The following is a 113,779-nucleotide window of genomic DNA, read 5'->3' as shown; positions in this document are numbered from 1 at the left end:
GGTCACCCCCCGGGAAAGCACAGCATGGCGCGGCTGCAGAGGCCGGCGGAGTAAAGGGATAGGGCGGCGCGGGTCTAGACCTATTGACGGTCGTGACGGCGGCTCCTAGTGTCACCCGCGCCGAACCTCTGGCCTTGCGAGAGCCGTGCGAGAGGAACTCCATGAACGACGCCGCACCCGTGCGGAGTTACGAAGCGGCCGCCCCCGTCAACCGTCCCGGACTGCCCGTGGTCGGCCTCGACCGGGCGCACTCGCCGCCGAAGGTCCTCGCGCACGGCGAACTGCTCCACCGCTTCGTCGAGGGCGGGGAGATCCGGCCCGTCCACATGCGCATCGGCATCATGGGCGCCGGCAATATGCGGTGCGATTTCTGCAGCTTCCGCTCCCCCGCCGAGGAGCGGTTCTCCGACCTCTTCTCGTTCGAGGACGCCATCTCCACGGAGAACGCGGTTTGCCTGTTACGGGAATTCGCCGCCAACGAGGGGCGCGCGGTCACGTTCTGCGGCAGCGGCGAATGCACGGTCCACCCCGGCTATCCGGCCGTCTGCGACGCCGGGCACGAGGCGGGCCTGCGGATCGGTCTGATCACCAACGGCTCCCGGCTGGGGCGGCCCGCGACGGCCGAGTGCGTGGCCAGCACGCACACGTGGGTGCGGATCGGTCTGAACGCGGGCACGGAGGCCACCTTCGCGGAGATCACCCGCGACCGCGAGCACACCTTCGCCTCCTTCCTGGACAACGTCGGCAGGCTGCGGCAGTCGGCGATCGACCCCGACTTCCGCATCGGCTTCAATTACGTCATCACCGAGCGGAACCACCGGGAGATCGTGGCCGCCGCGCGCGTCGCCCGGGAGGCCGGGGCCCACTACGTCCGCTTCGAGCCCGAGTTCTGCACGGCACTGGGCCACGGGACGATCGAGCCGGTGATGGCCGAGGTCACGGCCGCCCTGACGGAGGCGGCGCGGCTGGCCGCCCCGGGCTTCGAGGTCTCCGTGCCCAAGCTCGACCGCGGCCCGGTGGACCGGGTGGAGGCCGTGGAGGGCGAGTTCGACCGCTGTCACTACAGCCGCTTCGTGACCGCCGTAGGCGCGGACGGGCACCTCTACCCCTGTCCGCAGGTCCACCTCCACAGCCGCTACCGCATCGGCAACGTGATCGAGGACGGGTACGCGGGCGTGCTGGAGGGCGGGCCGCGGGCGGAGTGGGAGGCGTCCGACCCGCTCCGGACGGACCTGTGCAAATCCTGCTTCTACCGGCCGCAGAACGAGCTCCTGGAGCTCCTGCGGAGCGGACAGGTCAAACTTGACGACGCCCTCGGCGCGTACGCGCTGGAGGTGCCGTCCACCCTGCACTCCGACTTCGTCTGACGACGTACCCCCGCGTACCGCGAAGGGCTCCGCGCAGATCCATCGTTTGCGTCATCTTCTCTCCGCCGAGCGCGCACTGGGGCCTGCCCCGGGGCGACGGGTTTTGACGTCCCATCAGGCGCTCAGAGGGACGCGTCGTTCAGCAGCTTCAGCGCCAGCTGCTTCGTCCGCTCGTCGGCCTTCTCCGCACTGCCGCTGTCGAAGGGCGGGGCCGGGTCGTACTCCACCCCGAGCTGCATCGCCCGCGCCACGTCGTCGCCGGCGAGGCGGGAGGCCAGGTGGAGACCCATGTCGATGCCGGCCGCGACGCCCGCGGCCGTGATGATCTTGCCGTGTTCGACGAAGCGCTGCCGCGTCCACACGGCGCCGGTCTCCTCCAGCAGTGGTCGCGCTGCCCAGTGCGTGGTCGCCGGGACCCCGCGCAGCAGCCCGGCCGCGCCGAGGATCAGGGAACCGGTGCAGACCGACGTGGTCCACACCGACCCGCGGTCGATGCGGCGGATCCAGCGCTGGACGGTGGGGTCGGCGCCGGCCGCGGACTGGCCGCGGGGGCCGCCGCCCGGGATCAGCAGGACGTCGGCAGCGGTCACCTCCGCCAGGGCGCGCTCGGCGACGACGCTCAGCTCGCCCGTGTCCGTACGCACCGGGCCGGCCTGCCGGACGCCCACGGTCACCACACGGACCCCGGGCACCCGGCACAGCACCTCGTACGGGCCGATGGCGTCGAGCGCGGTGAACCCGTCGTAGAGCAGGATCGCCACGACACGCTCACCGGCCCGCGCCACGTCGCCTCCGGCGGCCGGCCGTGCGTGGGCCGGCGTCGCGGCCCCGGCGCCGGCGACTCCCAGCGCCCCGGCCACCGCCGTGCCCAGCACACCGCGCCGGCTGGGTCCCGTACTCGTCCGCATGCGTCAACTCCCCCATGGATACAGGCCGTCCGCGCGGTCGCGCGGACGGGATCAGCATGCGGGCGCCGGCACTTCCGTCACAATGACGAGATTCCCACCTTTTCTGCCATCGGTCTCAGGAGCACCGGTTCCGTCCCGGCGTCGTGGTGCCGCTCCGCCCAGTTCTCCAGGGCCGTCCGGCACGCGTGGTCCAGGTGCCGGAGGCCGGTCAGGTCGAGCTCGATGGGCTTGTCCTTGGGGAGGGACTCCAGGGTCTCCAGGATCCTGGGCAGCCGCAGGAACGTCGCGTTGCCGGTCACCGTCACGACGAGCCTGCCGCCGGTCAGTTCACGGGTGGCGACGTGGGCGTGCGAGGTCTCCCACGCCGTCTTCACGACGGCGAGCAGCAGGCCGAGCACCACGCCCTCGAACATGTTGGTCGCGACGATCGCCACGGCCGTGACGGCGAGGACGACGGCCTCGCCGCGGTGCTCCCGCCACAGCGGGCCGAGCTCCTTGACGGGGACGAGCTTGCAGCCCGCGTGGACGAGGACGCCCGCGAGGGCGGCCAGCGGGATGACGCCGATCGCGGCCGGCAGCAGCACCGCGAAGAGCAGCAGCCACAGGCCGTGCAGGATCCGGGAGAGCGACGTGCGCGCCCCGGCCTGGACGTTGGCGGCGCTGCGGACGATCACCGCGGTCATGGGCAGGGCACCGAGCACGCCGCACACCGTGTTGCCCACGCCCTGGGCCATCAGCTCCTTGTCGTAGTCGGTACGGGGGCCGTCGTGCATGCGGTCGACGGCCGCCGCGCTGAACAGGCTCTCCGCCGAGGCGATGAGCGCGAAGGCGAGCACCGTGCCGAGGGCGGCCACGCTGGCGAGCGCGCCCAGGTCGTCCAGGCCGGGCGGCCGGATGGCATCGGCGAGCCCCTGCACCTCCACGTGGGCCACATCCAGGCCCGCCGCGGCGCTCACCGCCGTGGCCAGTGCGACCGCCGCGAGGGGCGCCGGGACGACCCGGGCCTTCGCCGGGAGCCGCTTCCACAGCACCAGGACGGCGATGGTGCCGGCGCCGACCGCGAAGGCGGTCAGCGCCGCGCGGTCGGTGGCGATGCCGGACAGCAGGCCCGGCAAGCCGGTGATCTTCGCCGGGCCGGAGCCGGGGGCCTTGCGCCCGGCCATGGTGTACAGCTGACCGAGGAGCAGGACGAGCCCGATTCCGGTGAGCATGCCCTGGACGACCGCGACGGAGATGGCGCGGAACCACCGCCCGAAGCGCAGTGCGCCGAGGGCGAGTTGCACCAGTCCGGTGACCAGGACGAGCGCGCCGAGGGCGCCGAGCCCGAACTGCTGGACGGCTTCGAAGACGAGCACCGTCAGGCCGGCGGCGGGCCCGCTGACCTGGAGGGTGCTGCCGGGCAGGGCGCCCACGACCAGGCCGCCGACGATGCCGGTGATCAGGCCGAGTTCGGCGGGCACCCCCGAGGCGACGGCCACGCCCACGCACAGGGGCAGGGCCACCAGGAAGACGACGAGGGAGGCGAGCGCGTCACGCCGCACCGCGGCAGCATCCTTGAGAGATTCGAGGGATTTGAGGGGCTTGAGGGTTCTGAGGGTTGTGCGCATAGCGGATGAGGGTTCTTCCTCGGGGAGCGGTCGGGGGGCGTCGGTCGCAGGCCGCGTCACAGGGGCCCGAACGGCGCCCGGCCGCCGCGCCCGGGGCGGTGCGCGCTGACGGCCCCGGTGTGCACTTCGTAGTACCAGGCGTGGAGGGACAGGGCGCCCTCGCCGAGGCGCTCCCGGACGCAGGGGTAGGCGCGCAGCCGCTCCAACTGGGCCACGGCGTGCTGCTGCACGGGCCCGGCGAGGTCCGCCGGTGCGTCCGGCGCGGCCCCCCGCACGGGGTCCGGCGCGGCGTGGTCGAGCCAGCCCCGTACGGCCGGGGCGGCGGAGAGGTCGTCGCCCCGCACGAGCGCGCTCACCGCGCCGCAGTGGGAGTGGCCGCACACGACGATGTCGCGGACACCCAGCACGCGCACCGCGTATTCGATGGTGGCCGTCTCACCGGCCGGGTGGCCGCTGTGGTACTCGGGGACGATGTTGCCCGCGGTCCGCAGCTCGAAGAGCTCGCCCGGGCGGGCGCCGGTGATGAGGGAGGGGATGACGCGGGAGTCGGAGCAGGTGACGAAGAGGACTTCGGGGCTCTGGCCGGATTCGAAGGCCCGGAAGGCGTCCGCGTGTTCCGCGACGTGCGTGGCGAACGAACGGGCGTTGTCGATGAGTGTCTGCATGTTGGTCTGCCTCCTGCGCCCTCGGTGCTTGCGCGGGGCGCGGTGTGGTCGGATCAAGCATTCGGTCAGGCGTTCATGCCGGGCATGCCGTGCGCATCGAGTCTGCACGGCTGCCGCGACATTCAATTTACCCGCACATTACCTACGCGTGACACCTTAAATTTTCCGTAAATACCGGACTGAGCGGGTCACTTGGGGCGCACATGGGCGCAGTTACCGCCCTTCCCCGGCAGCACTCCTTTACCTGTTCCGGATCTGTGCACGAGTTATTACGGAACCCGTACTACTCATTCCGGAACCGCGCCGCCCAGCACGCCGTCGTCATGACGTCGTCCACGAGCACGGCGTCCGCCACCGGGCAGACGGGCGCCCTTCCCTCCCGTACCGCCGCCGTGAAGTCGGCGATCAGCGGTACGTGCGGCTCGGGAGCGAGCCCCGCGTCCAGGGGGTCCAGCGTCAGGAAACGGCCCCCGGCGGCGACCTCGATCCGGTCCCGCTCGGACCCGCCGGCCCAGGCGAACCGGCACTCCGCCGACGTGCCCGAGGCCCAGCCCAGCGTCGCGTGGGCGCGCCGCTCGGCCCCCGCGGGGAACCTGCGGCCGAACCGCGCGCCCACCCGCACCGGCGGCCCCAGCACCGACAGCAGCAGGTCCAGGCGGTGGCTGCCCGCGCCGGCGAGCACGCCGCCGCCCGCCACGGACGGGTCGGTGCGCCAGTGCCCGGGGTCGTCCGGGGCCGGGTCGAAAGGGGTGCGGAAGGTGAGCTGAACACGCGCGGGCGCGCCCGCTGTGAGCGCCTCGCGCAGCTGCCGCGCCGCGGGCCCCAGCCTGCGGTAGTACGCCACTCCGGCGCACAGCCCCGCCGCGGCCGCCGACTCCGCCAGGGCGCCCCCGCCGCCGAGCGCGCCCGCCAGCGGCTTCTCGACCAGGACGTGGCAGCCGGCCCGCACTGCGTGGAGCGCCACGGGCACGTGGGTGACGACGGGCGTCGCCACGTAGACCGCGTCGGCGGCCGTCAGCCGGCCGGGGTCGTCGCCGCCCGCGGCCACGCCGGATTCGGCGGCCGTACGGGCGGCGCGGCCCGCGTCCCGGCCCCAGACGTAGACCGGCTCCTCGCCCAGGGCGCGCAGGGCGGGCAGCACGCGGCGCCGCACGACGTCGCCGTAGCCGGCGACCGCCCACCTCACGGCCGGACCGCCACCTCGAGGACCTCCGGCGGTGGCCCGGCGTACGGGGCGCGCTCACTGTGCTTGCGGACCGTGCAGGCGGCGACGCGGACGAGGACTTCGCCGGGCCCGGGGACCGGCACGGGCGCGTCGTCGGACAACCGGATCTCGCGGCCCACAAGTGCGTAGCGGCGCAAGGTGATCCCCTTCTGTATCGGATCGCGCATCGGATTGCGCATCGGATTCCACATCGGGATTCGCATCGGATTGTGCACGGGAGTTCACGGAGAGATCTTCAACTCACCACAAACGGAAGGGCATCGCAACAGTTCAGAAGGCTCGGCCCGCCCTTGACACCCCTATTGGTACAGTCCAATATCGCGACTGTCCGGGCAATGCGGCATCGCACCAGGAGGTATCGGCCATGCTGTCCCACGGTCGCGGCGGCCGGCTCGGCCGGCTGTCCCACGCGGTGCTCCAGCCCGGCTTCGAGGGCACCACGGCGCCGGACTGGGTGCGTCGCAGGGTCGCCGAGGACGGGCTCGCGTCCGTCGTCCTCTTCGGCCGCAACATCGCCGGCCCGGAGCAGGTCGCCCGCCTCACCGCGCAACTCCGCTCCGAGAACCCCGACTTGATCATCGCGATCGACGAGGAGGCCGGGGACGTCACCCGCCTGGAAGCCTGGACGGGCGCCTCCCGCCCCGGGAACCTGGCGCTCGGCGCGGTCGACGACACCGGGCTGACGGAGTCCGTCGCCCGTGACATCGGCCGCGAGCTCCACGCGGCCGGCGTGTCCCTGAACTACGCGCCCAGCGCCGACGTCAACTCCAACCCGCGCAACCCGACCATCGGCGTGCGGTCGTTCGGCGCCGGTACGGACCTGGTCGCGCGGCACACCGCGGCGTGGGTGCGCGGCCTGCAGTCCGCGGGCGTCGCGGCGTGCGCCAAGCACTTCCCCGGGCACGGCGACACCGCCGTCGACTCCCACCTCGACCTGCCGCGCGTCACCGCCTCCGCCGAGGAGCTCGCCGCGACCGCCCTGCCGCCCTTCGCGGCGGCCGCCGAGGCCGGTGTCAGGGTGGTGATGACCGGCCACCTCCTCGTCCCCGCCCTCGACCCGGAGCTGCCGGCCACCCTGAGCCCCCGCATCCTGGTGGACCTCCTGCGCGGGCAGCTGGGCTTCACCGGCCTGATCGTCACCGACGGCATCGAGATGAAGGCGGTCACGGCGCGCTACGGGATCGACGGCGCGAGCGTGCGGGCCGTGGCGGGAGGGGCGGACGCGGTGTGCGTCGGAGGGGAGCACGCGGCCGAGGAGCACGCCGAGCTACTGACCGCCGCGGTGGCCGCGGCCGTCCGGGACGGCGTCCTGCCGGAGGAGCGGCTGGCCGCGGCGGCCGCGCGGGTCGCGGAGTTCGCCGCCTGGTCCGGGGAGCGCTTCCGGGCGCACGCGGCGGACCGGGCGGACGCCGCGGCCGGGTCCTCCGGCATCGGGCTCGTCGCCGCCCGCCGCGCCATGCGGGTCGTGGGCGGCGAGGACGGCGCCCTGCCGCTGCCGGCCGACCCGCACGTGGCCGAGTTCGCCCCGGCCTCGACCCTGGCCATCGACCGGCAGACCCCGTGGGGCGTGGCGGCCCCGCTGCGCGAACTGCGGCCCGGCGCCACCTCCGTACGCCTCACCCAGGACGAACTCGCCGCGGACGCGGGCGTCCTGGAGCGCGAGGTGCTCGCCCCCGCCGCCGGCAAGCCGCTCGTCGCCGTGGTGCGCGACGCCGCCCGCCACCCGTGGATGGCCGCCGCCCTCGACCGGCTGCTGGGCGCGCGGCCCGACGCCGTCGTGGTCGAGATGGGCGTCCCCGGCGCGAGCTCACCGGGCGCCGTGCACCTCGCGACGCACGGGGCGGCCCGCGTCTCGGGACAGGCCGCGGCGGAACTCCTCACGGGAAAACCCCACTTCTCCGGCTCGTGACGTCGCCGTACCGGTATCTCGTGACGTTGCCATACCGATATGCGGACGGGGGGTGACGCGCGGCCGACCCTCGCCTAGATTTCCTGCGCATCACGCAGTGATCACACAGGGGGGAGTCACCACCATGACGGAACCACCGGAGGGCGGCAGCAGGAGGGCGGTCGTCACCGCGCCCCTGGCCGTGGCGGGACTGTGCCTGGCGCTCCCTTTCGCCGCGATGCTGTGGGTCAGCTCCTACGCCCGGACCGGGCCCGCCTTCATCGGCATCCCGTTCTTCTACTGGTACCAGATGCTGTGGGTGCCGATCTCGACGCTGCTCACGGTCGCCGCCTACGTGATCGTGCGGCGCCACGAGCGTGCCCGCAAGGCGGGTGAGCAGCGATGAAGGACGGCGTGAACGGCGTGGCGCTCGCCGTCTTCATCTTCTTCTTCCTGGCCGTGACGGTCATGGGGTTCATGGCGTCGAAGTGGCGGCGCGCCGAGAATGCCGACAACCTCGACGAGTGGGGGCTGGGCGGCCGGTCGTTCGGCACGTGGGTCACCTGGTTCCTGCTCGGCGGCGACCTCTATACGGCCTACACCTTCGTGGCCGTCCCGGCGGCGATCTACGCGGGCGGCGCGGCCGGCTTCTTCGCGGTCCCGTACACGATCCTCTGCTACCCCCTGGTCTTCACCTTCCTGCCCCGCCTGTGGTCGGTCGCCCACAAGCACGGCTACGTGACGTCGTCGGACTTCGTCCGCGGCCGGTTCGGCTCGAAGGGGCTCTCGCTCGCCCTCGCGCTCACCGGCATCCTCGCGACGATGCCGTACATCGCGCTGCAGCTCGTCGGCATCCAGGCGGTGCTGGACGTGCTGGGCGTGGGCGGCGGCTCGAACTGGTTTATGAAGGACCTGCCGCTGCTCATCGCGTTCGGCGTGCTCGCGGCGTACACGTACTCCTCCGGGCTGCGGGCGCCCGCGCTGATCGCCTTCGTCAAGGACGCCCTGATCTACATCGTGATCATCGTGGCGATCATCTACATCCCCATCAAACTGGGTGGTTTCGACCACATCTTCGCCAAGGCGGGCGAAGCGTTCGCGGTGCAGAACCCGGAGACGGGCAAGCCGCGCGGCGCGCTGGTGAGCGGCCCGGACGCGCAGTGGGCGTACGCGACGCTCGCGCTCGGCTCGGCGATGGCGCTCTTCCTCTACCCGCACTCGGTGACGGCCGTTCTCTCCGGCAAAGGCCGCAACGTCATCCGCCGCAACACGACGATCCTGCCGCTGTACTCCCTGATGCTGGGCCTGCTCGCGATGCTCGGCTTCATGGCCATCGCCGCGGGGATCAAGGTGAAGAACGGCCAGCTCGCGATCCCCCAGCTGTTCGAGAACATGTTCCCGGACTGGTTCACGGGGGTGGCGTTCGCGGCGATCGGGATCGGCGCCCTGGTGCCGGCCGCGATCATGTCGATCGCCGCCGCAAACCTTTTCACCCGCAACATCTACAAGGACTTCATCAGGCCGGACGCCTCCCCCGCGCACGAGGCGAAGGTCTCCAAGCTCGCCTCGCTGCTGGTGAAGGTCGGCGCGCTCGTCTTCGTCCTCACCATGGACAAGACGGTCGCCATCAACTTCCAGCTGCTCGGTGGCATCTGGATCCTGCAGACGGTCCCGGCGCTCGTGGGCGGGCTCTTCACCCGCTGGTTCCACCGCTGGGCCCTGCTGGCCGGCTGGGCGGCGGGGATGGTCTACGGCACCTGGAAGGCGTACGACACGCCGAGCGCCACGCAGGATCACTTCGGCAATACCAACCTCATCCCCCTTATTGGAGAAAAGGGTTATATCGGGCTCACGGCCTTCGTGTTCAATGTGATCGTCGTCATCGTCCTGACCGTCGTCCTGAAGGCGTTCGGCGCGCCGGAGGGCGTGGACGAGACCACGGCCGCCGACTACACCGCGGACGCGGGCGACCCGGGGGTCGAGCAGGAGCTCCCGCCGGCCACCGCAGGGGTCCCGGGCGGGCACTAGAGCGACCTTCGGCGGGCCTCCCGGCCCGTGAGGCCGACCGGGCCGCCACGACCCTCCCAGGGGGCGTGGCGGCCCTTCGCTGCGCCCCGCACCGGAGGCCCGGCCCGGACCCGCAAGGGGCCCGCGAACGGCCCGCAGAGGGCCCCGGAACGGCCTGCGCGCGACCTGTGATCCCACCCTCAACACCGGGGCCTGATAACACATTCCGACCCATGCGCTTACCGCGCGACACAACATGTGGGGGCGCGTGCGAGGGGCGGCACTAGATGTATGCTCGTGCTCGCTGTCGTCGCAGGGGAATCCGGTGGAAATCCGGAACTGTCCCGCAACGGTGCATGTATGCCGTTAAGCCGCGCATGCAGGAGTCCGAGCACCTGCCGTCAGCCGCCCTCCACCGAGCCTGCCCTGGGCTCGGCTATGGGCGTTGAATTCGTCCGGGCCTCGCGGGTTGGGCCGGCGGACGCCTACGAGGCATGCCCTGCGCATCAGGCATGCCCGTGCGCGGCCCGTCGAGCTCTCCCGCCGGCCCACCCAGCCGAGCGAGGGAGAGCCTCAGTGACCATCGCGCCCGCCGATCCGGTCTCAGCGACTGCGGAAGAAGCGACCGGCGGCCCCGGGACCGCGCTGCTGCGCACCCTGACCGACCTCACCGCCGACCTTCCCGCCACCGACCCGGGCAAGGTCGCCGCCGCCGCACTGCGGGGCCGGAGCGCCACCTCGGACGAGGCCGAGCTCCGCTCCCTCGCCACCGAGGCCGCCGCGGGACTGATCGCCGAGGAGCCCGAGTACTCCCGCCTCGCCGCCCGCCTGCTCACGCGCGCGATCGCCGACGAGGCCGCCGGCCAGGGCGCCACCTCCTTCTCGGCCTCGGTCGCCGTCGGCCACAAGGAAGGCCTGATCGCGGACGAGACCGCCGCGTTCGTCGCCACCCACGCCGGCTACCTGGACGAGCTCGTCGAGAAGGCCCTCGCCGACGGCGCCGACGACCGCTTCGGCTACTTCGGCCTGCGCACCCTGCACAGCCGCTACCTGCTGCGCCACCCGATCCACCGCGACGTGATCGAGACCCCGCAGCACTTCCTGCTGCGCGTGGCCTGCGGCCTGGCCGAGGACCACTCCGAGCGCGCCCTCGCCGACGTCGCCGAGCTGTACGGCCTGACGAGCACCCTCTCGTACCTGCCGTCCTCCCCGACGCTCTTCAACTCCGGCACCCGCCACCCGCAGATGTCGTCCTGCTACCTGCTGGACTCCCCGCTGGACGAGCTGGACTCGATCTACGACCGCTACCACCAGGTGGCCCGGCTGTCGAAGCACGCCGGCGGCATCGGCCTGTCGTACTCGCGCATCCGCTCCCGCGGCTCGCTGATCCGCGGCACCAACGGCCACTCCAACGGCATCGTGCCGTTCCTGCGCACCCTTGACGCCTCCGTCGCCGCGGTCAACCAGGGCGGCCGCCGCAAGGGCGCCGCCTGCGTCTACCTGGAGACCTGGCACGCCGACATCGAGGAGTTCCTGGAGCTCCGCGACAACACCGGCGAAGAGGCCCGCCGCACCCACAACCTCAACATCGCGCACTGGATCCCGGACGAGTTCATGCGCCGCGTCGAGGCCGACGCCGACTGGTCGCTGTTCTCCCCGGCCGACACGCCCGACCTGGTCGACCTCTACGGCGACGAGTTCGACGCCGCCTACCGCGCCTACGAGGCCGCCGGCAAGGCCGTCAAGACCATCCCGGCGCGCGTGCTCTACGCCCGCATGATGCGCACCCTCGCGCAGACCGGCAACGGCTGGATGACGTTCAAGGACGCCGCCAACCGCACCGCCAACCAGACGGCCGAGAAGGGCGCGGTCGTCCACTCCTCGAACCTCTGCACCGAGATCCTCGAGGTCACGGACGACGGCGAGACCGCGGTCTGCAACCTGGGCTCCGTCAACCTCGCGCAGCACCTCGGTGCAGACGGCGAGATGGACTGGGAGAAGCTCGACCGTACGGTCCGCACGGCCGTCACCTTCCTCGACCGCGTCGTGGACATCAACTTCTACCCGACCGAGCAGGCCGGCAGCTCCAACAGCCGCTGGCGCCCGGTGGGCCTCGGCCTGATGGGCCTGCAGGACGTCTTCTTCCGCCTGCGCCTGCCCTTCGACTCGGCCGAGGCGAAGGCCCTCTCCACCAAGATCTCCGAGCGGATCATGCTCGCGGCGTACGAGGCCTCCGCCGACCTCGCCGAGCGCAACGGCGCGCACCCGGCCTGGGCCGCGACCCGCACCGCCCGCGGCGTGCTGCACCCGGACCACTACCCCAACGCCGTCGCCGCGTGGGAGGACCGCTGGGAGGCGCTGCGCGCCCGCATCGCCGAGGTCGGCATGCGCAACTCGCTGCTGCTCGCCATCGCCCCCACGGCGACCATCGCGTCCATCGCGGGCGTGTACGAGTGCATCGAGCCGCAGGTCTCCAACCTGTTCAAGCGCGAGACGCTCTCCGGTGAGTTCCTGCAGGTCAACACCTACCTGGTGGAGGAGCTCAAGCAGCTCGGCGTGTGGGACCGCACCACGCGCGACGCCATGACCGAGGCCAACGGCTCGATCCAGGACATGCGCTGGATCCCGCAGGAGGTGCGCGACCTCTACCGCACCGCCTGGGAGATCCCGCAGCGCGCCCTGATCGACATGGCGGCGGCCCGCACGCCTTACCTGGACCAGAGCCAGTCGCTGAACCTCTTCATGGCCTCGCCCACCATCGGCAAGCTCAGCTCGATGTACGCGTACGCCTGGAAGCAGGGCATCAAGACGACGTACTACCTGCGCTCCCGCCCGGCGACCCGGATCGCCCGGTCGGCCAGCGCCGCCGCCACCATCCCGGTGCAGCAGGCCGCGCCCGACGCGGACGCCATCGCCTGCTCCCTTGAGAACCCCGAGTCCTGCGAGGCCTGCCAGTAATGAGCTCCACCGAGAAGACTGCGCTCAATAAAAACCTGCTCGACCCGGGCTTCGAGCTGACCCTGCGTCCGATGCGGTACCCGGACTTCTACGACCGCTACCGTGACGCGATCAAGAACACCTGGACCGTCGAGGAGGTCGACCTCCACTCGGACGTCGCCGACCTCGCCAAGCTCTCCCCGGGCGAGCAGCACATGATCGGCCGCCTCGTCGCGTTCTTCGCGACCGGCGACTCGATCGTGGCGAACAACCTCGTGCTGACGCTGTACAAGCACATCAACTCGCCCGAGGCGCGCCTGTACCTGTCGCGGCAGCTGTTCGAGGAGGCCGTGCACGTCCAGTTCTATCTGACGCTGCTCGACACCTACCTGCCCGACCCGGACGACCGCGCCGCCGCCTTCGACGCGGTGGAGAACATCCCGTCGATCCGCGAGAAGGCCCAGTTCTGCTTCAAGTGGATCAACGAGGTCGAGAAGCTGGAGAGCCTGCAGACGAAGGCCGACCGCCGTCGCTTCCTGCTCAACCTCATCTGCTTCGCCGCGTGCATCGAGGGCCTGTTCTTCTACGGCGCCTTCGCCTACGTGTACTGGTTCCGCAGCCGCGGCCTGCTGCACGGCCTCGCGACCGGCACCAACTGGGTGTTCCGCGACGAGTCCATGCACATGGACTTCGCGTTCTCCGTCGTGGACACCGTCCGCGAGGAGGAGCCGGACCTGTTCGACGACGAGCTCCAGCAGCAGGTCACGGACATGCTGAAGGAGGCCGTCGAGTGCGAGCTGCAGTTCGCCCGCGACCTGTGCGGTGACGGCCTGCCGGGCATGAACACCGACTCCATGCGCGAGTACCTGCAGTGCGTCGCCGACCAGCGCCTGCAGCGCCTGGGCATCGCCCCGGTGTTCGGCTCGGAGAACCCGTTCTCCTTCATGGAGCTGCAGAACGTCCAGGAGCTGACCAACTTCTTCGAGCGCCGCGCGTCCGCGTACCAGGTGGCGGTCGAGGGCACGGTCGCCTTCGACGACGAGTTCTGATCCTCGCGGGTTAAATCCGCGCGTACGCGGCATCGCGTGTCTCCGGTCCGGGAACCCAGTGGTTCCGCACGGACGGGAGGCACGCGATGCCGCGTTTCATGATGATCGTGGACACACGTGTGGCGGGCGCCCCCATGGGAGCGCCCGCCACACGTCTGCGTCGTACGCGAGGTCAGTCGTTCGCGACGACCGGGTAGCGCGGGGTGCCCTCTTCCATCTGCCGCAGCGCGTCCTTGCGGTCGCGCTTGGAGAGGCGGTCGATGTAGAGCCGGCCGTAGAGGTGGTCGGTCTCGTGCTGGAGGCAGCGCGCGAAGTAGCCGGTGCCCTGGACGCGGATGGGGTTGCCCTTGGCGTCCTGGCCGCTGACGACGGCGTGGTCGGGGCGGGCGAGGGAGGCGTAGGCGGTGGGGACGGAGAGGCAGCCCTCGTTGGAGTCGTCCAGGACCCGGCGGCCGGCCGGGAGGTCCTCCAGGACGGGGTTGCACACGGTGCCCACGTGGCGGACGCCCTCGTCGTCCATGCAGTCGTAGACGAAGACCTTGAGGTCGACGCCGATCTGGTTGGCGGCGAGGCCGACGCCCTCCGCGGTGTGCTGGCTCGCGAACATGTCGTCGATCAGCTGCGCCAGCTCGTCGTCGAAGGAGGTGACGTCCTTGCACTCGCGGTGCAGGACGGGGTTGCCGACGACGGTGATCGGGCGGGACGTGCCGCGCTCGCGGTGCGCGAGCTCGCGCGCCTCGCAGTCCTCGGTGTCCACGATGAACTCGCCGTCCACCTGCTGGTCGGTCTCTTGCTGCGACTGCTGCGACATGTCCGCCGTCGTGCCTCTCTCAGAACCCAAAAGGATGTCCTGTACAGGGTACGGGTCCCCGCCCGCGGCGCCGGGGGTCCTCGGAAGTGCTCAGCAGACCTCTTCCAGGTCGCGCCACTCCCGGCTGTCCGGGCTGTCCGCCACCCAGCCGTCCAGCAGGCCCCGCACCAGCCCGGCGGGGGCGGCGATGCCGCACTCGCGCTCGGGCACCCACAGGGAGCCGGAGCCGGCCGTGCGGTGGCCGAGGGGGCCGGGGTGGCCGGGCTCGCTGTGGTCGTGGGGGTCGAGGTGCTCGCCGTTGCCCTCGTCGCTGGGCATGCGGCTCTCCGAGCACGTGCGGCACAGGAGCCGCACGGACGAGGACCAGTCCTCGGCGGCGAAGCCCGCGTCGGCCGCGAGCCGCTCCAGGGCGTCCCGGTCGGCCTCGGTGGCGGCCTCCAGCAGGACGACCCACGTGGGCACGGGCGAGGGGGCCCACAGCTCGATCTCGTCGAAGACGGGGTAGGCGGGCCCGGCGGCGGTGACGCGCTCGCCGTGCGGGACGCCGTCGTGCAGCACGACCTCGCCCCAGCGGCGGCCCGAGGAGGGCAGCGGGATGGAGAGGACCTCCATCCGGGCCGGGTCGAGCCGGCGGCCCCACACGACCTCCGCCTCGCCCTCGGGCGAGAGTCTGACGGCCGCGCTGCCCAGCTCCATGCCGACGGGCTCGCCGGCCGGAGTGCCCTCGCCGGGCACGCGCAGGCCGTACGCCTGCCAGGCGCGGCGGGCCAGCGGCCAGTCCTGCAGGGCGGTGGCGGCGATGCCCACGTTCCACCAGTCCGGGGCGCCGGCCTCGCGGTCCAGGAGGGCCACGGCGCGCAGCCCGGCCGCGCGGGCCTGCTCCCAGTCGTGGCGGAACTTGTGCAGCAGCGCCAGGTTGAACCACGACTCGGAGAGCCAGGGCTCCATGTCGGCCGCGCGGGTCAGGAGCGCGCCCGCGTCCTCGTACCGGCCGTCGCCGATGAGCGTGAAGGCACGGTCGGTGGCCTGCCGCCACGAGGCGGAAGGCCGGTGCCGTACCTTGCCGAAGATCCTCACGATTCCCGCCTGCCGGTTTCTGCGTGCGACCACGCCGGATGACCCAGGTGAAGGCCGCCGTCCTCCCTGACGACAACCTGCCACATCTCACTCGCTCCGGGAAGTCGCGCCCGTCACACCTCCGTGCCGGAGGCGGCGACGCGCCCGACGCCCCCCGTCGTCTCCGCGGTTTCTCGCCTTCTTTCCTCTGCTCTCCTCTTCGCATCCAACCATGCCCCTTTGGACGCCCGCTCATTACCCGTGGGTTCACCGCGGTACTCCCGCTTTGACCGGACTCTTACCTCTGGTCCTGCCGCTGGTCGGGCACTCCCGGTCCGCCCCCGCGCGCGAGCACTCCGGCCAGGGCGGCGACCACCTGCGGGTCGTGTTCGCGGGCCGTGTCGAGCCGGAGCCGCTCCAGGGCGCACAACGGGCCGCAGCCGCTCTCGCCGACGAGGTCCTCGTAGGCGTTGACGGTGCGGACGATGCGGGCGGCGAGGGGCTGCTCGCGGTACGGGGCGGCCTGGCGCTCGACCACGACGGCGACGTCGGAGGGGACGCCGGTCCGGCGGACGACGGCCCCGCCGAGGAGGGCGATGCGGCGGCGCTGCTCGGGCGGCAGGGGCTCGGTGGCCCCGGCGGGCACGGGGTCGAGGAGGGAGAGCTGCCCGATGTCGTGCATCAGTGCGGCGTACTCCAGAACGGTGAGCCCGGTCTCGGACAGGCCGAGCTCGCGTCCGGTGGCCCGGCTGAGGGCGGCGACGCGCCGGGCGTGCCCGGCGGGGGTGTGGCCGGCGATCTCCGTGGAGCGGGCGAGGGAGGCGATGGTCTGGTGGTACGTGGCCCGCACGGCGGTGTAGCGGTGGAAGGAGAGCTGGGTGAGGAGCAGGGGCAGGCAGAAGACCGGCAGGGCCCACAGCCCGGCGACGCCCACGGCGAGGGCCATGACGATGCCGGTGGCGCAGATCGCGGTGCCGATGCCGGCGAGGGCGCGCAGTTCGTCGCGCAGGGCGGGGCCGTAGGGGCCGCCCGTGCGGAGGAGGGTGAGGGCCGCGGCGAGGACGGCGTCGAAGAGGGTGGTCAGGGCGAGCACGAGGAGCAGGACGAAGGCGTAGGCGGGGCCGTGGCCGGGCCAGTGGTCGAGGGCTCCGGAGTGGTGCAGGGGCTGGAAGCAGACGGCGGCGAAGGCGGTGGTGAGCAGGCGGCGCGCGAGGTGGTCGCGCGCGGGCGGGCGGCCGATCGCGCCGGCGAGGGTGGCGGCGAGCACCACGGCGACGACCTGGGGGGCGCCGTGTGCGGATGGCTGCCCGCCGATCTCGCCGAGCAGGGCGTACGAGAGGGCTCCGGCGGCTCCTACGGGCGCGGTCTGGCGGTCGCCGGGGCCGGCGGTGGGGCGGCGGCGCCGGGCGGCCTCGCCGACGGCGATGAGGAGGCCGTAGGCGAGGGCGACGCGGGGCTGGGCGAGGCCGTGCCAGGCGGTGCGGGCCAGGGCGGCCAGGGCGAGCGCGACGGCCGCCCCGTGCACGCTCCGTACCAGGAGTCCGTCATGCCGTCCCGTCACCCCTCACCTCCCGGTTGGCCGGCTCCGGTGACCGGCCGATGGGAAGAAGGGACGTTTCCGCTGGGTGGAGTTGCACTCTCCGTAGCCTCCGAGGTCACTGTCGAATGCCATCCGTGACGGTCGAGGGCGGTGCACAGGGCGGCGACCATGCGAGGGTCGAACTGGCTTCCTGCGCAGCGGCGGAGCTCGGCGAGGGCGGCCGGCACGGGGCGGGCCCGGCTGTAACTGCGCGTGGAGGTCATCGCGTCGAAGGCGTCGGCGACGGCCACGATCCTGGCGAAGAACGGGATCTGATGGCCCATCAGTCCGTAGGGGTAGCCGCTGCCGTCCAGGCGCTCGTGGTGGTGGAGGATCGCGGCCCGCGCCTCGTCGAGGAAGCCGATGCCGCGCACCATCTCGTGCCCGTACTCGGGGTGCAGTTCGATGACGCGCCGCTCCTCCGGGGTGAGCGGGCCGTCCTTGCGCAACAGGCGGGTGGGGACGCCGAGTTTGCCGACGTCGTGCAGGATGCCGGCGAAGCGCAGCGCCTCCAGCCGCTCGCCGGCCATGCCGAGCTCGCGGCCGATGAGCACGGAGGCGCGCCCCACGCGCTCGCTGTGGCCGCGGGTGTAGCGGTCCTTGAGGTCGACGGCCTGGACCAGCGCCCGGATGGTGGCCTGGTGCGCGGCGCGCTCGCGCTCGCAGCGGTCCAGGAACCAGGAGGAGACGGACATCGGCAGCAGGACGAGCAGCGCCGCGGGCGGGCCGTAGGCGCTGTGCCACAGGGCCGCGGTGAGCAGGCCGGTGGGGCCGTGCACGAGGGCCGGCAGCAGCGGGCCGGGCAGCAGGAGGCCGCTCCAGGCGGCGCGCGGGCGGCGGCGCTCGGCGGCGACGCGGACGGCGCCGTCGAGGGCGGCGGCCACGAGGGAGAGGACGAGGGCCGCGGCGAGGGCGGGCGGCATGGCTGCGGGGAAGTCCGCGGGGGCGAGCGGGGAGAGGCCCGCGTCCGTGGCCATGGCCGGGGCGGCGAGGGCGAAGACGTGGGAGGCGGCGCAGGAGGCCAGGGAGAGCTGGGCGGCGTGCCACAGCCGCCGCACCCACGCGGGGCGCTGCTCGACCCGGCCGACGAGCGCGCCCGGCACGGCCACGAGGCCCGCGGCGGCGGGCGGCAGCAGGAACGCCCCGGCGAGCAGGACGGGCAGGGTCAGGGTGCGGCGGGGCAGGCGCTCGCAGACGGCGCAGACCGCGGCCAGGAGGGCCACGGCGCACCACGGGACGCCGGGTCCGGCCCGCAGGGCGGGGGCGGCGCACGCGACGGCGGCGAGAACGGCGCACAGCACACACAGGCGCGCTGCCGCCGGTAGTGCCCCCATGGCGCGTCCTCCCCGTCCCGTGAGGTGCCGACATGCTTGCCGTCAGGAAGGGGAGAATAGGGTCCGGCGGAGCCGGGGAACGCCGCATTCGGGGATTGCCCCGCGCGAACCGACCAGATGCACACCTTCGGGTGATTATCGCCGCCGGACGGCATGCGCGGGCCGGGCCGTATAAGGCCGTAAGCGGTACAGGACAGGCGGGATGACCGCGCCGCGGGCGCGGGGACCGGCTACTCCTGGGTCGTGGCGCCCAGCGGGCCCGGCCGCGCGGGGCCGCCCGACGCGCTGCGGGCACCCTTGGCGCCCGGCGCGCTCTCGGCGCCCTTGGCCGTGCGCGCGGCGGCCTCCGCCGCCCGGGCCTCGGCCACGACGTCCTGCTCGGGCACCGACTGCCCGGCGCGGATGAGCTCGATCCGGCCCATCACCTTCGAGCGCAGGTCGGCCGGCACGTCGTCATGGCCGCAGCAGCGCTTGACCAGCTTCTTCACGGCCTGTTCCAGGCCGTACTTCTCCAGGCACGGGGAGCACTCGTCGATGTGCACCTCGAACTTGGCGCAGTCCCCGTCGGGCATCTCGTGGTCGAGGAACTCGTAGAGGTGGTCGAGAACCTCGGAGCAGTCCGTCTCGTGCGGGTCTCCGCAGCTCATGAGTCCGAGCCTTTCCGGTTGTGCGACTCGTCGGAGCCGTTCGGCGCAGCAGGGGCCGCCCCGGCGGGGACCAGTCCCCGCTCGCGGGCGTAGTCCTCCAGCATTCCGCGCAGCTGGCGGCGGCCCCGGTGGAGCCGGGACATGACGGTGCCGATGGGCGTACCCATGATGTCCGCGATCTCCTTGTAGGCAAAGCCCTCGACGTCCGCGAGGTAGACCGCTATCCGGAATTCCTCGGGGATGGCCTGGAGGGCCTCCTTGACATCGGAGTCCGGAAGGTGGTCCAGGGCCTGGGACTCGGCGGAGCGCAGACCGGTCGACATGTGCGACTCGGCGCGGGCCAGCTGCCAGTCCTCGATCTCCTCCGACGCGCTGCGCAGCGGCTCGCGCTGCTTCTTGCGGTAGGAGTTGATGAAGGTGTTGGTCAGGATGCGGTACAGCCACGCCTTGAGGTTCGTGCCGTCCCGGAACTGATGGAAGGACGCGTACGCCTTGGCGTAGGTCTCCTGCACCAGGTCCTCCGCGTCGGCGGGGTTCCGCGTCATCCGCAGGGCGGCGGAGTACATCTGGTCGAGGAAGGTGAGGGCGTCCCGCTCGAACCGGGCGTTGCGCTCGGCAGCGCTCTCCGCCGCTTCGGCCGCGGCGTCCGCGCCGTTCTGCGCAGCGGTGCTCGCGGCGTCCTTCGCGGCGCTCTCGGTGGCGCTCATGCCCGTGGCCCCGGTGTCTTCGGTCCCCTCGTCGGTCCCAGTGACCGGACCCACCTCCTCCAACACGACGGCAGGACCGGATGCGGACCCGCTCGAATCGGAGAATAGACGACGATCCCGCCCGTCCGCCGCTCCAGACGGGGCGGGCTGCGCCACATGCAGTGCGGACCATCCCAGGTCAGCGGTCTGCGGGCGGGACAGGCATGCGATCGAACCCATGCGGCGAGCTCCCATTCCTCGGTCGGGCCAGTGGCTGATGACGACTGGCACAACAGCGCCCGGGCACGCCGCATTCCCGGAATCCTCCGGAATTCAACAGCTCTTTCGGAATGCGGAATTCCGCCACGGGCCCGCAGCGTGCCGGGCGTGGCCGGCGCAAGGCGCTTCAGCGGCCGATGCCGTCCAGCCACTCCGCGACGGCCCCGGTGAGCCCGGCCAGCGCCTCCTCCTGCCCGACGTCCGCCTTCTTCGGCACGGCGAAGCCGTGGTCGCCGTGCGGCACGGGCACCAGGTGCGTTCCGGACGGGAACTCCTCGGGGCGGCCGAACGGGTCCTTCGCGCCCTGGACGACCAGGGTGGGCAGTCCGGCGCCGGTCAGCTCGTCCGCGCGGGACTTCTCCGGCTTGCCCGGCGGGTGCAGCGGGAAGCTCAGGGCCAGCACGGCGGCGGCACCGAGGCCGGCCGCCGTGCGGCAGGCGACCCGGGCGCCCGCGCTGCGGCCGCCGGCCACGACCGGCAGGCCCGGCTCCTGCAGCGCCGGCCACAAAGCGGTCCACGCCGCGTCCAGGGTCTTCGGCGCGGGGGCGACCTTCTTACCGGCGACCCGCCAGGGCTGCTCCACCAGGGCCACGGTGACGCCGTGCGCGGGCAACGCGGCGGCGAGGGCCTGCAGGTCGCGGGCCTCGACGCCGCCGCCGGCACCGTGGCCGAGGGCGAGCACGAGGCGGGCCCGGGGGGCCGGGTGCCAGTGGATGCGGGCGTCGCCGGCGGGAGTGGGAACGGTCTCGATCACCGGTCCATCATCGTTCACGCGCGCCCCGGAACAAGAGACACGTGAGGACTCAGAACAGCGTCGCCTCCTCCGGCGCCTCCAGCTCCTCCACGAGCTCCGGGCCGTTGTTGCGGACGTCGCTGACCGCCGTCGTGACCGGGTAGGCGCGTACGGACCCGGCGGGCGGCGGGGTCAGCAGGCCGCGCAGCTCCTCGGTGCCGGTGCGGCCGGGGTCCAGCCACGCGGCCCACCGGTCCGGCGGCAGCACGAGCGGCATCCGGGGGTGGATCTCGGCCAGGGAACGCGGCCCGCCCTCGGGCGCCGGGCCGCCCTCCGGGAGGGCGAAGGGCGCGTGCTCGGCCTCCGTCGTGAGCACCGTGCAGGTCGCCCACCAGGCCTGGGGGTGATCGGGCGGCAGCGTGGGGTCGCGCCAGAACTCGTACAGCCCGGCCATCGCCATGACCGACCCGTCGGCCGGGGTGACGAAATAGGGCTGCTTGCGGGGACGCTTCTTGCGACCCTTCTCCTCCAGCTCCCGCTCCGCCGCACCGGTGACCCACTCGTAGTAGCCGTCGGCGGGTATGAGGCAGCGGCGCGCCTCGAAGGCCCTCCGGTAGGACGGCTTCTCGTGGACCGTCTCCGACCGGGCGTTGATCATCTTCGCGGCGCCCTCGGGGGATTTCGCCCACGACGGCACGAGCCCCCAGCGCAGCGGCCGCAGCTGGCGAACCGGACGCCGGTCACTTGCGTCTTTCAGGGGACGCTCGAGCACCGCGTACACGCTCTTCGTCGGGGCCACGTTCCAGTCCGGGGCGAGGGCCTCGGACGGCTCCCACTTCTCGACGCCGAAGAGCCCCACGAGATCCTCGGGCTTACGGCTCGCCGCATATCGACCACACATATTGGCCACCCTGCCACGGACCCACGAGGAGCCGCGCACAAATGGACAGCACCGAAGCCACCGCCCTGTGGGACCGCGTGGTGGGGACCCAGCCCGCCCCCTCCGTGTGGCTCGTGGCCGCCACCGGGCTCGTCGCGCTCGCGGCGGTGGCACCACGCGGGATATGGCTGGTGACCCGCAACGCCGTCACCATCGCCCACGAGGGCGGCCACGGGCTGGTGGCCCTGCTGGCCGGGCGGCGGCTGGAGGGCATCCGGCTGCACTCGGACACCTCCGGGCTGACGGTGTCGCGCGGCAAGCCCTCGGGCCTCGGCATGATCCTCACCGCCGCCGCCGGCTACCCCGCGGCGTCACTGCTGGGCCTCGGCGGCGCGTGGCTGCTGTCCGCCGGTCACATCACGGCGCTGCTGTGGCTCGCGACGGCGCTGCTGGCCGCGATGCTGCTGATGATCCGGAACGCCTACGGGGTGCTGACGGTCGTGCTCTCCGGCTCCCTGTTCGTACTGGTCTCCTGGCTGGCGGGGCCGGCGGTGCAGGCGCTGTTCGCGTACGGGGTGGTGTGGTTCCTGCTGCTCGGCGGGGTCCGGCCGGCGTTCGAGCTGCAGGCGAAGCGAAAGCAGTGGGGCGGCGCGGCAGCGCCTCGATCAGGGGTGGTGGTCGGGCGACGGGCGGGCGGGGGCGCTCCCGACTCGGACGCGGACCAGCTCGCCCGGCTCACCAACCTGCCGGCCGTCGTGTGGCTGGTTTTCTTCCATGTGATCTCGCTGTGCGCGCTGACGGGCGGCGGGCGCTGGCTGCTCGGCCTTTGACGGAGGCGGCCGACGAGGGGTTGGGGGCTCCCCGTGCCGGGGCGGCGGCTCCCGACCTGACAGGGCAGGGGCGCGACCTCAGGCCTGAGCACTTCGGAGACGGGACCACGGGGAGAACGTCAGTAAGGTAAAGGCATGACCGAGAACCCCGCGCACTCCGACCTCTGGCCCGCCCCCCTCGCCACAGGCGCGGTCGACGCGACCGTGACCGTGCCCGGTTCCAAGTCGGTCACCAACCGCGCCCTGGTGCTGGCCGCGCTCGCCTCCGAGCCCGGCTGGCTGCGCCGCCCCCTGCGGTCCCGCGACACCCTGCTGATGGCCGAGGCGCTGCGCGCCATGGGCGTCGGCATCGAGGAGACCGTCTCCTCCAGTTCCACCGACGCGGACGGCACGGCCGGCTCCGGCGAGGCGTGGCGGGTGATCCCGGCCCGGCTGCGCGGCCCCGCCACCGTCGACGTCGGCAACGCCGGCACCGTGATGCGCTTCCTGCCGCCCGTGGCGAGCCTCGCCGACGGCCCGATCCGCTTCGACGGCGACCCGCGCAGCTACGAGCGCCCCCTGCACGGCGTGATCGACGCGCTGCGCGCCCTGGGCGCCCGCATAGACGACAACGAGCGCGGGGCCCTGCCGCTGACCGTGCACGGCGGGGGCGCCCTGGAGGGCGGCACCGTCGAGATCGACGCCTCGTCCTCCTCCCAGTTCGTGAGCGCGCTGCTGCTGTCCGGGCCGCGCTTCAACCAGGGCGTCGAGGTCCGGCACACCGGCTCCGTCCTGCCGTCGATGCCGCACATCCGGATGACCGTCGACATGCTGCGCCAGGCCGGCGCGCAGGTGGACACCCCCGAGTCCGGCGGCGAGCCGAACGTGTGGCGGGTCTCCCCCAGCGCCCTGCTCGGCCGCGACGTCGTCGTGGAGCCGGACCTGTCCAACGCGGCGCCGTTCCTGGCCGCCGCCCTGATCACCGGCGGCCGGGTCACCATCCCCGACTGGCCGGAGCGCACCACCCAGCCCGGCGACGCCCTGCGGGAGATCTTCACCGCCATGGGCGGCTCCTGCGAGCTGACCGAGGCCGGCCTGACCTTCACCGGCACCGGCCGCATCACGGGCATCGACGCCGACCTGCACGAGGTCGGCGAGCTCACCCCGGTGATCGCCGCCGTCGCGGCGCTCGCCGGCTCCGAGTCCGTCCTGCGCGGCATCGCCCACCTGCGGCTGCACGAGACGGACCGGCTGGCCGCCCTGGCCAAGGAGATCAACGAGCTCGGCGGCGACGTCACCGAGACCGAGGACGGGCTGCGCATCAGCCCGCGTCCCCTGCACGGCGGCGTCTTCCACACCTACGAGGATCACCGGCTCGCCACCGCGGCCGCCGTCATCGGCCTCGCCGTCGACGGCGTCCTGGTGGAGAACGTCGCGACCACCGCCAAGACCCTGCCCGACTTCCCGGAGCTGTGGACCGGGATGCTGGGCACCGTCGCGGGGGCGGCGACGGCGCCGAGAGTCTGAGAGATCCGGGAAAGCCAGGAAAGTCAGCAATGCGCCGCTACGGCAAGAACCCCGACGAGGACGACATCCGCGTCCGCCCCAACCGCAAGGGCAACCGCCCCCGCACCAACATCCGCCCCAAGCACGAGGACGCCGCCGAGGGCTTCGTCCTCACCATCGACCGCGGCCGGCTGACCTGCCTGGTCGACGACCGCAAGGTGGTCGCCATGAAGGCCCGCGAGCTGGGCCGCAAGGGGGTCGTGGTCGGTGACCGGGTCGCCGTCGTCGGGGATCTCAGCGGCGCCAAGGACACCCTCGCGCGCATCGTGCGGGTCGAGGAGCGCTCGTCGGTGCTGCGCCGCACCGCCGACGACGACGATCCGTTCGAGCGCGTGGTGGTCGCCAACGCCGACCAGCTCGCGATCGTCACCGCCCTCGCGGACCCCGAGCCGCGGCCCCGGCTCATCGACCGCTGCCTCGTCGCGGCCTTCGACGCGGGCCTGGAGCCGCTGCTCGTCCTGACGAAGTCGGACCTCGCCTCCCCGGACAAACTCCTGGAGTCCTACGGCGCGCTCGGCGTGCGCTACGTGGTCACCAGCCGCGAGGAGCTCGCGGACGGCGGGGCCGCCGACCGGGTCCGCGAGCAACTGGAGGACCGGATCACCGCGTTCGTCGGCCACTCCGGCGTCGGCAAGACCACTCTGGTCAACGCCCTCGTCCCGGACCGGCAGCGGGCCACCGGCCACGTCAACGCCGTCACCGGCCGCGGCCGTCACACCACCACGTCCGCGCTGGCCCTGCCCCTGCCGACCGGCTCGGGGTGGGTCATCGACACACCGGGCGTGCGCTCCTTCGGCCTGCACCACATCGATCCCTCGCGCGTCATCCACGCCTTCCCCGACCTGGAGCCGGGCACCGAAGGCTGCCCGCGCGCCTGCAGCCACGACGAACCGGACTGCGCGCTGGACGCGTGGGTCACCGACGGCCACGCCGATCCGCAGCGGCTGTACTCGCTGCGGCGGCTGCTTTCCACACGGGAGCGACGCGAAGGCGACTGATCGCCTACGTTTGCGAGTGACCGCCGATGGCAAGGGCATCAGCACACCGGGACGGACGGCGGTCACCGAGACGCGGGAGGCAAACTGATGGCGTGGCTGCTGGTCGTGGTCGCCGGACTGCTGGAAACCGGCTTCGCGGTCTGTCTCAAGCTCTCCCACGGTTTCACCCGGCTCTGGCCGACGATCGCGTTCGCGTGCTTCGCACTCGGCAGCTTCGGCCTGCTGACGCTCTCCCTGAAGAAACTGGACGTGGGCCCGGCCTACGCCGTGTGGACGGGCATCGGCGCGGCCGGGACGGCGATCTACGGCATGGTTTTCCTGGGCGACCTGGTGTCGACGCTGAAACTGGTGTCGATCGGCCTGGTGATCCTGGGAGTCATGGGCTTGCAGCTGTCGGGCTCAGCGCACTGAGCCGTTCTCCACCTCCACAAGGGCTGACACGAGGGCTGAGGGGCCCGGCCCCTCAACTCCCCCGCAACGGCGATAAGCCACAGCGGCGCTTCCGGAACACCTCCCCGGCGGGGCCCGGTTCCACGGTGCGCCCGAGGTACATGACGCTCGCCCGGTCCGCGACGTGCCGCACGACGGCCGGGTCGTGCGGCACGAACAGGTAGGTGAGCCCCGGTTCGCGCCTGAGGCGCTGCGGCAGGTTGAGCACGCCGGCCTGGACGGACACGTCCAGCACGGACACCGGCTCGTCCGGGACGAGCAGTTCCGGCTCGACGGCGAGTGCCCGCGCGATGCCGATCCGCTGCCACCGCCGCTGCCGCCGCCCGCCGGAGAACTCGTGCGGGAAGCGGCCCGCGTGCCCGGCCTCCAGGCCGACGAGTTCCAGGAGCTCCGGGACGCGCCCGGCGACGGCGGCCCTGCCGCGGCCCTGGGCCCGCAGCGGTTCGGCGACGATCTCGCCGACGAGACCGAGAACTTCGCCGCGGCACAGGGTGAGGTCGACGCCGCGGACGGCGGGCACGGGGCCCGGCCGACACCGGTGCGCCGGGGCCGGGCGAGGAGAACAGTGTCCGGATCGGGTGGCTGAAACAGCCGGCCCGGAGTCCTCCCGCCGGAGGCCGGAATTGCCGGCCCGGAGGCCACCGCCCGGAGGCCGGGTCACTGCTCCGGACGGGGTCCTTCCGTCACGTTCTCGCCCACAAGGGTGCGGACCAGACGGGCGACTTGCGCGGCGGCCTCCTCGTCCGACGCGCCCGGGGCGACGACGTAGGACAACGTCAGCCGTACGGCCGCCTCGCAGGCCCACAGCGTGACCTCCGGCGCCCGCTCCCCGGCGGTGCCGGAGACCGCGCGGACGGTGCGGTCCCGTATGGCGTCGGCGAGCGGCGCGGCGCCGGGCGCGGAGCGCGGCACGGCCCGGGCGAACGGGCCGCGCGGGGCCGGCAGCACCGGCGCCGCGGCGGCCGGAAGCCGCTCCCCGCGGCAGCCGGTGAGCGCGGCCCGCACGAGGGGGTTGGCCCGCGCCGTGCGCAGGATCCAGCAGGCGGCGGCCGCGCAGCGGGCCCCGGCATCGGCCCCGGCGGCCGGTGCGGTGGCGGGCACGGCGGTGGCGGGCGAGGCGCTCAGGGCCCGCTCGACACCGGCCAGGAAGGCCTCCGCCTCCCGCCGCACCAGGGCCCTGGCCAGGCCGTCCTTGCTGCCGAACTCGTTGTAGAGCGTCTGCCGGGACACCCCGGCGGAGGCGGCGACGTCCACCATCCGGACCCCGTTCCAGGGCCGGGTGCGCAGCGCCGCGAAGGCCGCGTCCAGCAAGAGCTCTCGTGCCGCGGGCATGGTCGCCTCCCCGGCCGTCCGGCCGCACTACGGCTGTGGCCACAGAATTGACGTGCCGCCATACGGTGTCAAGAGCCGTGGGCGGGCCGCGAGGCCCGAAGCGGATGCCACAGGTACTGTTCAGCCATGTCCGACTACCACGATGATCTGCGTCTGGCCCACGTCCTCGCGGATGCCGCAGACGCGGCCACCATGGACCGGTTCAAGGCCCTCGACCTGAAGGTCGAGACCAAACCGGACATGACCCCGGTGAGCGAGGCGGACAAGGCCGCCGAGGAGCTGATCCGCGGCCATCTGCAGCGCGCACGGCCGCGCGACGCGGTGCTGGGCGAGGAGTTCGGCAGCGAGGGCACGGGCCCGCGCCGCTGGGTGATCGACCCCATCGACGGCACCAAGAACTATGTGCGCGGCGTGCCGGTCTGGGCCACCCTGATCTCGCTCATGGTGCAGGTCGAGCAGGGCGGGTCGGTCGGTTTCGAGCCCGTCGTGGGCGTGGTGTCGGCACCGGCGCTGGGCCGCCGGTGGTGGGCCGCCCGGGGCTCGGGCGCGTACACCGGCCGCAGCCTGACGTCGGCGACCCGCCTGCAGGTGTCGCGCGTGGGCCGCGTCGAGGACGCGTCCTTCGCCTACTCCTCGCTCAGCGGCTGGGAGGAGCGCGGCCTGCTGCCGGGCTTCCTCGACCTCACGCGCGACTGCTGGCGGACCCGCGGCTACGGCGACTTCTGGCCGTACATGATGGTCGCCGAGGGGTCGGTGGACATCTGCGCCGAACCGGAGCTGTCGCTGTGGGACATGGCGGCGAACGTGGTCATCGTGGAGGAGGCCGGCGGCCGCTTCACCGGCCTGGACGGCCGCCCCGGGCCGCACAGCGGCAACGCCGCGGCGTCCAACGGCCTGCTCCACGACGAGCTGCTGGGCTACCTCCGGACGTAGGCGTGCGGGCCGGGGATCCGGGCGCAGGGCATACGGGCCGGGCCCCGGGACGTACAGCGCCGGTCCGGGGCGGGCGCGGTGGCGCCCCCGAGCGCGGTTACGGCCCCACGCGCCCCTTGTTGGGCGGGCCGCGTCGTGTGACGATGAAGGACCCACGCTTGTGAACTTGTGAATCCCTACTGGGGGTTCACGGTCCACCAAGGAGGTGGCTCCAGCCATGCTCGTCCGCGACGCCATGAGCACGGTGGTCCTCACCATCGGCCCCGCCCACACCCTCCGCCAGGCGGCCCGGCTGATGTCCGCGCGCAGGATAGGGGCCGCGGTCGTCCTCGACCCCGATACCAGCGGGCTCGGCATCCTCACCGAGCGGGACATCCTCAATTCGGTGGGCGCCGGGCAGGACCCGGACCGGGAGACGGCCCACGCGCACACCACGACGGACGTCGTCTTCGCGGCCCCGGAGTGGACCCTCGACGAGGCCGCCGCGGCCATGTCGCGCGGCGGCTTCCGGCACCTGATCGTCCTCGACGGCCACGGGCCGGTGGGGGTGGTGTCGGTGCGCGACATCATCCGCTGCTGGGTGCGGGCGAGGGCGCGCGGGTCCCGGGAGGACGCCGGCGTGCTGGCGGGCTGAAGGGCGCGAGTGCTCCGTACAGCCGGAGAGGCCGGAGCCCAATGGCGTCCGGCCTCTCCGGGTCATGCACGGCAAGCGGTCATTGAGCAACCCCTACGGCGAGTCACCACCTCCGCGAGAGCGGCGGCGGCTTAGCCGCGAAGGGGGCGCAGTGCCTGGACCGCTGCGTCGAGCCGCTTGCCGTAGTCCGCGTCCGCCTGGCGGAAGTTGTTGATGGCCCGCTCGGCGATGTCGTCGCGCGAGACCTTCGCGATGAAGCCCGCGAGGTTGGCGATCAGACGCTCCTTCTCCTCCTCCGACATCAGCCGGTAGAGGTTGCCCGCCTGCACGAAGTCGTTGTCCTCGGCGTGCGAGGGCGCCTCGTGCGTGCCGGTGGCGCCGGTGACCGCAGTGGGCTGCCACAGCGCCGCTCCGGTCTGCTGCGGGCCGCCGAAGGAGTTGGGCTCGTAGTTCTTGGCGCGGCCGTGGCGGCCGTCGTAGGCGTGGCCGTCCCGGCCGTAGGTGCGCGCCACGGTGGCGCGCGGGCGGTTCACCGGCAGGTGGTCGGCGTTGATGCCGACGCGGTAGCGGTGGGCGTCGCCGTAGGCGAAGAGGCGGCCCTGCAGCATCTTGTCCGGGGAGGGGCCGATGCCCGGCACGAAGTGCGCCGGCGAGAAGATCGCCTGCTCCACCTCGGCGAAGATGTTGTCGGGGTTGCGGTTGAGCTCCAGCTTGCCGATCTCGATCGGCGGGTAGTCCTCGTGCGGCCACACCTTGGTGAGGTCGAACGGGTTGAAGCGGTAGTTCGCCGCCTCGTCCGCCGGCATGATCTGCACCTGGACGGTCCAGGTCGGGAACTCGCCGCGCTCGATGGACTCGCGCAGGTCGCGCTGGTGGAAGTCCGGGTCCTCGCCGGCGATCCGGTCGCCCTCGGCCTGGGTGAGGCTCTTGACGCCCTGGTCGGTCTTGAAGTGGTACTTGACCCAGAAGGTCTCGCCGGCGGCGTTGTTCCACTGGAAGGTGTGCGAGCCGTAGCCGTTCATGTGGCGGTACGAGGCGGGGATGCCGCGGTCGCCGAACAGCCAGGTCACCTGGTGGGTGGCCTCCGGGGAGAGCCCCCAGAAGTCCCAGACGTTGTCCGCCTCCTGCGAGCCGGTGTACGGGTCGCGCTTCTGGGTGTGGATGAAGTCGGGGAACTTGATGGCGTCCTTGATGAAGAACACCGGGGTGTTGTTGCCGACGAGGTCGTAATTGCCCTCCTCGGTGTAGAACTTGAGGGAGAAGCCGCGGGGGTCGCGCACCGTGTCGGCGGAGCCGAGGCTGCCGGCGACGGTCGAGAACCGCAGGAACGTCTCGGTCTGCTTGCCCACCTCGGAGAGGAACGCGGCCCGGGTGTACCGCGTGACGTCGGCGGTCACGGTGAACGTGCCGTACGCACCGGCGCCGCGGGCGTGCACCACGCGCTCCGGGATGCGCTCGCGGTTGAAGTGCGCGAGCTTCTCGATCAGCGACTGGTCCTGGATCAGGACGGGGCCGCCGACGCCCGCGGTCTCACCGTTCTGGTTGTCCGCGACCGGAGCTCCGGACTCCGTGGTCAGCGGGCCCGTCGTGTAGATGTCCTCGCCCTGAACCGGCACGTGTGCCTCCGTCATCCGTCATCTCGTCCGTCACTCGGCCCCGAACCGGCCGACCGGTCTTCTGGTCGATCGCCTGGCCTTGAGCCGAGCTCGATCCTACATTAGACGTTGTCTAAGTCAAGATAGACATGACATAGATATGAGATCCAATGGTGGACGAGGGCCGCTGCTACGCTGGTCCTATCTGACTGATAGGTGAATGGCATGAGTGACCTGCTGGAACGGCTCCGGGGACGCGGCTGGCGGCTGACCTCGCAGCGACGCGTCGTCGCCGAGGTCCTCGACGGGGACCACGTGCACTACACCGCGGACGAGGTGCACGCCAAGGCCGCCGAACTGCTGCCGGAGATCTCGCGCGCGACCGTGTACAACACCCTCGGGGAGCTGGTCTCCCTGGGCGAGATCATGGAAGTGAGCACGGACGGGCGCGCCAAGCGCTACGACCCCAACGCCCACCACGCGCACCAGCACCTGGTGTGCTCGCAGTGCGGCACCATCCGGGACGTCCACCCCACGGGCGACCTGCTCGCCGGGCTGCCCGCCGAGGAGCGCTTCGGCTTCCAGGTGGCGGCGGTCGAGGTCACCTACCGCGGCCTGTGCCCCGGCTGCTCCACGGCATGAGAGAAGGCCCGGATCCTTGAGGATCCGGGCCTTCGTCTGCAGTAGCGGGGACAGGATTTGAACCTGCGACCTCTGGGTTATGAGCCCAGCGAGCTACCGAGCTGCTCCACCCCGCGTCGGTAAGACAGACTCTAACCCGGTGACGGCTGCTGAGGCAAATGAGGTACACCGGCAACGCCGGGCCGGCTCTGCCGAGCGGCCCTACGCGGTCAGCTCCTGCTGCAACGCATCCCGCAGCCGGGCGGCCCGCTCCGCCACCTCCGGCGGCCCGAGCGCGACAGCCCGGTCGCACCAGTGCCGCCCCTCCGTGAGGTCGCCCCGCCGCGCCGCCAGCAGGGCGAGCCGCAGGGCGGCCCGCCCGTGGCCGGACTCGGCCGCGCGGGCCCACCACAGGGCGGCCTCCGGCTCGCTGCCCTCGCGGGCCAGCAGCAGCCCCAGGTTGAAGGCGCCGTTGCGGCTGCCGGCCTCGGCCGCCTCGCGGTACCAGTGCGCGGCCTCGACCACGTCGCCCCGCTCGGCGACGAGCATCCCGAGCCGCACCTGGGCGCGGCGGTGGCCCTGCCGGGCGGCCCGGCCGTACCACTCCTCGCACTCCTCGCGCGCCTCCTCGTCCCGGTCGAGGAGCGCGCCCAGCCGGAAGGCGGCCTCCGCGCTGCCGCCCCGTACGGCCACCCGGAGGTGCCGCTCGGCGGCCTCCTCGTCGCCGTCGCGAAGGAGGGCCATGGCGACCTGGAGGGCGGCGTCGGTGTGCCCGGCCGACGCGGCCCGCTCGTACCACTGGAAGGCCGTGCGGTCCTCGTCCCGCCCGGCGTAGAGGATGCCGAGGTTGAAGGCCGCGTCGACGCTGCCCGCCTCGGCGGCCTTGGAGAACCACGGCTCGGCGCCGGCCGCGTCGCCGCCCTGGAGGAGCAGCACGGCCAGGGCGTTGGCGGCCTCCTTGTGGCCGGCGTAGGCGGCGCGGCGGTACCACTGCTCGGCCTGGGCGGTGCGGCCCTGCTCGGCGCAGAGCAGGCCGAGGTTGTACGCGCCGTTGACGTCACCGTGGTCGAGCGCCGTGCGGTACCAGCGCTCGGCCTCCTGGGACTCGCCGCGATCGGCGTGCAGGGCGCCCAGGGCGTTGGCGGCATTGCCGTCGCCCTCCTGGGCGGCGCGGCGCCACCACACGGCGGCGCTGTCGGTGTCCCCGGCGTCGCGCAGCAGGAAGCCGAGGGCGCAGGCCGCGCGGGGCTCGCCGTCCTTGGCGGACGTCAGGTACCAGCGGGCGGCCTCCTGGGACTCGCCGCGGGCCTCCAGCAGGGTGCCCAGGTGGAGGGCGGCCCGGCGGTGGCCGCGGGCGGCGGCCTGGCGGTACCACTGCTCGGCCTCGCGGCCCGGGCCGCTGCCCTCGCGGCCGCCCGCGGCGGCGGCGCGCAGCTCGCGGACGGAGGTCTCGACGCCGCCGGGGCCGAGGCTCTCGGCGCGGGAGCGCGGCGCGCGGCCGTCCAGGATGCGGGCGAGGCGGTAGGCGGCCTCGCGGTGGCCCCGCTCGGCCGCGGCCCGGAACCAGCGCTCGGCGCCGACGTCGCTGCGGTGCTCCAGGAGGTCGGCGAGGGCGTAGGCGCCGAGAGCGTGCCCGGATTCAGCCGATTGGCGCAGCCAGTACTCGGCGGCGGGCTCGTCCCCGCGCTCACGGTGGTAGCGGCCGAGGGCGTGCGCGGCGGCCGGGGACCCGGCGACGGCGGCGATGCGCCACCACCCCGCGGCCTCGTCGGCGTAGCCCCGCTGGTGCAGCAGGACGCCCAGGTTGTTGGCGGCGGAGCGGTCGCCCTCGGCCGTGGCGGCGCGCAGGTGGCGCTCCGCCCCGTCGAGGTCTCCACGGCGCAGCAGCAGGGCACCGAGCATGCTCAGAGCGGCGGGGTCACCGCCCTCCGCGGCGCGGCGGCGAACGGTCTCCAGCTCGAGGTCGGCGGCGTCGCCGGCGTCGGCGGAGTCCGCCGTGCCGGGACGGAGCCCCGGCATTTCCTGTTCGCTCCCGTCACCGGGAGCCTCTACAAGCCGGCCTGTCTCCCACAGCGTCGTCCTGTCCCCCATAAGCCCCATCGTCGCACCACCCGCAACCCGCGTACACCTGGTATACCGCAGCCAGTGAGGTCACTTCAGCGTTTTGTCGACTTCCCGACTTCCCGACACGACGGGGCTCCAAACTCTCCACAGAAGCCCCGCACACAACCCGCACAGTCCGCGTCACCCGGACACCGCACGGCCGGGGTGGCCGGCGGGGTCCGGGAACGACAAGGCCCGGAGTCCGAGGCTGGACTCCGGGCCTTGTCTTGAAGTAGCGGGGACAGGATTTGAACCTGCGACCTCTGGGTTATGAGCCCAGCGAGCTACCGAGCTGCTCCACCCCGCGCTGTTGTGGAACAACCGTACCACGGCGCGGGGCGGGGCTTGATCAACTTCCCGGCTTGCCGGCACCCTTCTCGGCGGCCTTGGCCTCGGCCTTGGCGGCCCGGTCCAGGGCGTCCTTCAGGGCGTCCTGGGCCTTGCCGTACTCCGCCCAGTTCTTGTTCTCCAGGGCCTTCTGGCTCGCCGCGAAGGCGTCCTGGGCGTCCTTCAGGGCTTGCTTGACGGTGGGGTCCTGAGTGGGGGTGGAGGGCTTCTCCGGCTGGGCGGGGCCGCCTTCCGACGCCTTCTTGCCGAACACCGCGTCCAGGGCCTGCTCCAAGGTGTCCTCGAAGGCGGTGTTCTTGCCGTAGGTCACGAGCACCTTGCGCAGCAGGGGGTAATTCGTGCCGGCGCCTCGCACATAGACCGGTTCCACGTACAGCAACCCGTCGCCCAAGGGCACGGTCAGCAGATTGCCGTACTCGACCTCGGAATCGCCGCCCATTCTCTTCAGAACGTTGATCTTCTCGGCGATCTTCGTATCGCTGTTGAAGTTGCTCTGCACCTGCTGCGGACCCGAGACGGGGTTGTCCGACGGCATTTTCAGGATTCTGATCCTGCCGTAATCGGGGCTCGTGGCATCCGCGTCGACCGCCATGAAGGCCCCGAGGTTCTCCCTCGACTTCGGAGTCAGCGTCGTCGTCAGCGAGAAGGCCTGCTTCTCCTGGCGAGGCATCTTCATGCTCAGGTAGTAGGGCGGTACCGCGTTGCCCTTCTTGGTGGTCGGGTCGTCCGGGACCTCCCAGCGCTCGCTGCCCGTGTAGAACGTGCCCGGGTTGGTCACGTGGTAGCGGGTCAGGAGCTCACGCTGGACCTTGAAGAGGTCCTGCGGGTAGCGCAGGTGGTCCATCAGGGCCGGGGCGATGTCGCTCTTCGCCTTCACCGTGCCGGGGAACGCCTTCATCCAGGTCTTGAGGACCGGGTCCTTGGTGTCCCACTGGTACAGCTTCACCGTGCCGTCGTAGGCGTCCACGGTCGCCTTGACGGAATTGCGGATGTAGTTGACCTGATTCTGCTGGGCGACGACCGCGCGCTGTCCGGTCGTGAGCGAGTCCGCGGTGGTGTCCCCGAGGGTCGTCCGCGAGGCGTACGGGTAGCCGTTGGACGTCGTGTAGGCGTCCACGATCCACTGGATGCGGCCGTTCACCACGGCCGGGTAGGCGTCGCCGTCGATGGTCAGCCACGGGGCGACCGCCTCGACGCGCTCCTTGGGCGTGCGGTTGTAGAGGATCCGCGAACCGTCGCCGATGGCGCCGGAGTAGAGGATCTGCGGCTCGCCGAAAGCCACGGCGTACGCGGCGCGGTTCACCGGATTCGAGAGGCTGACGCCGCTCTTGCCCTCGTAGGTGTAGCTCTTCTCGCCCTTGTCGCTGGAGTAGTCCAGCTCCTGCTGAGGGCCGCCCACGATCGAGTACTGGGTGGTCTTCTCGCCGAAGTACACACGCTGCTCGTACTTCCCGAGGTCACCCGTCGTCGGCAGGCTGTTCTCGGTGAAGTCGGGCTCGCCCTCGCTCGTGACGGCCGTTCCCTTGGCGGTGATGGCGCCGTACCCGTGGGTGTACTTGAAGTGGTCGTTGATCCAGTTGCGCTCGGGAATGCCCCGGATGTTCAGCTCGCGCAGACCGATGACCGTGTCCTGCTCCTTGCCGTCCTTCTTGTAACGGTCGACATCGAGCGTGGACGGGAATTGGTAGTAACCCTTGACCTGCTGCTTCTGCTGGAAGGTGGGCGAGACGATGTTCGGGTCGAGCAGCCGGAGACTGGCCGTGGTGTTGGCCTCGGCCCGCAGCTTCTCCCGGTCCTTGTCCTCGACGTTGTTACGGCCGGCATAGTCCTGAATGTCGGCCTTGTCGATCCCGTACGCCTCGCGCGTCGCCGTGATGTTCTTCTTGATGTACGGCGCTTCCTTGGCCTGCTCGTTCGGCTGGACCTGGAACTTCTGCACGATCGCCGGGTAGAGCCCGCCGATCAGCACGGCCGACAGCACCATCAGCCCGAAGCCGATCACCGGCAGCTGCCAGGTGCGCCGCCACAGCGTGGCGAAGAACAGCACCGCGCAGATCAGCGCGATGATGAAGAGGATCGTCTTGGCCGGCAGATACGCGTTGGCGTCGACGTAGCGCAGCCCCGTCCAGCCGTCGGTGGACTTCAGGCCGCTGGACTTCACCGCCAGGCCGTAGCGGTCCAGCCAGTACGCGACGGCCTTCAGGCCCACGAAGATCCCGAGCAGCACGGACAGGTGCCCCGTGGCCGCGGCCGTCGCCCGGTGGCCCGGGCTGGTCAGCCGCAGGCCGCCGTAAAGGTAGTGCACCAGGGCCGCGGCGATCAGCGACAGGACCGCGGCGGCGAAGCCGAAGCTCAGCAGGAAGCGGTACCAGGGCAGGTCGAAGGTGTAGAAGGAGATGTCCTTGTGGAACTGCGGGTCCTTCTGGTGGAAGGAGACGCCGTTGACCCACTGCAGCCACGTGCGCCACTGGCCGGCCGCCGAGGCGCCCGCGACCAGGCCCACGAGCGCCGTGACCGCCAGCAGCGCCCACTTCTTGTAGGGCGCGATGCTCATCCGGTAGCGGTCGAGGCTCTGCTGCTCCATCGACATCGCGGCCAGCGGCGGCCGCAGCCGGTGCGCCAGCCAGATGTTGGTCCCCACCGCCAGCGCCATCAGCAGGCCGAAGACCGCGAACAGGCCGATCTTGGTGCCGAGCGTGGTGGTGAAGACCGAGGAGTAGTCCACCGAGCGGTACCAGAGCCAGTCCGTCCAGAACCCCGCGAACATCACGAAGAGCATGGCCAGTGCGGCCAGCACGCCCAGCGTCGTGAGCAGGGTCCGGATCCGCCGGGACGGTCGGCCGACTCTGATCCGTGGCCCTGTCGGGCCTCCGCCGCGGTCCGGCATCTGGAAAGCCAAGGTGCGCACCTCGAAGTTCGCTGTGAGTGGAGCTGTCGATCAGGGCCCAGCGATACTAGGGCCCAAGGTGGCAACTTACCGAGGCTTTACTCAGTTCCCGTTTTCGGTCCCTCTCAGGGCACGATATTGCTCATGTCCAGCACTTCCAGCACCCCCGACCCCTCCCTTCCGTCCGGCCCCGGCGGCCCGGGCGGCGACGTTCCCATGGCGGCCAGCCCGCTGACCCGCGCCGTTCTCGAGATCGACCAGTACGCCTCCGGCCTCGGCTGGGACCAGCCCGCGCGGCTGTTCGCCCTGGTCGACACGGGCAAGCTGCGCGCCCAGGAGCCCGGCCTCGCCGACCAGCTCGGGCTCGACGAGCACACCCAGGCCGGCGCCCTGACCCCGATCGAGCAGGACGAGATCCCGGCGGGCACCCCCCTGGACAAGTTCCTCGGCACCATCGCGTGGCCCGACGCGGTGACGGGCTGCGCTCTGACCGTGGAGCGGCTCATGCTGCCGCCGTCCGCCGAGGGCACCGTGCCCAACGGCATGAGCGAGAAGCAGCTCGCCAAGTGGGTCGCCGCCCACCCGGAGCGGCAGGAGGTCCGGATGACGGTCGCCGTGCTGCGGGACGGCGCGCGGGAGACCGCGGTGCGGCTGCGCGAGAAGGACTCGCCGACCGAGGTCCTCACCGGCCCTGACCTGGTGCCGGGCCTGGCGGAGGCGCTGACGGCGACGTTCGAGGACTAGTCCGCCACCGCCGTACGCCTTTGAGCGCCGGGCGCGCTGAAGTACCAGCCCGCCCGGCGTTTGAGGACCGGAGTCCGGGGCGGAGCCCCGGTGGCAGGGCGGGCGTCAGCCCGCCGAGCAGAGGGGCAGCCCTGCCGAATCGCCCTTGCGGATCTTCTCCAGGGCGCCGACCGCGTCGCCGATGGTGTCGACCTTGATCAGCGTGAGCCCGGCCGGCTTGTCCTTCGCCGCGGCCGCGCAGTTGTCCTTCGGCGTCAGGAAGTACCGGGCGCCCTTGTTGCGCGCGCCCACCGTCTTCATCTCGACGCCGCCGATCGGGCCGACCTTGCCGTTGTCGTCTATGGTCCCGGTGCCGGCGATGAACTTGCCGCCGGTGAGGTCCCCGGGCGTGAGCTTGTCGACTATCCCGAGGGCGAACATCAGCCCGGCGCTCGGCCCGCCGACGTCCGCCAGCTTGATGTTGATCGTGAACGGGAAGGTGTGGTCCGTCCCGGCCTGGATGCCGACCACGGCCCGCTTGTCGTCGGGCGCCTTGGCCGTGGTGAGGGTGACGTCCTGCTCGCCGGCCGGCTGCCGCTTCTCCTTCTCCGCCGCCGCGGCCTCCTTGGCCGGAACGATCCGGAAAGTGACCTTCTGGCCGGGCTGGTGCTTGGTGACCAGCTTGGCGACGTCACCGGGCTGCTTGATCTCCGTGCCGTCGACGGACCTGATCACGTCGCCGGCGTGGAGCTGCCCCTCGGCCGGGCTGTTCTTGACGACCGACGCCACCACCGTGCGCGTGCCGACCGGGATGTCCAGCTGCTTGAGCGCCGCCACCTTGGCGCTCTCCTGCGACTGGCTGAACTCCTCCGCCGTCTCCTGGTTGAGCTCGTCGGGCGTCTTGTCGTCCGGGTAGAGCGTGGAGTGCGGGACGACCAGGTTGTCGTGCGCGATCCAGCCGTAGACCGCCTCCACCAGGTTCATCCGGTACTGGGAGCCGGTGACGCGGACCGTCGTCATGTTGAGATTGCCGGTCGTCGGATACGTCTCGTGGCCGGAGATCTGCAGGACCGGCTCCCCGCCGTGCTCACCGAGCGTATTGACCGTCGGCCCCGGCGACATCTCCGCGTAGGGCACGGGGATCAGCACGCCCGCGCAGAGGAGCGCGATCAGCATCAAGAGGGAGGCGAGCATCGTCGCGGTGCGGCGGGGCATGGAACGACAGTACGGGACGGGTCTGACAGTCCACCCGCGGGGCGGTCCGTCCGGGGAGCGGACGGGGAGGCCGCCGGGGGCTCCCGTATCCGGACCCGCGCTCCGGCGCGAGCCGGGGGGCGCGTCAGGAGACTCCGGTACCGGAATCCGAGCGCTCCATCGCCTCGCGGAACCGTGCGTAGCCGGCGAGCTCGGAGATGTCCCCGGCCTTGCGGTTACGGGCGGCCCAGGTGCCCCACAGCAGAGCAACGACGGCCGCAGCAACCGGAATCAGCAACCACACGAGTGCCGACATACCGACCTCCCGACCCCCGGACACCGCCACTGAAAAGACCGATGAGCAGATTAGTCTTTCGCACACTCAACGCTCACGTCAGGGGGCCGGTTACGCAACCGGAAGCGATCCTTCAGGCCATTCCTCCGCCAGGCCTGTTTACGGGGGCTACGCCCCCACCCTCCCCCAGCTACCGCTGGGGGTGCCCCCATCCCTAAACACCCACCCACTCTTCGGTGCCGTCCTGGAACACCTGGTGCTTCCAGATCGGGACCTCGCGCTTGAGGTCGTCGATGAGCCGGCGGCAGGCCTCGAACGCCTCCGCCCGGTGGGGACACGAAACGGCCACCACGACGGCCAGGTCACCGATCTCCAGGTCGCCCACGCGGTGCACCGCCGCCAGCGCCCGCACCGGGAAGTCCGCCGCGACCTTCTCCGCGACGCGGCGCAGCTCCGCCTCCGCGGTGGGATGGGCGGAGTAGCCGAGTCCGCGGACGCCCGCGCCCCCGTCGTGGTCGCGCACCGTGCCCACGAAGAGCGCGGTGCCTCCCGCGGCGTGGTCGCCCACGGCCGAGAAGACCTCGTCCACGGACAGGGGGGTGTCGCGCACCGCCAGCAGGCGGACCGGGTCCGCCGCGGCGAGCTCGCCGGGGTGATCGTACGTACGGGCCATGGCCCCATCGTGCCGTACGGAGGGCGTGGGCGAGGACCGGCCTTCCAAACAGCCGTACGAGAAGGCTCCTGGGCGGCCCTACGGGCCCTGCGCGGGCCCGTGCGGGCCCGGGAGCCCCTGGAGGCCCCGGGGGCCGCTAGAGCCGGCGGCGCGCCTTGCGGGCCCGGCGGACGAGCGCGGCGGTGCCCAGCAGTGCCACGGTCGCCCCCGCGGCGCCCGCGGCGGTGGCGTCCTTGCGGCCGAGGCGGCGGCCCGCGACCGTGTGCCGGCCGGAGACCTCCTCCAGCAGCTCGGCGAGGACCTCCTCGTTCGTCCAGCGCGGCCGCCAGCCCGCCTCGTGCAGCCGGCTCCCGCTGACCACCCACGGGTGCATCGTGTACTCGAGGTCGCCGGCGGGCGACGGCGTCAGGCCGAGGCGGTGCAGCCGGGAAGCCGCCCCGAGGGCGACGGCGGAGGGCAGCTCCATGCGGCGGATGCCGGAGAGCTCCTCGACCTCCTCCTGCTCCAGCCAGCCGTCGCAGCCGACCGCGAGCTCGCCCTCGGCCTTCTCCAGGGCGGCGAACTCCAGGGCGCTGACCAGGTCCTCCACGTGGCAGAACTGCCAGGTCGGCCGGGATCCGGCGACGACCAGGAGGCGGGGCGACTCGAAGTAGCGGGTCAGGGCCGTGTCGGTGCCGCCGACGAGGACCGCGGGCCGCAGGACGGTGACGTTCAGGCCGGGGTGGGCGCGCGGCGCCCGCCGGGCGAGCCGCTCGATCTCCAGCAGGTCGCCGACGCCGGTGGCCTCGGCGGTGGCGCGCAGCTCGGCGTCCTCGGCGAGCGGCACGTCGTTGTCGGGCAGGGCCCCGTAGACCATCGCGGAGGTGCACAGCACGACGCGGTGCACCCCGGCGGCCGCGGCGGCGGTGAGGACGGTCTGGGTGCCGCGCACGTTGTAGGCGGTGCGGGCGGCGGGGTCGGTCTCCAGATCGAGGTCGAGGGCGAGGTGCACCACGACGTCGGCGCCGCGCAGCTTCTCGGCGATCGCCGGGTCGCGGACGTCGAGCACGTGCCACTGCGCCTCGGTCACGTCGCCGCGGCGCTCGTCGATCGCCACGACCTGCTTGATGTGCTCGGACACGGCGAGCCGCTGCGTGAGCAGGGCGCCGACGCCGCGGGCGGCACCGGTGACCGCGACGACGGGCCGTCGGCCGCCGTGCGGGCTCGTACTGTCTCGCGCGGAACCGTTTCGCGCTGCGCGAACTTCTGGGTCGGGGGAACTCACCGGGCGTCTCCAGCGGTTGTCTTCAGTACGTACGAGAGATGACGCGTACGGACCAGGTGACGTCCATCCTGCCGCAGGCCCCGGGTCGGCGAAGCACCAAGCCCGGATACCGGTGAGGTGTCTAGGCTGGTGGTGATGTCGGGCATTCGCCGCCGGTCGTGTGCCGGCGGCCCTACGAGCCGAGGAAACCCGTGAGTGACACCCCATTCGGATTCAGTCTTCCGCCGGAGGAGCCCGAGAACGGCGGCGACGGCAAGAAGAAGGGCGAGGGCCAGGGCGGCCAGGGGCCTGCGAATCCGTTCGGGTTCGGCGGGCCGGACGCCGGGGACAACCCCTTCGCCGCGATGTTCGGGTCGATGAACCCCGGTGATCTCGGGGCGGCCTTCCAGCAGCTCGGGCAGATGCTCTCCTACGAGGGCGGCCCGGTGAACTGGGACATGGCCAAGGACATCGCCCGCAAGACCGTCGCGCAGGGCACCGCCGACGGCACCAAGGACGCGAGCGTCACCTCCGGCGAGCGGTCCGCGGTCGAGGAGGCCGTGCGCCTGGCCGACCTGTGGCTGGACGGCGTGACGTCCCTGCCGCAGGGCTCGGGCACGGCGGTGGCCTGGAGCCGCGCCGAGTGGGTCGAGGCGACCCTCCCGGTGTGGAAGGAGCTCGTGGACCCGGTCGCCGAGCGCGTGGGCGCGGCGATGGGCGGCGTGCTGCCCGAGGAGATGCAGGCCATGGCGGGCCCGCTGCTCGGCATGATGCGCTCCATGGGCGGCGCCATGTTCGGCACGCAGATCGGCCAGGCCGTGGGCGTGCTGGCGGGCGAGGTCGTCGGTTCCACCGACATCGGCCTGCCGCTGGGCCCCGCGGGCAAGGCCGCGCTGCTCCCGGTGAACATCGCGGCGCTGGGCGAGGGCCTGGGCGTCCCGCTGGACGAGGTCCGGCTCTACCTGGCCCTGCGCGAGGCGGCCCACCAGCGGCTCTTCGCGCACGTGCCGTGGCTGCGCTCGCACCTCTTCGGTGCCGTCGAGGGCTACGCCCGCGGCATCAAGGTCGACACGGCCAAGCTGGAGGACGTGGTCGGCCAGCTCGACCCCACCCACCCCGAGCAGCTGCAGGAGGCCCTCCAGCAGGGCATGTTCCAGCCGGAGGACTCGCCGGAGCAGAAGGCGGCCCTGGCCCGGCTGGAGACCGCCCTGGCGCTCGTCGAAGGCTGGGTGGACGCCGTCGTGCACGCGGCCGCCGCGCCGCACCTGCCGTCGGCCGGCGCCCTGCGCGAGACGCTGCGCAGGCGGCGCGCCTCCGGCGGTCCGGCGGAGCAGACCTTCGCCACGCTGATCGGCCTGGAGCTGCGGCCGCGCCGGCTGCGGGACGCCTCCCGGCTGTGGGCCTCGCTGGCGGACGCGCGCGGCCCGGAGGGCCGTGACGCCCTCTGGGAGCACCCGGACATGCTGCCGACGGCGGCCGACCTGGACGACCCGGACGGCTTCGTCCACCGCGAGCACCTGGACTTCTCCGAGATCGACAAGATGCTCGGCGAGGCCGCCCGGGGCAAGGGCGAGCAGGGTGCCGAGGACGAGAAGGGCGAGGAGCCCGGGGCCGACGGCAAGGGTGACGACAAGAAGTGAGCCTGCACGACGACGCGGTCCGCGTGCTGAAGGAGTACGCGGACCAGGAGGAGCTGCGCGGGCTCTATCTGGATCACCTGGCGGCCCACCCGGACGGCATGTGGAAGCCCTGCGGGGCCGGGCACGTCACGGCGAGCGCCCTGGTGATCGACCCCTCGCGCGGGCAGGTGCTGCTCACCCTCCACCGCAAGCTGCGGATGTGGCTGCAGATGGGCGGCCACTGCGAGCCCGGTGACGCGACGGTCGAGGCCGCCGCGCTGCGGGAGGCCACGGAGGAGTCCGGGATCGCCGGCCTGACGCTGCTGCCGGGCGGCCCCGTGCGGCTGGACCGGCACCCGATCCCGTCGCCCTGCAACTGGCACCTGGACGTGCAGTACGCGGCGCTGGTGCCGGCCGGGGCGACGGAGGCCATCAGCGACGAGTCGCTGGACCTGCGCTGGTTCCCGTACGCCGAGGTGGGCGACGTCGCCGACGACTCGGTAGTGGAGCTGCTGCGGCGCACGCTGGAGCGGCTGTAAGAGCCGGCTGATGTGCTCTGCTGCGTAAGGGGCGGTCACCCATGGTGACCGCCCCTTACGTGTGCCCCTTCGGCGTACCGCCGGGGCTCAGTTGGACCAGATGTTGCCCTGGTTCTGCCCGTGCGCGCCCTGCTGGCCGAGGCCGTACTGGGCCATGAGCCCCTGGCCGATCTCGGCGCCCTGGGGCGGCAGCAGCTCGCTGGGCTGGACGAGGGCGTAACCGTTGCCGGCGAAGTTCAGCTCCCAGCCCTCCCCCGTGCTGCCGCGGCGCCGCCAAACGCCGGAGGACGACGTCTGGGCCTGCATCTGCACGCGCAGGGACGTCGACCAGGCGATCACGGCGTCCGCGTCTGCGCTGACGAACCGGTCGGGGGTGACCTGCAGCATCAGGGGCTGCCCGGAGGTCATCAGGGCGACCTTGCCCTGGCCGCTGATGTTGAGCTGGTACGAGCCGGTGCCGGAGATCCCGTACTGGCTGTCGACCGCGATGGTCTCCCAGTGCAGCGTGGAGTCCAGGGCGAGGACGTAGGCGCCGTCCACGGTCAGGCCGTCGCGGTCGACGTCGACGACGTGGACGTGCTGGGCCAGGTTGGCGAAGTAGACGGTGCCCTGCCCCGAGCAGCGCATCAGGTCGAGGCCCTCGCCGGTGCGGGCGCGGGCGTTCTGCTGGCCGCGGGTCTGGTACTCGCCGTCGAATTCGATCAGGCCCTGGTAGGCGACCATCGAGCCCTTGCGGGCGAGGACGTCGTCGTGGCCGGTGAGGGAGACGCGCAGCATCTGCGGGTTCTGCAGGGCGTAGCGGTCCTGCGTCTGGGCCTCGGTGAAGCCGAAAAGCGGGCTCTGCATGGTGTCCTCGTTCCCCTCAGCCCCGCGCCCGGAGCCGGTCGGTGCTGTCCTCGCTGGGCTGTACGACCACGAAGCCCTCGCCGGAGAAGCCCAGTTGGTAGGCCTCGCCGCTGCCCCGGCCGATCAGGGAGGAGGCCTTGAAGCTGCGCTTGCCCTTCATCCTGAGGTTGCTGGACCAGGCGACGAGCGCGTCGGGGTCGACGTAGGTCTCGTCGTCGCCGCGCCCGCAGTCCACGACGATCGGGGTGCCGCGGGAGGTGAGGGCGACCCAGCCGGTGCCGCTGATGCCGACGTTGAACAGGCCCTGCCCGGCGAACTTGGCCATGCCCTTGACGCGCTCGACGCCCCACTGGAGGTGGGCGTCGAAGGCGAGGACGTTGGTGCCGTTGACGGAGAGGGAGTCGCCGTTGAGCTGGAGGCAGACGACGTCGGCGCCGTAGTCGGCGAGGTAGAGCAGGCCGTCGCCGTGGCAGCGCATGAGGGGCATGCCCTCGCCGGTGAGCCACTGGGAGGCCATCTGGCGGACCGCGGGCGGGTTCGGGTCGTACTGGACGTAGCCCTCGTAGGCGACCATCGAGCCGGTGCGGGCGAAGAGGTCCTGGCCGGTCTGCATGGCGACCTTCAGCATGCTGCTGCCGTGGTTCTCCATGCGGGCGGTGACGGGTGTGGGGGCATAGCCCTGGATCGGTGTCTGGTTCATGGTCTTCGCGGGCTCCCTCAGACCTCGTAGGGCTGGACGACGACGAAATTGCCGGGAGCGCCCCGGAACTGGAGGTTCACTGCTTCTCCGCTGTGGCCCGGGAAGGAGCTGCGGCGCAGCCGCACCTGGCTGGAGATGATCACCTGGGCGCCCGCGGACCAGGCGACGATCGCGTTGCTGTCCACGTAGGTCGAGGGGGTGACCGGCAGGACGACGGGCGTGCCGTGGGTCTTGACGACGACGGTGCCCTGGCCCTGGAACTGCATGGTGAACAGGGCGCCGCCGGGGATGCCGTGGCCCTCGATCCGGCGGACCTCGTGCTGGAGCGTCTCGTCGAAGGCGAGCACGGACTCCGCGGAGACGCAGATGGCGTCGCCCTGGAGCTCGATGGGGTGCACATGGGCGGCGTTCTCGGCGAGGAAGACCTGGCCGCGGCCGGTGCAGCGCATCAGCTGCAGCTCCTGGCCGGTGGCGTTGCCCACGATGCGGCCGGCGAAGCCGGCGCCCTTGTAGCCGAACTCGACCTTGCCCTGGTAGAGCACCATGCTGCCCTGGCGGGCGAGCACGGGCTGGCCGTCGATGCCGAGGTCGACGCGGACGAGCTTGGGGTTCTGCAGGGTCCAGCGCTGTCCGGTGGGCACTTCGCGGTACTTCTGCAGGGCCGCCTGGACGCCTGCCGCGCCCGCGGCGCCGGCCGGCTGGCCGTACGGGGCGGGCTGGCCCGGGTAGGGCTGGCCGTGCTGCGGGGCCGCGGGGTACGGCTGGCCCGGGTAGGGCGCGTGCTGCTGGGGCGGCTGGTGCGGTGCCTGGGGCTGGCCGTAGGGCTGCTGGCCGGGCTGGCCGTAGGGGGCGGGCTGCTGGCCGTACGGGGCCGGCTGGCCGGGGACGCCGGGGACGCCGGGCGGGCCGGGCGGCGGCGGGAGCTGGCCGCCGCCGGACGAGGCGCCCGGGTCGTTGAAGAAGCCCGGAGGGGCGATCCCCGCGGCCAGGGTCGGCGCGGCGTGCATCTGCCCGGCGGGCGGTGCCGGGGGCGGGGTGCTGCCGGGCGGGGGCGGGAAGCCCTGGTGGGGCGGCGGCGTGTGGGCCTGGTGGGCGGGCCCGGGCACCGGGGCGGGAGCCTGGGGCGGTGCGGGCGCGGGGGACGGTGCCGCGGGCGCGGCGAAGGCCGGGGGCGGGGTCGTCTGCTGCGGAGGGGCGAACGCGGGCGCCGCGGCCGGTGCCTGAGCGGGCGCCGCCTGGGGCGCCTGGGCTGCCTGGCTTTCGGGTTCCTCCGCCAGCACCTCGCCGCCGAAGTTCCTCAGCAGCGCTTCCAGTCCGCCGTCGAAGCCCTGGCCGACGGCGGCGAACCGCCAGACGTCCTTGAGGTAGACGTCGCCGAGCATCACCGCGCGTTCGGTGCTGAACTCGGTTCCGGTGAAGGAATAGCGTGCGACCTCCTGGCCGCCCGCGACGATGCGGAGGTAGCCGGGGCCGACCTGCGACATCTGGCCGGCGCCGTCGAGGGTGGCCGTGAAGCTGAGGCGCTGGATGTGCGGGGGGATCTGGTCGAGGGTGATGCGGAAGGAGTCCGTGTCACCGGCCTGCGCGCCGAGCTGCTGGATGGCGCCCTCGGGCGACTTGGGCTGGTTGAAGAAGACGAAGTACCGGTCGTCCGAGAGCCGCTCCGCGGCGTCGAGGCCGAAACAGCTGATGTCGAAGGTCAGGCCGGGACCCGCGATCTGCACTCCCACGTACAGATCGGTCCCCGCCGTCAGGTCACTGATCTTGGCCTTGTGGCCGCGCTGGAATTCCCTGGCCATGCGTTACGACCGTCCCCCATCCGAACGTGCGATGAAAACGTGTGATGAATGCGTTGCGTCAGGCTAACGGCTGAGGGCTGGATCATCCGACTCAGGACCGGCCGCGTCCCCTGAAGGGGACGCGGCAGCGCCGGGTCCGGTTCATTCGCCGCGCGCTGCGGGGAGATGGGGCAGCCGGTCGGCGGCCACCACGCCCTCGAGGTAGCCGCGGGCGCGCTCGGTGCGCGGATAGGCGTCGAGGAGCCGCCAGAAGCCGGGGCCGTGACCGGGGACGAGCAGGTGGGCCAGCTCGTGCAGGAGGACGTAGTCGAGGACGTATTCGGGCATGCCCTGCAGCCGGTGCGAGAGGCGGATGCTGCCCTCCGCGGGGGTGCACGAGCCCCAGCGGGTGTTCTGGTTGGTGACCCAGCGGACGGTCGCGGGGCGGGCCCTGCCGCCGAGGTACTGCCCGGACAGGCGGGCGGCGCGCTCGGCGAGCTCGGCGTCGCCGAGCATGCGCTTGCTCTCCTGGGCCGCCAGCTTGTCGAGCATCGTCGTGACCCAGCGCTGCTCCTCGGCCTCCGACATGCGCGCGGGGATGAGGACCACGGTGCGGTCGCCCTCCCGGTACGCGGAGACCGTTCTGCGGCGGCGCGCGCTCCGTCGGACCTCGACCGCACCGGGCTCGGCGCCGCCGGTGAGCGGGCCGGGAGCACTGCGCGGTGGTCGTGCGGCACTGTGCAGAGGGTCGACGGGCACGCCCCGACGTTACCGGCTGCCGGCGCGTGAAGTCCCGCCCATCGCTCCTTGTCGGGGCCAAAGACCCCACGAGAACAGCGTTCGTATGACCATCACACCGCACCTGTGGACAACTTCTCACGTGGGCGGCGCGGAAGGTCCATGCTGGGGCCACGTCGAGGGGGAACCATGCAGAAGACCGCAGAACGCACAAATGCCCGTCAATCCACACGACCTTGTCAATCCGCGCAGCCCTATCAATCCACACAGGCGGAACAGCCGGCACAGTCCGAACAAGCCGCCCATCCCATGCTCAAGCCCGCGCTGCGCCGCAGCTGGCGCAATCGGGACACCGTCCAGTTCGGGGTGGCTCCGGCGCACGCGGTGACGGTGGGGCCGGTGGACACGGCGACGGGCAGCTTCCTGGGCCTGCTCGACGGCACGCGCGGGATGCCTCTCCTGCGGGAGGAGGCGAGAGCCGTGGGCCTGCCGGAGGGGCGGGCCGACGCCCTGGTGGAGCGGCTGTCCGCGGCCGGGCTGCTCGACGACCCGCGTGGGGGCGGCGAGGCGGCGGCGGCCCTGCGCGGGGCGGGGTCCGCGCTGGAGCGGCTGCGGCCCGACCTGGCCTCGCTGTCCGTGCTGCACCCGGGGCCGGGCGAGGCGATGCGGCTGATGGGCGCGCGGCAGGCGATGCGAGTACAGGTGCGGGGCGCCGGCCGGGTGGGTGCTGCCGTGGCGGCGCTGCTGTCGGCCTCGGGCGTGGGGCAGGTCGATGTGATGGACGGCGGCTGCGTGGAGCCGTGGGACGCGGGGCCGGGCGGGCTGGGTGCCGCGCGGACCGGGGAGCGGCGGGAGACCGCCGCGCGGCGTGCCGTGCGGGAGGCGGCGCCGGAGCCGCGGCGGCGGTCCCGGCGGGGCGGTGAGCCGGAGCCGCCGCTGGCCCTGGTGGTGTTCGCTCCGAGGGACGGGCTGGCCGCGTACGCACCCGATCCCGGCGCCGCGCAGGAGCTCGTCCTGTCCGGCACCGCGCACATGTACGCGGGCGTCCTGGAAGCCACCGGTCTGGTGGGGCCGTTGGTGCTGCCCGGCGCGACGGCCTGTGCGGGCTGCATCGAGCTGGGGCGGGCCGGCCGCGACCCGGCCTGGCCGCGGATGCTCGCCCAGTGGCGGTCCGGCCGCGGCTCGGGGGTACCGTCGTGCGACATGGCACTGGCCACGGTTGTGGCGGGGCTGACCGTGGCGCGGGCGCTGGCCTTCCTCGACGGTGGGTCCCCGGCGAGCGCGGGGGTGCGGCTGGAGCTGGCGCTGCCGGGTCCGGCCTGGTCCCCGCGGCCCGTCGAGCCGCATCCGCGGTGCCCCTGCGGCGCGGCGCGCCCTCCGGAACCCGGGTATGCCGCGGCCACGGGGTCACCGCACGCGACAATGGGCAGGTAACCGCCGTCCGCGGCGTGGCTGTTCAGCTCAGCTAGTTGGAGGGGCGAATGTCTGATCTACCCCGCAAGGCGGTCACGCGTACCGCCAAGTTGGCCGCGTTGCCACTGGGGTTCGCGGGGCGCACGGCCCTGGGGCTCGGCAAGCGCATCGGGGGGCGGCCGGCGGAGCTGATCGCGACGGAGCTGCAGCAGCGCACTGCAGAGCAGCTCTTCGCGACGCTCGGGCAGCTCAAGGGGGGTGCGATGAAGCTGGGCCAGGCGCTGTCGGTGTTCGAGTCGGCCCTTCCCGAGCAGATCGCCGGGCCGTACCGGGCCGCCCTGACCAAGCTTCAGGAAGCGGCCCCGCCCATGCCGGTGAAGACGGTGCACGCGGCGCTGGCGGAGCGGCTCGGCGAGGACTGGCGGGAGCTGTTCGAGGAGTTCGACGACCGGCCCGCGGCGGCCGCCTCGATCGGGCAGGTGCACCGGGCGGTCTGGCACGACGGCCGGAAGGTCGCGGTGAAGGTGCAGTATCCGGGCGCGGGCGAGGCCCTGCTGTCGGACCTGACCCAGCTGGGCCGGTTCGCGAGACTGCTGGGGCCGCTGGTGCCGGGCATGGACATCAAGCCCCTGATCTCGGAGTTGAAGGACCGGGTCTCCGAGGAGCTGGACTACGGCCTGGAGGCCCGGGCGCAGAGTGCGCACGCCGAGGAGTTCGCGGGCGATCCGGATGTGATCGTCCCGCAGGTGGTGCACCAGAGCGATCAGGTGCTGGTCACCGAGTGGCTGGAGGGGCTGCCGCTGTCGGAGGTGATAGCGGACGGCACCCAGGAGCAGCGGGACCGGGCCGGGCAGTTGCTGGCGCGCTTCCTCTTCTCCGGTGCGGCGCGCACGGGTCTGCTGCACGCCGACCCGCATCCGGGCAATTTCCGGCTGCTGACCGGGGGCGACCCCGACGGCCCGCCGGAGAAGTGGCGGCTGGGCGTGCTGGACTTCGGCACGGTCGACCGGCTGCCGCAGGGCCTCCCGCCGGAGATCGGCACCGCGCTGCGGCTGACGCTGGACGGCGAGGCCGAGGCGGTCCACGAGCTGCTGCGGGACGAGGGGTTCGTCAAGCCGGAGATCGAGCTGGATCCCGGTGCCGTGCTCGACTATCTGCTGCCGATCATCGAGCCGGCGCAGGCGGCGGAGTTCACCTTCACCCGCGGCTGGATGCGCGCGCAGGCGACGCGGATCGCCGACCCCCGCTCCCCCGCGTACCAGCTGGCCCGGCAGCTCAACCTCCCGCCGTCGTATCTGCTGATACACCGCGTGACGATGAGCACGATCGGAGTGCTGTGCCAGCTGGGCGCGACCGTGCGGCTGCGGGACGAGATGGAGGCGTGGGTGCCCGGCTTCGCGGCGGCGGGCGGCGGCCCTGCCGCGGAGATCCGGGAGACGCCGGCCTGAGGGGCCGGGCGCCCGGCCTCACCACCAGGACGAGTCGAGGCGGCCCTCGATCGATCTGATGTTGGCCCGGGCGCAGTCGTCGCAGAAGTAGCGGCGGCGGCCGTTCTCGAAGGAGCAGGTCCAGGTCGGCGGCGCACCGTCGGCGGGGGTGCCACAGCGAGCGCAGGCGATGGTCTCGTCGGTCTCGGTGGCCTCAGGGTTCAACTGCACTGATTCATGCGTCTTCTGGTCCACTCCCAGACGATATCCCCGTAGAGGCGCCGGGAGGGCACAACGCACCCGAACGCCCCGCGGGGCCGGTCCGTGCGGATCCGGCCCCGCGGGGGTGGGAGCGAGGGGCGGGCGAGGCCCGCCGGGGCGCCCGTGTCAGTTCATGACCGCCATGGCCAGGGCCCGGCGGGCGCGCATCGAGGCGCGCTCGGCCCGGCGCTGCATGCGCCGGGCGGCGGCCAGCCGGTTGGCCCTCCGCTCGGAGTCGGCCTCCCTCAGTCGCTCGTGCATATGGGCACGGGCCAGGGCTTCTGGGATGAGTTGCATTTCGAGGTTCCTGTTCTGGCGCGAGGCGGTCGCGCGGGCGGTGTCACGGAGGGGGAATTCGGGGCCGAACGGCTCGGCGGAGGGGCGGTGCATGATCGGATCCTGCTTCTTGGGGTCGTGCGTGGTGGGGCGGTCGATGGTGCCGAAGACGTTCATGCGGCGACCGGGTTCTTGCGCGGACGGCCACGGGGCCGCTTGCGGGCCACCACGACGCCCTGGACGAAAAGCTCGCCGCCCCAGACGCCCCACGGCTCGCGGCGGTCCATGGCACCGGCGAGGCAGGCCTCACGCAGCGGGCAGGTCCGGCAGAGCGACTTGGCGTACTCCACGTCCGCGGGGGACTCGGCGAAGAAGACCTCCGGGTCGTAGCTGCGGCAGGGGACGGGGGTGCCCAGGTTCTCGATCGCGTCGTCGAGGTCGGTCAGGGCGGTGAGGGGGGTCAAGGTGTCCTCCGTGGGGACGGGCGGGGGGATCAGGTCGGTCGCTACTGACGGGGTGTGTGCCTTGAGTTGCACGGTGTCTTTTTCCTCGTCTGTCTTCCGGCTCGTGGCCGGGCTGGTTCCCCTCGGTGAGGGGGCAAACAAAAGGGCCGCGGATCCCGGTGTGGGTTCCGCGGCCCTGGAAGGTGCCGACCTGATCATGCCGATCAGGCTGGATCTCTCCAGGGTTCGAGCCCACGGAAGGCCCACATCGTCTGGTGCTGGTGCTGCGTGCTGACGGATCCGGCGCCGTTGGTCGTCGCCGCAAGGGCATAGGCCTGGGCCTGTGCCGTTGCTGCTGCCTCTACCGCGGACGCCTTGGTCGGTCGCTCATTGATCAGGGAGGTTTCATTGATCAGGGCGGAGCCGTTGATCGGAGCGAAACCGGCGCCGGACAGACCGGTGCCCCGGAGCGAGACGAAGGAGAAGCCGAGCGGACGGGCGGCGATGACCGGGCGATCGGTCATTTTGTTGCTGGTCTTGAAGCTGATCATTGGTCTCGCCTCCTCTCGGCGTCTTCGGGGACCTGTCGGAACAGATCCGGGCTTTTAAGTTCGGTACAGCCGGTTCAGTACAGCACGGATCCGACGGCTCCTGGAAGAGCCGTTGTCTCCGTGTTCGGAAGGCTATGGGTATGCCGTCCGCGTGCGCAAACTATTTTTCCGGAGATTCTCCGGATGCGTCGTGGGACGCATCTTCCGACGTCAGGTCGTGTCCCGCACACAGCGCGAGGACATCGGCACCGAACGAGTCGAGCTTGCGCCCTCCCACCCCTGAGATGCGCGAGAGCTCCGCTTCGGTTCCCGGAACGGCCTCCGCGATCGCGAGGAGCGTCTTGTCGGTGAAGATGCAGTAGGCGGGCTGGCCGAGCCGGCCGGCCCGGTCCGCGCGCCAGTCGCGCAGCCGCTCGTAGAGCGCCTCGTCGAGCTCGGAGGGGCAGTCCTCGCAGCGCATGAGCTTGATCTCGCCCGCGTCGGTCAGGGTGCGGCCGCAGACGCGGCAGCGGGCGGAGCCCCGCTTCCGGCGGCGGTCGGGGCCGCGCTCGACGCCTCCCGGGCCGCCGCGGGAGGCAGTGCCGGGGCGGACGGCCGCGGAGCCCGGGCGCAGACCGTTCAGGAAGCGGGTGGGCCGCCGGGAGGGCCGGCCGCCCGGCGTCCGGGAGAGCGCCCAGGAGAGGGAGAGGTGGCGGCGGGCCCGGGTGACCCCCACATAGAGGAGCCGGCGCTCCTCCTCGATCTGCTCGTCCGTCCTGGCGTATGTGATCGGCATCATGCCGTCGGCGAGGCCGACGAGAAACACGGCGTCCCACTCCAGGCCCTTGGCGGCGTGAAGTGAGGCGAGAGTCACACCCTCGACGGTGGGGGCGTGCTGCGCGCTCGCCCGCTCGTCGAGCTCGGCCACGAGATCGGCGAGAGTGGCCTCCGGCCTGGCCCGGACGAAGTCCTCGGCGAGGCGCACGAGGGCCGCCAGGGACTCCCAGCGGTCCCGGACCGCGCCCGAGCCTGCGGGCGGCTCGGGCGTCCAGCCGCGGGTGCCCAGGACGGCCCGCACCTGGGACGGGACGTCATCGGCGCCGTCGAGCTGGGAGTCGGCGCCGCCGGCGCGGGCGGCGCCGCGCAGCAGCAGCCCGGCCTCGCGCACCTCGGGCCGCTCGAAGAACCGCTCGGCGCCGCGCAGCTGGTAGGGCACGCCGGCGTCGGCGAGCGCCTGTTCGTAGACCTCGGACTGGGCGTTGATGCGGAAGAGGATCGCGATCTCGCTCGCGGGCACCCCGGAGTCGATGAGGTCCCGGACGCGGCGGGCGGTGCCCTCGGCCTCGGCGGGCTCGTCCGCGTACTCGCCGTAGACGGGCTCGGGGCCGGCGTCGCGCTGGGAGACCAGCGCCAGGCGGTGCTCCGCGGCGCGGCCGCGGGCCTGGGAGAGCAGGCCGTTGGCGAGGTGGACGACCTGGGGGGTCGAGCGGTAGTCCCGGACGAGCTTGACGACCGTGGCGTGGGGGTGACGGATGCGGAAGTTCAGCAGGTGGTCGGGGGTGGCACCGGTGAACGAATAGATCGTCTGGCTGGCGTCGCCGACGACGCAGAGGCTGTCGCGGTCGCCGAGCCACAGCTCCAGGAGGCGCTGCTGGAGGGGGCTGACGTCCTGGTACTCGTCGACGACGAAGTGCTGGTACTGGCGGCGGACGGTCTCGGCGATGTCGTGCCGGTCCTGCAGGACGCCGACGGTCAGCAGCAGGACGTCCTCGAAGTCGATCACGCCGCGATCGCGCTTGAGCTGTTCGTAGCCGGCGTAGATCCGGGCGATCTCGGCGGGGTCGCGGGGGGCCTCGCGGCCGGCCTTGGCTCTGGCTGCCGGATAGTCCTCGGGGACGGTCTGGGTGACCTTCGCCCACTCGATCTCGCCGGTCACGTCGCGCAGCTCGGTGCGGTCGAGGCGGAGCTTGCAGCGGGCCGCGGCCTCCGCGACGATCTGGACCTTCCGCTCGGCCAGCCGCGGCAGCTCCCCGCCGACGGCCTTGGGCCAGAAGTACTGCAGCTGGCGCAGGGCGGCCGAGTGGAACGTGCGGGCCTGGACGCCGCCGGCGCCGAGCTGGCGGAGCCGGCCGCGCATCTCCCCCGCGGCGCGGTTGGTGAACGTGACGGCGAGCACGCTGGAGGGCTGGAGCACGCCGGAGCGGACGCCGTAGGCGATGCGGTGGGTGATCGCGCGGGTCTTGCCCGTGCCGGCGCCGGCCAGCACGCACACCGGGCCGCCGAGGGCCGTCGCCACCTCGCGCTGCTCGGGGTCGAGCCCGGCGAGCACCGCGTCCGGGGAGTCCGGAACCGGCGGGAAGAGGGTGGAGTGCGTTGCTGCTGTCACCCCGCCATGCTGCCAGGTCCGGCGGGGCGACCGGGAATGCCGTCCACAGGCGTGACCCGGTAGTCGTACGAATACGGGAATGGCTGTGGACAGGTGCACGTTCTACCACCGGAACAACACCCGGATCGGTACCCACGGCACGACCAGGGGCGGACCGGACCACCACCGAGAGAAGGGCACGAGGTCGAATGTCGGGCACCGTGACGATGTACAGCACCACGTGGTGCGGCTACTGCCGCCGGCTGAAGAGCCAGCTGGACCGCGAGGGAATCACTTACAACGAGATCAACATCGAGCACGACGCCGAGTCGGCGGCCTTCGTGGAGAAGGCGAACGAGGGCAACCAGACGGTCCCGACGGTCCTGGTGAACCCACTCAGCGGTGCGGCGCCGGTCACCATGACCAACCCGTCCCTGGCCCAGGTCAAGCAGGCCCTCGCGTCCTGACGCCGCGCTCCCGGTGAGCACCCCGGCAGAAAGGCCCCGGTCCGCGGACCGGGGCCTTCGCCATGTCCCGCCCGTCAGGGCGTGCCTTGCGGGAGCGCCTGCCCTTCAGGGCGGGCCCCGCAGCGGCGCCCGTCCGTCAGGGCTGGCCCTGCGGCAGCGGCTCGCCGTACCAGAGCTCCAGCAGCCGGGCCGCGATGGAGATGCCGGTCGGGGGCAGGATCTCGCCGGAGGCGAAGCCGGCCCGCAGCTCCTCCCGCGAGAACCAGCGCGCCTCGTGGATCTCCTCGCCGTCCACCTGGATGTCGCGGGAGACGGCCTGCGCCATGAAGCCCAGCATCAGGCTGGACGGGAACGGCCAGGGCTGGCTCGCGACGTACTCCACGTCCCCGACGACGACGCCCGCCTCTTCGGCGACCTCGCGCCGCACCGCCTGCTCCAGGGACTCCCCCGGCTCGACGAAGCCCGCGAGGGTGGAGAAGCGGCCCTCCGGCCAGTGCATCTGGCGGCCGAGCAGCGCGCGGTCGTCCTCGTCGGTGACGAGCATGATCACGGCCGGGTCGGTGCGCGGGTAGTGCTCGGCGCCGCAGGCCGGGCAGCGGCGGATGTGGCCGGCGGCCGCGACGACCGTGCGCTCGCCGCAGCGCGAGCAGAAGCGGTGCAGCCGCTGCCAGTTCTCCAGGGCGACCGCGTGGACCAACAGCCCGGCGTCGCGCGGCGAGAGCAGCAGGCCCGCCTCGCGCAGCCCGGCGGGTCGCGCGGACTGGTCCATCCGCCCGGGCAGGGCGTCCTTCTGCAGCGCGAAGTAGGCGATGCCGTCCGCGTCCTGGCCGAGGAAGTAGCGGTGGGTCTCGGTGACGGGCGCCTCGAAGGCCGGCGTCATGACGAGCTCGGTGCGGCCGTCGGGGGTGTCGTCGATCAGCGCCTGCCCGCCGGATACCACGAAGACTCTCGTGGAGGGGTGGCTCCAGGCCGCGGCGAGCCACGCCTCGTCCAGGCGGTGGTGGGCGGCGCGGTCGATGCCGCTCACGCCGGTGAGGCTGATCGGCCGGGCGGCCGTGCGATCGGTCCAGGTGGTCACTGCTGCTTCCAACTCCCCCTACGATTCCCTGCTATTGGTCGTCTGTGCGGTGCGCGGGCTAGCCGGCGCTCCCTCCCCCGGTCACCGTCGCGGAGGCGCCCGCTTCCGCGAGGTCGCTCCACAGGTGGGCGGCGGTCTCGACGCCCTTCATCAGGAGGTCGAGCTCGACCTTCTCGTTCGGGGCGTGCCAGCCGTCCGAGGGCACCGAGATGCCCAGGAAGAGCACCGGGACGCCGAGCACGTCCTGCAGGTCGGCGGCGGGGCCGGAGCCGCCCTCGCGGGTGAAGCGGACCTTCTTGCCGAAGGCGCGCTCCATGGCCCGTACGACCGACTTCAGGTACGGGTGGTCCAGGGGGGTCAGGCAGGGGCGGGTGGCGCCCCAGAAGGTGAGCTCGTGGCGGATGCCGTCCGGGAGGGTGTCGGCGACCCACTGGCGCACGGCCTGCTGGACGCGGCCGGTGTCCTGGCCCGCCACGAGCCGGAAGGACAGCTTCAGTTGGGCGGTGGAGGGGACGATGGTCTTCCCGCCGGGGCCCTGGTAGCCGCCGCCGATGCCGTTGACCTCGGCGGTGGGGCGGGCCCAGATGCGCTCCAGGGTGCTGTAGCCGGCCTCGCCCCGGGAGGCGTACGAGTGGGAGGCGCGCAGCCAGTGCTTCTCGTCGAAGGGCAGCTCGGCGAAGAGCTCGCGCTCGCGGTCGGTGAGCTCGACGACGCCGTCGTAGAAGCCGGGGATCGCGACGCGGAGGTCCTCGTCGTGGAGGGCGGCGGCGAGCCGGGCGGCCTCCATGGCGGGGTTGGGCACCGCGCCGCCGAAGGAGCCGGAGTGGATGTCCTGGTCAGGGCCGTAGAGGTCGATCTGGCAGTCGGCGAGGCCGCGCATGCCCGTGCAGACGGTGGGGGTGTCCTCGGACCACATGCCGGTGTCCGAGACGATCACCGTGTCGCAGGCGAGGCGGTCGGCGCGGGCGCGGACGAGGCCGGCGAAGTGTTCCGAGCCGGACTCCTCCTCGCCCTCGATGAGCAGCTTGAGGTTGACCGCGGGCGCCGTGCGGCCGGTGGCGGCGAGGTGGGCGCGGACGCCCAGGGCGTGGAAGAACACCTGGCCCTTGTCGTCGGCGGCGCCGCGGGCGTACAGCCTGCCGTCCTTGACGACGGGCTCGAAGGGCTCGGTGTGCCAGCCGTCCTCGCGGGCGGCGGGCTGGACGTCGTGGTGCCCGTAGACCAGGACGGTCGGGGCGCCCTCGTCGCCCGAGGGCCACTCGGCGAACACCGCCGGGGCGCCGTCGGTCTCCCAGACCTCCGCCGTCGGGAAGCCCGTCTCGCTGAGCTTCGCGGCCAGCCATTCGGCGCTGCGGCGCACGTCCCCGGCGCGGCCGGGGTCGGCCGAGACGGAGGGGATGCGGAGCCACTCGACGAGGTCGTCGAGGAACGCGGCGCGGTGGCCTTCGATAAACGCGCGGACGGCGCTGTCCGGAGTCTCGCTCATGACATCGAGCCTATCCGGACACGCATCGTGACCTTGACCGGCCCGGCGTCCGCCCTGGTCACCCCTGCTCCCCCAGGAGGAGCCGTTCGAGCCCGGCGCGGTCGGGCAGGCCGGGCGGGCGGACGGTCTCGCCGTCGCGCACGTACACGAACGCGGCCGTCACGGAGGACAGCGGCAGGCCGTGCTGCTCGGCCCAGGCGACGCGGTAGATCGCGAGCTGCAGGGGGTCGGCGTCGTGGGCGCGGCTCGTCTTCCAGTCGACGATCTCGTATGTGTCGCCCTCGGGGCCGCGCTCGCGGTAGACCGCGTCGATGCGGCCGCGCACGACGCGGCCCGCCAGGGTGAGCTGGACGGGCACCTCGATCCGGTGGGGGACGCGGTGGGCGTACGGGGTGCGCTCGAAGGCCTCCTTGAGGGCGGCGAGGTCCTGCTCGTCGGCGATCTCGGGGCCGGGGCCGTCGTCGTCCGCGCCGCCGGGCAGCTCGTCGGGCCCGAGCAGTGGCAGGGGCAGCGGCTCGAAGCGGGACTCGATCCAGGCGTGGAAGCGGGTGCCGCGGCGGGCCGCGGGCTGGGGCGGGCGCGGCATGGGCCGGGCGAGCTCGCGCGCGAACCCTTCGGGGTCGCCGGCGAGCCTGACCAGCTGCCAGGCGCTGAGCGCGGCGGGCAGAGGGACGTCGCGCTCGCGCGCACGCGCCCGGCGGAGCTCGCCCGCCAGGGCGTCGAGGTCACGGTCCCAGGAGGCGGCGAGCCGGGCTTCTTCGGGCAGGAGGTGCCCTCCGGGCGGGCCGGAAGGAATGTCCTCGGGCTCCGGCGCCGGGTGGGGCAGGCCTCCGGCGGGGCGGGGGCGGGCGGGGGTGTGCTCGCCCCGTACGGGCACGGGAGCGCCGGGTGCCCGGCGGGGCCCGGGCAACACGGCGGCCCCGCCGCCGGCCGCCTCGGGCTCCGCAGGGGCCTCGGGACGAGCCGCCGGCAAGGACTCCCACGCGTCGGGCTCGGAGAGGATCTCGCCCTCGTACGCCCCGGCTCCCGCATCCGCCTCCGGGCGGGTCGTCGGCAAGGACTCCCACGCGTCCGGGTCGGCGAGGGGCTCGTCCTCGTACGGCTCGTACCACTCGGGCGCCGCGTCGTCCTCGTCCTCCGGCGGGGGCGGCCAGTCCGGATCGTCGGCGGGGCCGGGCTCCCCGGCCTCCGCCGGAGCGGCGTCCAGTCGCTCCAAATACCCCCGCACCGCGTCCGCCGCGGCGCGGCGGCGGGCGAGGGAGTCCGGGTCCAGGGGCAGCGGCCAGGAGCGGTCGGTTCCGGTGTCCTCCAGGGCGGGGTTCTCCGCGCCCTCCTCGGGGGCCTCGGCCCAGGCCTCGATCTCGCCGTGGCCGGCCTCGCAGTGCGCGCGGAGGGCGTCGAGGAAGGCGGACGGCCCGCGGGGCTTCTTCTGGCTGGGGCCCCACCAGTGGCCGGAGCCGAGGAGGAGGGAGCGGGGGCGGGTGAAGGTGACGTAGCCGAGGCGGAGTTCCTCGATGCGCTGGTGTTCCTTCATGGCGGCCTTGAAGGCGGCCATGCCCTTGCTGTCCCACGCCTCGACGTCGGGCAGGGTGTCGGCGTCGCCGCGCAGGGCGTGCGGGAGGACCTTGGCCTGGGCGGTCCAGGAGTCGCGGGACTGCTCGCTGGGGAACGTCCGGTCGACGAGGCCGGGGACGGCGACGACGTCCCATTCGAGGCCCTTGGACTTGTGCGCCGTGAGGATCTTGACGGTGTCCTCCCCTCCGGGGAGGGAGCTGTCGAGGCCCTTCTCGTACTGCGCGGCGGTGCGCAGGAAGCCGAGGAAGGAGAGCACGGTGGTCTCGCCGTCGAGGGCGGCGAAGCCCGCGGCGATGTCCAGGAAGTGGGAGAGGGTCTCGCGGCGCCGGGCGGCCAGGGCGTGCGGCGAGGCGGACAGCTCGACCTCCAGGCCGGTGACGGCGAGGACGCGGTGGAGGACGTCCATGAGGGGGTCGGCCAGGGAGCGCCGCAGGTCGCGCAGTTCGGCGGCGAGGCGGGCGAAGCGGACGCGGGCCTCGGCGGAGAAGGGCAGACCGTCATCGGGGACATCGGCGGCGAGGAAGGTGTCGAGGGCATCGGCGAGGGAGACCGTCTCGGCCGGGTCGACGCCTTCGACGGCTTCGGCGAGGCGCCGCCCGGGGTCGTCGCCGGCGCTGCCGTAGGGCACGAGGGTGCGGGCGCGGCGGCCGAGGAGGGCGAGGTCGCGGGCGCCGATGCGCCAGCGGGGCCCGATCAGCAGCCGGACGAGGGAGGCGTTGGCGGCGGGGTCCTGGAGGACCTCGCAGACGGCGACGAGGTCGGCGATCTCCGGCAGGTGCAGCAGCCCGGACAGGCCGACGACCTCGACGGGGATGTCGCGCTGCACGAGCGCGCCCTGGATCTGGGCGAAGTCGGCGGCGGTGCGGCACAGGACGGCGATGTCGCCGGGGCGGGTGCCGGTGCGCACGAGGTGGGCGAGGGAGCCGGCGAGCCAGTCGAGCTCTTCGGCGTGGGTGGGCAGCAGGGCGCAGCGCACGACGCCGTCGCGCTCGGCGCCGGGGGCGGGGCGCAGGGCCTCGACGCCTTCGTGGCGCTCGCGCAGCTCGGCGGCGAGGCCGTTGGCGAGGTCGAGGAGGCGGCCGCCGCTGCGCCGGTTCTCGCTGAGGGCGAAGCGCCGGGCGGGGCTGCCGTCGGCGAAGGGGAAGTGCTCCGGGAAGTCGTCCAGGTTGGCGACGGAGGCGCCGCGCCAGCCGTAGATGGCCTGGCAGGGGTCGCCGACGGCGGTGACGGCGTGGCCGGTGCCGCCGCCGAAGAGGCCGGAGAGCAGGAGGCGCTGGGCGACGGAGGTGTCCTGGTACTCGTCGAGGAGGACGACGGCGAACTGCTCGCGCAGGATCCGGCCCGCCTCGGGGCGGGTGCGGGCGAGCTCGGCGGAGAGGGCGATCTGGTCGCCGAAGTCGAGGAGGTCGCGCCCCCGCTTCTCCTCGCGGTAGGCGCCGACGAGCTCCAGCAGTTCGAGGCGGGCGCGGGCGGTCTCAGGGACCTTGCGCAGGTCGGCGTTGGTGAGCCGGGCGCCTTCCAGGGTCGCGAGCAGCTCGCGGTCGTGACGGCGGAGGTCGCCGGTGGCCACGAGGTGTTCGGCGAGCTCGCCGTCGAGGGCCAGGAGGTCGGCGACGAGGTCGCTGAAGGACCGGGTGAGGGCGGGGTACGGGCCCGGTGAGGTGCGCAGGACGCGGGCGGCGAGCTGGAAGCGGGTGGCGTCGGCGAGGAGGCGGGCGCCGGGCTCCAGGCCGATGCGCAGGCCGTGCTCCTTCAGGAGCCGTCCGGCGAAGGCGTGGTACGTGGAGATCTGCGGTTCGCCCGGGGCCTGGTCGGGGTCGGCGGCCGAGGGCTCGGGGTCGGTGACGCCGGCGGCGTGGAGCGCCTTGCGGACGCGCTCGGACAGCTCGCCCGCTGCCTTGTTCGTGAACGTGAGGCCGAGGACCTGCTCGGGAGCGACCTGTCCGGTCCCGACGAGCCAGACCACGCGCGCGGCCATCACCGTGGTCTTGCCGGAGCCGGCGCCGGCCACGATGACCTGCGGGGCGGGCGGCGCGGTGATGCAGGCCGTCTGCTCCGGGGTGAAGGGGATGCCGAGGAGCTCCTTGAGCTGCTCGGGGTCGGTCAGGCGCGGGGTCACGGCACACCACGCTAACGGCCGCCACTGACAGTCCTGAATCGCCGCAGGTCAGAGGGGTTCTGTGCCGACCGGGCTACTCGACGACCTGCCGGCCCTCGGGCCGGGCGGTGCAGGAGGCGCGGAAGGAGCAGTGCGAGCAGTGCTGGCCGGGGCGGGGCGCGAACCGCTCCTCCAGGACGCGGCCCGCGGCCTCGGCGAGCAGCCCGCCGATCCACTCGCCCTCGCCCAGCGGCTCCTGGGCCTGCACCTTGGGTACGGAGTCGCCGCCGTCCTTCTTCGCCGCGCCCTGGCGCAGCTGGACGAGCTCGGCACCGCCGGGCCGCGGCCGGGCGCCCTCGAAGGCGTCGTCGACGGCGCCGTGCTCGACGGCGAGCTGGTAGACGGCGAGCTGGGGGTGGCGCTCGACCTCCTTGGCGGAGACGGTGCCCTTGCCGGTCTTGAAGTCGACGACGTAGGTGCGGCCGTGCTCGTCCGCTTCGACGCGGTCCATGGAGCCGCGGATGCGGACCAGGTAGTCGTCGGCCTTCAGGGTGACGTCGAAGGGGTGCTCGGTCGCGACGGGGGCCCGGCCGCCGCGGTCCATCACGTGCCAGCGCAGGAAGCGCTCCAGGGCCGCGCGGGCGTTCTCCTTCTCCTGCGCGGACTTCCAGGGGGCGTCGAAGGCGAGCGCGTCCCACACGGAGTCGAGGCGTTCCATGAGCACGGCGAGGTCGGCGGGGGTGCGGCCGGAGGCGACCTCGTCGGCGAGGACGTGCACCACGTTGCCGAACCCCTGGGCGGCGGTGGCGGGTGCGTCGGCCTTCACCTCGCGCCCCAGGTACCACTGCAGGGAGCAGGTGCCCAGCTGGCCGAGGGCCGAGCCGGACAGGGCGACGGGGCGCGTGCGGTCGCGCAGCGGCACCTCGCTGTGCGTCGGCTCGTGCAGGCCCCACCAGCGGTACGGGTGGGCCGCCGGGACGAGCGGCTGGCCCTCGTCGTCGCGCAGGGCCGCGAGCCGGGCGAGGCGCTGCGCGGCGGCGGAGCGCAGGGCGTCCGAGGCGGCGGGGTCGACGGTCGTGGCGCGCAGCTCCGCCACGAGCGCGGAGACGGCCAGGGGGCGCCGGGGGCGCTGGGTGACGTCGACGGGCTCGGCGCCCAGCTCGGCCAGGAACCGGGAGGGCTGGTCGCCGTCCTCGGCGGCCGCCTTGACCGCGGTGACGACCACGCGCTCGCGCGCACGCGTGGCCGCCACGTAGAACAGGCGGCGCTCCTCGGCGAGCAGCGCGCCGGGGCTGAGCGGTTCGGCGAGGCCGTCGCGGCCGATCCGGTCGGCTTCCAGGAGCGAGCCGCGGCGCCGCAGGTCGGGCCAGAGGCCCTCCTGAACGCCCGCGACGACCACGAGGTGCCATTCGAGGCCCTTGGAGCGGTGGGCGGTCATCAGGCGCACGGCGTCCGGGCGGACGGCCCTGCGGGTGAGGGTGTCGGCGGCGATGTCCTGCGCTTCGAGCTCGTCGAGGAAGTTCAGGGCGCCGCGGCCGCCAGTGCGTTCCTCGGCGCGGGCGGCGGTCTCGAAGAGGGCGCAGATCGCGTCGAGGTCACGGTCGGCGTTGCGGCCGGCGGCGCCGCCGCGGTGGGCCGCGCGCTCCAGGCGGGCGGGCCAGGGGGTGCCGTCCCAGAGGGCCCAGAGGGCCTCTTCGGCGGTGCCGCCGGCCGCGAGGAGCTCGCGCGCCTCGCGCAGGAGGGCGCCGAGGCGCTGGGCGCCGCGGGCGTAGGCGGGGTCGTGGACGGCCAGCCGTTCGGGCTGCGCCAGGGCTTCGGCGATGAGGGTGTCGGAGGGTCTCGGCAGGTCGGCGCCGCCGGCTCGCTCCTCATCGCGCAGAGCGCGGCCGAGGCGCCGGAGGTCCGTCGCGTCCATGCCGCCGAGCGGGGAAGTGAGGAGGGTGAGGGCGGTCTCGGGGTCCACGGCAGGGGTCTGCCGGTCGGAGGCCTCCGTGGCGGCGGACGAGGCCACGCCCTCGGCCACCACCCGCAGCGCCGTCAGCAGCGGGGCGACCGCCGGTTCCTGGCGCAGGGGGATGTCGTCGCCGTCGACCTCCACGGGGACGCCCGCCGACGTCAGGGCGCGGCGCAGGGACGGTATGGAGCGGGAGCCGGCGCGGACGAGGACGGCCATCTCGTGCCAGGGGACGCCGTCCTCCAGGTGGGCGCGGCGCAGGATGTCGGCGATGTTGTCGGTCTCGGCGCCCGCGGTGGGGTACGTGTACGCCTCCACGCTCCCGCCCTCGCGCACCGCGGTGAGGTCCCGGTGCGCGCGGACGGCGTCCGCGGGGAGGCGGGTGAGGGGCATCCGGCGGGTGAGCAGCCGGGTGGCGTCGAGCAGCCGCGCGGCGGAGCGGCGCGAGGTGGTGAGGACCTCGACGGGCGCGGGCGAGCCGTCCCGGCGCGGGAAGGCGTGCGGGAATTCGAGGATGCCGTTGATGTCGGCGCCCCGGAAGGCGTAGATCGACTGGTCGGGGTCGCCGAAGGCGACGAGGGTGCGGCCGTCGCCCGCGAGGGCCCGCAGGAGCCGCACCTGGGAGGCGTCGGTGTCCTGGTACTCGTCGACGAAGACGGCGTCGTAGCGGCCGGCCAGTTCGGCGGCGGTGTCCTGCCGCTCGGCGAGGAGGACCGCGCGGTGGACGAGTTCGGCGTAGTCGAGGACGCCGCGCAGGTCGAGCAGGTCCAGGTACTCGGCGAGGAAGGACGCGGCGGCGGCCCAGTCGGGCCGCCCGGTGCGGCCGGCGAAGTCGCCGAGGGCGCCGGGGCCGAGCCCGAGCTCGCGGCTGCGGGCGAGGACGGCGCGCACCTCGTCGGCGAAGCCGCGGGTGGTCAGGCAGGCGCGGAGCTCGTCGGGCCAGCGCACGCGGGCGCGGCCGGCGCGCTCCAGCCCGGCCTGGCCGGCCAGCAGCTCGCGCACGACGGCGTCCTGCTCGGGGCCGGACAGCAGCCGCAGCGGGTCGATGAACAGGTCGGCGTCCTGGTGGGCGCGGACCAGGGCGTAGCAGTACGAGTGGAAGGTCGTGGCCCGGGGCGCGCCGGCTCCGGCGCCGAGCCGGGCGGCCATCCGGTCGCGGAGCTCGACGGCGGCCTTGCGGCTGAAGGTGAGGACGAGGATCCGCTCCGGCGGGGTGCCCCGGCGCACCCGCTCCGCGACGGCCTCGACCAGCGTGGTGGTCTTTCCCGTGCCGGGCCCCGCGAGGACGAGCAGGGGACCGCCGGCGTGCTCAACCACGGCGCGCTGCCGCGCGTCCAGCTCAGGAAGGGCCGTGGGGCCCGGCCGGGTGCGCACGAGGCGGTAGGCGCCCGGGGAGGGCTGCCGTGCCTGCGGGCGCTGCGGCCGGGTCGAGCCGGAAGGCGGGGAGGAGCTCACGTGGGTTGCCGGTCCTGGTGGGGGTGCGGGGAGTCGTGCGGCCGTGCGGGCCTGGAGGCCGGGGAGTGACGGCGGTTCCCGACGCTACGCCAGGCGGCGTCCGGGGCGCAGGGCGTCCCGGGAGTCGGCGCACGGCTTCCACGGTCTCATCCGTTCGGGTGAGACCGGTCCCGCACCGGTCACACGGTGGCCGGGGGAAACCGTCAGGTGTGCGGAGTCACACTCCCGGGCTCGCGGCCGTCCCAGCGGGCGCGGGCCATGGCGAGCCGGGGCACGTGTCCCTCAGCGGCCCGCCCGGCCTCGCGCAGCGGCGTGCCCTCCTCGCGGTAGCGGGCGAGGGCGCGCAGCTCGTGGCCGGGCAGCAGGACGCCGTCCGCGCGGACGACCCGCCACCAGGGCACGGCGCCGCCGTAGAGCGCCATGACGCGGCCGACCTGCCGCGGCCCGCCCTCCCCCAGCCACTCGGCGACGTCCCCGTAGGTCATCACCCGGCCGGGCGGGATCCGCTCGGCGACCTCCAGCACCCGCTCCGCGTACTCGGGGAGCTCATCGTCCTCGCTCATCCGGCCCATGGTGCCGTACCCCACCGACAGCACGGACCCCCGGTCACTCAGAGTGCGCATTCGCACCACAGGGCGTACGATCCGGAGTCCGCGCCCCCGAATTGCACCCTGATGCCCCCTCGCCCGGCGGGGCCATGCCACCATCTTCCGGGCGGTGACAGGTGATACGAGACCAAGAAGAAGAGAAGGACCGGCAGCAGGGCGCGGAGCCTCCTGAAGAGGACCGCGCTCCCCGAGCGCTGCCCGCTTCCGGGGAGCCCGGCTACGACTGCGCGGACGGGGAGGCACACATCGACCGGGTCTCCGGCGACGAGCCGCTGCTGCCCGCGCGCGTGCACCGCCCGGCCGACCTGGTGCGGCTCTTCCTCGGCATCGTCGGCATCGCCCTCGTCCTGGCCCTCGCGGCTTTCGCCCACGGCACCACCACGGGCCTCGAACAGGACATCAAGGAGAGCACGGGGCGCGCCCCGCAGCTGCTGGCGAGCTTCGCGGGCCTCGCGGCCAACATCGCCATCTTCATCGTCCCCGTGGCCTTCGCCGTCGAGCGGCTGATCAAACGGGACGGGCTGCGCATCGCCGACGGCGTGCTGGCGGCCGTGCTCGCGCACGGCGTGTCGCTGGCCACCGACCTGTGGGTCGCCCGGTCGGCCCCCGGTTCGATCCGGGACGCCCTCACCCAGCAGGCCCCCACCGGCGGCCTCACCGACCCCGTGCACGGCTACCTGGCACCGGTCATCGCCTACATGACGGCCGTGGGCATGTCCCACCGCCCCCGCTGGCGGGTCGCCATGTGGGCGGTCCTCCTCCTGGACGCCTTCGCCGTCCTGGTCAACGGCTACACGACGCCGTTCTCGATCGTCACCACCGTCCTGATCGGCTGGACGGTCGCCTACGGCACGCTCTACGCCGTCGGCTCCCCCAATGTCCGCCCCACGGGCCGTCACCTGCTGACGGGCCTGCGCCGCGTCGGCTTCAAGCCGGTCACCGCGCTGCGCACCGAGGACGGCGCCGACGACACCGAGCCGCACGAGCGGGGCCGCCGCTACATCGTCACCCTGGAGGACGGCCCGCCCCTGGACGTCACGGTCGTCGACCGCGAGCAACAGGCGCAGGGCTTCTTCTACCGCGTCTGGCAGCGGCTGGCCCTGCGGGGCATCACCCAGCGCCGCAGCCTGCAGTCCCTGCGCCAGGCCCTGGAGCAGGAGGCACTGCTGGCCTACGCGGCCATCGCGGCCGGCGCCAACGCCCCCAAGCTGATCGCCACCTCCGAGCTGGGCCCGGACGCCGTGATGCTCGTCTACGAGCACATCGGCGGCCGCCCCCTCGGCCAGGTCCCCACCGAGGAGATCACCGACGAGCTCATGGCGGGCGCGTGGCGCCAGGTGCAGGCCCTGCAGTCGCGCCGCATCGCGCACCGCAGGCTCGACGGCGACGCCCTGCTGGTGGATCGTTCCGGCAACGTGGTCCTGACCGACCTGCGCGGCGGCGAGATCGCGGCCGGCGACGTGGTCCTGCGCATGGACGTGGCGCAGCTCCTCGTCACGCTCGGCCTGCGGGTCGGCGCCGAACGCGCCGTGGCCACCGGCGTGGCCGTCCTCGGCCCCGACGCCATCGCCGACAGCCTCCCGCTCCTGCAGCCCATCGCCCTCACCCGCGTCAGCCGCGCGACCCTGCGCCAGCTCGCCCGCGAGCGGGCCCAGCGCGAGCGCGAGAAGGTCCTGGAGGCGGCGGAAGCCGCCAAGGAGACCGTCAGCGACCGCAAGACGCTCAAGGCGGAACGGCAGGCCGAGAAGCGCGCCATAGACGAGGCCCTGGAGGAGGCCCGCGAAGAGGACCTGCTGGCCCAGATCCGCCGCCAGGTCCTGCTCATCCGCCCCCAGGCCCCGATAGAGCCCGTCCGCCTGGAGCGCATCAAGCCGCGCACCCTCATCAGCTTCGTCGCGGGCGCCTTCGCCGCGTACTTCCTGCTGTCGCAGCTCACCCACGTGCAGTTCGGCGACCTCGTCGACAAGGCGAACTGGGCGTGGGTGGCGGTCGCGGTGGCCTTCCAGGCGCTGACGTACGTCGCCGCCTCGATGAGCCTGCTGGGCTTCGTGCCCGAGAAGGTGGGCTTCGGCCGCACGGTGCTGGCCCAGGTGGCCGGCTCGTTCGTCAAGCTGGTGGCTCCCGCGGCGGTCGGCGGCGTGGCCCTGAACACCCGCTTCCTGCAGCGTTCGGGCGTCCGCCCGGGCCTTGCGGTGGCGAGCGTGGGCGCGTCCCAGCTGTTCGGCCTGGCGTGCCACATCCTGCTGCTGCTGTCCTTCGGCTACGTCACCGGCACGGAACGCAGCTCGTCCCTCGGCCCCTCCCGCACGGTCATCGGCGGCCTCCTGACGGCCGCCGTGCTGGTGCTGGTCGTGGCGGCGATCCCCGTCCTGCGGAAGTTCGTGTCGACCCGCCTCCGGTCGCTCTTCGCGGGCGTGATCCCGCGCATGCTGGACGTGATGCAGCGCCCGCAGAAGCTGGTCTCGGGCATCGGCGGCATGCTGCTGCTGACGGCGGCGAACGTTATGTGCCTGGACGCGTCGATCCGCGCGTTCGGGGGCGAGCTGAGCTACGCGAGCATCGCGGTGGTGTTCCTGACCGCCAACGCCCTGGGGTCGGCGGCACCGACGCCGGGCGGCGTGGGCGCGGTGGAACTGGCCCTGACGGCGGCGCTGACGGTGGCCGGGCTCCCCGCGGAACAGGGCACGCCGGCGGTGCTGCTCTTCCGCCTCATGACGCTGTGGCTGCCGGTGCTGCCGGGGTGGCTGTCGTTCTCGCACCTGACCCGCAAGGGAGCGATCTGAGTACCGGACCGCAGCATCTGCGGCAGGTGCACCCCTGGACACCTTGCAAATGCGAGTGACACCCCCTTAACGTGCCGCATATGCGTTCCTACACCATCGGCCGGGCGGCCAAGCTGCTCGGAGTCAGCGCCGACACCGTCCGGCGGTGGGCCGACGCGGGCCGGATACCGACGCGCCGCGACGAAGCGGGGAAGCGGCACATCGACGGGGCCGACCTGGCCGCGTTCTCGGTGTCCCTCGCGGCGGAGGCGGCCGACGGCGAGGACGCGTACACCAGCGCCCGCAACGCCTTCCCCGGCATCATCACCGCGGTCAAGCTCGGCGACGTGGCGGCCCAGGTCGAGATCCAGGCCGGCCCGCACCGGCTGGTCTCCCTCCTGACGCGCGAGGCCGTCGAGGAGCTCGGCCTGGCGGTCGGGATGGAAGCGGTGGCCCGGGTGAAGGCCACGAACGTGCACATCGACCGCACCTGACCACGGAGAACCGATGCACATTCGCCGCTCCCTGCCCTTCCTGGCCGGCGCCCTGCTCGTCCCGCTCCTCGCGGCCTGCGGCGGCGAGGACAAGTCCGACGCCGAGGAACCCACCAGCCTCACGGTCCTGGCGGCCGCGTCCCTGACCGACGTCTTCAAGCAGGCGGGTGCGGCCTACGAGAAGGAGCACCCGGGCACCAAGGTCACGTTCTCCTTCGCGGGCTCCCAGGAACTGGCGGCGCAGGTGCGCCAGGGGGCACCTGCGGACGCTCTGGTCACGGCGGACACGAAGACGATGGAGGACCTCAAGAAGGACACGGGCTCGCCCACCGTCATCGCGAAGAACCGGCTGACGATCGCCACGGCCAAGGACAACCCCAAGAACATCAAGTCCCTCTCGGACCTGTCCCGCGACGACCTCAAGGTCGTCCTGGCGGCACCCGAGGTCCCGGTGGGCCGCTACAGCAAGAAGGTCCTGGACCAGCAGCACGTCACGGTGAAGCCGGTCTCCCAGGAGCCCAGCGTACGGGCGGTGCTGAGCAAGGTGAGCCTGGGCGAGGCGGACGCGGGAATCGTCTACGTAACGGACGCCACCACAGCCAAGAACAAGGTCGCCACCACGGCGATCCCCGACGCCCAGAACGCCGTGGCGTCGTACCCCGCGGCGACCCTCAAGAGCTCCAAGCACACGACCCGGGCGGCCGACTTCGTGAAGTGGCTGAGCACCGACGAGGCCCAGAAGCTGCTCCGCGAAGCGGGCTTCCAGCAGCCGTGAGGAAGACGCCGCTGACGCTGGCGCTGCCCGCAACGGCAGCGGTGGCGTTCCTGTTCCTGCCCTTGGCGGGCATCCTGGCCCGCACGCCGTGGAGCACGCTCCCGTCGCGCCTCACCTCGCACGAGGCAACGGAGGCGCTCGGGCTGTCCCTCCTGGTCTCGGCCTGGGCCCTGGGCGTCTCCCTCCTCCTCGGAGTCCCCCTGGCCTGGCTCCTGGCCAGGGTGGACTTCCCAGGCAAATCACTCGTCCGCTGCCTGGTGATGCTGCCGATGGTGCTCCCGCCGACGGTCGCGGGCGTGGCCCTCCTCCAGGGCTACGGACGCAGGGGCGTCCTGGGCCCGCCCCTGGAATCGCTGGGCATCACGCTCCCCTTCTCCACAGCAGGCGCAGTAGTGGCGTCCTCCTTCGTGGCGATGCCGTTCCTGGTGATCAGCCTGGAAGGAGCCCTGGCGGGCCTCCACCCCCGCTACGAAGAGACCGCGACGTCCCTGGGAGCGAGCCCGCTCCGCGTCTTCCGCACGATCACCCTCCCCATGGTGGCGCCGGGCCTGATCGCAGGCGCGGCCCTCACGTGGGCGAGAGCGCTGGGCGAATTCGGCGCGACGATCACCTTCGCGGGCAACCTCCCAGGAGAAACCCAGACGCTCCCCCTCCAGGTGTATCTGCTCCTCCAGGACGACCCGGAGGGCGCCACAGCGGTCTCACTCCTGCTCCTGCTGATCGCCACAGCGGTACTCCTGGCCCTCAGGGGCCACTGGCTGCAGACGCGGGAAGACGGGAGGGGCCGGGGTGGCCGGGGCCCGGCAAGGGGCGTCGGGGGCACCCCCAGCGGTAGCCGGGGGAGTGATTTGCGGCGGAGTTCGGGGCACCTGGAACGACGGACAGGGGCCGTAAATCATGCAGCCCCGGAGGGCTCCGGCCACCCCGGTCCCGCCCCCGCCACCCCGCACCCCCTGCACACCACGGTCACCGGCGCAGCGAACACCACGCTCACCGCACAGCCCGGCACCACGATCGCCGTGGTGGGCCCGAACGGCGCGGGAAAGACCACCCTGCTCCGAGCCCTGCTGGGCCTGACGGACCGCGCCACGACAACGACCCTGAAGCTCGGCGACAAGGACGTGTCCGAGGAACCACCCCACCGCCGCCACATCTCCTGGGTCCCCCAGGACACCGCCCTCTTCCCCCACCTCACGGCCGTAGCCAACACCGCCTACGGCCTCCGCTCCCAGGGCACCTCCAAGAACGAAGCGCACCGCCAGGCCCACCACTGGCTGACCCGCCTGGGCGTGGGCGACCTGGCCCACCGCAGGCCCGGCAGCCTCAGCGGCGGCCAGGCCCAGCGCGTGGCCCTGGCCAGGGCCCTGGCGGCCCGCCCCCGCCTGCTCCTCCTGGACGAGCCCCTGGCCGCCCTGGACCAGTCGACCCGCTCCGCGGTCCGGCACACCCTCCGCGCCCACCTGGCGGACTTCCCCGGCGTCTGCCTGATCGTCACGCACGACCCGGTGGAGGCGGTCTCGCTGGCGGACCGCGTCCTCGTCCTGGAGGACGGCGCGACCGTCCAGTACGCGACGCCGAACGAGCTGACCCGGTACCCCCGCTCCCCGTGGGTGGCCCGCATGCTGGGCCGGAACGCGTGGCCGGGCAAGTCCACGGCGGAGCGAACCCTGCTCCTGGACGACGGCGCGAGCCTGGTCACGGCCGACGCCCACTGCGGCGGCGACCCGCACGAGGCGGCAGCAGGCCTGGCCGTGGTCGGCCCGGAAGCGGTCTCACTCCACACCGCGCGCCCCACCGCGGGAAGTCCCCGCAACGTCTGGCAGGGCACGATCCGCGAGATCACCGCGCACGGCGGCCGCCTGCGGGTCCTCGTGTCGGGTGAGCCGGACGTCGTCGCGGAGATCACTCCGGCCGCCGCGGCGGAGCTGAAGCTGTCGGAGGGCACACCGGTGTGGGTGAGCGTCAAGGCCACGGAGATCACATTCGTCCCCCTGTAGGGGGTTAACAACAAACTCCCCGAGTAACCCGTACGCCCCATCCCGCGCGCACCTCCACCTCCCCGCCCGGACGATGAACGAGTGATCAGATCCGCACGGGCAGGAGGCACGCTCGCCGCCGCACTCCTGGCGGTCACAGCGACAGCGTGCGCAGGCGCAGGGGGCACAGGAAGCGCCGGCAAGAGCACCGGCACTCGCACCCCGCACGCAAGCGACGCGAGCAACACCACCCGCCCCGGGAGCGCGGACACCCCCCGCCAGCAGCTCTCCTGGAAGGCCTGCCCACCGCCCACCCCCGCGGAAGGCGGATCGTCCGGCCGGGCCCCGGGCCCCGACTGGGAGTGCGCGACGCTCCACGCCCCCCTCGACTACGCAAAACCCAGGAGCAACACCAACAGCATCGACATCGCCCTGATCCGGGCCAGGGCCACGGACCAGGCCCACCGCATCGGCTCGCTCGTCTTCAACTTCGGCGGCCCCGGCGGCTCCGGCATCGCCGCGCTCCCGGCCTTCGCCGACGACTACAAGAAGCTCCGCACCCGCTACGACCTGGTCAGCTTCGACCCGCGGGGCGTGGGCCGCAGCAGCGGCGTCACCTGCCTGGACGACAGGCAACTCGACGCCTACTACGCAGCGGACGCCACCCCGGCCACCCCCGCCCGCGAGAAGGCCCTGGTGGAGCGGGTGGCCGCCTACGCCGCCGGCTGCGAGCGCAACTCCGGCAAGGTCCTCCCCCACGTGGGCACGGAGAACGCGGCCCGCGACATGGACCTGATGCGCGAGGTCCTGGGCGACGCCAAGCTGCACTACTTCGGCGTGTCGTACGGGACGGAACTCGGCGGCGTCTACGCCCACTTGTTCCCGGACAAAGTCGGCCGCGCACTTTTCGACGGCGTCGTGGACCCGTCCGCGGACCCCGTGCAGAGCGCCCTCGCCCAGGCGCAGGGCTTCGAGCTGGCCCTCACCAACTACATGGGGGCCTGCACGAAGACGTCGGACAACTGCCCGACGGAACCCCGGATCCGTGCGCTCCTCCAGCGCCTGGGCGACAAGCCGGTCCCCGGCGCGGCGGGCCGCGACCTGACCCGCTCCCTCGCGACGGGCGGCATCGCGCAGTCCCTCTACTCGAAGGACTTCTGGGACTACCTGACCGAGGGCATCGAGGACGCCGGGAACGGCGACGGCCGGCTTCTGCTCTCCCTCGGCGACGCCATGAACGGCCGTGGCCAGGACGGCCATTACAGCACCCTCCAGTCCTCCCTCAATGCCATCACCTGCGCGGACTTCGCGCAGCGCTACACGGCGGCCGAGATCGAGCAGCGCGTGCCGGAGTTCCGCAAGGCGTCGCCCGTCTTCGGGGACTTCATGGCCTGGAGCCTCACCCAGTGCACGGGCTGGCCGGTGAAGGGCGCGTGGCAGACGCCGGACGTGAGCGCGAAGGGCTCGGCGCCGATCCTCGTCGTCGGCAACACCGGTGACCCCGCTACCCCTTACGGGGGAGCGAAGCACATGGCGCAGGAGCTGGGGCCGGGCGTCGCCGTCGAGCTGACCTACCGGGGCGAGGGGCACGGCGCCTACGACAGCGGCAATGCATGCGTCAAGGGGGCCGTCGACGCCTACCTGCTGGACGGTACGGTGCCGGAACCAGACAAGATCTGCTCATAGCACACATAGCACATATCACCGGTGACGGGCACGAGACGCGATCAACTGGGTCGAATGTCAGTGGCTCGCACTACGATCGCCCGCACAGCAGTTCCGCGGACGTGAACGGAGTTCGGGGGGACGAAGTGCCGCACATGACACCACGCACAACACCAGACACAGCACACCTGCACACCACCGGCGACCAGCCGGATCACCGCAAGTCCCGGGCCCTCACCGGCGCCCTGGCCATCGCCGCCCTGGTGGCCGCCCTCGTCGCGCTCTGGCAGACGCAGTCCACCCCGCTCGGCGGGCGCGCGTACTGCTGGGGCGCCTGGCCCGAGGACGAGGCGCCCTTCCGCCGCGGCGACCGCGACCGCATCACTGACGAGATCCCGCCCGGCCCCGGCCGCCCCACCGGCCAGTGCTCGCTCCGCTGGCACGGGGGCCAGGGTTCCGGCGCGTACGAGCAGCGGCTCGACCTCCGCTTGGGCACGGGGCCCCGGGAGGCGGGTGAACGCCGTTCGTGGCTGGGCGAGTTATTCGGTGGCGGCGACGTCCCGCTCCCCGACGGCCTGCCGGGCTTCACCGCGGCGGCCTCCGGCACGGGCGCACTGGTGCTGCCGGAGAGCTGCGACGTGGACGGCCGCCCGTCCGTCGTGATGCTCAAGAGCGCCATGGCGCTTCCCGCCACCACAGCAGGCGAACTCCTGGTACGAGCAGCCAACTCCGCCACGCAAAGGTCGAGTTGCACCACACTTCCCCCGCTCCGCCTGAACCGCCGGCCGTCACCCTCCACCACCGACCACGAGAGCTGCGGCATCGCAGGCCTGCCCAAGGAGCACGGCACCGGCACCGGATCCCCCAGGAACAGCGACTTCCACAGCTGCGCCATAACGGGCACAGGCACACCCATAGGCCCCACCGCCTGGGCCGCCCGCTTCACCACCACCGCCAGGCCCCGCCTGGTCGCCCTCTTCGAGGGCCTCACCGGCGACCGCCCGCCCGCCCCCGGCTGGCGGGCGCGCGGCAGCATCGACGCGGCGGGCGCCCTGGTCAGGGCGGACTGCGGGGGCAGGCCCACCGTCTTCGCCATGCGCAGCGGCCCGGCTCGCACCCACACCCGGCTGGACGACCCGCGCGAGGTCTTCCCGCTCTACGTGGACGCGGTGGCCGCTCATATGGGTTGTGCGCCCCTGCGCGCCGGGTGACGCCTCCGCGCGGCGGCGACTCCCCCGCCTTCACCTCCGTACAGTCGGGGGAATGAGCTCCTCTCGGCCTCGGACCACCACCGCCCTCCTCGGCGCCGGCATCGCGCTCGTGACGGCCCTCGCCGCCTCCGGCTGCGGCGACTCCGGTCCCCCGGACGCCGGGGACGCCAAGAGCAGCAAGAGCAGCGACAAGGACGGCGCCGCGTCGGTCGCCCCGCTGCGCTGGACGGCCTGTCCCCCGCCCAGCGTGGCGCAGGGCACCTCTCTCGACGGCAAGGCGCCCGGCAAGGACTGGGAGTGCGCGAAGCTCCCCGTCCCCCTCGACTACACGAAGCCCGGCGGCGAGCAGATCGAGCTCGCCCTGATCCGTGCGAAGGCGCGGGACAAGGGCAAGCGCCTCGGCTCGCTCGTCTTCAACTTCGGCGGGCCCGGCGGCTCGGGCGTGGCCACCCTCCCGGGCCTGGCCACCAGCTACGACAAGCTGCGCGACCGCTACGACCTGGTCAGCTTCGACCCGCGGGGCGTGGGCGACAGCGCGGCCGTGCGCTGCCTGGGCGACAAGGAGACCGACGCCGCCAACCAGATCGACGGCACCCCGGACGACGCGGAGGAGGAGCGGGCCGCCCTCGCGGCCAACAAGGCGTACGTGGACGCCTGCGCCAAGAACTCCGCGAAGCTCCTGCCCCACGTCGACACGCTGAGCGCCGCCCGCGACATGGACCGGCTGCGGGCCGCCCTGGGCGACGCGAAGCTCAACTACTTCGGCATCTCCTACGGCACCGAGCTGGGCGGCGTCTACGCCCACCTCTTCCCCGAGAACGTGGGCCGTGCGGTGCTCGACGCCGTGGTCGACCCCACGCAGGACCCCGTCGAGGGCAACCTCGGCCAGACCAAGGGCTTCCAGCTCGCCCTGAGCGACTACCTCAAGGACTGCGCCGCTTCCGCCCAGGCCGCCGCCTGCCCGTCCCAGGACCGGATCGTCTCCCTGCTCAAGAAGCTCGACGGGCAGCCCCTGCCGACCCGCCAGGGCCGCAAGCTGACCCAGGACGAGGCCGTCAACGGCATCGCGTCCGCGCTGTACTCCAAGGACACCTGGAAGTACCTGACGCAGGGCCTGCAGGAGGCCATGAACAAGGGCACGGGCGACACCCTGCTGGTGCTCTACGACCTCCTGAGCGGGCGCGGCCCCGACGGCCGCTACAGCAACCTCCAGCCTGCCAACCGGGCGATCTCCTGCGCCGACTCCCGGCAGCGGTACACCGCCGACGACGTGAAGGCCCGGCTGCCCGAGTTCCGGGCCGCGTCCCCGGTCTTCGGGGAGGCCGCCGCCTGGTCGCTCCTCAGCTGCACGGGGTGGCCCGTCGAGGGCAAGTGGAAGACGATCGACGTCAGCGCGGAGGGCTCGGCGCCCATCGTCGTCATCGGCAACACCGGGGATCCGGCGACGCCTTACGCGGGCGCGCACCGGATGGCCGAAGGCCTCGGCAAGGGCGTCGCCGCGGAGGTCACGTACAAGGGCGAGGGGCACGGGGCGTACAACAGCGGCAACGCGTGCATGGTCCGCACGGTCGACACGTACCTGCTGGACGGCAAGGTCCCGGCCGCGGGCACGACCTGCTCGTAGAGAGCAAGCAGGCTCGTAGAAAGCAAGCGGTAAGGGGTGCCCCCACACAGGGGGCACCCCTTACCGCTCAGAAACGCAACGCTCAGTACACCGGCTTGTCCGGCTCCACCTGGTGGACCCAGCCGATCACGCCGCCGCCCACGTGCACCGCGTCGGCGAACCCGGCCGCCTTGAGCACCGCCAGCACTTCCGCGGACCGGACACCCGTCTTGCAGTGCAGGACGATGCGCTTGTCCTGCGGCAGGTCCTGCAGGGCCGTGCCCATCAGGAACTCGTTCTTCGGGATCAGCCGTGCGCCCGGAATGGAGACGATCTCGTACTCGTTCGGCTCGCGGACGTCGATGACGTCGATGTTCTCGCCGTCGTCCAGCCACTCCTTGAGCTGCTTGGGAGTGATCGTGGAGCCGGCCGCCGCCTCCTGGGCCTCCTCCGAGACCACTCCGCAGAACGCCTCGTAGTCGATGAGCTCCGTGACGGTCGGGTTCGCGCCGCAGACCGCGCAGTCGGGGTCCTTGCGGACCTTGACCTGGCGGTAGGTCATCTCCAGGGCGTCGTAGATCATCAGGCGGCCGACCAGCGGGTCCCCGATGCCGGCCAGCAGCTTGATCGCCTCGTTGACCTGGATGGAGCCGATCGAGGCGCACAGGACGCCCAGCACGCCGCCCTCGGCGCAGGAGGGGACCATGCCCGGCGGCGGGGGCTCGGGGTACAGGCAGCGGTAGCAGGGGCCGTGCTCGCTCCAGAAGACGGACGCCTGACCGTCGAAGCGGTAGATCGAGCCCCACACGTACGGCTTGCCCAGCAGCACGCAGGCGTCGTTGACGAGGTAGCGCGTGGCGAAGTTGTCCGTGCCGTCGACGATCAGGTCGTACTGGGAGAAGATCTCCATCACGTTGTCGGCCTCGAGGCGGCCCTCGTGCAGGACGACGCTCACGTACGGGTTGATGCCCTGCACCGTGTCGCGCGCGGACTCCGCCTTGGACCGGCCGATGTCCGCCTGGCTGTGGATGATCTGACGCTGCAGGTTGGACTCGTCGACCTCGTCGAACTCCACGATGCCCAGGGTGCCGACGCCGGCCGCGGCCAGGTACATCAGGGCGGGGGAGCCGAGACCGCCGGCACCCACGCAGAGCACCTTGGCGTTCTTCAGGCGCTTCTGCCCGTCCATACCGACATCCGGGATGATCAGGTGGCGGGAGTACCGACGAACCTCGTCAACGGTGAGCTCGGCAGCCGGCTCGACCAGGGGTGGCAGCGACACGGGGACTCCAGGGTCCTCCCCGCCGGGGCGGGGAACATACAGGCGGCGTTCGGTCCTTCCCCCGTAACACTGCCACGCCCCGCCTCATTCCGAGACACCAGGTCCGATGCGCGAGACGATCTCGTCCCAGTAGCCGGGCATCACCTCCCAGGGGTCCGCTTCGTCCTGGTCCGTCCGGTCGGTGAAGTAGATCGTGCCGGCGCCCTGCCAGCGGGCGAGGCGCAGCGCCTCCTCCAGGTGGGCGCGGGGGATGCCGTGCACGAGGTGGCAGAAGCGGGCGGCCGGGAAGTCGGCGGTCCACTCGGCCACCTGCGACCAGCGGTACGCCGACCACGGGCCGTGGAAGGTGACGAGCTGCTCGGCGAGGTCGGCGTAGCCGGGCGAGGGGTGGGTGCCGTGGACGAGGACGACGTACGCGCGGTCGAGCACGGTGCGCAGGGAGGCGACCGTGCGCCGGGTGCCGGGCAGGGCGGCCGGGTCGGCGGGGGCGGCGTCGAGGGCGAATCCGTCGACCCGGTACCAGTTCAGATAGCGCTGGGCCTCGGAGAGCACCTCGCCGAGGGGGCGCTCGCCGAACCTCAGGTCCAGGTGGCCGAGGACCCGGATTCCCGCCTCGCGCAGCCGGGCGGCGGCGGCCACGCGATACGGGTCCGGGCGGTCGCCGGGGCCGCCGGAGGCGGTGCCGCCCGGGGCGGCCATGGCGCCGCTGCCGAGCACGACCCACTCCACGGGGACGTCGGCGCGCAGGAGTTCGCCCCACTCGGCGGGGGCGAGCAGGGGGTGCGCGAAGCCCGGGACCCCGAAGCGCAGGGGCGCCTCGCGCACCCGGGACCGCCGCTGCCCGGGCGGGCTCAGATGCGACACGCGGCCTCCATCCAGATGTCGGCCAGGGACTCCTCCAGGCCGATGCGGGGACGCCAGCCGAGCCGGTCGCGGGCGGTGCGGACGTCGGCCTGCTGCCAGCTGCCGCAGCCGTCGGGGTAGGGGTAGGCGGGCGGCGTGCCCAGGTGGGGGTCGTCGAGCTCGTGGAGGGAGCCGCCGTAGCCGGCGACGCGGGCGAGCGTGGCCGCGGCCTCGCGCAGCCGGACCGCGCGCCCGGTGCCGATGTTGACGGCTCCCTGGGCGGCGGAGAGGGAGGCGGCGTGCACGGCGCGGGCCACGTCGCGGACGTCCACGAAGTCGCGCTGGACGCCGAGGCCGCTGAGCTTCAGCTCGCTGTCGCCGTTCTGCATGGCGCGGCGCAGGGCGTCGGCGAGCCGGCCGAGGGGGGAGCCGGCCGGGGTGCCGGGGCCGACGGGCGAGAAGACGCGCAGGACGATCGCGTCGAGACCGGAGCCGAGGACGAGCTCGGTGGCGGCGAGCTTGCTCACCCCGTACGGGCCGCCGGGACGGGGCACGGCGTCCTCGGCGGTGGACGAGCCGGGCTGGGAGGGCCCGTACTCGGAGGAGCAGCCGAGCTGGACGAGGCGGGCGCCGCAGCCGCTGCGGCGCAGTGACTCGCAGACGGTGGCGACGGCCACGGTGTTGTGCCGGGTGAGGTCGCGGGCCCCGCCGCGGGTGGCGCCCGCACAGTTGATCACGACGCCGGGGTGGACGGCGTTGAGGAAGCGGGTGAGCGCGCCGGGGCTGCCGGTGGCGAGGTCGAAGCGGACGTCCGCGTCGTCGCCGCGGCCGAGCGCGGTGAGCTGGACGGCGGGGTCGGCGAGCAGACGGTCGGCCACGTAGCGGCCGAGGTAGCCGTTGGCACCGAGCAGCAGAACCCTCATCGGTCGCGCCCTCGCTCTCGCCCGGCGGTGCGGATGGGGTGAACGGTCATCTTCCTTGCTCCTCTGAAGGGGGTGTGCGACTGGGACGTGCGGTCACCGGGCCCGGGCCGGGGCTTCTCCGGGGTCGGCGGGGACGGGTGCGTGCGGGCCGTGGCGGTGGGCGGAGGCCCGGGAGAGCGCGGTCAGGGCGTGGGCGAGGAGGGCGAGCGCGGGGAGCGCGCAGGCCACGAGGGGTATGGCGGCGGGGCCGTAGGCGCCGGTCGCCCAGGCGACGGCGGGCGCGGCGAACCGCCCTGGTGCACCCGCTGCCGCGACGCCGAGCGCCGCCGCTTCCAGGCCGCAGGCGGCCAGTGCGGCGACGGCGGCGGCCCGTCCGGAGCCGCGGGCGGTGAGCAGCCGGGCCAGGAAGAGCAGCCCGCCGAGGGCAGTGACGGCGGCGAGCTCGGCCGGGCGGGCGGCGGGCGCGCCCGAAGCCGCCCGTACGGACCACAGGAGCGCGGCCAGGGCGGCCGTGAACAGCCCTGCGGCCGTGAGGAGCAGGGGCCAGGCGCGGGCCCGGAACTCGGCGCGGGAGCGGCTCGCCACCAGGGCGTGCCGCACCCGTCCGGTGAACCACCGGGTGCACCACAGGGCGGGGGCGAGGCTGCACATGAGGGCGACGGCGGCCGGGACGGCTGCCATCAGGGCATCCGGCAACAACGCGCGGCCGGAGAGCAGCGCGGCGAGGGCGGGCCCGCCGAGGAGGGCGTACGCGACGAGCCAGGCGGCGGCGAGCAGTCCGGCGAACCGCCATGGGGCGCGCACCTCGTGCGCGGGCGCCGCCGGGTCGCCCGGCACGCCGGGCGCGGGCCGCTCGGGCTCCTCGCGCTCGGTGCGTGCGTACAGCTCGTCGGCCAGCGAGAACACGTCCCGGTGCCGGCACTCCGCGGCCGCGTGGTCCGTGAGGCCCCCGTCCTCCAGGACGGCGGCGATCTCCAGGGGGTCCACGGCGCGGGCGCACAGCCCGTGATGGCGCTGCAGGAGGGCCTTCACGGGATCGGCTTTCGCCGGGCCGGCCTGAGCGGGCTCACTCTCCCCCGTACCGGCGTGGGCTACGGCTATGCCGGCAGCGGCGGCGGGCGCGCTGCCGTCCCTGAGCGGTGTGGTCATGGGCGGCCTGCCCAGGTCGGGGAGGACTGGCGGGGCGTCAGGCCGATCGGCGCGCGGGATTCGGCGGCGCGGGAGAAGGGGACGGCGGGGTCGGGGGCGGCGGCGTCCCGCCCGGCGGGAGCCCGGGAGATGAGTTCGAGGTAGATGCCGTGGAAGTCCGTCACATGCCTTTCGGTGGTGAAGAGTTCGAGGGCGCGGGCGCGGGCGGCGGCACCGAGTCTGGCTCTTCGGCCGGCGTCGTGCAGCAGCTCCAGGCAGGCCGCGGCGAGGGCGCCGGCATCGCGCGGGGGGACGACGAGGCCCGTGCCGCCGATGACTTCGCGGACGGAGGCGGAGTCCGGCGAGACGGTGGCGCGGCCGCACAGCATCGCCTCCACGAGCGGCCTCGGGAACGTCTCGGCGCTGCCGGCGAGGACGACGACGCTCCCCGTGGCGTACGTGCAGGGGGTGGCCGCGGGGGCGTAGGAGACGCCGACGGGCTGGACTCCGGGCAGCGGCTCGCCGATGACGCGCATCCGCACCTCGGGCTCGGCCTGGCGCAGGGCCGCGAGGGTCTCCCACAGGAAGGGCTCGGCCTTGCCGCCGGCCCAGAGCACGGTGAGGCCGTCGTCCGGCCCCTCGCCGGTCTCGGCCCGCTCCCCCACGGCCTCGTACGGAGCGGGATCGAGGCCGGGGTGGACGGTGCGCAGCCGGCCGGGGTCGGCGCCGCAGCGCTCCTGCCAGCGCCGCACCTGGGCGTCGCCGGGGGTGATGATGTCGGCGCGGGCGTAGATCTCGGCGGTGAGCTGCCGGTGGAACGCGGAGAGCAGGGTCCGCACGGGCAGGGAGAGACCGGCGGCGCTGGCGGCGCTGTTGAGGTAGTAGGCGCGCAGGCGGACCTCGTACTCGGTGACGAGGAAGGGGGTGCCGAAGAATCGCTTGGCCAGGAGTCCCGGGAGGGCGGCGGGGCCCGCGGAGGTGGCGTGGCACAGGTCGACCCCGGCGAGGCCGCGGTCGCCTGCGGTGCCGTACCAGTCGAGGGAGAGGGGGCGCAGGGCGCGCTCCAGGAGGGCGGTGACGGCGAGGAGGTCGGCGACGCGGATGCCGTAGGCGGCGGGGTGGGAGCCGGGGGCGCGGCAGGCGGCCTCCAGGATGCGCAGGGCCTGCTCGGAGCGGAGGGCGGAGCCGAGGCCGCCGGCGTCGCGGGCGAGGTCGGCGAGGCCGTTCAGGGCGTCGGCGAAACGGTACGCCTGGGTCTTGCGGTCCTCGGGGCCGGGCTCGACGGTGGCGGTGAGGGCCTCGGCGAGGCCGGCGAAGTACGCGCCGAAGCGGCGGCGCTCGCGGCGGCCGTACGCGCGGTGGGCGCGCCCCACGGCCCCGGCCGGATCGCCCCACAGGGGGGCCGTGCGCACCCGCCGCACGTGCTCCGGCAGATCGCACCAGCCGCCCGCGTCCTGCCGGGCGCGGCGGCTCAGGGCGCAGATCTCGAAGTCGTGCCCGGGCAGGCCCCGCACGAGCTGGTCGCACCACTGACCACCCTCACCCGAGGCGTACGGATACCCACCCTCCGTAAGGAGTCCCACGCGCACGCACGCACCCCCGTCTGTCCCTTGTGGTCGCCCTCGCCTGACCTGCGGCCGCCGAACGGCAACGGCAGCGGAAGCACGCTATGCGGGCTCGCCCGTGGCGCGACGGACGGTTGTCCGTCGCGCCACCGGAAGGGGTGAACAGAGGTGACTTTCCCGGAGATGAGGCGTTGCCCCGCGCTATGCGGGGGCTTCGGCCGCTTCGAGCCGCGGGACCGCCGCGAGCAGGCCCTTGGTGTAGGCGTGCGCGGGCCGCTCGTAGACGGTGTCGGCCGGTCCCTCCTCCACGATCCGGCCGCCGCGCATGACGACGAGCCGGTCACTGACCTGCCGTACGACGGCGAGGTCGTGGGCGATGAAGACGAGCGCGAGGCCGAGGTCGCGCTGCAACTCGCCGAGCAGCCGCACGACCTGTGCCTGGGTGGTGACGTCCAGGGCGGAGACGGGCTCGTCGCAGACGATCAGCTTCGGCTCGGGCGCGAGGGCCCGCGCGATGCCGACGCGTTGCCGCTGGCCGCCGCTGAACTCGTGCGGGTAGCGGTGGTAGGAGGCCGGGTCGAGCCCCACGCGCTCCAGCAGTTCCCGCACGCGCGCGACGATCGCGGCGTCGTCCAGCTTCCCGGCGGCACGCAGCGGGTCGGCGATCGACTCGCCGATGCTGCGGCGGGGGTTGAGGGAGGAGACAGGGTCCTGGAAGACCATCTGCAGCTCGCTGCGGAAGGCGCGCAGCTCGCGCTCCTTCATGCCGCCGATGTCGCGTCCGCGGTAGCTGAGCCGGCCGCCGGTGGGCTCCAGCAGGCGCACGAGCATCCGCCCGAGCGTGGTCTTGCCGCTGCCGGACTCGCCGACGACGCCGACGGTCTCGCCGGCCCGTACGGTGAGCGACACGTCGTCCACGGCGGTCACGGCCCGCTTGCCGCGCCCGAACTCCCGCCGCAGGGCGGATGCTTCCAGGAGGACGGAGTCGTCACCTCCGGCTTGAGGCAGTCCGTCCGTACGGGTCTCCCGCCGGACGTTTACGCGCGGGACGGCCGCCAACAGGTCGCGGGTGTAGTCCTCGCGGGGCGCGTGGAGCACGTCGCGGACGGGTCCGTGCTCGACGGCCCGCCCGTCCTTCATCACGAGCAGGTCGTCGACGCTGCCGGCCGCCACGCCCAGGTCGTGGGTGACCAGGATCAGGCCCATGCCGGTTTCCGCGCGCAGTTCGCGCAGCAGGCCGAGGATCTGGTCCTGGACGGTGACGTCGAGGGCGGTGGTGGGCTCGTCCGCGACGAGCAGCTGCGGCCGGCAGGCGAGGGCCATGGCGATGAGGGCACGCTGGCGCATGCCGCCGCTGAACTCGTGCGGGCGGGAGCGGGCGCGGCGGGCCGCGTCGGGGATGCCCACGCGGTCCAGCACCTCGGCCGCGCGGGCCCGGGCCTCCCGCCGGGAGGCGTCGCGGTGGTGGACGCGGTAGACCTCGGCGATCTGGTCGCCGACGGCCTGGTACGGGTCGAGGGAGGAGAGCGGGTCCTGGAAGACCATGGCGGCGACGCCGCCGCGCAGCCGCCGCAGGCCGGCGTCGTCCGCGGCCTGCACGTCGTGCCCGGCCACGGTCACCGAGCCGGTGACGTCGGCGCCGGTGTCCCGGTGCAGGCCCAGCAGCGCGTAGGCGGCCGTGGACTTGCCGGAGCCGGACTCGCCGACGATGCCGAGCGCGCCGCCGGGCGCGAGCTCGAAGGAGAGGGCGTCCACGGCCCGTACGATGCCACCCGAGCCCTCGCCGGGCCCGGCGGAGAAGGCCACGGAGAGGCCGGAGACGGCCACCAGGGGCCCGGTCTCGCGCCGGCCGGCCGCCGGCCCGCCGCTCGTGAGCTGTGTGGTCATCGCAGGGCCACCCTTCGGTCCGCGGCGGCGTAGAGCACGTCCGCCACGATGTTGGCGATGACGACGGCGGTGCCGGTGACCATGACCACGGCGACGACCACGGGCAGGTCGAGGGTCGTGGTGGCGTGCACCAGCAGCGCCCCGATCCCGGGCAGGCCGAACATCATCTCGGTGAGGACCGCGCCGCCGAACATCGACCCGAAGTCGGCTGCGGACAGCGCGATGACGGGGGCGACGGCGCCGCGCAGGGCGTGCCGCGTGACGAGCTTGCGCTCGGCGACCCCGTAGGCGCGGAAGGTGCGGATGTGGTCCTCGGCCAGCGTCTCCAGCATGGAACTGCGCATCAGCCGGGCGTACTTCGCGGATTCGAGCAGACCGAGCGCGGCCCACGGCAGCAGCATGTTCCAGGCCCACTGCTCGGGGTCGCCGGTGAGCGGCACGTAGGTCGGGAAGGGCAGCCAGGCCAGGTAGGCGCAGAAGAGCATCAGCAGGCCGAGGCCGCTGATGAAGACGGGGGTGGCGGTCCCGGCGAGGGTGAGCCAGGTCAGCACCCGTTCGGTGATCCCGCCGCGGCGCAGCGCGGAGAGCAGGCCGGTGCCGGTGCCCAGGAGCAGGGCGACGGCCATGGCACCGACCGCGAGCGAGGCGGTGGCGGGCAGCCGCTCGATCAGCATGTCGGTGACCTGCTGGTTGTTCTGGTACGACAATCCGAAGCACGGTGCGTCGCAGTGGAGCAGGGCGGTGCCGGTGGAGTAGTCGTGCCCGGCGACGATGCCCTGCAGGAAGTGCCAGTACTGGAGGTACACGGGGTCGCCGAGGGAGAGCTGCGCGCGGACCTGGGCGATCTGCCCGGGGTTGCAGCGCGGGCCGCAGGCCAGGCGGGCGGGGTCGCCGGGCGCGATGTAGAAGGTCGCGTAGACGACGACCGAGAGCACGAGGAGGACGGCGAGCGCGCCCGCGGCGCGCCGCAGGAGGTATCCGGTCATGCCGCGCCTCCCGCGCCGCTCGTGCGCGCCTTGCGCCGGCCCCGGCCGACGCGCAGCCGGGACGCCTCGCGCGGGTCGAGCGCCGCGCGCACCCCGTCGCCGAGGACGGTGAAGGCGAGCGTGGTGACGAACAGCATGAGCGCCGGCAGCAGCACGTACATGGGGTCCGCGCGGAACCACGTGGTGGCCGTCGAGAGCATGTGCCCCCAGGACGGGGTCGGGGGCTTCACGCCGACTCCGAGGAAGGACATGCTCGCTTCCATCACGATGTTGGTGGGCAGCAGGACGGCCGCGTAGGTGATCACGGGCGCGGCGAGCGAGGGCAGCAGCTCGCGCCGGGCCACGCGCCGGGTGGAGCCTCCGGTCAGCCGGGCGGCCGAGACGAAGTCGAGCTTCATCAGGCTCAGGGTCTGGGCGCGGACGAGGCGTGCCATGCCGCCCCACTGCAGCAGTCCGATGGCGATGGCGAGCAGCACGGGGCGCGGGAAGTCCGCGGGGACGACGGCCATCAGGGCGATGGCGAAGACGAGCAGGGGCATGGCCACCATCACGTCGGTGACGTGGGTGAGCAGGCTTTCCACAAGGCGGTTGCCGAGCGCGGCCGCCAGGCCGATGCCGACGCCGATGAGGATCTGGACGGCGGTGGCGCCGACGGCGACGAGCAGCGAGACCCGGGCGCCGTAGACCAGGCGCACGAACAGGTCGCGTCCGGTGCCCGGTTCGACGCCCAGCCAGTGCTCGGCGCTGATGCCGCCGAAGTCGCCGAAGGGGACGCCGCCGCGGGCGGAGTCGACGAGCGTGTCGTGGTACGCGTTCGGGTCCTGGCCCTCGATCGCCGCCAGCAGGGGCGCGGCGAGGGCCAGGAGGACGAGCAGGCCCAGCACGGCGGCGGCCGCGAGCGCGGACTTGCGCGCCCTCAGCCGCCGCCAGACCTGCGGGGGGCCGGAGGCGGGAGCGGTTCCCGCCTCCGGTTCCGCGGTGGTGAGCAGTTCCGTCGTCACTTGACCGCGACCTGCGAGACGTCGAGGACACCGGTCCAGTTGCTGATGACGACGTTCTTGACGTCCTTGCCGAAGAGACGCTTGTAGACGGGGTTGAACAGCGGCACGGTCAGGGCCTGCTCGCCGATCTTCCGGTCGAGGGCGCCCCAGCGCTGCGCGGCCGCGTCATGGTCGGTGATCTTGTTGATGGCGTCGATCTCGTCGTTGACCTTCGGGTCGTCGAGGCGGGCGGTGTTGAAGTTGGCACCGTCCTTCACGATCTGCCGCCCGTCGAAGACCGGGGCGAGGAAGGGCCCGCCGGAGGGCCAGTCGGCGCCCCAGTGGGCGATGAAGAGACCCGGCTGCTTCTCGAAGCTGTGGATCTTCTCGTCGTAGTCGTTGTCCTCCAGGCCCTCAAGCTTCACGGTGATCCCCGCCTCCTTGAGCGCGGCCTGGACGGCGGTCGCGACCTCGGGGCTGGTCTCGAAGTTCTGGGCGGTGGAATGGGTGAGGGTGATCTCCAGGCCGTTCTCGTGACCGGCCTCCTTCAGCAGCTCCTTCGCCTTGGCCGCATCGCCCTTGGCGCCCGCCGGGAAGTGGTCGTACGGCGTGTAGCCGAGGGGCTTCTGGCGGGGCAGGAACGTCGTCGTGGGCTCGGCGAGCGAGGAGCCGCCCGCGGCGTTGACGACGCTGGTGCGGTTGATCGCGTACGAGATCGCCTGGCGGACCTTCGGGTCGTCGAAGGGCTTCACCGCGGGGTTGAACGCCAGGTAGGAGGTCTGGCCGAAGTGGCCGGTGCCGACCCGGGCGGCGAGGTTCTTGTCGCCGGTGACCTGGGCGAGTTCGGCCGGACCGAGGTTGGTGTCGGTGGTCACCGCGGCGGCGTCGGGGCCGGAGCCGGTCGACAGGCGCTGGTTGATGACCGCGGAGGACAGGCCCGACTTGACCTCGATCCGGTCGGGGTAGGCGTGCCGCTCCTTGTCCGTCTCCTCGGACCAGTTGGGGTTGCGCTCCAGCGTCATCTGCTCGCCGTCGCCGGCGTTCTTGACGACCTTGTACGGACCGGAGGAGACCGGGTGCTCGGCGTACTTGGCGCCGGTGTCCTTGGCCTTGGGCACGGGGGCGAACTGTGTGGAGGCGGCGAAGTAGGGGAAGTCACCCTCGGACTTCTTCAGCTTGAAGACGATGGTCTTCTCGTCGGGCGTCTCGATGGAGTCGAGGCCCTTCTTCTCCTTGTACGGGCCCTGGTAGGTGTCGCCGCCGATCAGCCAGTCGCGCAAGTAGGGGGCGCCGCCGGAGAGTTCGGCGGCGAACGAGCGCTCGACGCCGTACTTGATGTCGGCGGAGGTGATGGGCGAGCCGTCCTCGTACTTGAGGCCGTCCTTCAGCTTGTACGTCCAGGTCTTGGCGTCGTCGCTGGGCGTGCCGGTGTCCGCGGCGAGGTCGGGGACGACCTTGGTGCCCTCGGCGCCGTTCGCGCGGTGGCGGGTGGTGAGGGTTCGGTACACGAGCGAGGGGATGTTGCCGCCGCCGGAGGTGTAGAGGCGGGCCGGGTCGAACTGCTTCTGCGGTGCCCTGTTGAGCACCGTGAGCGTGCCGCCCTTCTGAGGCGCGCCCTCGGCACCGCCGCCCTTGGCGTCGTCGCCCTCCTTGGGGCCGCACGCCGCTGCTGCGCCGCCGACCAGGACCACACTGACGGCGGCAGCAGCCACCCGACGGGATATGACGGACATGTGACGCATGACAGGTAAAGCCTTTCGCGGGAATGCGACGGTGCACCGAAGAGAGGGGTGAACCGGAGGGAGGGGAGCAGGAAGCACCCGCGGAAGGCGGTGGGAAGGAGCGCACGGGAGCGCCGGACCGCCCCCGGCGGACGCGACGCTGACGGGCAGCGCGGGACGAGCGAGGGGAAGGCGAAGGGAAAGGCGTCTCAGCGACAGTGGATGTCGGCGACGCTGTGCGCGGCCACGCCGATCAGCGCCAGCACGAAGGCGGCGTTCTCGGAGGCGTGGCGGTACGACATGCGCAGAAGACTGAACGAATTTTCGGTCCCTGTCCAAGGTGTCTCAGATCCAGAGATGAAACATCTCGGAGAGCGAGACATTCGATCACCGGCCGGATCACCGGACCGGATCACGGACGGGCCGCCGGATCGGGGATCCGGATCAGGGATACGGCCAGGCGTTCGGCTTGCAGGTGACGCCGTCCGTCGTCAGGAACTTGGTCTGCTGCATCATCACCGGGGCGAGCTCGCCCTCCTTGCCGCACGACTCGTGGTCGTGCCCGAGGCGGTGGCCGACCTCGTGGTTGATGAGCATCTGCCGGTAGGCGTACATCTTGTCGCCGTACGTGCGGGCGCCCTGCGCCCACCGGTAGGCGTTGATCATGACGCGGTCGGTCGCGGCGGAGTCGCAGGAGACGTTGTCCTCGGTGGTGTCCAGCCCCGACTTCGCGCACCACACGGCCGTGGTGCCCGGGGTGGCCAGCGTGATGACGAAGTCCGCGTGCCCGGAGGAGACCCGCTCGAACGTACGGGTGCCGCCGTGGCCCCAGCTGCGCTCGTCGTTGAGCGTGCGGTGCACGGCGGTGGCGAAGAGCTCGCCGTCGAGCGGCAGCCCCTTCTCCACGTCGACGCGGTAGCGCAGCACCTCGCCGCGGCCCGGGGCCTTATCGTGGCCGCCGACGGTGTCGAAGGCGCCGCTGCCCTTCGCCTTCTCGTCCAGCGGGTACTTGCGGTCCATCTTCTGCTCGTACGAGAGCTGCTGTGCGGCGCCGCCGTTGGGCGTGGGGCGGCTGTCGGAGCGGGAGGCGGCGTCCGCCTTGGCCCGCTCGACGTCGGCGGGGCGCGCCTGCGCCTGGGTGTCCGTGCCGTCCTCGACCTGCCCGGCGACGACGACGGCGAGCACGGCCGTCACGACGGCCGCGGCCACGCCCGTGGCCGTCCGCGCGATGCCGCCGCCGGACTTCGGCGAGCCGGCGTCGCGGGAGGCGCCGCGGGTTCCGCCGGTGCGGGGGCGGGCCGCGCCGGGGCGGGGTGCGGGCACCCGCGCGGGAGCGGGGGGAGCAAAGGACGCGGGGTCCTCGGCCAGGACGGAGGCAGAGGCGGAGGCGGGGTCGGACGGTGCACCGCCCAGCCAGTACGGGGAGGGGGACTGCGGCGGCTGCCCCTCGGAGGCCGTCTCATAGGGCATGTCGTACGGGGAGCCGTGGGCCGGCTCGGGAACCGCCTGGTACTCGGGAAACGGCCGGCAGGAGACCGGCTCCTGCTCGCCGGCGTACCCGCCGAGGTAGCCGGCCAGCCGTGCGTCGCCGCCGGGAACACTCCCCGGACCGTACGCCCCGGCGTCCGCGCCGTGGACGCGCTGCACTCCGATGACTCCCCAGCCGACGCCGACGTCCTGCCGTCCGAAGGCGTCGAACGAGTCGGAGGGGTCGGAGGGGTCGTCGGAAGGGTCGAAGCCGAAGGACCCGGAGGGGTTGAAGGAGCCGGACCAGCCGGCCGGGGCGGGGGAACCCGCCGGGCCGAAGGGCCCGCCGAGTGGCTCGCCCTCGCTTTCGCCCTGCGGGGCGGCCGTGGCGTCGTGACCGCCCGCGCCGCCTCCGCCGCCCGCGCCGGAGGCGGCGGGCGCGGCGGGCCGGGAGACGGCGCGGGGGGCGCGTGCGCTGTGTTTACCCACGAGGCGAGGCGCTCCGATCGGCAGTGGCGGTGTCCGCTACGAGGTCGCGGAAGGCACGAGCCACCGCGTCCGGGTCCTCCATCATGGCGACATGTCCCGATTCCACCAGCGTCAGCAGCCGCGAGTCGCGGAAAGTCCTGCTGGCACGGCGGGCCATCCGGATGGAGACGAGCTGGTCGCGCATTCCGTAGACCAGAAGAGTAGGGGCAAGGACGCGCTCCGCCTGCCGCCACAGCGAATGCTGGCCCCCAAGGGTGTACGCGTCGACCACTCCGCGTGCGGAGCAGGCCATGACGTCCCAGAAATAGGGGAGCTCCAGCCGGCGCTCGTACTCCGCGACGGCCAGCGCGAAGCCCTCGGATGTCACTCTTCCGGGGTCTCCGTAACAGAGCGCGAGGACGTCACGCGTACGGCGCTCGGGGGACCAGTCCCGCGTCAGCCGGGCGAAGAGGGTGGCCACGCCGGGCAGCGCGAGCAGGGCCGTGGGCACCGCCGTGCGCTGCGGGCGCAGCTCGGGCAGCGCCGGGGAGATCAGGGTGAGCGTGCGGACCAGGTCCGGGCGGACGGCGGCCACGCGGGTCGCTATGGCGCCGCCCATCGAATTGCCGACGAGGTGGACGGGGCCGCGGCCGCTCGCGTCGAGGTAGCGGATGACCGACCGGGCGAAGCCGGTGAGCGAGTAGTCGCCGTCGTCCGGGGGCGGGGAGTCGCCGAAGCCGGGCAGGTCGAGCGCCTCGCACGCGGCGTCGCCGGCGAGCAGCTCCATGAGCGCGGACCAGTTCTGCGAGGAGCCGCCGAGGCCGTGGATGCACAGCACGGGAGGCAGCCCCGGCGCCCGGGGCGGGCGGGAGCGCACGGCCAGCGTGACCCCGGGCAGGGTCACCGTGCGGACCTCCTCGCCCTCGCTGACGCGCGAGGGCCGACCGGGAGGCACCACGGGGACGATGCGGGCATCCGGCGACTCGGTCGAAGACATGCGGGCAATGTTACGAGACGATCACGCCGGGCCGGTTGTGGCGGGGGTCACAGATCACCTGGCGGCTCGGCCCCTTCTCTCCTAGGCTCGACCGCAAGGAGTACGAGGGCGCACATCCCGGATACCGGAGAGAGGGATCCGCATGCCTGTCGATCCGACCGACCCCGATACGTTCGAAGACTTCGACGAGGAGGACGCCGACGTGACGGAATTCGACGCCGAGGCTCCGGAAGCCGACGCCGCGGAGCAGCACGCCGACCTCGCCCCGCACCGCGACGACCCCCTCGCCGTGCTGGACCCGGCCACGGCGAACGTGGCGGACGTCGCCGAGCAGGCGCGCGTCGTGGATCTGGACGAGGACGACTACCGCTGATCGAGCATGACCGCGGAGTCCTGGGCTGACCTGCGCCAATTGTCAGGTTTTTGTCAGCTTCCCACAGCGTCCGGTCCGTGAAATTCTCCGCTCCGACCACGCACGCCCGGGTTACCCAAAAGTACGATGGCGGGCGCGGTGCACACCGTGCAGTGAACGATCTTGGGAGGCGGCGTGACAGCCATCGAGCAGACCGAGGCGCGGCCGCGGGGCACGCGCCTGCCGCGCCGAGCCCGACGCAACCAGCTCCTGGGCGCGGCCCAGGAGGTCTTCGTCGCCCAGGGGTACCACGCCGCGGCGATGGACGACATCGCCGAGCGGGCCGGCGTCAGCAAGCCGGTGCTCTACCAGCACTTCCCCGGCAAGCTGGACCTCTACCTGGCCCTGCTGGACCAGCACTGCGAGAACCTGCTGCACGCGGTGCGCACCGCGCTCGCCTCCACGTCCGACAACAAGCAGCGGGTGGCGGCCACCATGGACGCCTACTTCGCCTACGTGGAGGACGAGGGCGGCGCCTTCCGCCTGGTCTTCGAGTCGGACCTGACCAACGAGCCGGCCGTGCGCGAGCGCGTCGACAAGGTCTCGCTGCAGTGCGCCGAGGCGATCAGCGACGTCATCGCCGAGGACACGGGCCTGTCGAAGGACGAGGCGATGCTGCTGGCCGTGGGCCTGGGCGGCGTCTCCCAGGTGGTCGCGCGCTACTGGCTCTCCAGCGAGAGCACGGTGCCCCGCGCCACCGCCGTCCAGCTGCTGACCTCGCTCGCCTGGCGCGGCATCGCGGGCTTCCCGAAGAACGCCCCCGAGCAGCACTGACCGGCACCGTCCCGGGCTAATGTGTGGACATCAACCCACACCTTCGGAGGGACGTAAGCCGTGGAGGTCAAGATCGGCGTGCAGCACGCGCCGCGCGAGATCGTCATCGAGAGCACCCAGAGTGCCGAGGAGGTCGAGCGGGTGATCTCCGACGCACTGGCCGGCAAGGCACCCCTGCTCAGCCTTGAGGACAGCCGCGGAGGCGGGCCCCGAGGGGACCCCCCCCCCCCCCCCCGCCGTTGTCGTTACGGATGCACGCCGGGGAGGTTGCCCGACACCCTCGTGGGGTAGTACGGCTTCGACCGGTTTGCACCCGCCCCTCGCTCCGGTAACGGGACCTACGGCGCCCTGCACTGGCTCCCCGAGCGGTACGGGCAGTTCCGCTCCCGGGCCCTGACGCTGGCCACCGGTCCCGTCGCGGCGCTCTTCGGCGCCCTGCTCGCCCACTCGGTCCTCGGCCCGGGGCAGACCCCTGCCGTCCTCGCGGTCTCGCTGGGAGTGGCCGTCGCGCTGCTGTCCCTGCTGCTGCGTCAGGGAGACCGCCCGGCCCGCCGATCAGCCACGGCCTGAAGAGGGCCGAAGCGGCCCGGGCCGGAGCCCGGGCCGGTGCCGTCAGGCGTACGGTCAGGCCGCGAGGCCCAGCGCGGCCATGCGCTTGGTGTGCGCCTCGGTGATCCGGGAGAACATCTTCCCGACCTCCGCGAGGTCGAAGCCGTCGGCCACGCCGCCCACGAGCATCGTGGAGAGCGCGTCACGGTCGGCGACGACGCGCTGCGCCTGCGAGAGCGCCTCGCCCATCAGCCGGCGCGCCCACAGCGCGAGACGGCCGCCGACGCGCGGCTCGGCCTCGATCGCGGCGCGCACCTTCTCGACCGCGAACGTCGCGTGGCCGGTGTCGTCCAGCACGGTCAGCACCAGGGCGCGCGTGTCGGAGTCCAGGCGGGCCGCCACCTCGCGGTAGAAGTCACTGGCGATCGAGTCGCCCACGTAGGCCTTGACCAGGCCCTCCAGCCAGTCCGAGGGCGCCGTCTGGCGGTGGAACTCGTCCAGCGCGGCCGCGAAGGGCTCCATGGCGCCGGTCGGCTCCACGTCGATCGCGGTCAGCCGGTCGCGCAGCCGCTGGAAGTGGCCGAACTCCGCCGCGGCCATCTTCGCCAGCTCGGCCTTGTCGTCGAGCGACGGCGCCAGCTTGGCGTCCTCGGCGAGCCGCTCGAAGGCGGCCAGCTCGCCGTAGGCGAGCGCGCCCAGCAGGTCCACGACCGCCGCGCGGTACTGCGGGTCGGCGGATGCCCGGTCCCAGTCCTGGGCGGCGATCCCGGTGAGCGCCTCGGCGGGCTCGTTGGCGTTCTCAGCGTTGTCGGACGTCTCCATGGAGCGCACAATAGCCCGCTTCGCAACCCGGGGAAGCCCCAGGTCAGCTACTTCATCCGGATCTGTCCCAAGGATTGTCCGGAGGATTGTCCGGACACACATGCGCCTTTCCGGGGTACAGTGGTAATGCGCCTGTCGAGTGTGTCGGCAGGCTGTCCCATGCTGTGTCCTCCGGGGGCATTTTCTCGCCCCAGTCCCCGGGCCTCAGCGGATGCCCGGTCGGTGGCCCGATCGGCTTCCAAAACCGACCGCCCTCCGCACGGCGCGCACGAGACGTACGCGCCAGGGGGGATCCGCTCGCGGCACGTGTGCTCGAGCGAAGGCAGTGGTCCCGCGCCTTCCGGCGTCCCCAGGCCGGACAGTACTCCGGCGCGGTCCGTACGACCTTGTACGACCCCCTTCGCCGCCCAGCGCCGCGTCTCACAGAAGAGGCAAGATCCTGTCCACTCTCTCGAACCCCTCGACCTTCCGAGACCTGGGAATCCTCCCCGAGACGGCCGAAGCGCTCGAAGCCGTCGGCATCGTTCACCCCTTTCCGATCCAGGAGATGACGCTCCCGGTGGCCCTCTCCGGCTCCGACGTCATCGGCCAGGCCAAGACCGGCACCGGCAAGACGCTGGGCTTCGGCCTGCCGCTCCTGGAGCGCGTCGTCGTCCCCGCGGACGTCGAGGCGGGCCGGGCGAAGCCCGAGCAACTGACCGACGCCCCGCAGGCGCTCGTCGTCGTCCCCACCCGTGAGCTGTGCCAGCAGGTCACCAACGACCTCCTGACCGCCGGCAAGGTGCGCAACGTCCGCGTCCAGGCCATCTACGGCGGCCGTGCCTACGAGCCGCAGGTCGAGGCCCTCAAGAAGGGCGTCGACGTCATCGTCGGCACGCCCGGCCGCCTGCTGGACCTCGCCGGCCAGAAGAAGCTCAGCCTCGCGCACGTCAAGTCCCTCGTCCTGGACGAGGCCGACGAGATGCTCGACCTCGGCTTCCTCCCCGACGTCGAGCGCATCATCACGATGCTCCCGGCCAAGCGCCAGACCATGCTCTTCTCGGCCACCATGCCGGGCGCGGTCATCTCCCTGGCCCGTCGCTACATGTCGCAGCCCACGCACATCCGCGCCACCTCGCCGGACGGCGAGGGCCAGACCGTCGCCAACATCGCGCAGCACATCTTCCGCGCCCACAATATGGACAAGCCGGAGATGGTCGCCCGCATCCTGCAGGCCGAGGGCCGCAACCGCGCGATGATCTTCTGCCGCACCAAGCGGACCGCCGCGGACATCGCCGACCAGCTGGCCCGCCGCGGCTTCGCCTCCGGCGCGGTCCACGGCGACCTCGGCCAGGGCGCCCGCGAGCAGGCGCTGCGCGCCTTCCGCAACGGCAAGGTCGACGTCCTGGTCTGCACCGACGTCGCCGCCCGCGGCATCGACGTCGACGACGTCACCCACGTCATCAACTACCAGGCCCCCGAGGACGAGAAGACCTACCTGCACCGCATCGGCCGCACCGGCCGCGCCGGCAAGTCGGGTACGGCCGTCACCCTCGTCGACTGGGACGACATCCCGCGCTGGAAGCTCATCAACAAGGCGCTGGAACTGCCCTTCGACGAGCCCGAGGAGACGTACTCCACGTCCCCGCACCTGTACGAGGCGCTCGGCATCCCCGCCGGCACGAAGGGCATACTGCCGCGCTCCGAGCGGACCCTCGCCGGGCTCGCCGCGGAGGAGATCGAGGACCTCGGCGAGACCGGCGGCCGTGGTGGCCGCGGCGGTCGTGACCGGGGTCGTGACGGGGGCCGTGACGGGGGCCGTGGCCCGCGTCAGGAGACCGAGGAGCGCCCGGCCCGTACGCGTACGCCGCGCCAGCGCCGCCGCACCCGCGGCGGGACCGCGCTCGGCACGGAGCAGGCCGCGGCAGCGCCCGCCGCTGCGGCTCCCGTGGCGGAGGGGGCTCCGGCCACTCCCGCGAAGCCGCGCCGCCGGCGTCGTACGCGCGGCGGGGCCGGCTCGGCCGCGGTGGCGTCCGTCGCCGCCGAGGCCGTGGTGACCGCCGAGCCCGTCGCCCCCGCCGAGGCCGCCGCCCCGGCGCCCGCCGCGGAGGTCCCGGCCCAGCCGCGCCGCCGTCGCACCCGTGCGGCGAAGCCGGAGGCCGCTGCCGCGGTGGTGGCCGCCGAGACGGTGCCGGTCGTCGAGACGGCTCCGGTCGTCGAGGCCGCGCCGGTGGTTCCCGCCCAGGAGCCGGCCGAGGCCGAGGCTCCGGCCAAGCCGGCCCGCCGGACCCGCGCCAAGAAGGCCGCGGCCGCCCCTCAAGCGCACACGCAAGACGGCTGCCAAGAAGGCCGTGCAAGCGCACACGCAAGACGGCTGCCAAGAAGGCCGTGGAAGCCGTCGACACGGCCGAGGCCGTCGAGGCCAAGCCGAAGCGCACCCGCAAGGCTGCCGCGCCCAAGGCGGAAGCTGTGGAGGCCGTGGCCGAGGCCGAGGTCAAGCCGAAGCGCACCCGCAAGACGGCTGCGAAGAAGGTTGCCGAGGCTGTCGACACCGCCGAGGTCGCGGAGAAGCCGAAGCGCACCCGTAAGGCTGCCGCGCCCAAGGCGAAGGCCACGACGGAGGCCTGACGGCCGGTTCGCTGAGCGATGAAGGCCGGTCACCCCACGCTCGTGGGGTGACCGGCCTTCGCCGTCGCTCGGGTCGGCTCGGCACCGCCGGCCCCGCCGGTGGGGGTTACTCGCCGCGGCGGCGGATGTCATGCCCCGGTCCCGCCCTTTCACCGTTTCCCGGGCTGCGCCCGGCCCGCTCCCCCGCAACGCCCCGCGTTAGCCTCGTGCCATGAGCAGGCCCCCCTTCCTCACCTTGCCCCCGTGCGCCCGCGCCCACCGGCTCTCCACCCCCCGCGGGGAGTTCGCCGTGCACGACGCCCGGCCCACCGCTCCCCCACGCGGCACCGTCCTGCTCGTGCCGGGCTTCACCGGCAGCAAGGAGGACTTCATCGCGCTGCTGGAGCCGATCACGGCGGCCGGTTACCGGGCCGTGGCCGTGGACGGGCGCGGGCAGCACGAGACCGAGGGGCCGCGCGACGAGGCGGCGTACGCCCAGACCGAATTGGCTGAGGACGTGCTCGCCCAGGCGGCGGCCGTCGGCGGCGGCGTGCACCTGCTGGGGCATTCGCTCGGAGGGCTGATCTCCCGCGCCGCGGTGCTGGCCGACGCGTCCCCGTTCCGGTCGCTGACCCTCATGAGCTGCGGCCCGGCCGCGATCTCCGCACCGCAGCAGGAGCGCACGCGGCGCCTGATCGCGGCGCTCGGCGCGTACGACATGGGCGCGGTGTGGCTGGAGATGCGCAGGGCGGACGCGGAAAGCGCCCCGGCCGCGCCCGCCCCGCCGGAGCTGGACGCGTTCCTGCGCCACCGCTGGATGGCGACGGTGCCCGAGCAACTGATGGCGACGGGCCGGCAGTTGACGTCCGAGCCGGACCGTACGCCGGAGCTGGCCGCGGTGCCGCTGCCCAAGCACGTCCTCTCCGGGGCCGTGGACTACGCGTGGCCCGTGCCGTCGATGGACGCGATGGCGAAGGAGCTGTCCGCGGTCCGTACGGTCGTCCAGGGCGCCGAGCATTCGCCGAACGCCGAGCGGCCGGGGCCCACGGCCGAGGCGCTGGTCCGCTTCTGGGAGCTGTCCGGCCGGGGCTGAGCGTCAGCTCCGTGAACCGGTGGTGACCGTGAAGAGCCCGCCGTCCGGGTCGCGCAGGGTCGCTTCGCGCCCCACCTCCGACTCCCCCGGCTCGGCGGCCACCGTGCCGCCGGCCGCGAGCGCGGACTCGGCGGCCTTCTCCACGTCGTCGACGTAGAAGTAGACGTGCCAGCGCGGCCGGATCTGCGGGTCGGGGGCGGCTTCGATGGCGCCGCCGCGCAGGCAGGCCACGGTGCGGCCGCCGGACCGCACCATGACGGCCTCGTCCTCGTAGCGGACCTCGCAGCGGTCGGGCCGCCCCGTGGCCCATTCGAAGACCTCGCCGTAGAAGATGGCGGAGGCGAACGCGTCGCGGGTGCGCAGCTCCAGCCAGGCGGGGGCGCCCAGCCGGCCGATCTGCCACTCGCGCAGGGTCCTGCCCTCCCAGAAGCCGAAGACGGCTCCGGCGGGGTCGGCGGCCAGGGCGGCGCGGCCGGGGCCGACGGAGAGGGGGCCGACGGCGACGGTGGCGCTGCGCTCGCGGATGCGGGCGGCGGTCACGTCGGCGTCCTCGACGGCGAAGTAGGAGGTCCAGGAGACGGGCACGCCCATGCGGCGGGCGATGTTGCCGATGCCGGCGACGGGCCTGCCGTCGGAGAGGGCGACGGAGAAGTCCTCCCCGAAGCTGCCGCGGCGGAAGGTCCAGCCCATGACAGCGCCGTAGAAGGCCTGTGCTCCGGCGAGGTCGCCGGTCAGCAGGCTCACCCAGCATGGTGCTCCGGGCACGGCACGGTCAGTGAGCGACATGGCCGATCGCCTCGTTTCTGTTCCGGATTGCGGGTCAGGGGTCCCCGTCGGGGGTGGCCGGGCCGGTGGGCCGCGGCCCCTGTCAGGGTTCCACTCGGCTTCCCCGTATGCATTCCGGCACGCGCGTTCCCCCCGCAGTTGATCCCATCCGAGGGAAGCCGGGCCGGATCGGGTGCGGATCAGAGCTGGGTGTGCAAGTGGTCCCAGAAGCCGTCCCGGAGGGCCCGCCGCAGGTCCGCGTGCCCGCGCAGGGAGAGTCCGAGCAGCGCTTCGGCCTCGACGAGGAGCTCCTGGTCGACGGCGCCGGGCAGGATGGGATGGCCGGGCAGCAGTTCGGCGACGGTGTCGCGGCCGCGCGAGGCCAGCCACTGGGCCGCGACCTGGGCGCCGACGAACCGCACGTCGTCGCGGCCGGGCGCGGGCCGGCCGGCGAGGGCGCCGTCGGCGTGCGCCTCGTACACGGTGCGCCGGGTGACGTACGGCTTGCAGAAGTCGAGGTCGAAGGTGCGCTGGCTGTCGACCTCCCACAGCAGCGGCTCGGCCTGGTTGCGCCCGCCGGCCGGCTCGATGCCCCACAGGTGGACGCGGGCGCCGTAGCCCTGGGCGGCCTCGACGGCCGAGACGAGGTCCTCGTCGCCGCCGATGAGGGCCGCGTCGCTGATGGCCCGGTGGCGGGCGAGCGATTCGAGGTCGGTGCGGATGAGGGAGTCGACGCCCTTCTGCTGGTTGTTGGCGTTGAGGTTGCCGAGGCGGACCTTGACGTCGGGGAGCTCGGCGATGCGCTGCTGCTCGGTGGTGTGGATACGGCGGCGGGCGCCGTCGTACCAGTAGACGCGCAGCAGCCGGCTGTCGGGGAAGATCGTGCGCGCCTTGTCGATGAAGGCCTCGATCAGCCCTTCGGCGTCGAGATCGAAGGAGCGCCGGTCCTCGGTGCCGGCGACGAGGCGCCCGGCGGCCGCGTACACGTAGCCGGCGTCGACGAAGATCGCGTGGGTGGAGGGGGTGGTGGCGACCTCGGCCAGCACGCGCGTGAGGAGGTCGTTGGTGCGCTGGATGGCGGCGGCGATCGCGTGCAGGTGCTCAGGGGACTGCTCGGGAGACTGCTCGCGCTTCGGGGACTGCTGCTCGGAAGGTTCCGTCATGGTGTCGTCTCGTTCGGTTGCACACAGGCGGTTACGTCAACAACGCGTTCCGTTACACGGATTTAACAATTCTTAGCCATGTTAAAAATTTCCTTAGCGTAGGGAATGTTTGCAGGGGTAACCTCGTTGTACCCCTACGGAACGCGCCCCACGGACGCGGCGCGTTCCGTCAGCCATGAAGTTCTCCTCAGGAGGATCAGACGAAGGGAGAAGCCGTGCGCTTCGAAATCATGCGCCTGGACGACGTCAACGGCACCGCCGTGGACAGCACCGTCGTGGACGCCGCCTCCGTCAACCGGATCGTGCAGCAGGCCGCTTCGACGGGTCAGCGCATCTATATCCGCCCGGCCGCCTCCGCGGCACAGTAGCGCCGACGCTCCTTCGCGAACAGCGACACCCCCGTACGGACGGTCCGTACGGGGGTGTCGTCGCATGTGCGACCGCTCGGCGCGGCGCGCGTCACCTGGCGTCGATCACCTGCGTGATGCCGTTGATGATCTGCTGGACGGCCAGCGCCGAGAGCATCATGCCCGCGAGCCGCGTCACCAGCACCACGCCGCCGTCCTTGATCACCCGGATGATCAGCAGCGAGTAGCGCATCACGAGCCACAGCACGACGTGCATCGCGGCGATCGCCGCCCACACCGAGATCTGCGCGCCGGCCGAGTCCGCGTGCTGCACGGCGAGGATCACCGAGACGATCGCTCCCGGCCCGGCGAGCAGCGGCATGCCGAGCGGCACGAGCGCCACGTTGACGTCCTTGGTCTGCGTCGGCTCCTCCGACTTGCCCGTGAGCAGGTCCAGCGCGATCAGCAGCAGGAGCAGACCACCCGCGATCATCAGCGCCGGCGTGGTGATGTGCAGGTAGTCCAGGATCTGCTGGCCGCAGATGCCGAAGACGGTGATCACGCCGAAGGCGACGGCGGCCGCCTGCCAGGCCATGCGGCGCTGGACCTTGGCCGGGCGGCCGGAGGTGAGGGCGAGGAAGATCGGCGTGATCCCGGGCGGGTCCATGATCACGAACAGGGTGAGGAAGAGGGAGCCGAAGACGGCGAAGTCGAACACAGGTGAGCCTTGCGGGAGTGGTGGTGCGAGCAGGTGCGGAACGCCCGTCAGTGCGTACGGGCGTACGGCGGCGCGGGCGGGGGCGTACGGGCGCGGTCACCCGCGCACGGCATCACGGGGGATGGGGATGTGCGGACGCGACCGGACCCGGAAGAGGGGGTGCGGTCAGCCGCCGGCGCCGGGGACGGGGAACGCGCCCGTGGCCCGGCGCGTGATCTCGCCGTAGATTTCCGGATCGGTCGTGAATTCGCCGAGCGAACAGGTCTTGCGGCTGCCGTGGTAGTCGCTGGAACCGGTGGTCAGCAGGGAGAGGTCGGCGGCGAGGCCGCGCAGCCGGGCACGGGTGGGGGCGTCGTGGTCCATGTGGTCGACCTCGATGCCGTCGAGCCCGGCCGAGGCCAGCTCGGCTATCGCGCTCTCGGAGACGCAGTTGCCGCGCTTGAACGCGAACGGGTGCGCGAGGACGGTGACGCCGCCGGCCGCCTTGACCAGGCGGATCGCGTCGAACGGATCCAGCTCGTGCTTCTCGACGAAGGCGCGGCCGTCGCCGGCGAGCCACTCGGAGGTGAAGGCGTCGGACACGCTGGGCACGACGCCCAGCTCGACCATCGCGGTGGCCACGTGCGGCCGCCCGACGGCGCCGTCGCCGGCGATCTGCGCGACGCGCTCCCACGTGACGGGCACGCCGAGCTCGTTGAGCTTGGTGACCATGGCGCGGGCGCGGGGCACGCGGTCGTCGCGGACGAGGTCCCGCTCGCGGGCCAGGCCGGGCTCCAGCGGGTCGAAGAGGTAGGCCAGCATGTGCACGCTGAAGCCGTCCGGGCCCGGGAGCCTGCAGGACAGCTCCGCGCCCATGACCAGGGTCAGGCCTGCGGGGAGCGCCGCGACGGCCTCGGCGTGGCCGCCGACGCCGTCGTGGTCGGTGAGCGCCACGACGTCCAGCCCGGCGGCGGCCGCGTTGCGGACCAGCTCGGCGGGGGTGTCGGTGCCGTCGGAGGCCGTGGAGTGGGTGTGCAGGTCGATGCGCACGACACGGCTCCTCACGGCGGCAGACGAAACGGGACCGGTTCAGGATAACCGGCCCGAAGCGGCGGTCCGGGCCCGTAGGGCCCGCGACCAGGACACGGCGCCCGCCCGCCGGTCTGCCCCCAGGGGGCACCACCCGCCCATCCGCCGCACCCGCAGGCCGCGGCCCGGCCGCCCAGCCCATCCGCCGCAGCGGCGAGCGACCACGGCGGCGGACCCCGGTGGCGCCCGGCCCGGGCAGCCCCTTCATCCGCCGTGATGGTGATCCGCCACAACGGCGGAACGCGGCGGTGCCGAGCCCGCCTGAGCTCGTACCGCACCCCGCCGGACACCTCCGCCGTGGCGGATCACCGACGCGGCGGACAAGGGCCGGCCGCCGGCTGACGGCAGCAGGGCCGGGGGGGGCCGGGGCCCGCACGGCGGATCTTCACCGCCGTGGCAGCGGAGAGGAAAGCCCGCCGCCACGGCGCAGCGCCCCTGCGGCGAGGGTCCGGCGGAACGACAGGCATCCGCAGCCCCCACGGCTGTGATTCAGCGCCCCGCCGGCGGCAGCAAGCGGGGCGACAGCGCCCCGCACGGAAGCAGGTCGACCTCCGCGCCCGCGTCCCGCAGGTCCGTGAGGACCAGCTCGTCGTACATCAGGAGTCCCGACCGCTCCGGCCAGACCACGGCCCACAGCCACAGCCCCCGCGCCTCGCCCGCGAAGACGGCCCGGTCCTCGGGCGCGCCCTCGACGTGCCAGAGGGGCGTGGGGCGGCCGGCGGCGTGCACCTTGGCGTGCGGGGAGCGGTCGACGCGGAGGTAGGGGCCGGGGTCGGGGCCGTCGACGCCGGCGTAGCGCGCGCCGAGGCCGACGCCGAGCTCCTCGGCCACCAGGAGCAGCTCGCCGGGGCCGCCGAGAGGGCTCGGCCCGGAGCAGGCGACGGCGGTGGCCCGTCCGCCGCTGCGGTCGTCCCCCGCGCAGACCACGCCCGTGAACAGCCAGCCGACGGGCAGCGGCCAGGGCATCCACACGGGCACGTGGGCGCGGTTGACGACGACGGCCAGCGCGTCCACGCTCGGCGGGACGACGGGCTGCAGAGGGTGCACCGTGCCGTGGACGTCGCACTGCCACGAGTCGGCGAAGAGACCGGGCGCTCGCACCCGGCCACCGCACTTCGGGCAACTGGGTTCGCCCCTCATAGCCTCCAACGGTCCTCCCAGGCCGCCGCCGCGTCAAGGACGATCACCCGTCCGGACGGCGCGGGCCCGGAGGGTCACCCCAGAGGTACCCCGGAGCGCATCGGGTCACGCAGGTCGGTGCCGTTCCTCAGCCACCGCTCCCGCAGCGCCTCCGCTCCCTGCACCCGCTTCCAGGCCGCCTCATTGGGGGTCATGGGCAGCAGGGGGAGGAAGCGGACCGGGTCCATGGGCTCGTCCAGTTCCAGGTCCTCGACCAGTCCCCCGGGCTCGGCGACGAGGACGGAGGTGAAGGGTGCCCCGGGCCACAGCGGTTCGCCGGTGTCGAGCGAGGCGCCGGGCGCCACGACGAGGCCCTCCACCTGGGGAGAGGCGGCGAGGACGGCGAGCGGCCGCAGCGCCTTGTCCGTGTCGGCGAGGCCGGCGCGGACGGAGAGGACCAGCTCGGCGCGGGGGCCGCGCAACGGATCGGCGATCACGGCCGTCGGGTCGGTCATCGGCTGGGCGGACATGCCGAGGGTGGCGTAGCGGACGACGTCCCCTTCATGGAATCGGAGGACCTCGATCCGGTCCGTGCCGAGGAAGGTCACCGCTGCGCGCGCGTCCGGTTCGCCCAGGGCTGTCCGGAGCCGGGCCTCGACCAGTGCGAGAACGTCTGACATGCAGTGAGCATAGAACGCGTATCGAACGGGCAAAGGAGGGTATTGACGCGTCAAGTGGCTGCTAGCCTTGACCTCTGGTCAGGGAGTTACGTTCGTCCCTCAGCGGGGACCGGCCGGAGGAGGTGGGGCTGCGGTGGATCCTAGTCGACCGTGCAGTACCGACAGTTCTCCCGTCCCTTCGCTCCGGACGCACACCACCCTGTGATCTGAGATCTTCCGACTTCGGCAGTGCCGCCGACGCTTTCCCGGAAGTTCTTTCGCGCCCGCAGTGCCCGACGGAAGAGCGCCTTCGTCCCGCTTTGTTCCGTGTTCTCTGCGAAGTTCTCTGCTTCGAAGTTCTCCGCTTCTCTGCGAAGTTCTCCGCGAACTGCCGTCAGCCTCCCCGCACTGCACGAAGCGCCGCCCGATTTGCGGACGTGTTCCCGGTCATGGATGCACGTCCACGTTCCGGACAGCGTTGCGCGCGCACTCCGCACCGGGCTGGCGGCCGGCCCGTGAAGGAGCCCTGCCATGTCGATGATCCGCGACCTGCGCGCCGCCGTCCGCCCCGCCCTCCGCCGGGATGCCGCCCCGTACGACTACGACACCACCCGGGACCCCTCGGTCAGCAGCGCGGTCGTCGACTGCGCCGTCTACCGCGACGGCAAGCGGCTCAGCGACCACGTCAGCCCCGCCGAGGCCATGCGCCGGGTGCGGGCCGGCGGCGGTTTCGCCTGGATCGGGCTGCACGAGCCGACGGAGCGTGAGTTCTCCGGCATCGCCGCCGAGTTCGGGCTGCACCCGCTCGCCGTCGAGGACGCCGTCCACGCCCACCAGCGGCCCAAGCTGGAACGTTACGACGACACGCTGTTCACCGTCTTCAAGACCATCCACTACGTCGAGCACGCCGAGCTCACCGCCACCAGCGAGGTCGTCGAGACCGGCGAGGTGATGTGCTTCACCGGGCCGGACTTCATCATCACCGTCCGGCACGGCGGCCAGGGCTCGCTGCGCGCGCTGCGCCACCGCCTCCAGGACGACCCGGAGCTGCTGGCCAAGGGCCCGTCCGCCGTCCTGCACGCGATCGCCGACCAGGTCGTGGACGGCTACATCGCCGTCGCCGACGCCGTGCAGGACGACATCGACGAGGTGGAGATCGACGTCTTCTCGCCCGTCGGCAAGGGCGCCTCGCGCGGCGGCGACGCGGGCCGGATCTACCAGCTCAAGCGCGAGGTGCTGGAGTTCAAGCGGGCCGTCGCCCCACTGCTGCGGCCGATGCAGCAGCTCAGCGAGCGGCCGATGCGGCTGGTCGACCCGGACATCCAGAAGTACTTCCGGGACGTGGCCGACCACCTCGCCCGCGTCCACGAGCAGGTCCTGTCCTTCGACGACCTGCTGAACTCCATCCTCCAGGCCAACCTCGCGCAGGCGTCCGTCGCGCAGAACGAGGACATGCGGAAGATCACGTCGTGGGCGGCGATCTTCGCCGTGCCGACGATGATCGCCGGGATCTACGGCATGAACTTCGACCACATGCCGGAGCTGCACTGGAAGTACGGCTATCCGGCGGTCATGGTCGTCACGGTCGCCATCTGTGTGACGATCCACCGCGGCTTCAAGCGGAACGGCTGGCTCTAGCCGGTCCGCCCCGGCCGTCCCTCAGCTCTTCTCCAGCTCTTCTTCTCTTCTCCAGCTCTTCTTCGCGACACGGTCGGCCATGATGACGAGCCCCAGGCCGGCCATGATCACCGCCAGCGCCGGGTAGGAGACGACCGGCGGGGTCTGCCCCAGCCACAGCGCCGCGATCAGGGCCGCGCCCGGGGTCTCCAGGAGGATCGCCGTCGAGGTGACGGACGGGCCGAGGCCCTTGACCACGCGGTTGATCAGCGAGTGCCCGAGCAGCTGCGCGGTGACCGTCAGCAGGGCCAGCTTCAGCCAGGTGCCGCCGCTGTAGCCGCCGAGGGACGCGCCGGAGACCAGGCAGGTGGCGAGCAGCAGGACGGTCGTCGTGCCGTAGCAGACGTAGCTGTACGTGACCGTGCCGACCGTACGGCGCACCTCCGCGCCCAGCAGCACGTAGCCGGCGGCCGCCATGCCGCCGGAGAGGGCGAGCGCGTCCCCGGCGAGGGCGCGCGAGGACATGGACAGGTCGACGCCGGTCAGGATCACGACGCCCAGGAACGCGAGGGCCGTGCCCGCCCACACCAGCGCGGGCGGGCGGTGGCCGCGCAGGCGCATCAGGAGAGTCGTCCAGATCGGGGTCGTGGTGACCAGGGCGGTCGAGGACGCGACCGACGTCATCTGCAGGCTCGGCAGCCACACCCCGAAGTGCACGGCCAGCAGCGCGCCGGCGGCCACGGCCAGGAGCAGGTTCCGGCGGCCCAGGGAGAAGAGCTCGGCGCGGTGCCGGGTGAGGGCGAGGGGCGTGAGGGCGCCCACGGCCATGGCGTTGCGCCAGAAGGCGATGGCCAGTGCGGGGGCGGCGGTCGCCGCGATCAGCGGGGCCGAGAGGGAGATGCCCGAGATGGCCACCGCAAGCAGGAGCAGGTCCGTGCGGACGGTGGGGTGGGGCCGGGGTCGGGGGCTGGGGGCCGCCTCACTCGCCTTGGGCAAGGCTTCACGGCACGTACGGGCACTGGTCACGCGTCCAGGGTAGATCTCCTGGTCGCACGCACCGCCGAATAAAGTAGACCGCATGACACAGACGCAGGAGCTGCTCGACCAGGCGCTCATCGAGGAGGCCACGAAGAAGTCCGGCCTCATCTGGGTGCGGGGCCCGCTGGGGCCGAGCCGTGCGCTGTGGCACGTGTGGCACGAGGGTGCTGCCCATGTCGTGGGCGGGCCCGGCGAGCAGCCGCTGGACGGGCTCGGGCTCGCCGACGGCGGCGAGGCGACGGTGACCGTCCGCAGCAAGGACAAGGGCGGGCGCCTGGTGTCCTGGGCCGCGCGCGTCGTGGAGCTGCCGGCGGGCGGCGAGGCGTGGGAGGCGGCGGTCGGCGAGCTGAAGGCGAAGCGGCTGAACGCGCCCGATGCGGAGCGGGTCACCGAGCGGTGGGCGAAGGACTGCCGCGTCCTTCGCCTGGAGCCGTCGGGGGCTACGGCGCCCCTCCCGGACACGGCCCTGACCGCGGTCCCCCTCCCGACCCCGGCCACGACGCGGCACCCGATGCCGGCGGCCCTGCCGAAGCTCCTCCGGAGGGGGCGCGGCAGGCGCTAGGCGCGCCGGACCGGCCCTGCCCAAGGGTTGCCGCCGCCCGGCACCGCCGGACGCGTCCTCGGTACTTGCTCGCCGTCGCGGCGGGAGTGAGCCGGGCGCCGGCAAAGAGCGCCGGACCGGCCCTGCCCAAGAGTTGCGCGCCACCCGGCACCGCCGGACGCGTCCTCGGTACTTGCTCGCCGTCGCGGCGGGAGCGAGCCGGGCGCCGGCAAAGAACCTGCGCTCACAACATGCCGCCGCGCACCCCATGCACTCCGCCGCCACGGCACTCAGCCGATACGGCCCTGAACCGGCGGCGCCGGACCGGCCCTGCACAAGGGCTGCGCACAGCCCGGCACCGCCGGGCACCGCCGTCGGGCGTCTCGCCGTCGCGGCGGGAGAAAGGGGCGCGGCCAGGACGCTACAGGGCTACTTCGCCGCGCCCGGCAACGCCGCACCCTCCCCGGAGGGGATCCGCTTGCCGTAGTCGACGACGTCCTGCTGCGGCGGCGCCGCCAGGGCGAAGTCCTTGCCCCAGTCGGACAGTTCCAGCTGCCCCGCGCCGCCCGCGCGCTGGACGCGCAGGGGGTACGGCTCGCCCATCAGCGAGACGTCGAGCGTCCCGCCCGAGCCCCCCGCGCCGTCGACCCGGATGGTCCGGGCGCCGGCCACCGTGCCGTGGTCGCCCCGCGCGAGCTTGCCGTGCAGGCCGAGGAGGCCGTCCAGCAGGACGTTCTTGTCGGTGAAGCCCTTGAACTGCGTGTAGGCCGGGTCCCCGGCCGGCACCTTGACGTACTTCTTCTCCAGCTTGCCCGCGGCCGCGGCGCCGTCCCCCTTGTCGCCCCGCGACCAGAACGCCGCCGGCGCCTTCAGGAAGAGCTCGTCGCCGATCCGCAGCAGCTCGAACGTGCTGGCGTCGGAGGCGACCCGGCCGGTCCCCCCGTCCCGCTTCAGCCGCATGTCGAGCTTGTACGTGCGCCCCTGGCTGACGACGCTGCCGGAGAGGTGGACGGCCGAGGCGTCCCGCGCCGCGGTCCGCGCCTTGTCCTGGATCTTCGCGGGTTCGAGCTTGCCGACCCCGTTGGTCCCGGCGTCGGGGTCCTCCGCCGCGCCGCCGCAGGCGGTGAGCGCCATGGACAGGCCGGCGCAGAGCGCTCCCACGAGAGCAGCCTTCCGGGTACGCACGTCGCTCCTGCCTCCTGTTCAGCCGGGGAACACGGGGCAGCGTACCCGTGCGCGGCACAGGCGGAAGCCGGCAGTCCGGACGGCCCCCTCTCCCGCGCCGGGGAGAAGCCGGTCACGTTAGCCTGAACCGGACACCGGACCACGGAGGAGGTGTGCGGCATGGCGGCAGGCGCCCACCGGGTCTTCGTGTCACACCTCTCGGGCGTGGCGGTCTTCGACCCCAACGGCGACCAGGTCGGCCGCGTCCAGGACCTCGTCGCGATGCTGCGCGTCGGCGGCCGCCCGCCCCGCGTCCTCGGCCTCGTCGTGGAGGTCGTCAGCCGCCGCCGGATCTTCCTGCCCATGACCCGGGTGACGGGCGTGGAGTCCGGCCAGGTGATCACCACAGGAGTGATCAACATGCGCCGCTTCGAGCAGCGCGCCACCGAGACGCTGGTCCTCGGAGAGCTCCTGGACCGGCGCGTGCGCCTGGTCGACGGGGACGAGGAGGTGACCGTCCTGGACGTGGCGATCATCCAGCTGCCGGCCCGCCGCGACTGGGAGATCGACAAGGTCTTCGTGCGCCGCGGCAAGGGCGGGACGCTGCGCCGCAAGGGAGAGACGCTCACGGTCGAGTGGTCGGCGGTCACCGGTTTCTCCCTGGAGGAGCACGGGCAGGGCGCCGCGAGCCTCCTCGCGACCTTCGAGCGGCTGCGCCCCGCCGACCTCGCGAGCGTGCTGCACCACCTCTCCCCCAAACGCCGCGGCGAGGTCGCGGCGGCGCTCGACGACGACCGGCTCGCGGACGTCCTGGAAGAGCTCCCGGAGGACGACCAGATCGAGATCCTCGGCAAGCTCAAGGAGGAGCGCGCCGCGGACGTCCTGGAGGCCATGGACCCGGACGACGCGGCCGACCTGCTCTCCGAGCTCCCGGAGGACGACAAGGAGCGGCTGCTGACCCTCATGCAGCCGGACGAGGCGGCGGACGTGCGCCGGCTCCTGGCCTACGAGGAGCGGACCGCGGGCGGCCTGATGACCACCGAGCCGATCGTGCTGCGCCCGGACGCGACCGTCGCCGACGCCCTCGCGCGGGTGCGCAACCGCGACCTCTCCCCCGCCCTGGCCGCACAGGTGTACGTGTGCCGGCCGCCGGACGAGACCCCCACCGGCAAGTACTTGGGCACGGTCCACTTCCAGCGGCTGCTGCGCGACCCGCCCTTCACCCTCGTCGGCTCGATCGTGGACACCGACCTGCGGCCCCTCCCGCCGGGCACCCCCCTGCCGGCCGTCACCAGCTACCTGGCCACGTACAACATGGTCGCCGCGCCCGTGGTCGACGAGAGCGGCTCCCTGCTGGGCGCGGTCACCGTCGACGACGTCCTGGACCACCTGCTGCCCGACGACTGGCGCGAGACCGAGCTGCACCACGGGGCACCGGGCATGACCGAGCTGCCGGAGGCCGCCGATGGCCGGTAACGACCGCGGGCGCGAGACCGACCGGCCCGGGCACCGGCCCGACCGCGCCGAGCGCGTACGGGCGCAGTCGGAGGCGGTGCACCCGCACCCCCACCCGCGGCCGCGCGTCCGCCTGGACCTGCCGCGGGTCCGGCGGCGCACCTGGCTGCCGGAGTACGACCCGGAGGCGTTCGGGCGGACGTCGGAGCGGATCGCGCGCTTCCTGGGGACGGGGCGGTTCATCGTCTGGATGACGGTCGTCATCGTGCTGTGGGTGGTGTGGAACACCACGGTCCCCGGGCACCTGCGGTTCGACAACTATCCCTTCATCTTCCTGACCCTGATGCTGTCGCTGCAGGCCTCCTACGCGGCGCCGCTGATCCTCCTCGCGCAGAACCGCCAGGACGACCGCGACCGGGTCAACCTGGAGCAGGACCGCAAGCAGAACGAGCGGTCGATCGCGGACACGGAGTACCTGACCCGGGAGATCGCCTCGCTGCGGATGGGCCTCGGCGAGGTGGCCACCCGCGACTGGATCCGCTCCGAGTTCCAGGAACTCGTCAAGGAACTCGAACAGCGCCGGATATTCCCCGCGGAGAGTGAGGAACGCGACCGCTGACGGCCCTTTCCGGAGGCCCCCTCGCGCGCCGTACCATCTCCGTATGGCTACCGACACGAACGGAACGTCCCCGAGCGAGGACGCGGTCCGGGCCGCGCTCGCGACGGTGAACGACCCCGAGATCCAGCGACCTATCACCGAACTGGGGATGGTCAAATCGGTGGAGATCGCGGCGGACGGTTCCGTGGCGGTCGAGGTCTACCTGACGGTCTCCGGCTGCCCCATGCGGGAGACGATCATCAGCCGCGTGACGGACGCCGTCGCGCGCGTCGAGGGCGTCACGGGCGTGACGGTCGGGCTCGACGTGATGAGCGACGAGCAGCGCCGCGAGCTCGCGGCCTCCCTGCGCGGCGGCACGGCCGAGCGCGAGGTGCCCTTCGCCAAGCCCGGCTCGCTGACCCGGGTGTACGCGGTGGCGTCCGGCAAGGGCGGCGTCGGCAAGTCCTCCGTGACGGTCAACCTGGCGGCGGCCATGGCGGCCGACGGCCTGAAGGTCGGCGTCGTCGACGCGGACATCTACGGCCACTCCGTCCCGCGCATGCTCGGCGCGGACGGCCGCCCCACCCAGGTCGAGAACATGATCATGCCGCCGTCGGCGAACGGCGTGAAGGTCATCTCGATCGGTATGTTCACCCCGGGCAACGCCCCGGTGGTGTGGCGCGGCCCGATGCTGCACCGCGCGCTCCAGCAGTTCCTCGCGGACGTCTACTGGGGCGACCTGGACGTCCTCCTGCTCGACCTGCCGCCGGGCACCGGCGACATCGCGATCTCCGTCGCGCAGCTCGTGCCGAACGCCGAGATCCTCGTCGTAACGACGCCCCAGCAAGCGGCCGCCGAGGTCGCCGAGCGCGCCGGCTCGATCGCCGTGCAGACCCACCAGAAGATCGTCGGCGTCGTGGAGAACATGTCCGGGCTGCCGTGCCCGCACTGCGACGAGATGGTCGACGTCTTCGGCACGGGCGGCGGCCAGGTGGTCGCCGACGGCCTCACCCGCACGACGGGCACGAACGTGCCGGTGCTGGGCTCGATCCCCATCGACGTCCGCCTGCGCGAGGGCGGCGACGAGGGCAAGCCGGTGGTCCTGACCGACCCCGAGTCCCCGGCGGGCGCGGCGCTGCGCGCGATCGCGGGCAAGCTCGGCGGCCGCCAGCGCGGCCTGTCCGGGATGTCGCTGGGCATCACCCCGCGCAACAAGTTCTGACGGGCGTGCCGGCGGGCCCGTGAGCGGGCCCGCCGGCAGCACGCCGGCTACTTCTCCTGGTGCCCCAGGTCCTTCACCGGCGCCCCGGCCGCGTTCTGCTTCACGGACTCGATGCCCTTCTCACAGGCCGACCTGCTGTTGTACGCCTCGCCGACCGCGATGATCTCGCCGTTGCCCGCCTTCAGCCGGTAGCGGTACTTACCGGACTTGTCCTCGTACATCTCGAACTTGCCTGTCATGGCGCGCTCACCTCTCCGAGTGCTGCCCCCTGCCGGGTATTCAAGCCCGGCGCGGCGGCGCGCGCAGCCGGGGCGGGCCCGGCGGGTGACCCGGCCGCCCCGGCGTGATCCGGCCCGGGTCAGCCCCGGTAGGCCGTGATGTCCTTGATCACCGAGAAGCCCATGCCGTACGCGCTCATGCCCCGGCCGTACGCCCCGATGTGGACCCCCTCCGCCGAGCCGGCCAGCACCCAGCCGTACTCCGACTCGCGGTAGCGGAAGTCCGTCGGCACGCCGTCCACCGGGAGCGACAGCGTCGACCACGCGGAGTCGTCCAGGTGGTCCGCCAGCTCCCACGCGAGGGCCGTCTGCTGGTCGAGCCAGTCCTGCCGCAGGGCGCGCTCCATCTGCGCGGGCCACGTGCACGACAGCAGCCCCGATCCGGCCAGCCAGGCCGCCGAGGAGACCGAGGTGGCCTCCAGGACGCCCGTGCCGTCGGCGCTGCGCCGGCCGGGGCGGCTGGCCACGGTCACGACGACCGCGAAGCGCTGCTTGGCGGCGTGCGGATCCGCCCGCTCGCTGCGCAGCGTGGGCTCCTCGCCGTGGCCCGTCGCACCGTGCTCCACGGTCCCGTCGGCGGCGGAGCCGACCTGCATCAGCCAGCGCGGGCCGGTGTAGGCCTCGTCCAGGCCGTACCAGGGGAAGGAGGCCAGCAGATAGCCGTCGACCGTCCGCCGGGTGCCGGGCGCGCCCTCCGCGTTCCGCGCCGCGGCGTCCGCGGCGGACGCGTCGGCCGTACCGGCCCCTTGAGCCCCAACCCGACTCGTCGTCTCCATCTGCGCGGCGCCTCCTCGTTGCCCGGTGTCCTGGGCGAGCCCGCCCCCCTCGGACGACTTCACCCCAAACACAGGGAGGATAGCCACCCCCGTCAATGGCGCACGGGATGCGCGGAACTCAGGTGGCGTCGGAGTCGAACGGAGGACGCTCCCCCGGCTCGGGCTTGTCGCGCTTCTTGAGCAGGTCCGGGCGGGCGGGCGAGCCGTCGTTCGGGGCGGACGGCGCGGAGCCGGAGGCGGCGGCGTCGCCCGTACGGCCGTGCACGGCGTCGGCGACGTCGGTCATCTCCGCCTTGAGGTCGAAGCCGTTCCGGATCTCTTTCAGGCCGAGCTCGTCCTTGTCGAGCACGTGCTTGCGGACGAAGGTCTTCGGGTTGAGGTCCTCGAACTCGAAGTCCTTGAACTCGGGGCCCAGCTCGGAACGGATGTCCTCCTTGGCGCTCTCGGAGAACTGCCGGATCTTGCGCAGCGTGCGCGACACGTCCTGGATCATCTTCGGCAGCTTGTCCGGTCCGAAGATGAGCACAGCGAGCACCACGAGCGCGACCAGCTCGAGGGGTCCTATGTCGAGCACGTTGAAGCTCCTTGATGCGTCAATGGCCGACGGTCCAGGCCACCTATCACGGTACCTGGCCCGGCGGGGCCTAAGGGATACACCTGGGCCAACATCAGGCCAAAGGCGATGTCAGGGCGAAACCCCGCGGAACCGTACGGAACCCTGCGGGCCCCGCGGTGCTCAGCGGGCGCTCGCGGAGCCGAGGGTCAGGCCGACCGACCGCTCCGTGCCGTCCCGCTCCACGGTCAGGGTGAGCCGGTCGCCCGGCCGGTGGCTGCGGATCTTGACGATGAGCTCCTGGCCGCTGTGCACGGCCATGCCGTCGACCTTCTTGATCACGTCGCGCGACTGGAGGCCCGCCTTGTCGCCGGGGCCGCCGGGGGTGACCGCCGGGCCGTCGCCGTTCTTCGTGTTCACCCGCGCGCCGTCACCCGAATACGCCATGTCCAGGGTGACGCCGATGACCGGGTGCGTGGCCCTTCCGGTGTTGATGAGCTCCTCGGCGACCCGCTTGGCCTGGTTGATCGGTATGGCGAAGCCCAGGCCGATGCTGCCGCCCTGGCCGCCGCCGAGCTCGCCGCTGTCGCCCGCGGAGCGGATGGCGCTGTTGATGCCGATGACCCGGGCCTCCGAGTCCACCAGCGGGCCGCCCGAGTTGCCCGGGTTGATCGGGGCGTCGGTCTGCAGGGCGTCGACGTAGCTGACGTCGCTGCCGTCGCCCTTCTGGCCGCCGGCCGTGATCGGGCGCTCCTTGGCGCTGATGATGCCCGTCGTGACCGTGCCCGCGAGGTCGTACGGGGCGCCGATGGCGATCACCGAGTCCCCGACGCGCACGGAGTCGGAGTTGCCGAGGGCGAGCGGGGTCAGCCCGGACACGCCCGACACCTTGATCACCGCTAGGTCGTAGCTGCTGTCCCGGCCGACGACGGTGGCCTTCGCGGTCTGGCCGCTGTTGAAGGTCACCGATATGTCGCCGGAGGACCCGGCGGGCTCCACGACGTGGTTGTTGGTGAGGATCCGGCCCTCCTTGTCGAGGACGAAGCCGGTGCCGGTGCCCTGGTCGCTGCCGCCGCGGACGTGGATCGTCACCACGCCCGGCAGGGTGCGGGCGGCGATGCCCGCGATGCTGCCCGGCGCGCGGGCCGAGCGGTCGGCGCCGGCCTGGGGCAGCTCCACGTGGCGCCCGATGGTGCCGTCCCGCTCCAGGAACGCGCCGACTCCGCCGCCGATGCCGCCGGCGACGAGTGCGACGAGCAGGGCCCCGGCGACGAGCCGCCCACGGCGCGGCGCGCCCTCCCGGCGGGGCTCGCCGACCGGCCCGGCGGGGTGCGCGGCCCAGGGGTCGTACTGCCACGGCCCGGCGGGCGGCGGCGTGGGATGCGCCCCGTGCGGGTAGGGCGGCGGGGGCACGGGGGTGCCGTGGGGCGGGGTCATGCCCATGGGCGGTACGGGCGGCAGCACCGTGCCCTGCGGCGGCGTGACCGGCCGCTGCACGGGCGGCGCGGGCGCCCACGGCCCGGGCTGCCCGTAGGGAGGCGTGCCGTAGGGATCGGGGACGTGCAGCGGACCGGCCTCCGGCCCGGGCCCACCGGAGGCCGCGGGCTCCTGCCCGTGGGCGGGCAGGGGGCGGGTGGCGTCCTGGGCGGAGGAGCCGGGGGCGGGCACGCCGGCAGCTGCGGCATCCTGCCCGTACGCGGGCAGCGGGCGAGTGGCGCCCTGGGCGGAGGAGCCGGGTGCAGGTACGGCGCCGGGAGCGACGTCCGGTCCAGCGGCGGGCGCGGCGGCAGCCGCGGACTCCTGCCCGTACGCGGGCAGGGGGCGGGTGGTGTCCTGGGCGGAGGGGCCGGGCGTGGGTGCGGCGCCGGGGCCGGTGCCCGGCCCGGCGGCGGGCGCGGCGGCAGCCGCTGCACCCTGCCCGTACGCGGGCAGCCGGCACGTGGCGTCCTGGGCGGACTGCTCGGGCGTGGGCGCGGTGCCCGAGGCCGCATCCGGACCCGAGGCGGGCGCGCCGGAGGCCCCGGCCTCCTGGCCGTACGCCGGCAAGGGGCGCGTCTCCGCTTCCGGCGGGGTCGCCGGGCCGGGGGCCTGGGCCTCGTCCAGGAACTGCGGGCCTTCACGCTCCTCCGCGGCAGCGGAAGGGCGCGGGCGGCTCCACCACTGCGGCCTGGGCGCGGTGGCCCGCGTCTTCCCCTCGTCCATCTTCTCCCCACCGTTCGCCGGAGGGCGCACGGCATCGCCGGAGGGATGCGCGGCCCACTGGAATTCAACCAGGTCTGCGCGGGCGTGCGCAGGGGGCCCGCGCGGGGGATCAGCGCCGGGCGGTGTCCGCCGGGGGCGCGCCCGGTGCCGAGTGGCCCGTGCGTATCAGCGGGGGCAGCGGGGGCGCGGCGGACGGGCGCAGCAGGGAGACCTCCCGCACCGGAACGGCGGCGGACGAGCCGGGTCCTGCCGACGAGCCGCCCTGGGAGGCGGTGCGGGCGAGGCGCCGGCGCTCGTCGCGGGCGCCGCCGGACGGGGCCGAGAGCGGGGTGGTCGCCGTGCGGGGGTTCTCGGCGCGCGGGCCCTGGGGCCCGGTGACCGAGGTCAGCGGCGACGCGCCGCCGAGGGCGAACGCGGCCAGCGAGACGGCTCCGGCGGCGGCGAAGGCGATCCGGCGCCCCCGTATGCCGCCGCGGGGCGGCTCGGGCATCTCATGGATCCGGAAGCCGCCCTCGCGGGGCCGGGCGCCGGGCCGGACGCCGCCGGGGAGCAGCCCGAGGGGCGCCAGGGCCTCAGCCCTGGCGGCGGGGCCGGCTTTTCCCGGCCCTCCGGCGCCCTCGCGGCCCTCCGGGCCGTCGCGGTCGGCGCCGAGGGGGGCGTGGGGATCGCCGCCCGCCAGGCCCTGGAGCCGGGCCAGGAAGTTTTCGGAGAGCGGCGGGGGCGCCGCCTCCGCGAACACGCTTTTGAGCCGGCGCTGGGCGTCGGCTTCCGCTTTGCAGGTCCAACAGGTGGCGAGGTGCGCCAGCACCCGCTCCCGAGAGTCGTGTCCCAACTCCCCGTCGACCAGGGCCGCGAGGCGGTCGCCGAGATGAAGCTCGGCGGGGGACTGACCGCCTGAACCGGTCACGCGATCCCGACCTCCCCACCCAGAGGAACGCCGGCGGCCACACCCGCCACGGCACGCTGCTCGGCCCGGGCGGCGGGCGAGCGGTGCTGGAGCGCCTTGCGCAGGTGGGAACGGCCGCGGTGGATGCGGCTGCGGACCGTGCCGAGCTTCACGCCGAGCGTCGCGGCGATCTCCTCGTACGAGAGTCCTTCGATGTCGCACAGGACGACGGCGGCGCGGAACTCCGGGGCGAGCGTGTCCAGCGCCTGCTGGACGTCCGCGTCGAAGTGCGTGTCATTGAAGTGCTGCTGGGGGGAAGGCTCGCGGCTGGGGAGCCGCTCCGCGGCGTCCTCGCCGAGCGCGTCGAAGCGGATGCGCTGGCGGCGCCGGACCATGTCCAGGAAGAGGTTGGTGGTGATGCGGTGCAGCCACCCCTCGAACGTGCCGGGGGTGTAGGTGGAGAGCGACCGGAAGACCCGGACGAAGACCTCCTGCGTGAGGTCCTCGGCGTCGTGCTGGTTGCCGGTGAGGCGGTAGGCCAGGCGGTAGACGCGGGCACTGTGCGTGCTGACGATCTCCTCCCAGGTGGGAGGCGTCCACGCCTGCGAGTCCGCATCGGTGGCGAAGGTCGCGGTCTGTGCGGAATCGGTGGCGCGCGAACGGTCAGCGGTCTTGGTCACGGATTTCGGCTCGCCGGCAGACCTGCGAAAGCGCCTCAGCACTCCCCGACGGTCGTCGGCCGCAGCCGCACCTCCCCTGTCGGCTCTGGTGGTGTCCAGTAGAGCCCCTACCATATCCATCCCGCCCGTTAGCTCCGGATAAGGAATTTTGACCTGCATTTGGCCTTGATCCCCTCGTCCTTCCCGGCATCTCCTCCCGGGGGCCCTCCCTCCCTCGCCCCTTCTCCTCAACGCACGGTCCCA

Annotated in this window: 97 protein-coding genes, 2 tRNA genes, 3 pseudogenes and 1 riboswitch; of the genes and pseudogenes, 37 read left to right on the top strand and 65 right to left on the bottom strand. The window is 73.0% G+C overall.

The genetic code is table 11. The annotated features are described in order from the left end of the window. Window positions 1–161: 161 nt before the first annotated feature. Complete coding sequence (locus tag IF61_RS0111715) at window positions 162–1,367, top strand: radical SAM protein (RefSeq protein ID WP_078660147.1); 1,206 nt, start codon at window positions 162–164, stop codon at window positions 1,365–1,367. A gap of 122 nt (window positions 1,368–1,489) precedes the next feature. Here IF61_RS0111715 and IF61_RS0111710 read toward each other — a convergent pair whose 3' ends face one another. From IF61_RS0111710 to IF61_RS36530, 5 genes are all read right to left on the bottom strand, one after another. Then, window positions 1,490–2,275: a DJ-1/PfpI family protein gene (locus IF61_RS0111710; RefSeq protein WP_030366255.1), complete on the bottom strand. Its 786-nt coding sequence runs from the start codon at window positions 2,273–2,275 to the stop codon at window positions 1,490–1,492. 77 nt (window positions 2,276–2,352) lie between these two features. After that, window positions 2,353–3,882 (bottom strand): SulP family inorganic anion transporter, encoded by a 1,530-nt coding sequence (locus IF61_RS0111705; RefSeq protein WP_052392635.1) that lies wholly within the window; start codon window positions 3,880–3,882, stop codon window positions 2,353–2,355. 56 nt (window positions 3,883–3,938) lie between these two features. Continuing rightward, window positions 3,939–4,547, bottom strand: a complete 609-nt coding sequence (locus tag IF61_RS0111700; RefSeq protein ID WP_030366253.1) for a carbonic anhydrase — start codon at window positions 4,545–4,547, stop codon at window positions 3,939–3,941. A gap of 283 nt (window positions 4,548–4,830) precedes the next feature. After that, window positions 4,831–5,733 (bottom strand): Gfo/Idh/MocA family protein, encoded by a 903-nt coding sequence (locus tag IF61_RS0111695; RefSeq protein WP_030366252.1) that lies wholly within the window; start codon window positions 5,731–5,733, stop codon window positions 4,831–4,833. Continuing rightward, window positions 5,730–5,939 carry a hypothetical protein gene (locus IF61_RS36530; RefSeq protein ID WP_211264872.1) on the bottom strand — a complete coding sequence of 70 codons (210 nt, stop codon included), beginning with the start codon at window positions 5,937–5,939 and terminating at the stop codon, window positions 5,730–5,732. The genes IF61_RS0111695 and IF61_RS36530 overlap by 4 nt, the downstream gene beginning before the upstream one ends. 197 nt (window positions 5,940–6,136) lie before the next feature. On the opposite strand from IF61_RS36530, the gene IF61_RS0111685 reads away from it, so the two are divergent. From IF61_RS0111685 to IF61_RS0111665, 5 genes are all read left to right on the top strand, one after another. After that, window positions 6,137–7,681: a glycoside hydrolase family 3 protein gene (locus IF61_RS0111685; RefSeq protein ID WP_030366250.1), complete on the top strand. Its 1,545-nt coding sequence runs from the start codon at window positions 6,137–6,139 to the stop codon at window positions 7,679–7,681. 124 nt (window positions 7,682–7,805) lie between these two features. Next, on the top strand, window positions 7,806–8,066 hold the full coding sequence (locus IF61_RS0111680) for a DUF3311 domain-containing protein (protein WP_030366249.1): 261 nt from the start codon (window positions 7,806–7,808) through the stop codon (window positions 8,064–8,066). Continuing rightward, on the top strand, window positions 8,063–9,688 hold the full coding sequence (mctP, locus tag IF61_RS0111675; RefSeq protein ID WP_030366248.1) for a monocarboxylate uptake permease MctP: 1,626 nt from the start codon (window positions 8,063–8,065) through the stop codon (window positions 9,686–9,688). The genes IF61_RS0111680 and mctP overlap by 4 nt, the downstream gene beginning before the upstream one ends. A gap of 283 nt (window positions 9,689–9,971) precedes the next feature. Further along, window positions 9,972–10,072, top strand: a riboswitch (adenosylcobalamin-variant (AdoCbl-variant) riboswitch). A gap of 171 nt (window positions 10,073–10,243) precedes the next feature. Further along, entirely contained in the window at window positions 10,244–12,625 is a 2,382-nt protein-coding gene (locus tag IF61_RS0111670; protein ID WP_030366247.1) for a ribonucleoside-diphosphate reductase subunit alpha, read from the top strand. Beyond that, the gene (locus IF61_RS0111665; protein WP_030366246.1) at window positions 12,625–13,653 is read left to right on the top strand and encodes a ribonucleotide-diphosphate reductase subunit beta; all 1,029 of its coding nucleotides are present in this window, start codon (window positions 12,625–12,627) and stop codon (window positions 13,651–13,653) included. The genes IF61_RS0111670 and IF61_RS0111665 overlap by 1 nt, the downstream gene beginning before the upstream one ends. 172 nt (window positions 13,654–13,825) lie before the next feature. Here the strand turns inward: IF61_RS0111665 and def are convergent, their stop codons facing one another. The 8 genes and pseudogenes from def to IF61_RS0111625 all read right to left on the bottom strand — a co-directional run bounded on the left by def (window position 13,826) and on the right by IF61_RS0111625 (window position 21,679). Next, complete coding sequence (gene def, locus IF61_RS0111660; protein ID WP_030366245.1) at window positions 13,826–14,464, bottom strand: peptide deformylase; 639 nt, start codon at window positions 14,462–14,464, stop codon at window positions 13,826–13,828. Between the two features lie 90 nt (window positions 14,465–14,554). Then, window positions 14,555–15,541, bottom strand: coding sequence for a tetratricopeptide repeat protein (locus IF61_RS0111655; RefSeq protein ID WP_030366244.1), 987 nt, complete (start codon window positions 15,539–15,541; stop codon window positions 14,555–14,557). Window positions 15,542–15,818: 277 nt separating this feature from the next. Further along, window positions 15,819–17,081 (bottom strand): HD-GYP domain-containing protein, encoded by a 1,263-nt coding sequence (locus tag IF61_RS0111650; protein WP_245684483.1) that lies wholly within the window; start codon window positions 17,079–17,081, stop codon window positions 15,819–15,821. After that, window positions 17,078–18,433 carry an HD-GYP domain-containing protein gene (locus IF61_RS0111645; protein WP_078660145.1) on the bottom strand — a complete coding sequence of 452 codons (1,356 nt, stop codon included), beginning with the start codon at window positions 18,431–18,433 and terminating at the stop codon, window positions 17,078–17,080. The genes IF61_RS0111650 and IF61_RS0111645 overlap by 4 nt, the downstream gene beginning before the upstream one ends. A 230-nt stretch (window positions 18,434–18,663) precedes the next feature. Then, window positions 18,664–19,080 (bottom strand): mycothiol system anti-sigma-R factor, encoded by a 417-nt coding sequence (rsrA, locus tag IF61_RS0111640; protein WP_245684482.1) that lies wholly within the window; start codon window positions 19,078–19,080, stop codon window positions 18,664–18,666. Continuing rightward, window positions 19,077–19,712 (bottom strand): annotated as a pseudogene (locus IF61_RS0111635) (sigma-70 family RNA polymerase sigma factor); the annotation flags it as partial. The pseudogene IF61_RS0111635 and the gene rsrA, both read right to left, overlap by 4 nt. A 460-nt stretch (window positions 19,713–20,172) precedes the next feature. Beyond that, complete coding sequence (locus IF61_RS0111630; protein ID WP_043188720.1) at window positions 20,173–20,799, bottom strand: alpha/beta family hydrolase; 627 nt, start codon at window positions 20,797–20,799, stop codon at window positions 20,173–20,175. Window positions 20,800–20,848: 49 nt separating this feature from the next. Then, a complete protein-coding gene (locus tag IF61_RS0111625) occupies window positions 20,849–21,679 on the bottom strand; it encodes an SOS response-associated peptidase (RefSeq protein WP_030366238.1) in 831 nt (276 codons plus the stop codon). Window positions 21,680–21,720: 41 nt separating this feature from the next. Here IF61_RS0111625 and IF61_RS0111620 point away from each other — a divergent pair, with 41 nt between their 5' ends. The 4 genes from IF61_RS0111620 (at window position 21,721) to IF61_RS0111605 (ending at window position 25,442) form a co-directional block, all read left to right on the top strand. Continuing rightward, window positions 21,721–22,488: a M50 family metallopeptidase gene (locus IF61_RS0111620; RefSeq protein WP_030366237.1), complete on the top strand. Its 768-nt coding sequence runs from the start codon at window positions 21,721–21,723 to the stop codon at window positions 22,486–22,488. Window positions 22,489–22,623: 135 nt separating this feature from the next. After that, entirely contained in the window at window positions 22,624–23,994 is a 1,371-nt protein-coding gene (gene aroA / locus IF61_RS0111615; protein ID WP_030366236.1) for a 3-phosphoshikimate 1-carboxyvinyltransferase, read from the top strand. Between the two features lie 29 nt (window positions 23,995–24,023). Then, a complete protein-coding gene (rsgA, locus tag IF61_RS0111610) occupies window positions 24,024–25,031 on the top strand; it encodes a ribosome small subunit-dependent GTPase A (protein ID WP_030366235.1) in 1,008 nt (335 codons plus the stop codon). 87 nt (window positions 25,032–25,118) lie between these two features. After that, window positions 25,119–25,442, top strand: a complete 324-nt coding sequence (locus IF61_RS0111605; RefSeq protein ID WP_030366234.1) for a DMT family transporter — start codon at window positions 25,119–25,121, stop codon at window positions 25,440–25,442. A gap of 52 nt (window positions 25,443–25,494) precedes the next feature. Here IF61_RS0111605 and IF61_RS32270 read toward each other — a convergent pair whose 3' ends face one another. After that, on the bottom strand, window positions 25,495–26,001 hold the full coding sequence (locus tag IF61_RS32270) for an ATP-binding cassette domain-containing protein (protein WP_052392633.1): 507 nt from the start codon (window positions 25,999–26,001) through the stop codon (window positions 25,495–25,497). Between the two features lie 137 nt (window positions 26,002–26,138). Continuing rightward, window positions 26,139–26,813: a TetR/AcrR family transcriptional regulator gene (locus IF61_RS0111595; RefSeq protein WP_052392632.1), complete on the bottom strand. Its 675-nt coding sequence runs from the start codon at window positions 26,811–26,813 to the stop codon at window positions 26,139–26,141. Between the two features lie 126 nt (window positions 26,814–26,939). Here IF61_RS0111595 and hisN point away from each other — a divergent pair, with 126 nt between their 5' ends. Continuing rightward, complete coding sequence (gene hisN, locus IF61_RS0111590) at window positions 26,940–27,746, top strand: histidinol-phosphatase (RefSeq protein ID WP_030366231.1); 807 nt, start codon at window positions 26,940–26,942, stop codon at window positions 27,744–27,746. 217 nt (window positions 27,747–27,963) lie between these two features. Next, window positions 27,964–28,380 carry a CBS domain-containing protein gene (locus IF61_RS0111585; RefSeq protein ID WP_030366230.1) on the top strand — a complete coding sequence of 139 codons (417 nt, stop codon included), beginning with the start codon at window positions 27,964–27,966 and terminating at the stop codon, window positions 28,378–28,380. A 131-nt stretch (window positions 28,381–28,511) separates the two neighbouring features. Here the strand turns inward: IF61_RS0111585 and IF61_RS0111580 are convergent, their stop codons facing one another. Next, the gene (locus IF61_RS0111580; protein WP_052392631.1) at window positions 28,512–30,011 is read right to left on the bottom strand and encodes a catalase; all 1,500 of its coding nucleotides are present in this window, start codon (window positions 30,009–30,011) and stop codon (window positions 28,512–28,514) included. A 189-nt stretch (window positions 30,012–30,200) separates the two neighbouring features. On the opposite strand from IF61_RS0111580, the gene IF61_RS0111575 reads away from it, so the two are divergent. Continuing rightward, complete coding sequence (locus IF61_RS0111575; RefSeq protein ID WP_030366228.1) at window positions 30,201–30,617, top strand: Fur family transcriptional regulator; 417 nt, start codon at window positions 30,201–30,203, stop codon at window positions 30,615–30,617. Window positions 30,618–30,659: 42 nt separating this feature from the next. Here the strand turns inward: IF61_RS0111575 and IF61_RS0111570 are convergent. The 4 genes from IF61_RS0111570 to IF61_RS0111555 form a co-directional block, all read right to left on the bottom strand. Further along, window positions 30,660–30,733: transfer RNA gene (locus IF61_RS0111570), tRNA-Met, on the bottom strand. Window positions 30,734–30,818: 85 nt separating this feature from the next. Then, the gene (locus tag IF61_RS0111565; RefSeq protein WP_030366227.1) at window positions 30,819–32,696 is read right to left on the bottom strand and encodes a tetratricopeptide repeat protein; all 1,878 of its coding nucleotides are present in this window, start codon (window positions 32,694–32,696) and stop codon (window positions 30,819–30,821) included. A 236-nt stretch (window positions 32,697–32,932) separates the two neighbouring features. After that, window positions 32,933–33,006, bottom strand: a tRNA-Met gene (locus tag IF61_RS0111560). Between the two features lie 42 nt (window positions 33,007–33,048). After that, window positions 33,049–35,934 (bottom strand): UPF0182 family membrane protein, encoded by a 2,886-nt coding sequence (locus tag IF61_RS0111555; RefSeq protein WP_078660143.1) that lies wholly within the window; start codon window positions 35,932–35,934, stop codon window positions 33,049–33,051. Between the two features lie 144 nt (window positions 35,935–36,078). On the opposite strand from IF61_RS0111555, the gene IF61_RS0111550 reads away from it, so the two are divergent. Next, window positions 36,079–36,678, top strand: coding sequence for a PPA1309 family protein (locus tag IF61_RS0111550; protein ID WP_397945247.1), 600 nt, complete (start codon window positions 36,079–36,081; stop codon window positions 36,676–36,678). Window positions 36,679–36,783: 105 nt separating this feature from the next. On the opposite strand, the gene IF61_RS0111545 is transcribed toward IF61_RS0111550, so the two are convergent. The 4 genes from IF61_RS0111545 to IF61_RS0111530 all read right to left on the bottom strand — a co-directional run bounded on the left by IF61_RS0111545 (window position 36,784) and on the right by IF61_RS0111530 (window position 40,083). Then, window positions 36,784–37,872: a YlbL family protein gene (locus IF61_RS0111545; protein ID WP_030366224.1), complete on the bottom strand. Its 1,089-nt coding sequence runs from the start codon at window positions 37,870–37,872 to the stop codon at window positions 36,784–36,786. Window positions 37,873–37,996: 124 nt separating this feature from the next. Next, entirely contained in the window at window positions 37,997–38,167 is a 171-nt protein-coding gene (locus IF61_RS36255; RefSeq protein WP_169748815.1) for a hypothetical protein, read from the bottom strand. 193 nt (window positions 38,168–38,360) lie between these two features. Beyond that, window positions 38,361–38,819 (bottom strand): molybdenum cofactor biosynthesis protein MoaE, encoded by a 459-nt coding sequence (locus tag IF61_RS0111535; RefSeq protein ID WP_030366223.1) that lies wholly within the window; start codon window positions 38,817–38,819, stop codon window positions 38,361–38,363. Between the two features lie 136 nt (window positions 38,820–38,955). Then, on the bottom strand, window positions 38,956–40,083 hold the full coding sequence (locus IF61_RS0111530) for an SDR family oxidoreductase (protein WP_030366222.1): 1,128 nt from the start codon (window positions 40,081–40,083) through the stop codon (window positions 38,956–38,958). A 191-nt stretch (window positions 40,084–40,274) separates the two neighbouring features. On the opposite strand from IF61_RS0111530, the gene IF61_RS0111525 reads away from it, so the two are divergent. Together IF61_RS0111525 and IF61_RS0111520 are read left to right on the top strand one after the other, a co-directional pair. Continuing rightward, entirely contained in the window at window positions 40,275–41,702 is a 1,428-nt protein-coding gene (locus tag IF61_RS0111525; protein ID WP_030366221.1) for a zinc-dependent metalloprotease, read from the top strand. Continuing rightward, on the top strand, window positions 41,699–42,220 hold the full coding sequence (locus IF61_RS0111520) for an NUDIX hydrolase (protein WP_030366220.1): 522 nt from the start codon (window positions 41,699–41,701) through the stop codon (window positions 42,218–42,220). Before IF61_RS0111525 ends, IF61_RS0111520 begins: the two co-directional genes overlap by 4 nt. Before the next feature lie 87 nt (window positions 42,221–42,307). Here the strand turns inward: IF61_RS0111520 and IF61_RS0111515 are convergent, their stop codons facing one another. The 4 genes from IF61_RS0111515 to IF61_RS0111500 form a co-directional block, all read right to left on the bottom strand. Continuing rightward, a complete protein-coding gene (locus tag IF61_RS0111515; RefSeq protein ID WP_030366219.1) occupies window positions 42,308–43,066 on the bottom strand; it encodes an AIM24 family protein in 759 nt (252 codons plus the stop codon). 16 nt (window positions 43,067–43,082) lie between these two features. Further along, window positions 43,083–43,766: an AIM24 family protein gene (locus IF61_RS0111510; protein WP_030366218.1), complete on the bottom strand. Its 684-nt coding sequence runs from the start codon at window positions 43,764–43,766 to the stop codon at window positions 43,083–43,085. A 17-nt stretch (window positions 43,767–43,783) separates the two neighbouring features. Then, entirely contained in the window at window positions 43,784–45,565 is a 1,782-nt protein-coding gene (locus tag IF61_RS0111505) for a TerD family protein (RefSeq protein ID WP_030366217.1), read from the bottom strand. Between the two features lie 141 nt (window positions 45,566–45,706). Beyond that, the gene (locus tag IF61_RS0111500) at window positions 45,707–46,303 is read right to left on the bottom strand and encodes a M48 metallopeptidase family protein (RefSeq protein WP_078660142.1); all 597 of its coding nucleotides are present in this window, start codon (window positions 46,301–46,303) and stop codon (window positions 45,707–45,709) included. Between the two features lie 288 nt (window positions 46,304–46,591). Here IF61_RS0111500 and IF61_RS0111495 point away from each other — a divergent pair, with 288 nt between their 5' ends. Together IF61_RS0111495 and IF61_RS0111490 are read left to right on the top strand one after the other, a co-directional pair. Beyond that, entirely contained in the window at window positions 46,592–47,716 is a 1,125-nt protein-coding gene (locus IF61_RS0111495; RefSeq protein WP_030366215.1) for a ThiF family adenylyltransferase, read from the top strand. A 47-nt stretch (window positions 47,717–47,763) separates the two neighbouring features. Next, entirely contained in the window at window positions 47,764–49,143 is a 1,380-nt protein-coding gene (locus IF61_RS0111490) for an ABC1 kinase family protein (RefSeq protein WP_052392629.1), read from the top strand. An 18-nt stretch (window positions 49,144–49,161) separates the two neighbouring features. On the opposite strand, the gene IF61_RS0111485 is transcribed toward IF61_RS0111490, so the two are convergent. From IF61_RS0111485 to IF61_RS0111465, 5 genes are all read right to left on the bottom strand, one after another. Continuing rightward, window positions 49,162–49,377: a hypothetical protein gene (locus IF61_RS0111485; protein ID WP_043188716.1), complete on the bottom strand. Its 216-nt coding sequence runs from the start codon at window positions 49,375–49,377 to the stop codon at window positions 49,162–49,164. A gap of 132 nt (window positions 49,378–49,509) precedes the next feature. Then, window positions 49,510–49,836 (bottom strand): hypothetical protein, encoded by a 327-nt coding sequence (locus IF61_RS0111480; RefSeq protein WP_030366212.1) that lies wholly within the window; start codon window positions 49,834–49,836, stop codon window positions 49,510–49,512. Continuing rightward, window positions 49,833–50,195: a WhiB family transcriptional regulator gene (locus IF61_RS0111475; protein ID WP_030366211.1), complete on the bottom strand. Its 363-nt coding sequence runs from the start codon at window positions 50,193–50,195 to the stop codon at window positions 49,833–49,835. Before IF61_RS0111475 ends, IF61_RS0111480 begins: the two co-directional genes overlap by 4 nt. 131 nt (window positions 50,196–50,326) lie before the next feature. After that, window positions 50,327–50,653, bottom strand: coding sequence for a hypothetical protein (locus IF61_RS0111470; RefSeq protein WP_030366210.1), 327 nt, complete (start codon window positions 50,651–50,653; stop codon window positions 50,327–50,329). Window positions 50,654–50,813: 160 nt separating this feature from the next. Continuing rightward, on the bottom strand, window positions 50,814–53,018 hold the full coding sequence (locus IF61_RS0111465; protein WP_078660140.1) for an ATP-dependent DNA helicase UvrD2: 2,205 nt from the start codon (window positions 53,016–53,018) through the stop codon (window positions 50,814–50,816). 188 nt (window positions 53,019–53,206) lie between these two features. Between IF61_RS0111465 and IF61_RS0111460 the strand changes: the two genes are divergently transcribed. Beyond that, the gene (locus IF61_RS0111460) at window positions 53,207–53,464 is read left to right on the top strand and encodes a mycoredoxin (protein WP_030366208.1); all 258 of its coding nucleotides are present in this window, start codon (window positions 53,207–53,209) and stop codon (window positions 53,462–53,464) included. Between the two features lie 136 nt (window positions 53,465–53,600). Here the strand turns inward: IF61_RS0111460 and nudC are convergent, their stop codons facing one another. From nudC to IF61_RS0111435, 5 genes are all read right to left on the bottom strand, one after another. Next, window positions 53,601–54,542: an NAD(+) diphosphatase gene (gene nudC / locus IF61_RS0111455; protein WP_030366207.1), complete on the bottom strand. Its 942-nt coding sequence runs from the start codon at window positions 54,540–54,542 to the stop codon at window positions 53,601–53,603. Between the two features lie 58 nt (window positions 54,543–54,600). Then, a complete protein-coding gene (locus tag IF61_RS0111450) occupies window positions 54,601–56,028 on the bottom strand; it encodes a dipeptidase (RefSeq protein WP_030366206.1) in 1,428 nt (475 codons plus the stop codon). A 58-nt stretch (window positions 56,029–56,086) separates the two neighbouring features. Then, window positions 56,087–59,722: an ATP-dependent helicase gene (locus tag IF61_RS0111445; RefSeq protein WP_030366205.1), complete on the bottom strand. Its 3,636-nt coding sequence runs from the start codon at window positions 59,720–59,722 to the stop codon at window positions 56,087–56,089. Between the two features lie 73 nt (window positions 59,723–59,795). Further along, window positions 59,796–63,110 (bottom strand): ATP-dependent helicase, encoded by a 3,315-nt coding sequence (locus IF61_RS0111440; protein ID WP_030366204.1) that lies wholly within the window; start codon window positions 63,108–63,110, stop codon window positions 59,796–59,798. 203 nt (window positions 63,111–63,313) lie between these two features. Beyond that, window positions 63,314–63,682: an MGMT family protein gene (locus IF61_RS0111435; RefSeq protein WP_030366203.1), complete on the bottom strand. Its 369-nt coding sequence runs from the start codon at window positions 63,680–63,682 to the stop codon at window positions 63,314–63,316. A gap of 152 nt (window positions 63,683–63,834) precedes the next feature. On the opposite strand from IF61_RS0111435, the gene IF61_RS0111430 reads away from it, so the two are divergent. The 7 genes from IF61_RS0111430 (at window position 63,835) to IF61_RS0111400 (ending at window position 74,225) form a co-directional block, all read left to right on the top strand. Further along, window positions 63,835–66,501, top strand: coding sequence for a lysylphosphatidylglycerol synthase transmembrane domain-containing protein (locus IF61_RS0111430; RefSeq protein ID WP_030366202.1), 2,667 nt, complete (start codon window positions 63,835–63,837; stop codon window positions 66,499–66,501). Between the two features lie 80 nt (window positions 66,502–66,581). After that, window positions 66,582–66,974 (top strand): TOBE domain-containing protein, encoded by a 393-nt coding sequence (locus tag IF61_RS0111425; protein ID WP_030366201.1) that lies wholly within the window; start codon window positions 66,582–66,584, stop codon window positions 66,972–66,974. Between the two features lie 13 nt (window positions 66,975–66,987). Continuing rightward, on the top strand, window positions 66,988–67,749 hold the full coding sequence (gene modA, locus IF61_RS0111420; protein WP_030366200.1) for a molybdate ABC transporter substrate-binding protein: 762 nt from the start codon (window positions 66,988–66,990) through the stop codon (window positions 67,747–67,749). Then, window positions 67,746–69,746, top strand: coding sequence for an ABC transporter permease (locus IF61_RS0111415; protein WP_030366199.1), 2,001 nt, complete (start codon window positions 67,746–67,748; stop codon window positions 69,744–69,746). The genes modA and IF61_RS0111415 overlap by 4 nt, the downstream gene beginning before the upstream one ends. A gap of 81 nt (window positions 69,747–69,827) precedes the next feature. Further along, window positions 69,828–71,411, top strand: coding sequence for an alpha/beta hydrolase (locus tag IF61_RS0111410; RefSeq protein ID WP_030366198.1), 1,584 nt, complete (start codon window positions 69,828–69,830; stop codon window positions 71,409–71,411). A gap of 134 nt (window positions 71,412–71,545) precedes the next feature. Then, window positions 71,546–72,601, top strand: a complete 1,056-nt coding sequence (locus tag IF61_RS0111405; RefSeq protein ID WP_030366197.1) for a hypothetical protein — start codon at window positions 71,546–71,548, stop codon at window positions 72,599–72,601. A gap of 52 nt (window positions 72,602–72,653) precedes the next feature. Continuing rightward, a complete protein-coding gene (locus tag IF61_RS0111400) occupies window positions 72,654–74,225 on the top strand; it encodes an alpha/beta hydrolase (RefSeq protein ID WP_030366196.1) in 1,572 nt (523 codons plus the stop codon). Between the two features lie 82 nt (window positions 74,226–74,307). Here the strand turns inward: IF61_RS0111400 and moeZ are convergent, their stop codons facing one another. The 12 genes from moeZ to IF61_RS0111340 form a co-directional block, all read right to left on the bottom strand. Further along, window positions 74,308–75,486 (bottom strand): adenylyltransferase/sulfurtransferase MoeZ, encoded by a 1,179-nt coding sequence (moeZ, locus tag IF61_RS0111395; RefSeq protein WP_030366195.1) that lies wholly within the window; start codon window positions 75,484–75,486, stop codon window positions 74,308–74,310. A gap of 84 nt (window positions 75,487–75,570) precedes the next feature. Then, entirely contained in the window at window positions 75,571–76,350 is a 780-nt protein-coding gene (locus tag IF61_RS0111390) for a spherulation-specific family 4 protein (protein WP_030366194.1), read from the bottom strand. Then, a complete protein-coding gene (locus IF61_RS0111385; RefSeq protein ID WP_030366193.1) occupies window positions 76,338–77,252 on the bottom strand; it encodes an NAD-dependent epimerase/dehydratase family protein in 915 nt (304 codons plus the stop codon). Before IF61_RS0111385 ends, IF61_RS0111390 begins: the two co-directional genes overlap by 13 nt. Window positions 77,253–77,345: 93 nt before the next feature. Next, on the bottom strand, window positions 77,346–78,401 hold the full coding sequence (locus tag IF61_RS37435; protein WP_078660137.1) for a hypothetical protein: 1,056 nt from the start codon (window positions 78,399–78,401) through the stop codon (window positions 77,346–77,348). Then, window positions 78,398–79,963: a DUF3492 domain-containing protein gene (locus IF61_RS0111375; RefSeq protein WP_342667984.1), complete on the bottom strand. Its 1,566-nt coding sequence runs from the start codon at window positions 79,961–79,963 to the stop codon at window positions 78,398–78,400. Before IF61_RS0111375 ends, IF61_RS37435 begins: the two co-directional genes overlap by 4 nt. 183 nt (window positions 79,964–80,146) lie before the next feature. Then, complete coding sequence (locus IF61_RS0111370; protein WP_052392626.1) at window positions 80,147–81,832, bottom strand: dipeptide ABC transporter ATP-binding protein; 1,686 nt, start codon at window positions 81,830–81,832, stop codon at window positions 80,147–80,149. Beyond that, the gene (locus IF61_RS0111365) at window positions 81,829–82,818 is read right to left on the bottom strand and encodes an ABC transporter permease (RefSeq protein WP_030366189.1); all 990 of its coding nucleotides are present in this window, start codon (window positions 82,816–82,818) and stop codon (window positions 81,829–81,831) included. Before IF61_RS0111365 ends, IF61_RS0111370 begins: the two co-directional genes overlap by 4 nt. Continuing rightward, window positions 82,815–83,819 (bottom strand): ABC transporter permease, encoded by a 1,005-nt coding sequence (locus IF61_RS0111360; protein ID WP_030366188.1) that lies wholly within the window; start codon window positions 83,817–83,819, stop codon window positions 82,815–82,817. The genes IF61_RS0111365 and IF61_RS0111360 overlap by 4 nt, the downstream gene beginning before the upstream one ends. After that, a complete protein-coding gene (locus IF61_RS0111355) occupies window positions 83,816–85,540 on the bottom strand; it encodes an ABC transporter substrate-binding protein (RefSeq protein ID WP_030366187.1) in 1,725 nt (574 codons plus the stop codon). Before IF61_RS0111355 ends, IF61_RS0111360 begins: the two co-directional genes overlap by 4 nt. Window positions 85,541–85,728: 188 nt before the next feature. Next, the gene (locus tag IF61_RS37570; protein WP_324197103.1) at window positions 85,729–85,821 is read right to left on the bottom strand and encodes an Ms4533A family Cys-rich leader peptide; all 93 of its coding nucleotides are present in this window, start codon (window positions 85,819–85,821) and stop codon (window positions 85,729–85,731) included. A 142-nt stretch (window positions 85,822–85,963) separates the two neighbouring features. Further along, window positions 85,964–87,475, bottom strand: a complete 1,512-nt coding sequence (locus IF61_RS0111345; RefSeq protein WP_245684481.1) for a DUF3152 domain-containing protein — start codon at window positions 87,473–87,475, stop codon at window positions 85,964–85,966. After that, entirely contained in the window at window positions 87,468–88,451 is a 984-nt protein-coding gene (locus IF61_RS0111340) for an alpha/beta fold hydrolase (protein WP_030366185.1), read from the bottom strand. The genes IF61_RS0111345 and IF61_RS0111340 overlap by 8 nt, the downstream gene beginning before the upstream one ends. Before the next feature lie 142 nt (window positions 88,452–88,593). On the opposite strand from IF61_RS0111340, the gene IF61_RS0111335 reads away from it, so the two are divergent. From IF61_RS0111335 to IF61_RS36955, 3 genes and pseudogenes are all read left to right on the top strand, one after another. Beyond that, window positions 88,594–88,824 (top strand): hypothetical protein, encoded by a 231-nt coding sequence (locus IF61_RS0111335; RefSeq protein ID WP_030366184.1) that lies wholly within the window; start codon window positions 88,594–88,596, stop codon window positions 88,822–88,824. Between the two features lie 174 nt (window positions 88,825–88,998). Continuing rightward, a complete protein-coding gene (locus IF61_RS0111330) occupies window positions 88,999–89,637 on the top strand; it encodes a TetR/AcrR family transcriptional regulator (RefSeq protein ID WP_030366183.1) in 639 nt (212 codons plus the stop codon). A gap of 60 nt (window positions 89,638–89,697) precedes the next feature. After that, window positions 89,698–89,838, top strand: a pseudogene (locus IF61_RS36955) (DUF3107 domain-containing protein); the annotation flags it as partial. A gap of 423 nt (window positions 89,839–90,261) precedes the next feature. Here IF61_RS36955 and IF61_RS0111320 read toward each other — a convergent pair. Next, window positions 90,262–91,008 carry a ferritin-like fold-containing protein gene (locus IF61_RS0111320; protein ID WP_030366181.1) on the bottom strand — a complete coding sequence of 249 codons (747 nt, stop codon included), beginning with the start codon at window positions 91,006–91,008 and terminating at the stop codon, window positions 90,262–90,264. A gap of 547 nt (window positions 91,009–91,555) precedes the next feature. Here IF61_RS0111320 and IF61_RS32265 point away from each other — a divergent pair. Then, window positions 91,556–93,615, top strand: a pseudogene (locus tag IF61_RS32265) (DEAD/DEAH box helicase). A gap of 211 nt (window positions 93,616–93,826) precedes the next feature. Next, complete coding sequence (locus IF61_RS0111310; protein ID WP_030366180.1) at window positions 93,827–94,687, top strand: alpha/beta fold hydrolase; 861 nt, start codon at window positions 93,827–93,829, stop codon at window positions 94,685–94,687. A 3-nt stretch (window positions 94,688–94,690) separates the two neighbouring features. Here the strand turns inward: IF61_RS0111310 and IF61_RS0111305 are convergent, their stop codons facing one another. Both IF61_RS0111305 and IF61_RS0111300 read right to left on the bottom strand, forming a co-directional pair. After that, window positions 94,691–95,473 (bottom strand): VOC family protein, encoded by a 783-nt coding sequence (locus tag IF61_RS0111305; protein WP_052392625.1) that lies wholly within the window; start codon window positions 95,471–95,473, stop codon window positions 94,691–94,693. A 179-nt stretch (window positions 95,474–95,652) separates the two neighbouring features. After that, window positions 95,653–96,615: an NYN domain-containing protein gene (locus IF61_RS0111300; protein WP_078660135.1), complete on the bottom strand. Its 963-nt coding sequence runs from the start codon at window positions 96,613–96,615 to the stop codon at window positions 95,653–95,655. Between the two features lie 215 nt (window positions 96,616–96,830). On the opposite strand from IF61_RS0111300, the gene IF61_RS36250 reads away from it, so the two are divergent. Beyond that, complete coding sequence (locus IF61_RS36250; RefSeq protein WP_169748814.1) at window positions 96,831–96,983, top strand: hypothetical protein; 153 nt, start codon at window positions 96,831–96,833, stop codon at window positions 96,981–96,983. 91 nt (window positions 96,984–97,074) lie between these two features. On the opposite strand, the gene IF61_RS0111290 is transcribed toward IF61_RS36250, so the two are convergent. The 4 genes from IF61_RS0111290 to IF61_RS0111275 form a co-directional block, all read right to left on the bottom strand. Continuing rightward, window positions 97,075–97,680 (bottom strand): MarC family protein, encoded by a 606-nt coding sequence (locus IF61_RS0111290; protein ID WP_030366177.1) that lies wholly within the window; start codon window positions 97,678–97,680, stop codon window positions 97,075–97,077. Between the two features lie 165 nt (window positions 97,681–97,845). Further along, complete coding sequence (locus IF61_RS0111285; RefSeq protein ID WP_030366176.1) at window positions 97,846–98,709, bottom strand: PHP domain-containing protein; 864 nt, start codon at window positions 98,707–98,709, stop codon at window positions 97,846–97,848. A gap of 528 nt (window positions 98,710–99,237) precedes the next feature. After that, window positions 99,238–99,888 (bottom strand): DUF6758 family protein, encoded by a 651-nt coding sequence (locus tag IF61_RS0111280; protein ID WP_030366175.1) that lies wholly within the window; start codon window positions 99,886–99,888, stop codon window positions 99,238–99,240. 74 nt (window positions 99,889–99,962) lie between these two features. Further along, the gene (locus IF61_RS0111275; RefSeq protein WP_030366174.1) at window positions 99,963–100,547 is read right to left on the bottom strand and encodes a suppressor of fused domain protein; all 585 of its coding nucleotides are present in this window, start codon (window positions 100,545–100,547) and stop codon (window positions 99,963–99,965) included. A gap of 510 nt (window positions 100,548–101,057) precedes the next feature. Here IF61_RS0111275 and IF61_RS0111270 point away from each other — a divergent pair. After that, window positions 101,058–102,164, top strand: coding sequence for a magnesium and cobalt transport protein CorA (locus IF61_RS0111270; protein WP_030366173.1), 1,107 nt, complete (start codon window positions 101,058–101,060; stop codon window positions 102,162–102,164). A gap of 21 nt (window positions 102,165–102,185) precedes the next feature. On the opposite strand, the gene IF61_RS0111265 is transcribed toward IF61_RS0111270, so the two are convergent. Further along, window positions 102,186–103,139 (bottom strand): DMT family transporter, encoded by a 954-nt coding sequence (locus tag IF61_RS0111265; protein ID WP_052392624.1) that lies wholly within the window; start codon window positions 103,137–103,139, stop codon window positions 102,186–102,188. An 82-nt stretch (window positions 103,140–103,221) separates the two neighbouring features. On the opposite strand from IF61_RS0111265, the gene IF61_RS0111260 reads away from it, so the two are divergent. Next, complete coding sequence (locus tag IF61_RS0111260; RefSeq protein WP_030366171.1) at window positions 103,222–103,743, top strand: hypothetical protein; 522 nt, start codon at window positions 103,222–103,224, stop codon at window positions 103,741–103,743. A gap of 408 nt (window positions 103,744–104,151) precedes the next feature. Here IF61_RS0111260 and IF61_RS0111255 read toward each other — a convergent pair whose 3' ends face one another. Further along, entirely contained in the window at window positions 104,152–104,907 is a 756-nt protein-coding gene (locus tag IF61_RS0111255; protein WP_030366170.1) for a hypothetical protein, read from the bottom strand. 159 nt (window positions 104,908–105,066) lie between these two features. On the opposite strand from IF61_RS0111255, the gene IF61_RS0111250 reads away from it, so the two are divergent. Genes IF61_RS0111250 through IF61_RS0111240 form a run of 3 tightly spaced genes read left to right on the top strand, consistent with a single transcriptional unit; the run spans window position 105,067 to window position 108,161 of the window. After that, window positions 105,067–106,362, top strand: a complete 1,296-nt coding sequence (locus IF61_RS0111250) for a magnesium transporter MgtE N-terminal domain-containing protein (RefSeq protein WP_030366169.1) — start codon at window positions 105,067–105,069, stop codon at window positions 106,360–106,362. Then, window positions 106,352–106,960 carry a DUF1003 domain-containing protein gene (locus IF61_RS0111245; RefSeq protein WP_030366168.1) on the top strand — a complete coding sequence of 203 codons (609 nt, stop codon included), beginning with the start codon at window positions 106,352–106,354 and terminating at the stop codon, window positions 106,958–106,960. The genes IF61_RS0111250 and IF61_RS0111245 overlap by 11 nt, the downstream gene beginning before the upstream one ends. Window positions 106,961–107,003: 43 nt before the next feature. Then, window positions 107,004–108,161, top strand: a complete 1,158-nt coding sequence (locus tag IF61_RS0111240; RefSeq protein ID WP_030366167.1) for an Mrp/NBP35 family ATP-binding protein — start codon at window positions 107,004–107,006, stop codon at window positions 108,159–108,161. Window positions 108,162–108,208: 47 nt separating this feature from the next. On the opposite strand, the gene IF61_RS0111235 is transcribed toward IF61_RS0111240, so the two are convergent. The 6 genes from IF61_RS0111235 to sigE form a co-directional block, all read right to left on the bottom strand. Then, window positions 108,209–108,400 carry a YegP family protein gene (locus IF61_RS0111235; RefSeq protein WP_030366166.1) on the bottom strand — a complete coding sequence of 64 codons (192 nt, stop codon included), beginning with the start codon at window positions 108,398–108,400 and terminating at the stop codon, window positions 108,209–108,211. Between the two features lie 119 nt (window positions 108,401–108,519). After that, a complete protein-coding gene (locus IF61_RS0111230; RefSeq protein ID WP_030366165.1) occupies window positions 108,520–109,215 on the bottom strand; it encodes a hypothetical protein in 696 nt (231 codons plus the stop codon). Window positions 109,216–109,333: 118 nt separating this feature from the next. Next, entirely contained in the window at window positions 109,334–109,789 is a 456-nt protein-coding gene (locus tag IF61_RS0111225) for a sec-independent translocase (RefSeq protein WP_030366164.1), read from the bottom strand. A 162-nt stretch (window positions 109,790–109,951) separates the two neighbouring features. After that, the gene (locus IF61_RS0111220; RefSeq protein WP_030366163.1) at window positions 109,952–111,970 is read right to left on the bottom strand and encodes a S1C family serine protease; all 2,019 of its coding nucleotides are present in this window, start codon (window positions 111,968–111,970) and stop codon (window positions 109,952–109,954) included. Window positions 111,971–112,079: 109 nt separating this feature from the next. Next, window positions 112,080–112,877 (bottom strand): zf-HC2 domain-containing protein, encoded by a 798-nt coding sequence (locus tag IF61_RS0111215; protein ID WP_078660133.1) that lies wholly within the window; start codon window positions 112,875–112,877, stop codon window positions 112,080–112,082. After that, window positions 112,874–113,650: an RNA polymerase sigma factor SigE gene (sigE, locus tag IF61_RS0111210; RefSeq protein ID WP_078660132.1), complete on the bottom strand. Its 777-nt coding sequence runs from the start codon at window positions 113,648–113,650 to the stop codon at window positions 112,874–112,876. Before sigE ends, IF61_RS0111215 begins: the two co-directional genes overlap by 4 nt. Window positions 113,651–113,779 lie beyond the last annotated feature (129 nt).

The organism is Streptomyces roseoverticillatus (assembly GCF_000719265.1).
Classification (GTDB): Bacteria; Actinomycetota; Actinomycetes; order Streptomycetales; family Streptomycetaceae; genus Streptomyces; species Streptomyces roseoverticillatus.
Note: the sequence above shows the minus strand (reverse complement) of the source record. Positions and strands in the feature narration are given on the sequence as shown.

Coding starts and splice junctions, on each gene's coding strand:
- IF61_RS0111715 (WP_078660147.1), top strand. CDS start 162: ATGAACGACGCCGCACCCGTGCGGAGTTACGAAGCGGCCGCCCCCGTC.
- IF61_RS0111710 (WP_030366255.1), bottom strand. CDS start 2,275: ATGCGGACGAGTACGGGACCCAGCCGGCGCGGTGTGCTGGGCACGGCG.
- IF61_RS0111705 (WP_052392635.1), bottom strand. CDS start 3,882: ATGCGCACAACCCTCAGAACCCTCAAGCCCCTCAAATCCCTCGAATCT.
- IF61_RS0111700 (WP_030366253.1), bottom strand. CDS start 4,547: ATGCAGACACTCATCGACAACGCCCGTTCGTTCGCCACGCACGTCGCG.
- IF61_RS36530 (WP_211264872.1), bottom strand. CDS start 5,939: ATGCGCGATCCGATACAGAAGGGGATCACCTTGCGCCGCTACGCACTT.
- IF61_RS0111685 (WP_030366250.1), top strand. CDS start 6,137: ATGCTGTCCCACGGTCGCGGCGGCCGGCTCGGCCGGCTGTCCCACGCG.
- IF61_RS0111680 (WP_030366249.1), top strand. CDS start 7,806: ATGACGGAACCACCGGAGGGCGGCAGCAGGAGGGCGGTCGTCACCGCG.
- mctP (WP_030366248.1), top strand. CDS start 8,063: ATGAAGGACGGCGTGAACGGCGTGGCGCTCGCCGTCTTCATCTTCTTC.
- IF61_RS0111665 (WP_030366246.1), top strand. CDS start 12,625: ATGAGCTCCACCGAGAAGACTGCGCTCAATAAAAACCTGCTCGACCCG.
- def (WP_030366245.1), bottom strand. CDS start 14,464: ATGTCGCAGCAGTCGCAGCAAGAGACCGACCAGCAGGTGGACGGCGAG.
- IF61_RS0111645 (WP_078660145.1), bottom strand. CDS start 18,433: ATGGGGGCACTACCGGCGGCAGCGCGCCTGTGTGTGCTGTGCGCCGTT.
- rsrA (WP_245684482.1), bottom strand. CDS start 19,080: ATGAGCTGCGGAGACCCGCACGAGACGGACTGCTCCGAGGTTCTCGAC.
- IF61_RS0111625 (WP_030366238.1), bottom strand. CDS start 21,679: ATGTGTGGTCGATATGCGGCGAGCCGTAAGCCCGAGGATCTCGTGGGG.
- IF61_RS0111620 (WP_030366237.1), top strand. CDS start 21,721: ATGGACAGCACCGAAGCCACCGCCCTGTGGGACCGCGTGGTGGGGACC.
- aroA (WP_030366236.1), top strand. CDS start 22,624: ATGACCGAGAACCCCGCGCACTCCGACCTCTGGCCCGCCCCCCTCGCC.
- rsgA (WP_030366235.1), top strand. CDS start 24,024: ATGCGCCGCTACGGCAAGAACCCCGACGAGGACGACATCCGCGTCCGC.
- IF61_RS0111605 (WP_030366234.1), top strand. CDS start 25,119: ATGGCGTGGCTGCTGGTCGTGGTCGCCGGACTGCTGGAAACCGGCTTC.
- IF61_RS0111595 (WP_052392632.1), bottom strand. CDS start 26,813: ATGCCCGCGGCACGAGAGCTCTTGCTGGACGCGGCCTTCGCGGCGCTG.
- hisN (WP_030366231.1), top strand. CDS start 26,940: ATGTCCGACTACCACGATGATCTGCGTCTGGCCCACGTCCTCGCGGAT.
- IF61_RS0111585 (WP_030366230.1), top strand. CDS start 27,964: ATGCTCGTCCGCGACGCCATGAGCACGGTGGTCCTCACCATCGGCCCC.
- IF61_RS0111580 (WP_052392631.1), bottom strand. CDS start 30,011: ATGACGGAGGCACACGTGCCGGTTCAGGGCGAGGACATCTACACGACG.
- IF61_RS0111575 (WP_030366228.1), top strand. CDS start 30,201: ATGAGTGACCTGCTGGAACGGCTCCGGGGACGCGGCTGGCGGCTGACC.
- IF61_RS0111565 (WP_030366227.1), bottom strand. CDS start 32,696: ATGGGGCTTATGGGGGACAGGACGACGCTGTGGGAGACAGGCCGGCTT.
- IF61_RS0111555 (WP_078660143.1), bottom strand. CDS start 35,934: ATGCCGGACCGCGGCGGAGGCCCGACAGGGCCACGGATCAGAGTCGGC.
- IF61_RS0111550 (WP_397945247.1), top strand. CDS start 36,079: ATGTCCAGCACTTCCAGCACCCCCGACCCCTCCCTTCCGTCCGGCCCC.
- IF61_RS0111545 (WP_030366224.1), bottom strand. CDS start 37,872: ATGCCCCGCCGCACCGCGACGATGCTCGCCTCCCTCTTGATGCTGATC.
- IF61_RS36255 (WP_169748815.1), bottom strand. CDS start 38,167: ATGTCGGCACTCGTGTGGTTGCTGATTCCGGTTGCTGCGGCCGTCGTT.
- IF61_RS0111535 (WP_030366223.1), bottom strand. CDS start 38,819: ATGGCCCGTACGTACGATCACCCCGGCGAGCTCGCCGCGGCGGACCCG.
- IF61_RS0111515 (WP_030366219.1), bottom strand. CDS start 43,066: ATGCAGAGCCCGCTTTTCGGCTTCACCGAGGCCCAGACGCAGGACCGC.
- IF61_RS0111510 (WP_030366218.1), bottom strand. CDS start 43,766: ATGAACCAGACACCGATCCAGGGCTATGCCCCCACACCCGTCACCGCC.
- IF61_RS0111505 (WP_030366217.1), bottom strand. CDS start 45,565: ATGGCCAGGGAATTCCAGCGCGGCCACAAGGCCAAGATCAGTGACCTG.
- IF61_RS0111495 (WP_030366215.1), top strand. CDS start 46,592: ATGCTCAAGCCCGCGCTGCGCCGCAGCTGGCGCAATCGGGACACCGTC.
- IF61_RS0111490 (WP_052392629.1), top strand. CDS start 47,764: ATGTCTGATCTACCCCGCAAGGCGGTCACGCGTACCGCCAAGTTGGCC.
- IF61_RS0111480 (WP_030366212.1), bottom strand. CDS start 49,836: ATGAACGTCTTCGGCACCATCGACCGCCCCACCACGCACGACCCCAAG.
- IF61_RS0111470 (WP_030366210.1), bottom strand. CDS start 50,653: ATGATCAGCTTCAAGACCAGCAACAAAATGACCGATCGCCCGGTCATC.
- IF61_RS0111460 (WP_030366208.1), top strand. CDS start 53,207: ATGTCGGGCACCGTGACGATGTACAGCACCACGTGGTGCGGCTACTGC.
- IF61_RS0111450 (WP_030366206.1), bottom strand. CDS start 56,028: ATGAGCGAGACTCCGGACAGCGCCGTCCGCGCGTTTATCGAAGGCCAC.
- IF61_RS0111435 (WP_030366203.1), bottom strand. CDS start 63,682: ATGGGCCGGATGAGCGAGGACGATGAGCTCCCCGAGTACGCGGAGCGG.
- IF61_RS0111425 (WP_030366201.1), top strand. CDS start 66,582: ATGCGTTCCTACACCATCGGCCGGGCGGCCAAGCTGCTCGGAGTCAGC.
- modA (WP_030366200.1), top strand. CDS start 66,988: ATGCACATTCGCCGCTCCCTGCCCTTCCTGGCCGGCGCCCTGCTCGTC.
- IF61_RS0111405 (WP_030366197.1), top strand. CDS start 71,546: ATGACACCACGCACAACACCAGACACAGCACACCTGCACACCACCGGC.
- IF61_RS0111400 (WP_030366196.1), top strand. CDS start 72,654: ATGAGCTCCTCTCGGCCTCGGACCACCACCGCCCTCCTCGGCGCCGGC.
- IF61_RS0111385 (WP_030366193.1), bottom strand. CDS start 77,252: ATGAGGGTTCTGCTGCTCGGTGCCAACGGCTACCTCGGCCGCTACGTG.
- IF61_RS37435 (WP_078660137.1), bottom strand. CDS start 78,401: ATGACCACACCGCTCAGGGACGGCAGCGCGCCCGCCGCCGCTGCCGGC.
- IF61_RS0111370 (WP_052392626.1), bottom strand. CDS start 81,832: ATGACCACACAGCTCACGAGCGGCGGGCCGGCGGCCGGCCGGCGCGAG.
- IF61_RS0111365 (WP_030366189.1), bottom strand. CDS start 82,818: ATGACCGGATACCTCCTGCGGCGCGCCGCGGGCGCGCTCGCCGTCCTC.
- IF61_RS0111355 (WP_030366187.1), bottom strand. CDS start 85,540: ATGCGTCACATGTCCGTCATATCCCGTCGGGTGGCTGCTGCCGCCGTC.
- IF61_RS37570 (WP_324197103.1), bottom strand. CDS start 85,821: ATGTCGTACCGCCACGCCTCCGAGAACGCCGCCTTCGTGCTGGCGCTG.
- IF61_RS0111340 (WP_030366185.1), bottom strand. CDS start 88,451: ATGTCTTCGACCGAGTCGCCGGATGCCCGCATCGTCCCCGTGGTGCCT.
- IF61_RS0111335 (WP_030366184.1), top strand. CDS start 88,594: ATGCCTGTCGATCCGACCGACCCCGATACGTTCGAAGACTTCGACGAG.
- IF61_RS0111320 (WP_030366181.1), bottom strand. CDS start 91,008: ATGGAGACGTCCGACAACGCTGAGAACGCCAACGAGCCCGCCGAGGCG.
- IF61_RS0111310 (WP_030366180.1), top strand. CDS start 93,827: ATGAGCAGGCCCCCCTTCCTCACCTTGCCCCCGTGCGCCCGCGCCCAC.
- IF61_RS0111305 (WP_052392625.1), bottom strand. CDS start 95,473: ATGTCGCTCACTGACCGTGCCGTGCCCGGAGCACCATGCTGGGTGAGC.
- IF61_RS0111300 (WP_078660135.1), bottom strand. CDS start 96,615: ATGACGGAACCTTCCGAGCAGCAGTCCCCGAAGCGCGAGCAGTCTCCC.
- IF61_RS0111280 (WP_030366175.1), bottom strand. CDS start 99,888: ATGAGGGGCGAACCCAGTTGCCCGAAGTGCGGTGGCCGGGTGCGAGCG.
- IF61_RS0111275 (WP_030366174.1), bottom strand. CDS start 100,547: ATGTCAGACGTTCTCGCACTGGTCGAGGCCCGGCTCCGGACAGCCCTG.
- IF61_RS0111270 (WP_030366173.1), top strand. CDS start 101,058: ATGTCGATGATCCGCGACCTGCGCGCCGCCGTCCGCCCCGCCCTCCGC.
- IF61_RS0111260 (WP_030366171.1), top strand. CDS start 103,222: ATGACACAGACGCAGGAGCTGCTCGACCAGGCGCTCATCGAGGAGGCC.
- IF61_RS0111250 (WP_030366169.1), top strand. CDS start 105,067: ATGGCGGCAGGCGCCCACCGGGTCTTCGTGTCACACCTCTCGGGCGTG.
- IF61_RS0111245 (WP_030366168.1), top strand. CDS start 106,352: ATGGCCGGTAACGACCGCGGGCGCGAGACCGACCGGCCCGGGCACCGG.
- IF61_RS0111240 (WP_030366167.1), top strand. CDS start 107,004: ATGGCTACCGACACGAACGGAACGTCCCCGAGCGAGGACGCGGTCCGG.
- IF61_RS0111235 (WP_030366166.1), bottom strand. CDS start 108,400: ATGACAGGCAAGTTCGAGATGTACGAGGACAAGTCCGGTAAGTACCGC.
- IF61_RS0111230 (WP_030366165.1), bottom strand. CDS start 109,215: ATGGAGACGACGAGTCGGGTTGGGGCTCAAGGGGCCGGTACGGCCGAC.
- IF61_RS0111220 (WP_030366163.1), bottom strand. CDS start 111,970: ATGGACGAGGGGAAGACGCGGGCCACCGCGCCCAGGCCGCAGTGGTGG.
- sigE (WP_078660132.1), bottom strand. CDS start 113,650: ATGGTAGGGGCTCTACTGGACACCACCAGAGCCGACAGGGGAGGTGCG.